General features: G+C 71.9%; 104 protein-coding genes and 1 pseudogene (1 of these 105 only partly in view). 32 read left to right on the top strand and 73 right to left on the bottom strand.

The genetic code is table 11. The features are described 5' to 3' along the window. Window positions 1-180 carry the beginning of a xylulokinase gene (xylB, locus tag ABD999_RS27245; RefSeq protein ID WP_345482950.1) on the bottom strand. It extends 1233 nt beyond the left edge of the window, so only the first 180 of its 1413 coding nucleotides appear in the window; the start codon lies at window positions 178-180; its stop codon lies off the left edge, out of view. A 77-nt stretch (window positions 181-257) separates the two neighbouring features. Here xylB and xylA point away from each other — a divergent pair, with 77 nt between their 5' ends. From xylA to ABD999_RS27230, 3 genes are all read left to right on the top strand, one after another. Continuing rightward, window positions 258-1433 (top strand): xylose isomerase, encoded by a 1176-nt coding sequence (gene xylA / locus ABD999_RS27240; protein WP_345482948.1) that lies wholly within the window; start codon window positions 258-260, stop codon window positions 1431-1433. A gap of 249 nt (window positions 1434-1682) precedes the next feature. Beyond that, window positions 1683-1994, top strand: coding sequence for an STAS domain-containing protein (locus ABD999_RS27235; RefSeq protein WP_148031332.1), 312 nt, complete (start codon window positions 1683-1685; stop codon window positions 1992-1994). 229 nt (window positions 1995-2223) lie between these two features. Further along, on the top strand, window positions 2224-3180 hold the full coding sequence (locus ABD999_RS27230; RefSeq protein ID WP_271275635.1) for a CAP domain-containing protein: 957 nt from the start codon (window positions 2224-2226) through the stop codon (window positions 3178-3180). A gap of 116 nt (window positions 3181-3296) precedes the next feature. On the opposite strand, the gene ABD999_RS27225 is transcribed toward ABD999_RS27230, so the two are convergent. Then, the gene (locus ABD999_RS27225; protein ID WP_271275634.1) at window positions 3297-4460 is read right to left on the bottom strand and encodes a pyridoxal phosphate-dependent aminotransferase; all 1164 of its coding nucleotides are present in this window, start codon (window positions 4458-4460) and stop codon (window positions 3297-3299) included. Window positions 4461-4595: 135 nt separating this feature from the next. On the opposite strand from ABD999_RS27225, the gene ABD999_RS27220 reads away from it, so the two are divergent. Next, window positions 4596-5348, top strand: coding sequence for a carbon-nitrogen hydrolase family protein (locus ABD999_RS27220; RefSeq protein ID WP_271275633.1), 753 nt, complete (start codon window positions 4596-4598; stop codon window positions 5346-5348). Window positions 5349-5396: 48 nt separating this feature from the next. Here ABD999_RS27220 and ABD999_RS27215 read toward each other — a convergent pair whose 3' ends face one another. The 3 genes from ABD999_RS27215 to ABD999_RS27205 all read right to left on the bottom strand — a co-directional run bounded on the left by ABD999_RS27215 (window position 5397) and on the right by ABD999_RS27205 (window position 8711). Continuing rightward, window positions 5397-5873, bottom strand: a complete 477-nt coding sequence (locus ABD999_RS27215) for a hypothetical protein (RefSeq protein WP_219547734.1) — start codon at window positions 5871-5873, stop codon at window positions 5397-5399. A 126-nt stretch (window positions 5874-5999) separates the two neighbouring features. Next, a complete protein-coding gene (locus ABD999_RS27210; RefSeq protein WP_271275632.1) occupies window positions 6000-6806 on the bottom strand; it encodes a hypothetical protein in 807 nt (268 codons plus the stop codon). A gap of 69 nt (window positions 6807-6875) precedes the next feature. Next, window positions 6876-8711: an AMP-dependent synthetase/ligase gene (locus ABD999_RS27205; protein ID WP_271275631.1), complete on the bottom strand. Its 1836-nt coding sequence runs from the start codon at window positions 8709-8711 to the stop codon at window positions 6876-6878. 135 nt (window positions 8712-8846) lie between these two features. On the opposite strand from ABD999_RS27205, the gene ABD999_RS27200 reads away from it, so the two are divergent. Together ABD999_RS27200 and ABD999_RS27195 are read left to right on the top strand one after the other, a co-directional pair. Beyond that, entirely contained in the window at window positions 8847-10340 is a 1494-nt protein-coding gene (locus tag ABD999_RS27200; RefSeq protein ID WP_271275630.1) for a peptide MFS transporter, read from the top strand. Between the two features lie 10 nt (window positions 10341-10350). Then, a complete protein-coding gene (locus tag ABD999_RS27195) occupies window positions 10351-10959 on the top strand; it encodes a trimeric intracellular cation channel family protein (RefSeq protein WP_148031324.1) in 609 nt (202 codons plus the stop codon). 4 nt (window positions 10960-10963) lie between these two features. Here the strand turns inward: ABD999_RS27195 and yczR are convergent, their stop codons facing one another. Continuing rightward, entirely contained in the window at window positions 10964-12394 is a 1431-nt protein-coding gene (gene yczR, locus ABD999_RS27190; protein ID WP_271275629.1) for a MocR-like transcription factor YczR, read from the bottom strand. Window positions 12395-12457: 63 nt separating this feature from the next. Here yczR and yczE point away from each other — a divergent pair, with 63 nt between their 5' ends. Together yczE and ABD999_RS27180 are read left to right on the top strand one after the other, a co-directional pair. Next, window positions 12458-13060, top strand: coding sequence for a membrane protein YczE (gene yczE / locus ABD999_RS27185; protein WP_219547725.1), 603 nt, complete (start codon window positions 12458-12460; stop codon window positions 13058-13060). A gap of 15 nt (window positions 13061-13075) precedes the next feature. Next, window positions 13076-14845, top strand: a complete 1770-nt coding sequence (locus tag ABD999_RS27180; protein ID WP_271275628.1) for a glycoside hydrolase family 15 protein — start codon at window positions 13076-13078, stop codon at window positions 14843-14845. A 3-nt stretch (window positions 14846-14848) separates the two neighbouring features. Here ABD999_RS27180 and ABD999_RS27175 read toward each other — a convergent pair whose 3' ends face one another. After that, entirely contained in the window at window positions 14849-15706 is an 858-nt protein-coding gene (locus ABD999_RS27175) for a DUF1444 domain-containing protein (protein WP_271275627.1), read from the bottom strand. Between the two features lie 40 nt (window positions 15707-15746). After that, complete coding sequence (locus tag ABD999_RS27170) at window positions 15747-16661, bottom strand: S66 peptidase family protein (RefSeq protein WP_345482944.1); 915 nt, start codon at window positions 16659-16661, stop codon at window positions 15747-15749. A 30-nt stretch (window positions 16662-16691) separates the two neighbouring features. Here ABD999_RS27170 and ABD999_RS27165 point away from each other — a divergent pair, with 30 nt between their 5' ends. Then, window positions 16692-17573, top strand: coding sequence for a sulfotransferase family protein (locus ABD999_RS27165; RefSeq protein WP_271275625.1), 882 nt, complete (start codon window positions 16692-16694; stop codon window positions 17571-17573). On the opposite strand, the gene ABD999_RS27160 is transcribed toward ABD999_RS27165, so the two are convergent. The 12 genes from ABD999_RS27160 to ABD999_RS27105 all read right to left on the bottom strand — a co-directional run bounded on the left by ABD999_RS27160 (window position 17545) and on the right by ABD999_RS27105 (window position 31468). Beyond that, the gene (locus tag ABD999_RS27160; RefSeq protein ID WP_271275624.1) at window positions 17545-19431 is read right to left on the bottom strand and encodes an ABC transporter ATP-binding protein; all 1887 of its coding nucleotides are present in this window, start codon (window positions 19429-19431) and stop codon (window positions 17545-17547) included. The genes ABD999_RS27165 and ABD999_RS27160 overlap by 29 nt on opposite strands. 90 nt (window positions 19432-19521) lie before the next feature. Further along, the gene (locus ABD999_RS27155; protein WP_271275623.1) at window positions 19522-20355 is read right to left on the bottom strand and encodes an enoyl-CoA hydratase/isomerase family protein; all 834 of its coding nucleotides are present in this window, start codon (window positions 20353-20355) and stop codon (window positions 19522-19524) included. 119 nt (window positions 20356-20474) lie between these two features. Next, window positions 20475-20690: a helix-turn-helix domain-containing protein gene (locus ABD999_RS27150; RefSeq protein WP_020547488.1), complete on the bottom strand. Its 216-nt coding sequence runs from the start codon at window positions 20688-20690 to the stop codon at window positions 20475-20477. Window positions 20691-20803: 113 nt separating this feature from the next. After that, complete coding sequence (locus ABD999_RS27145; protein ID WP_219547720.1) at window positions 20804-22402, bottom strand: ABC-F family ATP-binding cassette domain-containing protein; 1599 nt, start codon at window positions 22400-22402, stop codon at window positions 20804-20806. A 122-nt stretch (window positions 22403-22524) separates the two neighbouring features. Next, window positions 22525-25143: an exo-rhamnogalacturonan lyase family protein gene (locus ABD999_RS27140; protein ID WP_271275622.1), complete on the bottom strand. Its 2619-nt coding sequence runs from the start codon at window positions 25141-25143 to the stop codon at window positions 22525-22527. A 5-nt stretch (window positions 25144-25148) separates the two neighbouring features. Then, entirely contained in the window at window positions 25149-26048 is a 900-nt protein-coding gene (locus tag ABD999_RS27135; RefSeq protein WP_222708923.1) for a carbohydrate ABC transporter permease, read from the bottom strand. 13 nt (window positions 26049-26061) lie between these two features. Next, window positions 26062-27039 (bottom strand): ABC transporter permease, encoded by a 978-nt coding sequence (locus ABD999_RS27130; RefSeq protein ID WP_222708922.1) that lies wholly within the window; start codon window positions 27037-27039, stop codon window positions 26062-26064. A gap of 59 nt (window positions 27040-27098) precedes the next feature. After that, window positions 27099-28598, bottom strand: coding sequence for an extracellular solute-binding protein (locus ABD999_RS27125; RefSeq protein WP_271275621.1), 1500 nt, complete (start codon window positions 28596-28598; stop codon window positions 27099-27101). A 56-nt stretch (window positions 28599-28654) separates the two neighbouring features. Next, window positions 28655-29269, bottom strand: a complete 615-nt coding sequence (locus ABD999_RS27120) for a YesL family protein (RefSeq protein WP_271275620.1) — start codon at window positions 29267-29269, stop codon at window positions 28655-28657. A 231-nt stretch (window positions 29270-29500) separates the two neighbouring features. Then, window positions 29501-29713 (bottom strand): DUF1961 family protein, encoded by a 213-nt coding sequence (locus ABD999_RS27115; protein WP_271275638.1) that lies wholly within the window; start codon window positions 29711-29713, stop codon window positions 29501-29503. 57 nt (window positions 29714-29770) lie between these two features. Continuing rightward, window positions 29771-30808 (bottom strand): LacI family DNA-binding transcriptional regulator, encoded by a 1038-nt coding sequence (locus ABD999_RS27110; RefSeq protein WP_271275619.1) that lies wholly within the window; start codon window positions 30806-30808, stop codon window positions 29771-29773. A 93-nt stretch (window positions 30809-30901) separates the two neighbouring features. Continuing rightward, on the bottom strand, window positions 30902-31468 hold the full coding sequence (locus ABD999_RS27105; RefSeq protein ID WP_148031312.1) for a TetR/AcrR family transcriptional regulator: 567 nt from the start codon (window positions 31466-31468) through the stop codon (window positions 30902-30904). Between the two features lie 97 nt (window positions 31469-31565). On the opposite strand from ABD999_RS27105, the gene ABD999_RS27100 reads away from it, so the two are divergent. Further along, a complete protein-coding gene (locus tag ABD999_RS27100; protein WP_345482942.1) occupies window positions 31566-32384 on the top strand; it encodes an NAD(P)H-binding protein in 819 nt (272 codons plus the stop codon). 18 nt (window positions 32385-32402) lie between these two features. Here ABD999_RS27100 and ABD999_RS27095 read toward each other — a convergent pair whose 3' ends face one another. Next, window positions 32403-33050, bottom strand: coding sequence for an acVLRF1 family peptidyl-tRNA hydrolase (locus ABD999_RS27095; RefSeq protein ID WP_219547700.1), 648 nt, complete (start codon window positions 33048-33050; stop codon window positions 32403-32405). 119 nt (window positions 33051-33169) lie between these two features. Between ABD999_RS27095 and ABD999_RS27090 the strand changes: the two genes are divergently transcribed. Then, window positions 33170-34219 (top strand): EAL domain-containing protein, encoded by a 1050-nt coding sequence (locus ABD999_RS27090; protein ID WP_271275617.1) that lies wholly within the window; start codon window positions 33170-33172, stop codon window positions 34217-34219. A gap of 9 nt (window positions 34220-34228) precedes the next feature. After that, on the top strand, window positions 34229-35518 hold the full coding sequence (locus ABD999_RS27085; protein WP_271275616.1) for an aminotransferase class V-fold PLP-dependent enzyme: 1290 nt from the start codon (window positions 34229-34231) through the stop codon (window positions 35516-35518). A gap of 80 nt (window positions 35519-35598) precedes the next feature. On the opposite strand, the gene hisG is transcribed toward ABD999_RS27085, so the two are convergent. From hisG to ABD999_RS27070, 3 genes are all read right to left on the bottom strand, one after another. Next, entirely contained in the window at window positions 35599-36444 is an 846-nt protein-coding gene (hisG, locus tag ABD999_RS27080; RefSeq protein WP_148031309.1) for an ATP phosphoribosyltransferase, read from the bottom strand. Between the two features lie 62 nt (window positions 36445-36506). Next, window positions 36507-36770 (bottom strand): phosphoribosyl-ATP diphosphatase, encoded by a 264-nt coding sequence (locus ABD999_RS27075; protein ID WP_148031308.1) that lies wholly within the window; start codon window positions 36768-36770, stop codon window positions 36507-36509. A gap of 134 nt (window positions 36771-36904) precedes the next feature. Next, window positions 36905-37672 carry an SDR family oxidoreductase gene (locus tag ABD999_RS27070; RefSeq protein ID WP_271275615.1) on the bottom strand — a complete coding sequence of 256 codons (768 nt, stop codon included), beginning with the start codon at window positions 37670-37672 and terminating at the stop codon, window positions 36905-36907. Window positions 37673-37818: 146 nt separating this feature from the next. Between ABD999_RS27070 and ABD999_RS27065 the strand changes: the two genes are divergently transcribed. Both ABD999_RS27065 and ABD999_RS27060 read left to right on the top strand, forming a co-directional pair. Beyond that, window positions 37819-38730 (top strand): NAD-dependent epimerase/dehydratase family protein, encoded by a 912-nt coding sequence (locus ABD999_RS27065; protein ID WP_271275614.1) that lies wholly within the window; start codon window positions 37819-37821, stop codon window positions 38728-38730. Then, complete coding sequence (locus ABD999_RS27060; protein ID WP_271275613.1) at window positions 38727-39656, top strand: RNA polymerase sigma-70 factor; 930 nt, start codon at window positions 38727-38729, stop codon at window positions 39654-39656. The genes ABD999_RS27065 and ABD999_RS27060 overlap by 4 nt, the downstream gene beginning before the upstream one ends. A 766-nt stretch (window positions 39657-40422) precedes the next feature. Here ABD999_RS27060 and ABD999_RS27055 read toward each other — a convergent pair. The 10 genes from ABD999_RS27055 to ABD999_RS27010 all read right to left on the bottom strand — a co-directional run bounded on the left by ABD999_RS27055 (window position 40423) and on the right by ABD999_RS27010 (window position 50231). Beyond that, window positions 40423-42240 (bottom strand): DEAD/DEAH box helicase, encoded by a 1818-nt coding sequence (locus ABD999_RS27055; RefSeq protein ID WP_271275612.1) that lies wholly within the window; start codon window positions 42238-42240, stop codon window positions 40423-40425. Window positions 42241-42544: 304 nt separating this feature from the next. Next, window positions 42545-42904: a metal-sulfur cluster assembly factor gene (locus tag ABD999_RS27050; RefSeq protein ID WP_148031303.1), complete on the bottom strand. Its 360-nt coding sequence runs from the start codon at window positions 42902-42904 to the stop codon at window positions 42545-42547. After that, the gene (sufU, locus tag ABD999_RS27045; protein WP_148031302.1) at window positions 42901-43341 is read right to left on the bottom strand and encodes a Fe-S cluster assembly sulfur transfer protein SufU; all 441 of its coding nucleotides are present in this window, start codon (window positions 43339-43341) and stop codon (window positions 42901-42903) included. Before sufU ends, ABD999_RS27050 begins: the two co-directional genes overlap by 4 nt. A gap of 2 nt (window positions 43342-43343) precedes the next feature. Beyond that, window positions 43344-44606, bottom strand: coding sequence for a cysteine desulfurase (locus tag ABD999_RS27040; protein ID WP_271275611.1), 1263 nt, complete (start codon window positions 44604-44606; stop codon window positions 43344-43346). Beyond that, window positions 44603-45349 (bottom strand): Fe-S cluster assembly ATPase SufC, encoded by a 747-nt coding sequence (sufC, locus tag ABD999_RS27035; protein WP_148031300.1) that lies wholly within the window; start codon window positions 45347-45349, stop codon window positions 44603-44605. The genes ABD999_RS27040 and sufC overlap by 4 nt, the downstream gene beginning before the upstream one ends. Before the next feature lie 3 nt (window positions 45350-45352). Continuing rightward, window positions 45353-45670, bottom strand: a complete 318-nt coding sequence (locus tag ABD999_RS27030; protein WP_148031299.1) for a non-heme iron oxygenase ferredoxin subunit — start codon at window positions 45668-45670, stop codon at window positions 45353-45355. After that, entirely contained in the window at window positions 45667-46788 is a 1122-nt protein-coding gene (sufD, locus tag ABD999_RS27025) for a Fe-S cluster assembly protein SufD (RefSeq protein WP_148031298.1), read from the bottom strand. Before sufD ends, ABD999_RS27030 begins: the two co-directional genes overlap by 4 nt. Continuing rightward, on the bottom strand, window positions 46788-48200 hold the full coding sequence (gene sufB, locus ABD999_RS27020; RefSeq protein WP_148031297.1) for a Fe-S cluster assembly protein SufB: 1413 nt from the start codon (window positions 48198-48200) through the stop codon (window positions 46788-46790). Before sufB ends, sufD begins: the two co-directional genes overlap by 1 nt. Next, window positions 48197-48916, bottom strand: coding sequence for a helix-turn-helix transcriptional regulator (locus ABD999_RS27015; protein WP_148031296.1), 720 nt, complete (start codon window positions 48914-48916; stop codon window positions 48197-48199). Before ABD999_RS27015 ends, sufB begins: the two co-directional genes overlap by 4 nt. Before the next feature lie 91 nt (window positions 48917-49007). Continuing rightward, window positions 49008-50231: a multidrug effflux MFS transporter gene (locus tag ABD999_RS27010; protein WP_271275610.1), complete on the bottom strand. Its 1224-nt coding sequence runs from the start codon at window positions 50229-50231 to the stop codon at window positions 49008-49010. A gap of 196 nt (window positions 50232-50427) precedes the next feature. Between ABD999_RS27010 and ABD999_RS27005 the strand changes: the two genes are divergently transcribed. Together ABD999_RS27005 and ABD999_RS27000 are read left to right on the top strand one after the other, a co-directional pair. Beyond that, on the top strand, window positions 50428-51336 hold the full coding sequence (locus tag ABD999_RS27005; protein ID WP_271275609.1) for an ABC transporter ATP-binding protein: 909 nt from the start codon (window positions 50428-50430) through the stop codon (window positions 51334-51336). Window positions 51337-51389: 53 nt separating this feature from the next. Next, entirely contained in the window at window positions 51390-52115 is a 726-nt protein-coding gene (locus ABD999_RS27000) for an ABC transporter permease (RefSeq protein WP_148034523.1), read from the top strand. On the opposite strand, the gene ABD999_RS26995 is transcribed toward ABD999_RS27000, so the two are convergent. After that, the gene (locus ABD999_RS26995) at window positions 52116-53315 is read right to left on the bottom strand and encodes an MFS transporter (RefSeq protein WP_222708920.1); all 1200 of its coding nucleotides are present in this window, start codon (window positions 53313-53315) and stop codon (window positions 52116-52118) included. It lies immediately after the preceding gene. Between the two features lie 109 nt (window positions 53316-53424). Between ABD999_RS26995 and ABD999_RS26990 the strand changes: the two genes are divergently transcribed. Next, entirely contained in the window at window positions 53425-54336 is a 912-nt protein-coding gene (locus ABD999_RS26990; protein ID WP_271275608.1) for an EamA family transporter, read from the top strand. On the opposite strand, the gene ABD999_RS26985 is transcribed toward ABD999_RS26990, so the two are convergent. The 8 genes from ABD999_RS26985 to ABD999_RS26950 are packed head-to-tail and all read right to left on the bottom strand — an operon-like array spanning window position 54333 to window position 61678. Next, window positions 54333-55007, bottom strand: a complete 675-nt coding sequence (locus ABD999_RS26985; RefSeq protein ID WP_271275607.1) for a GntR family transcriptional regulator — start codon at window positions 55005-55007, stop codon at window positions 54333-54335. The two genes, ABD999_RS26990 and ABD999_RS26985, sit on opposite strands and share 4 nt — an antisense overlap. A 15-nt stretch (window positions 55008-55022) precedes the next feature. Next, the gene (locus tag ABD999_RS26980; RefSeq protein ID WP_271275606.1) at window positions 55023-56003 is read right to left on the bottom strand and encodes an ornithine cyclodeaminase family protein; all 981 of its coding nucleotides are present in this window, start codon (window positions 56001-56003) and stop codon (window positions 55023-55025) included. Beyond that, the gene (locus ABD999_RS26975; protein WP_345482940.1) at window positions 56000-57061 is read right to left on the bottom strand and encodes a proline racemase family protein; all 1062 of its coding nucleotides are present in this window, start codon (window positions 57059-57061) and stop codon (window positions 56000-56002) included. The genes ABD999_RS26980 and ABD999_RS26975 overlap by 4 nt, the downstream gene beginning before the upstream one ends. Continuing rightward, window positions 57058-58059 carry a proline racemase family protein gene (locus ABD999_RS26970; RefSeq protein WP_271275604.1) on the bottom strand — a complete coding sequence of 334 codons (1002 nt, stop codon included), beginning with the start codon at window positions 58057-58059 and terminating at the stop codon, window positions 57058-57060. The genes ABD999_RS26975 and ABD999_RS26970 overlap by 4 nt, the downstream gene beginning before the upstream one ends. Continuing rightward, window positions 58056-58949, bottom strand: a complete 894-nt coding sequence (locus ABD999_RS26965; protein ID WP_271275603.1) for a dihydrodipicolinate synthase family protein — start codon at window positions 58947-58949, stop codon at window positions 58056-58058. Before ABD999_RS26965 ends, ABD999_RS26970 begins: the two co-directional genes overlap by 4 nt. Beyond that, entirely contained in the window at window positions 58942-60294 is a 1353-nt protein-coding gene (locus ABD999_RS26960; protein ID WP_271275602.1) for an FAD-dependent oxidoreductase, read from the bottom strand. Before ABD999_RS26960 ends, ABD999_RS26965 begins: the two co-directional genes overlap by 8 nt. Further along, entirely contained in the window at window positions 60291-60533 is a 243-nt protein-coding gene (locus ABD999_RS26955; RefSeq protein WP_271275601.1) for a (2Fe-2S)-binding protein, read from the bottom strand. Before ABD999_RS26955 ends, ABD999_RS26960 begins: the two co-directional genes overlap by 4 nt. Continuing rightward, the gene (locus tag ABD999_RS26950) at window positions 60530-61678 is read right to left on the bottom strand and encodes an NAD(P)/FAD-dependent oxidoreductase (RefSeq protein ID WP_271275600.1); all 1149 of its coding nucleotides are present in this window, start codon (window positions 61676-61678) and stop codon (window positions 60530-60532) included. Before ABD999_RS26950 ends, ABD999_RS26955 begins: the two co-directional genes overlap by 4 nt. Before the next feature lie 90 nt (window positions 61679-61768). Here ABD999_RS26950 and ABD999_RS26945 point away from each other — a divergent pair, with 90 nt between their 5' ends. Then, complete coding sequence (locus ABD999_RS26945; protein WP_271275599.1) at window positions 61769-62755, top strand: COX15/CtaA family protein; 987 nt, start codon at window positions 61769-61771, stop codon at window positions 62753-62755. 135 nt (window positions 62756-62890) lie between these two features. Here the strand turns inward: ABD999_RS26945 and ABD999_RS26940 are convergent, their stop codons facing one another. Both ABD999_RS26940 and ABD999_RS26935 read right to left on the bottom strand, forming a co-directional pair. After that, window positions 62891-64054 (bottom strand): PrsW family intramembrane metalloprotease, encoded by a 1164-nt coding sequence (locus ABD999_RS26940; protein ID WP_148031283.1) that lies wholly within the window; start codon window positions 64052-64054, stop codon window positions 62891-62893. A gap of 65 nt (window positions 64055-64119) precedes the next feature. Continuing rightward, a complete protein-coding gene (locus tag ABD999_RS26935) occupies window positions 64120-65091 on the bottom strand; it encodes a heme o synthase (protein ID WP_246640638.1) in 972 nt (323 codons plus the stop codon). Window positions 65092-65427: 336 nt separating this feature from the next. Here ABD999_RS26935 and tkt point away from each other — a divergent pair, with 336 nt between their 5' ends. The 5 genes from tkt (at window position 65428) to pgl (ending at window position 71961) form a co-directional block, all read left to right on the top strand. Next, entirely contained in the window at window positions 65428-67458 is a 2031-nt protein-coding gene (gene tkt, locus ABD999_RS26930; protein ID WP_261808859.1) for a transketolase, read from the top strand. A gap of 5 nt (window positions 67459-67463) precedes the next feature. After that, window positions 67464-68555 (top strand): transaldolase, encoded by a 1092-nt coding sequence (gene tal / locus ABD999_RS26925; RefSeq protein WP_148031281.1) that lies wholly within the window; start codon window positions 67464-67466, stop codon window positions 68553-68555. Between the two features lie 65 nt (window positions 68556-68620). Continuing rightward, window positions 68621-70222: a glucose-6-phosphate dehydrogenase gene (zwf, locus tag ABD999_RS26920; RefSeq protein ID WP_271275598.1), complete on the top strand. Its 1602-nt coding sequence runs from the start codon at window positions 68621-68623 to the stop codon at window positions 70220-70222. Window positions 70223-70265: 43 nt separating this feature from the next. Next, on the top strand, window positions 70266-71177 hold the full coding sequence (locus tag ABD999_RS26915) for a glucose-6-phosphate dehydrogenase assembly protein OpcA (RefSeq protein WP_378525330.1): 912 nt from the start codon (window positions 70266-70268) through the stop codon (window positions 71175-71177). A gap of 10 nt (window positions 71178-71187) precedes the next feature. Next, a complete protein-coding gene (gene pgl / locus ABD999_RS26910; RefSeq protein WP_271275597.1) occupies window positions 71188-71961 on the top strand; it encodes a 6-phosphogluconolactonase in 774 nt (257 codons plus the stop codon). Between the two features lie 48 nt (window positions 71962-72009). On the opposite strand, the gene ABD999_RS26905 is transcribed toward pgl, so the two are convergent. After that, a complete protein-coding gene (locus tag ABD999_RS26905) occupies window positions 72010-72495 on the bottom strand; it encodes a hypothetical protein (protein WP_271275596.1) in 486 nt (161 codons plus the stop codon). A 384-nt stretch (window positions 72496-72879) separates the two neighbouring features. Between ABD999_RS26905 and ABD999_RS26900 the strand changes: the two genes are divergently transcribed. Together ABD999_RS26900 and ABD999_RS26895 are read left to right on the top strand one after the other, a co-directional pair. After that, window positions 72880-74451, top strand: a complete 1572-nt coding sequence (locus ABD999_RS26900) for a right-handed parallel beta-helix repeat-containing protein (RefSeq protein WP_271275595.1) — start codon at window positions 72880-72882, stop codon at window positions 74449-74451. A 94-nt stretch (window positions 74452-74545) separates the two neighbouring features. Next, window positions 74546-76090, top strand: a complete 1545-nt coding sequence (locus ABD999_RS26895) for a pectate lyase family protein (protein ID WP_271275594.1) — start codon at window positions 74546-74548, stop codon at window positions 76088-76090. 126 nt (window positions 76091-76216) lie between these two features. Here ABD999_RS26895 and ABD999_RS26890 read toward each other — a convergent pair whose 3' ends face one another. From ABD999_RS26890 to ABD999_RS26875, 4 genes are all read right to left on the bottom strand, one after another. Then, window positions 76217-78469 (bottom strand): hypothetical protein, encoded by a 2253-nt coding sequence (locus ABD999_RS26890; protein WP_271275593.1) that lies wholly within the window; start codon window positions 78467-78469, stop codon window positions 76217-76219. 153 nt (window positions 78470-78622) lie between these two features. Beyond that, entirely contained in the window at window positions 78623-81259 is a 2637-nt protein-coding gene (locus ABD999_RS26885; RefSeq protein ID WP_271275592.1) for a DUF7824 domain-containing protein, read from the bottom strand. Between the two features lie 41 nt (window positions 81260-81300). Continuing rightward, on the bottom strand, window positions 81301-82314 hold the full coding sequence (gene add / locus ABD999_RS26880) for an adenosine deaminase (protein WP_271275591.1): 1014 nt from the start codon (window positions 82312-82314) through the stop codon (window positions 81301-81303). A gap of 439 nt (window positions 82315-82753) precedes the next feature. Next, window positions 82754-83524, bottom strand: coding sequence for a hypothetical protein (locus ABD999_RS26875; RefSeq protein WP_271275590.1), 771 nt, complete (start codon window positions 83522-83524; stop codon window positions 82754-82756). Window positions 83525-83596: 72 nt separating this feature from the next. On the opposite strand from ABD999_RS26875, the gene ABD999_RS26870 reads away from it, so the two are divergent. Continuing rightward, complete coding sequence (locus ABD999_RS26870; RefSeq protein ID WP_148031272.1) at window positions 83597-84166, top strand: Clp protease N-terminal domain-containing protein; 570 nt, start codon at window positions 83597-83599, stop codon at window positions 84164-84166. Here ABD999_RS26870 and ABD999_RS26865 read toward each other — a convergent pair. After that, entirely contained in the window at window positions 84158-85180 is a 1023-nt protein-coding gene (locus tag ABD999_RS26865) for a GNAT family N-acetyltransferase (RefSeq protein WP_148031271.1), read from the bottom strand. The two genes, ABD999_RS26870 and ABD999_RS26865, sit on opposite strands and share 9 nt — an antisense overlap. 83 nt (window positions 85181-85263) lie before the next feature. Between ABD999_RS26865 and ABD999_RS26860 the strand changes: the two genes are divergently transcribed. After that, window positions 85264-86871, top strand: coding sequence for an amidohydrolase (locus ABD999_RS26860; RefSeq protein WP_271275589.1), 1608 nt, complete (start codon window positions 85264-85266; stop codon window positions 86869-86871). Window positions 86872-86922: 51 nt separating this feature from the next. Here ABD999_RS26860 and ABD999_RS26855 read toward each other — a convergent pair whose 3' ends face one another. The 5 genes from ABD999_RS26855 to gap form a co-directional block, all read right to left on the bottom strand. Then, complete coding sequence (locus tag ABD999_RS26855) at window positions 86923-87267, bottom strand: RNA polymerase-binding protein RbpA (protein WP_148031269.1); 345 nt, start codon at window positions 87265-87267, stop codon at window positions 86923-86925. A 70-nt stretch (window positions 87268-87337) separates the two neighbouring features. Next, the gene (gene secG / locus ABD999_RS26850) at window positions 87338-87568 is read right to left on the bottom strand and encodes a preprotein translocase subunit SecG (RefSeq protein ID WP_148031268.1); all 231 of its coding nucleotides are present in this window, start codon (window positions 87566-87568) and stop codon (window positions 87338-87340) included. Between the two features lie 99 nt (window positions 87569-87667). Continuing rightward, on the bottom strand, window positions 87668-88450 hold the full coding sequence (gene tpiA / locus ABD999_RS26845; RefSeq protein WP_271275636.1) for a triose-phosphate isomerase: 783 nt from the start codon (window positions 88448-88450) through the stop codon (window positions 87668-87670). Next, entirely contained in the window at window positions 88447-89634 is a 1188-nt protein-coding gene (locus ABD999_RS26840; protein WP_148031266.1) for a phosphoglycerate kinase, read from the bottom strand. The genes tpiA and ABD999_RS26840 overlap by 4 nt, the downstream gene beginning before the upstream one ends. A gap of 30 nt (window positions 89635-89664) precedes the next feature. Continuing rightward, window positions 89665-90669: a type I glyceraldehyde-3-phosphate dehydrogenase gene (gene gap / locus ABD999_RS26835; protein WP_148031265.1), complete on the bottom strand. Its 1005-nt coding sequence runs from the start codon at window positions 90667-90669 to the stop codon at window positions 89665-89667. A gap of 241 nt (window positions 90670-90910) precedes the next feature. On the opposite strand from gap, the gene ABD999_RS26830 reads away from it, so the two are divergent. Next, window positions 90911-91522 (top strand): hypothetical protein, encoded by a 612-nt coding sequence (locus tag ABD999_RS26830; protein WP_271275588.1) that lies wholly within the window; start codon window positions 90911-90913, stop codon window positions 91520-91522. Window positions 91523-91529: 7 nt separating this feature from the next. Here ABD999_RS26830 and whiA read toward each other — a convergent pair whose 3' ends face one another. From whiA to ABD999_RS26790, 8 genes are all read right to left on the bottom strand, one after another. Next, on the bottom strand, window positions 91530-92510 hold the full coding sequence (whiA, locus tag ABD999_RS26825) for a DNA-binding protein WhiA (RefSeq protein ID WP_148031263.1): 981 nt from the start codon (window positions 92508-92510) through the stop codon (window positions 91530-91532). 71 nt (window positions 92511-92581) lie between these two features. Next, on the bottom strand, window positions 92582-93499 hold the full coding sequence (locus ABD999_RS26820) for a gluconeogenesis factor YvcK family protein (protein WP_148031262.1): 918 nt from the start codon (window positions 93497-93499) through the stop codon (window positions 92582-92584). Between the two features lie 74 nt (window positions 93500-93573). Continuing rightward, a complete protein-coding gene (gene rapZ / locus ABD999_RS26815; RefSeq protein ID WP_148031261.1) occupies window positions 93574-94443 on the bottom strand; it encodes an RNase adapter RapZ in 870 nt (289 codons plus the stop codon). Beyond that, window positions 94440-96344: an excinuclease ABC subunit UvrC gene (uvrC, locus tag ABD999_RS26810; RefSeq protein ID WP_148031260.1), complete on the bottom strand. Its 1905-nt coding sequence runs from the start codon at window positions 96342-96344 to the stop codon at window positions 94440-94442. Before uvrC ends, rapZ begins: the two co-directional genes overlap by 4 nt. An 89-nt stretch (window positions 96345-96433) precedes the next feature. After that, entirely contained in the window at window positions 96434-96886 is a 453-nt protein-coding gene (locus ABD999_RS26805; protein WP_219550072.1) for a Rieske (2Fe-2S) protein, read from the bottom strand. Window positions 96887-96932: 46 nt separating this feature from the next. Then, the gene (locus ABD999_RS26800; protein WP_148031258.1) at window positions 96933-97397 is read right to left on the bottom strand and encodes a Rieske (2Fe-2S) protein; all 465 of its coding nucleotides are present in this window, start codon (window positions 97395-97397) and stop codon (window positions 96933-96935) included. A 105-nt stretch (window positions 97398-97502) separates the two neighbouring features. After that, on the bottom strand, window positions 97503-97919 hold the full coding sequence (locus ABD999_RS26795; RefSeq protein ID WP_271275587.1) for a Rieske (2Fe-2S) protein: 417 nt from the start codon (window positions 97917-97919) through the stop codon (window positions 97503-97505). Between the two features lie 161 nt (window positions 97920-98080). After that, complete coding sequence (locus ABD999_RS26790) at window positions 98081-100093, bottom strand: hypothetical protein (RefSeq protein ID WP_271275586.1); 2013 nt, start codon at window positions 100091-100093, stop codon at window positions 98081-98083. 203 nt (window positions 100094-100296) lie between these two features. On the opposite strand from ABD999_RS26790, the gene ABD999_RS26785 reads away from it, so the two are divergent. Beyond that, window positions 100297-101430 carry an alkaline phosphatase PhoX gene (locus ABD999_RS26785; protein WP_271275585.1) on the top strand — a complete coding sequence of 378 codons (1134 nt, stop codon included), beginning with the start codon at window positions 100297-100299 and terminating at the stop codon, window positions 101428-101430. Between the two features lie 49 nt (window positions 101431-101479). Then, window positions 101480-102340: an SGNH/GDSL hydrolase family protein gene (locus ABD999_RS26780; protein ID WP_271275584.1), complete on the top strand. Its 861-nt coding sequence runs from the start codon at window positions 101480-101482 to the stop codon at window positions 102338-102340. A gap of 3 nt (window positions 102341-102343) precedes the next feature. Here the strand turns inward: ABD999_RS26780 and ABD999_RS26775 are convergent, their stop codons facing one another. Both ABD999_RS26775 and uvrA read right to left on the bottom strand, forming a co-directional pair. Continuing rightward, window positions 102344-103564 carry a PucR family transcriptional regulator gene (locus tag ABD999_RS26775; RefSeq protein ID WP_271275583.1) on the bottom strand — a complete coding sequence of 407 codons (1221 nt, stop codon included), beginning with the start codon at window positions 103562-103564 and terminating at the stop codon, window positions 102344-102346. An 89-nt stretch (window positions 103565-103653) separates the two neighbouring features. Next, entirely contained in the window at window positions 103654-106494 is a 2841-nt protein-coding gene (gene uvrA, locus ABD999_RS26770; RefSeq protein ID WP_271280205.1) for an excinuclease ABC subunit UvrA, read from the bottom strand. Window positions 106495-106724: 230 nt separating this feature from the next. Here uvrA and ABD999_RS26765 point away from each other — a divergent pair, with 230 nt between their 5' ends. Together ABD999_RS26765 and ABD999_RS26760 are read left to right on the top strand one after the other, a co-directional pair. Further along, window positions 106725-107495 carry a maleylpyruvate isomerase family mycothiol-dependent enzyme gene (locus ABD999_RS26765; protein WP_271280204.1) on the top strand — a complete coding sequence of 257 codons (771 nt, stop codon included), beginning with the start codon at window positions 106725-106727 and terminating at the stop codon, window positions 107493-107495. Continuing rightward, entirely contained in the window at window positions 107495-108151 is a 657-nt protein-coding gene (locus tag ABD999_RS26760; protein ID WP_219550056.1) for an MBL fold metallo-hydrolase, read from the top strand. The genes ABD999_RS26765 and ABD999_RS26760 overlap by 1 nt, the downstream gene beginning before the upstream one ends. A gap of 20 nt (window positions 108152-108171) precedes the next feature. Here ABD999_RS26760 and ABD999_RS26755 read toward each other — a convergent pair whose 3' ends face one another. The 7 genes and pseudogenes from ABD999_RS26755 to ABD999_RS26725 form a co-directional block, all read right to left on the bottom strand. Continuing rightward, window positions 108172-108444, bottom strand: coding sequence for a hypothetical protein (locus tag ABD999_RS26755; protein ID WP_219550054.1), 273 nt, complete (start codon window positions 108442-108444; stop codon window positions 108172-108174). A gap of 56 nt (window positions 108445-108500) precedes the next feature. After that, a complete protein-coding gene (gene pssA, locus ABD999_RS26750) occupies window positions 108501-109325 on the bottom strand; it encodes a CDP-diacylglycerol--serine O-phosphatidyltransferase (RefSeq protein ID WP_148031248.1) in 825 nt (274 codons plus the stop codon). Beyond that, on the bottom strand, window positions 109312-109953 hold the full coding sequence (locus ABD999_RS26745; protein ID WP_187281417.1) for a phosphatidylserine decarboxylase: 642 nt from the start codon (window positions 109951-109953) through the stop codon (window positions 109312-109314). The genes pssA and ABD999_RS26745 overlap by 14 nt, the downstream gene beginning before the upstream one ends. A gap of 109 nt (window positions 109954-110062) precedes the next feature. After that, window positions 110063-111046, bottom strand: coding sequence for a TerC family protein (locus ABD999_RS26740; RefSeq protein ID WP_148031247.1), 984 nt, complete (start codon window positions 111044-111046; stop codon window positions 110063-110065). Window positions 111047-111260: 214 nt separating this feature from the next. Beyond that, window positions 111261-112376 (bottom strand): glycosyltransferase, encoded by a 1116-nt coding sequence (locus ABD999_RS26735; protein WP_271280203.1) that lies wholly within the window; start codon window positions 112374-112376, stop codon window positions 111261-111263. A 52-nt stretch (window positions 112377-112428) separates the two neighbouring features. Continuing rightward, window positions 112429-114039, bottom strand: coding sequence for a murein biosynthesis integral membrane protein MurJ (gene murJ, locus ABD999_RS26730; protein WP_345482939.1), 1611 nt, complete (start codon window positions 114037-114039; stop codon window positions 112429-112431). Window positions 114040-114043: 4 nt separating this feature from the next. Further along, window positions 114044-114598: pseudogene (locus tag ABD999_RS26725) on the bottom strand (hypothetical protein); the annotation flags it as partial. Window positions 114599-114651: the final 53 nt, after the last annotated feature.

The following is a 114651-nucleotide window of genomic DNA, read 5'->3' as shown; positions in this document are numbered from 1 at the left end:
GACGGCCGCGCACAGCGCCCGCCACCACTGCTCCGGGTCGCTCTCGCGGCCCGCGCCCGAGGTCACGCTGTGCGGGGCGCGGCCCTCTCCCACGATCGCGCCGGTGTCCACGTCCACGGCGACGGCCTTCGCCGACTGGGTGGAGCTGTCGATGCCGATGACGACGCGCTGTGCCGACATGGTGCCTCCCGGTTGTGGGCTTCCCTACCGCGCTCCCGCATATTAATTTGTTTTTTGCCCTTACGAATAGGAGTCCGATGACTGACAGCCTCACTCCCCGCCCGGAGCACAAGTTCTCGTTCGGCCTGTGGACCGTCGGATGGCAGGGCCGCGACCCGTTCGGCGACGCCACCCGCGCCCCGCTGGACCCCGTGGAGAGCGTCAACCGCCTCGCCGAGCTGGGCGCGTACGGCGTGACCTTCCACGACGACGACCTCATCCCGTTCGGTTCGACCGACGCCGAGCGCGAGGGCCACGTCAAGCGCTTCCGCCAGGCGCTGGACGCGGCCGGCCTCGTGGTGCCGATGGCGACCACGAACCTGTTCACGCACCCGGTCTTCAAGGACGGCGCGTTCACCGCGAACGACCGCGACGTGCGCCGCTACGCGCTGCGCAAGACCATCCGCAACATCGACCTCGCCGTCGAGCTGGGCGCCAAGGTGTACGTGGCGTGGGGCGGGCGCGAGGGCGCCGAGTCCGGCGCGGCCAAGGACGTGCGGGTGGCCCTGGACCGGCTCAAGGAGGCCTTCGACCTGCTCGGCGAGTACGTGCTCGGCCAGGGGTACGATCTGCGCTTCGCGGTCGAGCCCAAGCCGAACGAGCCGCGCGGCGACATCCTGCTGCCCACCGTCGGCCACGCGCTGGCGTTCATCGAGGAGCTCGCCCATCCCGAGCTGGTCGGCGTCAACCCCGAGACCGGCCACGAGCAGATGGCCGGGCTCAACTTCACCCACGGCATCGCCCAGGCGCTGTGGCACGGCAAGCTCTTCCACATCGACCTGAACGGCCAGACCGGCGTCAAGTACGACCAGGACCTGCGGTTCGGCGCCGGCAACCTGCGCGACGCGTTCTGGGTGGTGGACCTGCTGGAGACCGGCGGATACACCGGCCCGCGGCACTTCGACTTCAAGCCGCCGCGCACCGAGGACATCGACGGCGTGTGGGCCTCGGCGGCCGGGAACATGCGGACGTACCTGCTGCTGAAGGAGCGCGCGGCGGCGTTCCGCGCGGACCCGGAGGTCCAGGAGGCGCTGCGGGCGGCCCGGCTGGACGACCTGGCCCGCCCGACGCTGGCGGACGGGGAGTCGCTGGCGGACCTGCTGGCCGACCGCACCGCCTTCGAGGAGTTCGACGCGGACGCGGCGGGCGGCCGCGGCATGGCGTTCGAGCGCCTGGACCAGCTGGCGATGGACCACCTGCTCGGCGCCCGCTGACCGGCCGCCCGGCCGTCCCCGCACACGCCGCCGCCCCCGCCCGCACCTCGCCGGGCGGGGGCGGCGGCGTCCCTCCGCACGATCGACCGGCAGCCCGCCGTAGCGGTGCGGAGGTCCCGATGATAGACAGCGGTGGGGGAAGCCCGGCGCGGACGCCGCGCCGGGCCGGTTCGACCGGACGCGGCCGAGTATGGCAGCGTACGGGCAAGCAGGCGAGGCTCGCCCAGGCTCCGAGGAGGCGAACGCGACATGGACGTGGTTTCGGTGGGCGAGGTCACGGACGGGACGCTGACCGTGGTGCTGCGCGGCGACATCGACTTCACGAACGCCGCGCGGGTGCGGGAGACGATCTCCTCCGCGGTGTCGGCGCGGCGGCCCCGCGCGGTGCGGGTCGAGATGGGCGAGGTGACGTTCCTCGACTCCTCCGGCGTCGGCGTGCTGGTCGACGCCATGAAGTCGGCGTGGGAGGTCGAGGCCGGGTTCAGGGTGGTCAACCCGACCCCCCGGGTCTTCGACCAGCTCAGGATCGCCGGGCTCCTGGACGCCTTCGGGCTCGGCTGACCGGCCTCCGCGCGGGCCGGTGGCCGCGCGTCCGACGGCGGCAGTGGTGAACCGAGTCCCACCTGTCCGCGTATCCCCATGAGAAGGGGCCTCTCGCAGGCGTCCCAGACGCCTGAGAGGCCCCTTTGGTTTACACAAATATCCGGTTTTTGGTGACAAAGGCGAGACGGACTCGGCAGAATGCGGAATCCATCCAGCCTCTCTACCGCAAACTGGAAGGAATCCCCCCATGCGTAGACCCTTAGGGGTACTCGCTTGCCTCGTGGGCGCGGCCGCGCTCTCGGCACCCGTCGCCACGGCGAACGCCGCGACGGTGCCCCAGTCGGCCTGCCGCGTCTCCGTGACCAAGCCGCGTCTCGCCGACGACGGCAAGATCCGGGCGACCGCCGCCCTGCGCGGCTGCTACACCTACGGCACGGTACGAGTGCGCATCCTGCGAGCGGTGCCGGGCAAGGACCGGATCCTCAAGAGCGGCGCCGACCGGGGCCGCAGCCCTCGCGTCACCGTCGCGATGGCGTGCGCGCCGGGCACGTACTACGCCGTCGCCACCGACTACCGCGGCCACGCGGGCAAGTCCCGGGCGGTCCGCGTGAAGGAGTGCGACCTGGCCGCCACGCCGGTCCCCACCGCGACGAGGACTCCCCAGCCCGCTCCGACGGCCACCCGCACCGCCACGCAGGCGCCGAGGCCGACGCCCACCCAGACCCGCACGGCGACGCAGACGCCCAGGCCGACCCCCACCCGCACCGCCACCCAGGCTCCCCAGCCCACCACGACCTCGTCGCCCGGCACCGTGGGCACGGCCGAGGAGAACGAGGTCGTCCGCCTCACCAACGCCGAGCGCGCCAAGGGCGGCTGCCAGGCGCTCAAGCACGACGCGCAGCTCAACAAGGCCGCCGCCGGGCACTCCTCGGACATGGCCAGGAACGGCTACTTCAGCCACACCTCGCAGGACGGCCGCTCGTTCATGGACCGCATCCGGCAGGCCGGCTTCACCGGCGGCCGCGGCTGGGCCGAGAACATCGCCATGGGCCAGCGCACGCCGGCCGACGTGGTCAAGGCCTGGATGAACAGCTCGGGTCACCGGGCCAACATCATGAACTGCTCGTACAACCTGATCGGCGTCGGCGCCGTGAAGAACTCCTCGGGCCAGATCTACTGGACCCAGAACTTCGCCGCCCGCTGACAGCCTGCTGAGCTTCTCCTCACGCGGCGTGTGGAGGAGACCGCGGCGCCTCGCGACTCCCACCGCGGGGCGCCGCGGCATGTCAGCCGCCGCGCCCCCCAGACCTACCAGGCCTGTCAGGCCGACAGCGAGTTCGGGTGACGGTGGTGCACCCCGATCACCGGCACCTCGTGCAGGCTCCCCGAGTAGAGGAACTGGGTCATGCCGACCAGCAGCCGCCGCACGTCCTCCTGAGGGCGCACCACCAGGCGCAGGAACCGGCTGGTGGTGCCCAGCTTGTTGCCGCACTCGCGGACGTACACGCCGTGCTCGGCGAGCAGGTGGTCGCGCAGCGGCACCCCGTCGAAGCCGGACGGCAGCTTCACCAGCAGGAAGTTGCCCTGCGACGGGAACACCGTCAGCTCCGGCATGCACGACAGCTGGTGGTACATGGCGCGCCGGTCCTGGGCGAGCCGCCGCAGGCTCTCCTGGTACTCGCCCATGCACTGCTTCATCATGAACACGACCACCTCGGCGAACGAGTTCAGGTTCCACTTGGGCAGCGCGTCCGCGATCTTCCCGGCCAGCGCCGGGTTGGCGACCAGGTAGCCGAAGCGGATGCCGTGCAGCCCGAAGTTCTTGCCGAGGCTGCGCAGCACGATCACGTTCGGCCGCACCGCCGCCTCCGCCGCCACCCCGGGGTAGGGCTCGGCGTCCACGAAGTCGCCGAACGACTCGTCCACGATCACCAGGTCGAGGTCGATGAGCTGGTCGAGCAGGTGCAGCACCTCGTGCTTGGGCAGGTAGCCGCCGTCGGGGTTGTTCGGGTTGCAGATGACCGCGACGCGGGAGCCGCGGGTACGGATGAACGACACGTAGTCGTTGACGTTGAGCGCGAAGCCCCGGCTCTCCAGCAGCGGATACATGTCGACCCGCTTGCCGGTCTCCATCGGCTGGTCGGTCCAGCGGCCGAAGGTGGGGATGGGGATCGCCAGGCTCTCCCGCACCAGCAGGTGGTCGATCCAGGTGATCAGCTCGGTGGAGCCGTTGCCCATGGCCACGGTCTTGGGGTGGAGTCCCATCGTGGCCGCCAGTTCGGCGGTGATGGTGTCGGCGCCGCTCGGGTAGAACTTCAGGATCGTCTCCAGGTTCCTCCCCAGGTGCTCGAAGATCTCCGGCGTGGGGAAGTACGGGTTGCACGGGATGCAGAAGTCCACCGGCGGGCGCTGGCCGTCGGAGCCGCGCAGCAACGAGAAGTACGAAGGGCTGTGCGCCTGGGCACGCAAAAGGCTGAGCTCCACGACACCTCCATGGCACCTGAACAGAACGTGAGAAGGTACGCGCCAGGGCAGACCCGGGTTCAGCGGGGGGACGGCCCGAGGCCGCCTCGGGGCCGCCTGGCATGATGCGAGGAAAACCCCCGAAGGAGCGGATTCGTGCGGATCCTCCTCGTCCAGCCCTCCCGCTGGTCCCCCGACGGCCACGCGAACCTCACCGCCGTCGAGACGCTGCTGACCGGCGCCCCGCCCGCCGACCTGGTGGTGCTCCCCGAGCTGGCCGGCTCCGAGCTGCCGCGGCGGGAGTACCTGGAGCGGCTGCGCGGCCTGGCGGCACGGGCCCGCGCCGCCGTCGTGGGCGGCTCCCACTACGCGCCCGCCGGCGCCGGCAAGGTCAACCAGGGTCTGGCGGTCTCCGCGTCCGGCGAGGTGCTGGCCGGGTACGGCAAGTCCCACCCGTACGGGGTCGAGCGGGACGACGGGGTCGTGCCCGCGCCGATCGGGGACGGCTTCGAGGTGGCCGGCCGCCGGGTGCGGGTGCTGCTCTGCGCCGACCTGTGGTACTCGGGGAGCCTGGCGGGCCCGCCGGCCGACGTGGTGGTGGTGCCCGCGTTCTCGGTGACGCAGTGGCCCACGCCCGGCCCGGCGCGCAGCCTGTGGGAGCACATGAGCGTGGCGCGGGCGTACGAGTTCATGACGTACGTGGCGGTCAGCGACTGGCATCACGAGGCCGGGTACCACGGGCAGCCCTGCGCCGGGGTGACCGGCCTGGCGAACCCGTCGCCGGCTGACGGCGCGGGGTTCTTCACCGCCCAGCCGTCGGCCGCCGTCTCCGCGTACGAGCTGGACTTCGAGCGGCTGGGCAGGTTCCGCCGCAACCGGGCCGACAGGAGCTTCGCCTTTACAAAGTAGATCGCCCGATCGCCCCGCGAGGGGGGACCGGGCGACGTCGTGCGTTTCTCAGTGGCGGTGACGGTGGCCGAGGACCTTCACCCAGTCGGTGCCCTCGGAGGGCGCCAGGTGGCGGGAGCCTTCGAAGACCCCGCGCCAGGTGCCGGACGTGCGGGCCCTGACCTTGGTGTGGAAGGAGCCGTCACGGTAGGTCTTGACCGTGTCGACGTGCTCCCACCTGCCGCTGCCGGCCGGCTTGAAGAGGATGACGATCCGCTTCCAGCCGAGGTGGTGCCAGGTGCCCGTCTCGTCGCAGTGGTCGGCGTGGTGGACCGACACGAAGCCGTCGATGTAGTCCTCGTCGCACTTCACCGAGAGCTTGCCCTTGACCGACAGCGGCTGACCGCGCCACGCGGGCTCGGGGTTGACGTCGATCTGCAGGCGCGTGCGGCCCCCGTCGTCGGCCATCGCGGGGGTGGCCGTGCCGGCGAGCACCGCGGCGCCCATGGCGGCCGCCGCCACTCCGGCGGCGAGTCGTCGCATCATGAAAGTGACTTCCTTCCCCGTAGGAGGACGCGCCCCACGACAGGGCGCGTCAACGCCAATGACGCGTAAGGGTAAGGAAAAGTTGCGGTAAAGCCGATCACGATTCCGCAACGCCGCCGGCTGTCCCTACAACTGGTGGATCTTCGAGTCGTCCTCGGCCTGCTGACCGTTCCCGGGGTAGCGGACCCGCCACTCGCCGCCCTCCCGGCCGGGCACGGTGCGTGAGAAGGCGCCCTGGCCGTCGGTGACGGCCTCGGCCGCGCGTTCCCAGCCGTCCGACGCGTCCCGCCGCCACAGGATCTCGACCCGCTGCTCGCGGAACGGCAGGAATCCGGCGTAGCCACGCGGATCCAGCCTCTTCAGGCGGCCGCTCACCCGCACGCCCGCACCGTCGCGCTCCGCCTTCACGGCCGCCAGCCTGGTCTCCCGCCTGAGCTGGAACGAGGCGTACTCGGTCCGCTCCGCTCCCCCTTCGCCCCTGGCGGTCACGGTCACGGTCCAGGTGCCGGCCGGATAGAAGCGGTTGAGCCGCTTGTCGGGCAGGAACCGCCAAGTCTGCCAGCCGTCGGTGACCAGGCGCGAGGCCATCGTGGCCGCGATGGACCCGCTCGACTTGGGCTCGCCGGGGCCTTCCTGGGGGAACCGGCCTTCCTCGCGCTCGTCCGCGGCGGGCGGCCGGACGGGCCGGCGGCTGTCGAGCACCGGCCCCGGCGGGGCGCCCGGCTCGACCTCGACGACGACCCCGTGCCGCCCGCTCACTCCCCTGGCGACCACGTCGATCACCAGACGGACGGAGTCCTCGGCTCCGACGACCGGCGCGGCGGGCCGTACGTCGATCTCCCTGATGACGGGCTCGTCCTCGGCGGCGGACGCCGGAGCGGGCACGCTCAGCGCCGCCGCCGCGAACGAGGCGAGAAGTAGGCATCTGATCATGCGCAAGACGGTAGGAACCGCTCGGCCATGACCGGGGCCACGACACACGCCCCTGATGGCAAAACCGGCTCAGTCGGTGTAGAGGCTCTCGATCAGATCGCCGTACTTGCTGTGCACCACCCGCCGCTTGAGCTTGAGGCTGGGCGTCAGCTCCTCGCTCTCGGGCGTCCACTCGGTGCCCAGCAGCGCCCACTTCTTGATCTGCTGCACCCGGGCCAGCTTCGCGTTGGCCGTCTCCACCGCGCCGCCCACCTCTTTGAGCACGTCCGGGTGCTCGGCCAGGTCGGCGAGCGTGGTGTAGGAGATGCCGCGCGACTGCGCCCAGCCGGGGGCGATCTCGCCGTCGAGGGTGAGGATGGCCACCGGGTAGGGGCGGCGGTCGCCGTACGCGAGCGCCTGGCCGATCAGCGGGTGCTCCTTGAGGTGGTTCTCGATCTCGGCGGGCGAGATGTTCTCCCCGCCGGCCGTGATGATGAGCTCCTTCTTGCGGTCGACCACCCGGTAGAAGCCGTCCTCGTCGACGGTGCCGATGTCGCCGGTGTGCACCCAGCCGTCGGCGTCGATGAGCTCGGCCGTGGCCTCCGGCCGGTTGAGGTAGCCGCTGGTGTTGAGCGGGCTCCGGGTGAGGATCTCGCCGTCCTCGGCGATGCGGACCTCGGCGCCCGGCTCGGCCCTGCCCACGGTGCCCAGGCGGTAGCAGTCGGGGGCGTTGCCGGTGAACGCCCCCGTCGTCTCGGTCATCCCGTACACGTCGATGACCTTCAGCCCGAGCCCGGCGTAGAAGCGCTGCACCTCGCCGGGGAGCGGCGCGGCGCCGGTGGCGGTCCACTCCGCGCGGTCGAACCCGATCATGCCGCGGACGATCGACAGCAGCGAGCTGTCGGCCTTCTCGTACGCGGCCTCGATCTCCGGCGTCATGGTGTGGCCGTACTGTCCGGCCTCCACCCAGGCGACGCCGGCGGCCATGGCCTGGCGCACGGCGGCCTGCTGCTCCTCCGGCTGGGTGGACATGACCGCGAGCAGCCGGGCCATCATCTTCTCCCACACGCGCGGCACGCCGAAGAACAGCACGGGCCTGACCTGCCCGAGCGTCGCGCCGAGATTGGCCAGGTCGGTGCAGAAGTAGACGTGGGAGACCTTGACCAGCGGCAGGTACAGGCTCAGCACCCGCTCGGCGATGTGCGCGTACGTCAGGTAGGAGATCTGGGTGCCTTCCAGCGGCAGGTTCGCCATCCGGTCGGTGCAGGCCACCTCGTAGAAGACGTTGGCGTGGCTGAGCGGGACGCCCTTCGGCTGGCCGGTGGTGCCCGAGGTGTAGAGGACGGTGACGGGGTCGCCGGCGGTGACGGCCTGCCAGCGGGCCTCGACCGCGGCGGGGTCCTCCGCCAGCCGGGCCCGGCCCAGGTCGAGGAAGTCCTGCCAGGACATGAAGCGGTCGCCCTCCGGCGCCCCCTCCAGCATGATGATCTTGCGCAGGTCCGGCAGCCGGTCGAGCGACGGCTCCCAGCGGGCCAGCTCGGCGGGCCCGCCGATCACCGCGATCTTGGCCGCCACGTCGCCCGCCACGAAGGCGACCTGGTCCGGCGCGAACGTGCCGTAGATGGTGCAGCCGACGCCTCCGGCGTGCACCGCGCCGAGGTCGGCGAGCACGTGCTCGCTCCGGTTGACCATCATGAGCGCGACCGCGTCGCCGGGCTCCAGCCCCAGGGCCGCGAAGCCGGCCGCGATCTCCAGGACCCGCTCCCTGGCCTGGCCGTAGGTGAGGGTGGACCAGCCGTCGCCGTCCGGATCGGAGTAGGCGGGGGCGTCGGGGTATTGTTCGGCGGTCTTTCTCAACTGCTCGCACAGGGTGAGCCCGGCGATGGAACGTTCGATCTCCGCCCGCACCTCGAGGACGTCGGCCATGACACCCGCCTTCAGTCAGTAATCACTTGCGCAGCTGGGATGCATCGCACCATACGGCGCGAGTAGCGGCAAGTATCTGGAGAAGCCGTCACGTACAGTGATTATTCACGTGCTTCCTGTGACCGGAGGGTCCGGATGGGTAACGACGGCAAGACGTTCTTCGGTCACCCGTGGGCGCTTGCGACTCTGTTCGGCACGGAGATGTGGGAGCGGTTCAGCTGGTACGGGCTGCGCGCCATCCTGGCGACGTTCATGGTCGCCTCCCCCGCCCATCAGGGGCTGGGCCTGTCGCAGGAGACCGCGCAGGCCGTGGTGGGCATCTACGGCGCGCTGATCTACCTGGTGGCGCTGCCCGGCGGGTGGATCGCGGACCGGATCCTGGGCGCGCGCCGGTCGGTGTTCTGGGGCGGGTTCGTCATCATGTGCGGCCACATCAGCATGGCCGTCCCGGTTCCTTCGCCGGCCTACGTCTGGCTCGGCCTGCTGCTGATCGTCCTGGGCACCGGGCTGCTGAAGCCCAACATCTCCGTCATGGTGGGCAAGCTGTACCCGGAGGACGACGACGCGCGCAGGGACGCCGGATTCTCGCTGTTCTACCTGGGCATCAACCTGGGCGCGTTCTTCGCGCCGATCGTGGTCGGCTCGCTGGCGGCCGGCGACCGGTGGCATCTGGGCTTCGGCGCGGCGGCCGTCGGCATGGCGTTCGGCCTGCTGCAGTACACGATCGGCGGCCGGGTCAGCCTGCGCGGTGTCGGCGACCGGCCGGAGGTCCCGCTGCACCCGCACGAGCTGCGGCGGGTCGGGCTGACGGCGGCGGGGGTGGCGGTGGCGGTGGCGATCGCGCTGGGCTCCTGGGCGGCGACGGGCACGTTCACGCTCGGCCGGTTCACCGCGGTGATGACGGCGGTGATCATCGCCGTGCCGATCGCCTACTTCGGCTACATCATGCTGGGCGCGCACGACCTGAGCGAGGACGAGCGGTCCAGGATGAAGGCCTACATCTGGCTGTTCGCCGCCGCCTCGATCTTCTGGATGATCTACGACCTGGCGCCCAGCAAGCTGCTGTTCTTCGCCGAGAACAACACCGACCTGTCGCTGTTCGGCATCCCGATCCACGCGGCCACCACCCAGTCGTTCAACCCGCTCTTCATCATGATCTTCGTGCCGGTGTTCGCGGCGCTGTGGGTGAAGCTCGGCGACCGGGTGAGCACGGCGCAGAAGTTCGGCTTCGCGCTTGTCATGGTCGGGCTGAGCTTCGTCGTCATGGCGATGGCGGCGAACCTGGCGGAGAGCGGCCGGGTGTCGGTGTGGTGGCTGGTGCTGGTCTACCTGGTGCAGGTGTTCGGCGAGCTGGCGCTCAGCCCGGTGGGGCTGTCGGTGACGACCAAGCTGGCGCCGCGGGCGTTCAAGGGCCAGATGCTGGGGGTCTGGTTCATCGCGGTGTCGGTGGGCGACGCGGTCGGCGGCCAGACCGGGCGGCTCGGCGACGTGATGTCCGAACCGGCCTACTACCTGGTGCTGGCCGCGATGGCGATCGTCGCGGGGCTGGGGCTGTTCGCGTTCAACCGCAAGCTGCGCGCCATGATGGCCGAGCACCACGCGCCGCCCGCGATGCCGCCGGTCCGGTAGACAGTCCAGCGTGGCAGAACTCTTCGATCTCGTCGGCATCTTCGTCTTCGCGCTCACCGGCGCGCTGATGGGGGTGCGCAAGCGTCTGGACGTGGTGGGCATGGCGGTGCTGGCGGAGATCACCGCGCTCGGCGGCGGCATCATGCGCGACCTGGTGCTGAACGTCTCCCCGGTGGCCTTCCAGAGTCTCGGCTACGTGCTGGTGCCGCTGGCTGCGGCGACCGTGGTGTTCTTCTGGCATCCGCACGTGACCCGGGTGATGCCGCTCATCCTGGTGCTGGACGCGGCCGGGCTCGGCCTGTTCTGCGCCGTCGGCACCGCCAAGGCGATGGAGTACGGGCTCAGCCCGCTGCACGCCACCCTGCTCGGCGTCACCACCGGCGTGGGCGGCGGCATGCTGCGCGACGTGCTCGCGGGCGAGATCCCCACGCTGCTGTACGACAGGCAGCTGTACGCGGTCCCCGCGCTCATCGGCTCGGCGGCGATGGCCGGGATGTCGTGGGCCGGGCTGAACGGCTGGCCGGTGGCGCTGGGGGCGGCGGTGCTGACCTTCGGGCTGCGCATCGCCGCGATGCGGTACAACTGGCGCGCCCCCCTGGCCCGCGGCGTCGGCGAATGAGCCCTCACACCATGGGACTGAGCGCGTCCGGCCGGCGCACCGCCCCGGTCAGGCCGAGGCGCCTGGCCGTGTGCAGCCGGGTGACCGCCTCCTTCAGCACCTGGGGCGGCTGGGTGAAGGGCAGCCGCAGGTAGCCGTCCAGCGTCCCCTCCAGGCCGAACCAGGGGCCGGGCGCGATCCGTACGCCATGACAGGCGGCGGCCTCGGCGAGGGAGGCGGCCGAGCCGGAGTCGAGCCGGATCCAGAGCGTGCCGCCGCCCGGCGGCACCGCGAACTCCCAGCCCGGCAGCCGTGCGCGCAGCTCGGTGACGAGCGCGTCGCGTGAGGCGCGCAGCGTGCGGCGGCGCTCGGCCCTGGTCTGCGCCAGGCGCTCGAACAGCGCGGCCACGACGAGCTGCTCCAGCACCGGGCTGGCGATGTCGACCGACGCCCGGTGCTGCGCCATCCGGCGGGCGAGCGCGGCCGTGGTGCGGATCCAGCCGATGCGCAGCCCGCCCCACCACAGCTTGGACGCCGAGCCGATGCTGATCACGGTGCCGCCGGTGTCGAACGCGGCCATCGGCGCGGTGCGGGGCACCTCGTCCAGGGCCAGCTCCGACCAGGTCTCGTCGACGAGCAGGAAGGTGCCGGTCCGCCTGGCGGCGCCCACGACGGCGGACCTGGTGGCGTCGTCCATGAGGGCGCCGGTCGGGTTCTGGAAATCGGGCATGAGGTAGGCGAGCCGGGCGGCGGCCTGCCGCATCGCACCGGAGACCAGGTCCTCCGGCCAGCCGCCTGAGGAGACGCCGACGGACGTGACCCGGGCGCCGAGCCGGCGGGCGGCGTCGATGGCGTGCGGGTAGGTGGGCGACTCCACGATGATCGCGTCGCCGGCGCCGGCCAGCACGCCGAGCACCACCATGATGGCGTGCTGCGAGCCGGTGGTGACGAGGATCTGCTCCGGGCGGGTGGCCAGGCCGCGCTCGGTGTAGCGGGCGGCGATCCGCTCGCGCAGCACGGGCAGCCCGAGCGGGTGGTAGCCGTTGCCCATGCCGTACCTGGGCACCTCCTCGACGGCCTGCGCCATGGCCGCGCGCAGCGCGGACGGCGCGGGCGGGGCGGCGGCGTGCAACTGGATGAGGCCCTCGCCGTCGACGGCGAGCCACGGGTTGTCGGCGGTGACGGCCGGGTCGGGCAGCGCGGTCCAGCTTCCCGAGCCCTGCCGGCTCTCCAGGAAGCCGCGCTCGCGCAGCAGGTCGTAGGCGGCGGTCACGGTGGTGCGGCTGACGCCGAGCGTCCTGGCCAGGTCGCGTTCGGCGGGCATGCGTACCCGGACCGGGATCTGCCCGCCCATGACGGCGGCGCGCATGGCGTCGGCGAGCGCCCGGTAGTAGGGCCGCGCGTGTGGACCGGCGTCGACGAGCCGGGCCACCTGACCTGCCGAAAGAAACCGCATAAGGCCACTTTTCAGGATTGGCCCTGTCTTGGCAAACCGGCCGTGTGCCACGGTGAGGTCATCATGAGCGAAGCGACCATCCCGCATGCCGGTTCCCTGCCCGGACGCCTGCTCCGCCTCTACGGCGGCCTGGCGCTCTACGGGGGCGGCATCGGGCTCCAGATCGAATCCGGCCTCGGCAACGGCCCCTGGGACGTCTTCCATCAGGGGACCGCGCTGTGGACCGGCCTCTCCATCGGAACCATGATCATCATAGTGGGCGCGGTGGTCATGCTGTTCTGGATACCGCTGCGGCAGCGGCCCGGCTTCGGCACGATCAGCAACGTGATCTTCATCGGCCTGTTCGCCGACGCCGCGCTCCACCTGCTGCCCTCCCCCGGGCACCCGGTCGTCGGCTGGCTCTACGTCGCGCTCGGCGTGACGTCCGTCGCGCTGGCCACGGTCCTGTACATCAGCGCCAGGATGGGCGCGGGCCCGCGTGACGGCATCATGACCGGCCTGACCAAGCTCGGTCTCTCGGTGCGGCTGAGCCGGTTCCTCATCGAGATCACCGTGCTGGCCGCCGGATGGCTGCTCGGCGGCACGGCGGGGCTCGGCACCCTGGCCTTCGCGCTCGCCATCGGACCGCTCACCCAGCTCTTCACCCGCTGGTTCCCGCTCGATTGAGGTTAGTGTCGGGGCATGCGGATCGAGGACTACGCGCTCATCGGTGACATGCAGTCGGCGGCTCTGGTCGGCAGGGACGGCTCCATCGACTGGCTCTGCCTGCCCAGGTTCGACTCCCCAGCCTGCTTCGCCGCCCTGCTGGGCAACGACCGCAACGGACACTGGTGGCTCGGCCCGACCGGCAGGCGGCCGGCCGACCGGCGCCGCTACCGGCCTGACACGCTGATCCTGGAGAGCGAGTGGGACACCCCCACCGGCACCGTCCGGGTGATCGACTTCATGCCACCGCGCGACGTCAACCCCGACGTGGTCCGCATCGTGGAGGGGGTGTCGGGCACCGTCGAGATGTCCACCCAGCTGCGGGTCCGCTTCGACTACGGCCGGATCGTGCCGTGGATGCGCCGCAACGGCGGCCACCTGCAGGCCGTCGGCGGCCCCGACTCCGCCTGGCTCCACTCCCCGATCCCGCTGCGCGGCGGCGACTACGCGCACACCGCGACCTTCGAGGTGAAGGCGGGCGACCGGCTGCCGTTCGTGTTCACCTGGCACCCGTCACACGAGCCGATGCCGCCCCAGATCGAGTGCGAGGACCAGCTCGTCCAGACCGAGGTCATGTGGCGCGACTGGGTGGACGCCTGCTCCTACCAGGGGCCGGACAGGTGGCGCGACGCCGTGATCCGCTCCCTGATCACGCTCAAGGCGCTCACCTACGCCCCCACGGGCGGCATCGTCGCCGCGCCCACCACCTCCCTGCCCGAGGACATCGGCGGCGTGCGCAACTGGGACTACCGCTACTGCTGGCTGCGCGACGCCACCATGACGCTGGACGCGCTCATCGGCTCCGGCTACCTGGAGGAGGCCGCCGCGTGGCGGGCGTGGCTGCTGCGCGCCATCGCGGGCCGGCCGCAGGACCTGCAGATCATGTACGGGGTCGCGGGCGAGCGCCGGCTGCCGGAGCTGGAGCTCGGCTGGCTCGACGGCTACGAGCGCTCCCGGCCGGTCAGGATCGGCAACCAGGCGGTCGACCAGCTCCAGCTCGACGTGTACGGCGAGGTGATGAGCTCGCTGTACCTCGCCCGTACCTCCGGTCTGGGGCCGGACCAGCGGGCCTGGTCGATCCAGCGCAAGCTGCTCGACTACGTCGAGGAACACTGGGACGAGCCGGACGAGGGCCTGTGGGAGGTGCGCGGCCCGCGCCGCCACTTCGTGCACTCGAAGGTGATGTGCTGGGTGGCCCTCGACCGGGCGGTCAAGTACGTCGAGCGGTTCGACCGCACCGGCCCGGCCGACCGCTGGCGCGCGGCGCGCGACAAGATGCACGCCGAGATCTGCGACAAGGGCTACGACCCGCACCGCAACACCTTCACCCAGTCCTACGGCTCCCACGAGCTGGACGCGGCGCTGCTGCTCATCCCCATGCTCGGGTTCCTGCCGATCGACGACCCCCGGGTGACGGGCACGGTCGCGGCCATCGAGAAGGAGCTGATGGCCGACGGTTTCGTGCTGCGTTACCCGGTGGCCGAGGACAACGACGTCGACGGGCTGCCCGGCGGCGAGGGCGCGTTCCTGGCGTGCAGCTTCTGGCTGGTCGAGGTCATGGCCATGCAGGGGCGCAAGGAGGAGGCGGCCGAGCTGTTCGACCGGCTGCTGGCGCTGCGCAACGACGTCGGGTTGCTGGCCGAGGAGTACGACCCGCGCTACGACAGGCTGGTGGGCAACTTCCCGCAGGCGTTCTCGCACGTCCCGCTGATCCACGCGGCGCGGGCGCTGTCGAAGCTCATGTGAGCCCTAGACGGCCAGCCTGGCGAGCACTTCGGCGAACTCCGGCGGCGGGGCCACGACCAGCCTCGTCTGGCCCTGCCGCAGCTCGATGTCGGCCCTGATGAGCGCGAGCCGGCCGCCGTGCCACCAGTAGACCTGCGAGCTGAGCCCGCCGGTACGGGCGGCGTGCACGCGCAGCCGCTCGATCGCGCGCACCACGCCGATCCCGTCAACCGGGTGGACGAGCAGGGTGTACGGGTCGGGCAGGACGACCAGCGCCCCGTCGGCGGGCACCGGGAGATACTCCTCCAGCCAGCGCAGGTGGGTCGCGGCGGCCGGGGTGGCCGCGGTGAGCCGGGTGACCGGGGTGCCCGACAGCTCGACGGACTCGGTGGTCAGCCGCACGCCGAGCCGCACGTTGGACACGGCCAGCTCCAGCGCCCGCGCGGCCGGCACCGGCCAGCAGCCGGCCTCCTCGGGCCGTACCGGGCGGTCGCCGACGGCGAGCAGTTCGACCAGGTCGCCGTTGAGGTGGCGGCCCACCACCCGGGCGGGGTCGGCCACCTCACCGGCCGGCTCCACGCGGGTGGTCAGCAGCGGCCGGACCTGTTCCAGGTCGCAGTAGTCGAGCGGGCCGCCCGCCACGGCGTGCGCCAGGTGCTCGGAGACGAGCGTCGGCCAGTCCTCGCGGGCCCGGCGGACCGCCTCCCTGCGCAACCCGGTCAGCCTGACCCGGATCTCCCGGGGGCCGCGCATGGTCAGGGAGGCGCCGTCGGCCGCGAACACGCAGGTGTAGCCGAGGGACTCGGTGACGAGGGCGAGCAGCGAGTCGAGGTCGACGTCCTCCACCGATCGTCGCGAGGGCTCCTGTGGGAAGGATGGCACGCGCCGTGTCCCTTTCTGTCGGTTTTGTCCCCTTCTTGTCCTACCTTGCCTGGTCCTCGTTCCAGTAGGGGCCGGTCAGGGAGCACGATTCGGTATCAATAGCCCCAAGAGCCCCAAGCCACACACTCAACTGGGGCGATCCATGCCCTACGGGAAGCCCCGCGACGACCGGCACCCCGAGCGGCTCCAGGCGGTCACGGAGCACCGGGTAGGGATCGCCGCAGTCGACCCAGGACCCGAGCGCGATCCCCCGCACGCCCGCGAACGCGCCGGCCTGCAGGAGCTGGGTGAGCATGCGGTCGACGCGGTAGGGCTCCTCGCCGATGTCTTCGAGGAACGCGATCCGGCCGTCGAACGACGGCTGGTGGCGCGTGCCGCACAGCGAGGCCAGCAGCGACAGGTTACCGCCGGTCAGCACCCCTTCGGCCCGGCCGGGCACCAGCACCCGATCGCCCGTGACCGGCGCGGCGGCGCCGGACAGGGCCGCGAGCATCGCGTCCCAGGTGACCGGCTCGGGGCCCTGCTCGCCGCCGATCAGCACGTTGCCGGGCATCGGGCCGTGCAGCGTGGGCACGCCCAGCTCCACGGCGAACGCCTGGTGCAGCGCGGTGATGTCGCTGGAGCCGATGAGCACCTTCGGCCCGGCGGCCCGCATCGCGTCCCAGTCGATCAGGCCGAGCAGCCGGGCCGCGCCGTAGCCGCCCCTGGCGCAGAACACCGCGGACACCGCCGGATCGCACCACGCCGCCTGCAGGTCGGCCGCCCGGGCCGCGTCCTCACCGGCCAGGTAGGGCAGATCCTGGCGGTCGAGCGCGTGCGGGCCGACGATGACCTTCATGCCGAGCCCCTCCAGGCGCTCGACCCCCCGCTTCAGCACGGCGGCGTCCGCCGGGCCCGACGGGGACACGACGGCGACGGTGGCGTCATGGTGCAAGAATCCGGTTGTCTCTATCACCCGGAAAACGGTGTCACACTTACCTCTCGTATGCGACTTCCGCCCCACATCCTCGTGGTCAACGGCATCAAGGTCCGCAGGCCGGTGTTCCTGGTCGGCGCCCCGCACTCGGGCACGGACCTGCTGGCCCGCGCCCTCAAACGGGCGCCCGGGTTCCACCTGACGACGGGCCGCGCGTGCGTGGCGCACGTGGTGTACGCCTTCGCCCGCCGGCCGTCGATCGGCCGCACCTCCGGCGCGGTGCGGGTGCTGCGCGACGCACTGGCCGAGTCGTGGCAGGTGCTGAACGGCTCGTGCGGGCTGTGCTCCGACGCCTGCCGGGAGGCGGGCGGCGTGACCAGCACCGGCCCGTGCGTGGCGACCGGCGAGGTCACCAGGTTCGGCGACGCCAGCCCCGACCTGCTCTACGCCGTGCCCGTGCTGCGGCGCGCCTTCCCCGACGCGCGGTTCGTGCAGCTCATCCGCGACGGCCGGGACGTCACCGCCGACATGCTCGACGACCCGGCCTGCCTGGCCTGGTTCAAGCCCGTGATGCTGCCGGAGGACACCGAGTTCCCCAACGAGTTCCTCGGTGTCAACCGCGACGAGCACCGCGACCGCTGGAAGACCATGCCGGTGGCCGGCAAGAGCGCGCTGCGCTGGCGCAGCGCGGTGCGGCTGAACGCGACCCTCCGCCAGGAGCTGCCGGAGGACCAGCTCATCACGGTCCGCTACGAGGACCTGGCGCTCAGACCCGCGCAGGAGGCGGCCAGGCTGTCGGAGTTCCTGGACACGCGGGTGCCGAAGGTCGCCCTGTACGGGCCCGCGCCCCGGGTGGGCGGCTGGCGCGCCCGCCTGCGGGCGGAGGACGCCGAGCTGGTGGAGAAGGTGGCCCGCCAGGAGCTCACCCGGCTGGGCTACCTGACGAGCTGAACTGGGTGCGGTAGAGCTCGGCGTACAGCCCGCCGCGGGCCAGCAGCTCCTCGTGGCGGCCGCGCTCGGCGACGCGACCGGCGTTCACGACCAGGATCTCGTCGGCCTCCCGGATCGTGGAGAGCCGGTGCGCGATCACCAGCGAGGTGCGGCCCGTCAGCGCGGTCTTGAGCGCCTGCTGCACGGCCGCCTCCGACTCCGAGTCCAGGTGGGCGGTCGCCTCGTCGAGCACGACCACGCGCGGCGCCTTGAGCAGCAGCCGGGCCAGCGCCAGGCGCTGCTTCTCGCCGCCGGACAGCCGGTAGCCGCGCTCGCCGACCACGGTCTCCAGCTGGTCGGGCAGCGCCTCGACCAGCTCGCCGATCTGCGCGGCCCGCAGCGCCGCCCACATCTCCTCCTCGCTCGCGCCGGGGCGGGCGTAGAGCAGGTTGGCCCCGATCGTGTCGTGGAACAGGTGGGGGTCCTGCATGACCACGCCCACGGTGTCGCGCAGCGAGGCGAGCGTGGCCTCGCGCACGTCCAGGCCGTTGATCCGGACGGCTCCGCCGGTGACGTCGTAGAGCCGGGAGACGAGCGAGGTGATCGTGGTCTTGCCCGCGCCGGAGTGGCCGACAAGGGCGATGAGCCTGCCGGGCTCGGCGGTGAAGGTCACGCCGTCGAGCACCTGCGCCGACGGGCCGGTGTCCTGCTTGGCGACCGACTCCAGGGACGCCAGCGACACCTCATCCGCCGACGGGTAGCGGAAGCTCACGTCGTCGAACTCGATCGTGACCGGGCCGCCCGGCACCGGACGGGCGCCGGGCCGCTCGGCCACCATCGGCTTCAGGTCGAGGATCTCGAAGACCCGGTCGAAGCTCACCAGGGCCGTCATCACGTCGACGTGCACGTTCGACAGCGACGTGAGCGGCCCGTACAGACGCATGAGCAGCGCGGCCAGGGCGACGAGCGTGCCCAGCTCGAACACGTCGCCCACGGCCAGCACGCCGCCGATCCCGTACACCAGGGCCGTCGCCAGGGCGGCGACCAGGCCGAGCGCGACCCGGAAGACGGCGGCGTACATGCCGACCCGCACCCCGATGTCGCGCACCCTGGCGGCGCGCTCACCGAAGACGGCGGCGTCGTCCTCGGGCCGGCCGTAGAGCTTGGCCACCATCGCGCCGGCCACGTTGAACCGTTCGGTGGTGACGCTGCTCATCTCGGCGTCGAGCTGCATCTGCTCGCGGGTCAGCGCCGACATGCGGCGGCCGACCCACTTGGCGGGCACGATGAAGATCGGCAGCAGCACCAGGGCGACCAGCGTCACCTGCCACGACAGCACGAGCATGGCGGCGAGCACCAGGACGAGGCTGACGATGTTGGACACCACGGACGACAGCGTGCTGGTCAGCGCCCGCTGGGCACCGATCACGTCGGTGTTGAGGCGTGACACCAGCGCGCCGGTCTGGGCCCGGGTGAAGAACGCCACCGGCATCCGCTGCACGTGGTCGAAGACCTCGGTGCGCAGGTCGTAGATCAGGCCCTCGCCGATGCGGGCGGAGAACCACCGTTGTGCCAGGGTCAGCCCGGCGTCGACGACCGCCAGCGTGGCGATCGCCACCGCCAGGCCGATCACCACGCCGGTCCGCTTCGGCAGGATGCCGTCGTCGATGATGGCCTTCATGAGCAGCGGGTTGGCCACGACGACGACCGCGCCCGCCACCACCAGCAACAGGAACGCCGCGATCTGCCGCCGGTAGGGGCGGGCGTAGCCGGCGATCCGCCGCACCGTGCCGGGCGCGAGCCGCTGCTTGGTCACCGAGCCGTCCCGCCGCAGCGACGCCCACACTTGGGGGCCGAAACCCCCTCCCATCATCGCCATCCAGGGGAAATCCTCTCACTCCCCCAGCTAAGCGTCGCGGGGCCGTCCGTCGATTCCCTTATCAGCTTCTGGCGAAACCGCTCCGCCCCGTCATGACTGGGCGTTGAAGAGGGCCCTGAGGCGTTCGGCCTGCTCGGCGCCCTCCGCGGCTCTCTGCTCCTCCAGGGTGCGCGCGGACGCGCCCTGAAGGAGCCGCTTGGTCGCTGCCGCCGCGTCCCGGTTGGTCGACAGCAGTTGCGCGGCCTTGTCGGCCACGGCCTTGTCGAGGTCGCCCCCCGCGACCACGTGTTCGGCCAGGCCGATGCGGAAGGCTTCGTCGGCTTCCACGATCCTGGCCGTCAGGCAGATGTCGATCGCCTTGGCCAGGCCCACCAGCTCCACCAGGGGCTTGGTGCCGGTCAGATCGGGCACCAGCCCGAGCGCGGGCTCTTTCATGCAGAACTTGACATCGTCGGCCACGATCCGCAGGTCGCAGGAGAGCGCGAGCTGGAAGCCCGCACCGATCGCGTGACCCTGCACGGCCGCGATGGAGACGATCTCGGGGCGGCGCAGCCACAGGAAACCCTGCTGAGCCTGGTCGACCAGTCGCTGGAGCGAGCTGTCGTCCTGCCTGCTGGCCGAGCCGAACGAGCCCTGCCCCGGCACCCCTTCTTTCGTGAACATCCGCAGGTCGATGCCTGCCGAGAAGGACGGTCCCTCACCTTTCACCACGACCACGCGCACCTGCTCCGGCAGGCCGGCGCCGATGCGTGCAAGAGCCGACCAGGTCGCGGACGTCTGCGCGTTCCGCTTGTCCGGCCGGTTCAGAGTGACCGTGGCTATCTCACCGTCCACCTCGTAGCGCAGGCCGATCTCCGCCAGCTCCTCGGCGGAAACCTCCTCCGCGTACCCCCCGCGCTGCTGTGGCGCCTTCGCGTCGCCCATCACCGCTGCCCTCCTCGCTGTACCGTCGCGCCCGAGCTTACAGAATGAGATTCTGGCCCGGGCGCGACGGCAGGCTGACTAGGGACGAGCGGCTGCGGTCGCGCGTTCCGAGGCGGCCGTCAGCGCTTGGACTTGCCCCGGGTCGCCCCTCCGCGTCCGCGCAGAGTCACCCCGGACTCGCTGAGGATGCGGTGGATGAACCCGTAGGACCGGCCGGTCGAAGCCGCCAGGGCGCGGATGCTCTCGCCCGCGGCATAGCGCTTCTTCAGATCGCCGGCCAGTTTCTCGCGATCGGCCCCCGTCACCCGGGTGCCCTTCTTCAGTGTCTCGGCCACGAGTACCTCCTGTAGTGCCGGACTTCCGCAGCGTTACTCCGCCATGATCAGTCATTTCAGCGGGATCGGCTACCTACTCCACGGGAAAAGATCCGTACCCACCCAAATTAAGATCAGGCAAGTGCCACAAGATCGGAAAATTCCTCGCTCCACGCGTCTTCAGTTCCGTCTGGCAGCAAGATCACCCTATCCGGTGACAGGGCGTCAACGGCACCCTCGTCATGGGTCACCAGCACGATCGCTCCTGAATACGACCTCAGAGCGTTGAGAACCTGCTCACGACTGACCGGATCGAGGTTGTTCGTCGGCTCGTCGAGCAGCAGGACATTCGCGCTCGACAGCACCAGCGTGGCCAGCGCCAGGCGGGTCTTCTCGCCTCCGGACAGGACTCCGGCGGGCTTGTCGGCGTCGTCCCCGGTGAACAGGAACGAGCCGAGGACCTTGCGCAGCTCGGTGTCAGTGAACGTTCCGCCTGCCGAACGCATGTTCTCCAGGACGGTTCTGTCACTGTCGAGCGTCTCGTGCTCCTGGGCGTAATAGCCGATCTTCAGCCCGTGGCCGGGCCGGATCTCCCCCGTGTCGGGCCGCTCCACCCCGCCCAGCAGGCGCAGCAGCGTGGTCTTGCCGGCGCCGTTGAGCCCGAGGATGACCACCCGGTGACCTCGGTCGATGGCCACGTCGACGTCGGTGAAGACCTCCAGGGACCCGTAGGACTTGGACAGGCCCTCCGCCATCAGCGGGGTGCGGCCGCACGGCTGGGGATCGGGGAAGCGCAGCCGGGCGACCTTGTCGCTCACGCGCTCCTCCTCGGTGGAGGCCAGCAGGCGGTGCGCGCGGCGCATCATGTCCTGCGCGGCCTTCGCCTTGGTGGCCTTGGCGCGCATCTTGTCGGCCTGCGAGAGGAGCGCGCCGGCCTGCTTCTCGGCGTTGGCGCGCTCGCGCTTGCGGCGCTTCTCGTCGGTCTCGCGCTGGGCGAGGTAGGCCTTCCAGCCGACGTTGTAGTGATCGACGACGCACCGGTTGGCGTCGAGGTGGAGCACCTTGTTGACCGTGGCTTCAAGAAGCTGGACGTCGTGGCTGATGATCACCAAGCCGCCCTGATGAGAGCGCAAAAAATCACGAAGCCACCCGATTGAGTCCGCATCTAGGTGGTTTGTCGGCTCGTCGAGAAGGAGAGTTTCCGCCCCGCTGAAAAGAATTCTCGCCAATTCCACCCGCCTGCGCTGGCCGCCAGAAAGCGTTTTCAGCGGCTGCCCGAGCACCCGGTCGGCCAGGCCGAGGCTGGAGGCGATGGAGGCCGCCTCCGACTCCGCGGCGTAGCCGCCGAGCACGTGCATCTGGTCCTCCAGGCGGCCGTACTGCCTGACGGCCTTCTCGCGGGTGCGCTCGTCGGCGGAGGACATGCCGGCCTCGGCCTCGCGCAGCTTGCGCAGCACCTCGTCCAGGCCCCTGGCCGACAGGACGCGGTCGCGGGCCAGCACCTCCAGGTCGCCCGTGCGGGGGTCCTGCGGCAGGTAGCCGACGCTGCCGGTGCGGGTGACGGTGCCGGCGGCGGGCAGCGCCTCGCCTGCCACCACCTTGGTCAGCGTCGTCTTGCCGGCGCCGTTGCGCCCGACGAGCCCGATCTTGTCGCCGGGGTTGACCCGGAAGGAGGCGTTCTCGATGAGGAGGCGCGAGCCCGCACGCAGTTCGATGTCAGTGGCAATGATCATGATTGACGAAGCACTCCCGAGCTAGGAAACGAGGGATGAGGGCGAGCGACGCCGGTCAATCGGGAGTGTGCATACGGATCAGTGTAGGGCCCGTGCCTGGAGCTCCGCCTTCGCTCGAAGCGTCACATAGCGGGGAACGCCGGGGGACCGTCGTTCGATTCCGGCAGGTGCCGGGCGATCAGGGCCAGGTTCTGGATCGCGGCGAGGCCGTACTGGGCGGCGTCGTTGGTGCTGACGAACGGCGCGTCCCAGAGGGCGGCGGGCACGTGCGGCCCCTCGACCCGGGTCAGCCGCCAGTCCGGTTCCCGTTGCAAGGGGTTGCTGTTGAGCTGGTCGCCCTCGTCGTGGAAGAACCTGCGCCAGGCCAGCGCGGCCAGGTCCGCGTCGTCGAGGCGGGCGGCGGCGTAGGCGGCCAGGCGGCTGTGCGCCTGGATCAGGGAGATCCCGGTCAGCGGGCGGCCGGTCTCGGCGGCCTGCGCCTCGGGCGTGGCGAGGTAGAGGCGGCAGTAGTCGAGCCACGCCCGTTCGAATCCGGGCACGTCCAGGCCGAGCGAGAGCAGTTCGGAGCACACCTCGGGCAGGCCGAAGACCGCCGACAGGTGGGAGACCGAGACGGTGTCGCGCGAGGTGTCGAACCGGCCGGTGGCCAGGTCGAGGCGGGCCTCGCCGGTGAGGAACCCGTTGGGCAGCGCGCCGATGCCGGCCATGGTGCGCAGCAGCTTGTCCCTGGCCCGCCCGTCGCCGTAGCGCTCCCAGCGGGTCAGCCAGGCGGCGGCGAGCGCGCTCCAGTCGGCGCCGAGCCCGACCGACAGCGCCGACGGGTCCGGCGTGTAGTCGTCCTCACGGACCTTGCGCAGCGGGTCGAGCGCCGCGTACGCCTCCTCAGCTTCGGCCACCTCGTCGAGCAGGTCGCCGGTGCGCTCGTCGGCGGTCAGGTAGTAGAGGAAACGGCGGTAGGCGGCGCTGGAGATCCGCAACTGCTTGCAGCTGCACCCCCAGTGCTGCACGTTGTGCCGGCTGCCCAGGCCCTTCCACCGGCCCAGATGGTAGACGTCGACCTCGCCGGTGTGGCGGGTCATGGCCTCGGCGAAGCGGAACACGTCGGCCCGCCCGGTGCGCAGGAACTGGTACCACAGCCACAGGTCGGGCGACAGCTCGGAGTTGTCCCAGGCGTAGCCGCCGACGTCGTAGCGCCAGGTGTGCCGGTCGGCGTCGTAGGTGTGCATGACGTCGCCGTAGTCCCAGAACCCGTACCAGCGGCGCTGCTCGCGCTCGCGCGCGTACAGGTCGAACAGGAAGTCCAGGCGGTCCTCGATCGCGGCGCGGGCGGGGGTGGCGCGGTCGGGCGGCGCCCAGTCGCCGAACACGCCCGCCGCCCTGATCCGCTCGGGGCTCGCGACCAGCAGCGGCGGCTCGTTCATCGCGGCCGCGTGCGCGGCCAGGTCCGGGTGCGCGGGCGTGGCCCCGTACACGCGCAGGGTCAGCTCGTGGGTGCGGGCGATGCCGTACGGGTCGCCGAAGCCGGGTTCGTGGTCCTCGTACGTGATCTCCAGGCCTTCGAGCTGCTCGGCGAAGGTGTCCTGGCCCAGGCCGTCGTGCCAGAACCGCAGGTCCATGGCGGGCGCGGACGGCGACCAGAGCCAGACCGTGGCGGTGGCCAGGCCGGTGGCGGCGTCGCGGACGTCGAGCCTGGCCGGGTGGAGGCGCCAGAAGTCGCGCAGGCCGAAGCCGAGGCCGCCGCTCGTGCCGCCGGCGTAGCCGTACCCGGCCGAGCGGGTCCCGGACGGGATCGTCACCCACGCGTGGCCTTCGGCGGTGCGCTTGCGCATCAGGTAGCCGTCGGCGGAGTTCTGGTCGAGCGTGTAGTCGTTCCAGGCGGGGACGAGGTGCAGGCGGCCGGCCACCTCGGGGTCGCCGACGGGCCCGCACGGGCGGCCCTCGACCTGGGCGCGCCGCACCCGCTCGCCGGGGTCGCGGCGCAGGCCGGTCAGGCCGCGCACGGCCTCGGTGAGGAAGCCGTCGCGGCCGGCCAGCCGGATGTGCCGGTCGTGGAGCTCGTCCCGCATCACGACGCCGGCCCGCAGGCCCAGCCCGGCGAGGAAGTCGCGGCCGGGGTCGCCGTCCCAGACGAACGTGTGCGCGATCCGCACGTCCTCGGCGCCCGCGTAGAAGTAGAGGCGGACGGTGAAGGGCAGCCAGTCGCCGTGCCGGCCCTCCGCCCTGATCACCGCGCGCACCGGCCCGTCCTGTTCCACGGTGACCCGCTCGATCCGTCCCGTGGCGCTCTCCCGTCGGACCGCGCCCCCGTCGTCGGGCGTGGGCCCGTCCTGGCGCAGGCTGACGAGGCGGACGTCGCGGAGGATCTCCCTGCCGTCCCGCCCGGCGGAGCGGACCAGCGTGTCCCCCGACGGCTCGATCGTCCAGACGACAGTCCCGGTGCTCACCCTGATCAGGCCGCCCTCGCGGGTGACGGTGACGGGCACGCGCGGCGCCGCGGGCTCCCTTCCCGGTACGAGGACGTACGCGTCCTCCCCGGCGGCCGCCGCGGCGTGGGCGGACCACTTGACCGAGCCGTCCGGCCAGGTGGCGGTCACCCAGCTCTGCACCGGCACCTCTCCCCCGCCGGCGCCGGTCAGGGCGAAGGGCACGCCGGGGGCGACGGCGCCGCGCGGCCACGGCACGCCCCAGGTCACCCCCTGCCCGCCACCCGGACGGTCCAGCCAGCGCAGCGAGGTCTCCACTCCGGTCACTCCTTCACCGACCCGATCAGCACGCCCTTGGCGAAGTGCTTCTGCAGGAACGGGTAGAAGAACAGGATCGGCAGCGTGGCGATCACCACGACCGCGAACATCAGGCCCCTCGCGGGGAAGAACACCGTGTCCAGCGCGCTGATGGCGTTGGCCGCGTCGGGGCTGGTGAGCTGCCGGACCAGCACCTGCAGGGTCCATTTGTCGTTGTCGTTGATGTAGAGCAGCGGCGACATGTAGTCGTTCCAGATGCCCACCGCGTAGAACAGCGAGAACGTGGCGATGATCGGCTTCGACAGCGGCATGACGATCTTGAAGAAGACGCCGAGCTCGTTGCAGCCGTCGATCCGCGCCGCCTCCTCCAGGGCCTGCGGCAGTTCCTGGAAGAACGACTTCACGATGATCAGGTAGAAGGGGTTGATCGCCAGCGGCAGGATCAGCGCCCAGTAGCTGTCCAGCATCCCCAGGTCGCGCACCACCAGGTAGGTCGGCACGATCCCGCCGCCGAAGACCAGCGTGAAGACGACCAGGTTGAGCACCAGGGTGCGGCCCGGCAGGTAACGCTTCGACAGCGGGTAGGCCATGGTGAAGGTCAGCGCGACCTGCAGCACCGTCCCCACGGCGGTCACCGCGATGGTGGTGAGCAGCGCCCGCAGCATGGTGTCGTTGGCGAAGATGTACTCGTACGTGCTCGTGACGAACTTCTCCGGCCACAGGAAGAACGGCCGGGTGGAGATCTCCGCCTCGGTCGCGAACGACCCGGCGAGCACGTAGAACAACGGGAGCACGGTGACCAGCGCCACCGCGCCGAGCACGACGACGTTGAGCGTGTCGAACACGCGGCTGCCGAGCGAGCTGTAGTGCTTGATCGGCGTGTTGGCAGGTTTCTTGTCGGACACGGCCGCGCGCTCCTCAGAAAAGTCCGCGCTGGCCCATGCGCTTGGCCAGCCAGTTGGCGCCGAAGATCAGGATGACGCCGGCGATGCCCTTGAACAGGCCGACCGCCGTGGCGTAGCTGTAGCCGCCCCCGGCGATGCCGACGTAGTAGACGAAGGTGTCGAACACCTCCGCCGTCGAGCGGTTCAGCGAGTTGGTGAGCAGCCAGATCTGCTCGAAGCTCTGGTCGAGGAGGTTGCCGGAGGTCAGGATCGCCATGACCACGATGGTGGGCCGGATCGCCGGCAGCGTGACGTGCCAGAACTGCCGGAAGCGGCCGGCGCCGTCCATCCGCGCCGCCTCGTACAGCTGGGTGTCCACGCTGGCCAGCGCGGCCAGGTAGATGATCGTCCCCCAGCCTGACGTCTTCCACAGCAGCTGCAGGATGACCAGCGGCCTGAACCACTCCGGCTGAGCCATGTAGTCGACCTTGGGGCCGCCGCCGGTCAGACTGTGGATCCAGCCCGCGATCACGCCGAAGTCCACCGCGAACAGCAGGTACGTCAGCGAGAAGACGATCGTCCAGGACAGGAAGTGCGGGATGTAGATGAGCGACTGCACGTACCGCTTGTAGACGCTGACCCGCAGCTCGTTCAGCAGCAACGCCAGGATGATCGGCGCCGGGAAGACGAAGATCGCGGTCAGCAGGGCGAGGAACAGGGTGTTGAAGAGCAGGCGCGCGAAGTCCGGCCCGGTGAACAGCGCCTCGAAGTGCTTGAGGCCGACCCAGGGGCTGCCGGAGTAGCCGAGGAACGGCACGAAGTCCTGGAAGGCGATGGTCAGGCCGTACAACGGCAGATATCTGAAGATCGCGAAGTAGGCCAGGCCGGGGATGAGCATCACGTACAGCCAGCGGTAGCGCGTCAGCGCCGCGCGGACCGACACCCTGCCGGATCCGTCCCGGTTGTTCTTGGGGGCCGCCTCGGTGACGGGCGACGCCAGATCGGTGGCCACGGCGGCCTCCTTTCGAAAGGAGAGGCCCGGGTGGCCCCCGGGCCTCTCGGTCGAGCCGGTCAGCCGCCTATCTTGGAGATCCCGTCCTGGAGCTCGGCGAGGATCTGGGTGCCGCCGCTGTCGTACCAGCGCTTGATCTCGGCCTTGAACTCGTCCTCGGTCAGCGCGCCCGCCAGATACTTGATGCGGGCGTCGGTCGGGATCAGGCCGAGCGTGGCGCCCTTCTCGACCGCGGTCTGCGAGATGACCGGCAGCGACGGGTCGTGCACGGCGGTCTGCAGGTCCAGCTCCATGAGCTCGTCACGCTGCTTGAGCCAGTCCTGCTCGGCCTGGCTGGGGCGCATCCACTCGTACGCGTCACCGGCGACGCCGACGCTGGCGGTCGTGCCGAGCTGGATGAAGCCGAACTGCACGTCGTTGTTGATGACCTTGACCGCCGGGTCGTCTTCGTTGATCTTCACGGCGTAGCCGTCCTCGACCTTGAAGTTGCGGCCCTCGATGCCGTTGTTCAGCAGGATCGAGCCTTCCTTGCCGGCCAGCTTGTCCAGCGTGGTCAGCACGTCGTCGAGCTGTTCCTCGGTCTGGACGCGCTGCTTGGAGATCGCCACGATGCCGTTGTAGCCGGTGAACGGCAGGGAGAACTTCTGCCCGTCCGGCCGGGTCAGGTTGCCCGCCATCGCGACCTTCTGGTCGTAGGTCTCGGGGTCCAGCTCCTTGAACTTGTCGAAGAGCTCGCCGGCCCGGACGTTGACGTCGATGATGATGCCGCCCTTGCCCTGGAGGAACGGGTCGTTCCACTTGCCGGTGTCCAGGGTGGCCCAGTCGGGGTTGACCAGGCCCTCGTCGATGAACTTCTTGGTGTACTTCTGCGCCTCCCAGAACTCCGGCACGTCGAACTCGGGGACGAGCTTGCCGTCGCGCATGCCGTAGTTGTTCGGGGTGCCGAACCAGACGTCGATGGCGTTGTACGGGCTGGACGCGGAGAACACGGGGGCGGGCCACTTCGGCAGGATGAGGCCGTAGGTGTCCTTCTTGCCGTTGCCGTCGGGGTCCTTCTCGGTGAACGCCTTGGCGATCTCGTACAGGTCGTCGGTGGTCTTGGGCGGCTCCAGGTCCAGCTTCTCCAACCAGTCCTTGCGGAGCACGACCGCCGAGCGCAGCAGCGGGCGGACCCGGTAGATGCCGTAGTTGCGGCCGTCGGTCTTGGAGTTGATCCAGGCCTGCTGCGACTTCGGCTTGAGGTTCGGGTACTTGTCGAGCTTGTCGGTCAGGTCCCAGAACGCCCCCGCCTTCGCGGCCTGGACGAACGACGCGCCCTTGTTGTCCTGGATGACCACCACGTCCGGGATGGCGTTGGAGGCCAGCATGACGTTGGTCTTGTCGTTGTACTCGGCGTTGGGCACCCAGGTGATCTGCAGCTTCTTGCCCACGAGCTTCTCGACGGCCTGCTGGATCTCGCCCTTGGGGTCGGGAGCGGTCTGGAACAGCGGGACCATCATGGTCAGCGTGTCGCTTTCCGCCGCCCCCTCACCGGCGCCGCTGGAGCAGGCGGACGCCACGAGAGCTGCTGTTAGCGTTAACGCACCGGCGGCCAGCCGGCGACGACGGGATGCGGTCATCGGTTCCCTTTCGAGTGCAGGCGCGCCTCGTTCTCCTCGAAGAACCGCAGGCACAGCCACGTGTTGAGGCAGATCCACGCGCCGACGCTGAGGAGGAGCGCGAGGAGGGGGGCCGCCACCGTCGCGAAGACGATCGCGGCGAGCACGAACAGCAGGAGCACGGACGAGGCCGGCCGGGTGAGCGCCAGCAGTGAGGCCTTCGGCAGGTAGGCCGGCAGCGGCAGGTCGTAGTGCGCGTAGAGCGGCCCCAGGTAGGACCCGACGCAGGCGAGCGCCACGAGGGCCACGAGGGTGGCCACCTGCCACGCCCTGGCGCCGGGCCCGAGTGCGGCGAAGTAGAGGAGGTTGCCGACGAGGACGGTGGCGACCACCGCCAGGGGCAGGACGAGCAGGGACGCGCGGACGAACTCGCGCCGGTAGACGCGCCAGAACTCGGGCAGCGCATGAATCGATTCACCACGAGCGTGCCTCCGGGCCAGCGTGTACGCGGCCACGGTGGCGGGCCCGAGCCCGAGCACGACGCCGCCGAGTAGCGTGAAGACGATCCACAGCACGTTCAGCCGGGCCGCCCAGACCACCTCGGAACAGGCGGCCTGCAACCTGATTGACATGGCGGGATGGCTCATCCGGCAGCACCTTCTCGTGGCGTGTGCGCGGACCCGGGGACGGGAGCCGTTGCATGCTGGTTCCCGTCCCGTTACGCGGGGGTGAACGGCGGTCGGTTGCTGCGAAAGTAGTGTTGAATCGACTCAAAGTCAATGCGTCGCCACCCCCGGATTCCGCCACCTCCCTGAACCTCACCCGTCCGCGCCACCGGTCCAGCGGGACGAGGACCGAGAAGGTCACCCCGCCGCCTGGACGCCCAGCGCGTCGAGCACCGCCGACCACGGGTCCACCCCCTGCGCGACCAGGTGGAAGCCATGACTCTCGCGCAGATTGCAGCTGCGCAACGATCTTTCCCGATCGCCGGCTCGGACCGTCCATCCGCACGCCGGCCAGGCACCGGAACACCAGGCCGGCGGCCTTCCCGTCGGACGGCAGATCTCCAGCCGCATCCTGCCCAGACGCACACTCCAGGCACGCGTCCGCTTCCCCGGACGGTGGCGCGCCGCTCAGGCGTCTCTGCGGATCGCCTTGCTCGACTCGCGGACGACCAGGTCGGGCTGGAAGATCACCTGCCTGTGACGGTGCTCGTCCGGTGAGGAGACCTCCTCCAGCAGCAGCTCGATGGCGGTACGGCCGAGCAGCTCACGCGGCTGGCGCACCGACGACAGCGGCACCGCCGCGGCGGCGGCGAAGTCGATGTCGTCGTAGCCGACGATCGCCACGTCGTCGGGCACCTTGAGCCCCCTCAGCGACATGGCCTGCAGGAACCCGAGGGCGAGCAGGTCGTTGGCGCAGAAGGCGGCGGTCGGCCGCTCGGCCCCCGGCAGCGCGGCCAGGCGCTCCCCGGCGGCCCGCCCTGCGGCCACGCCCAGCGCCGTGGTCTCGAAGTCGACGAGCTCGGCGCCTTGCCCGGCGGACGCGGACACGGCGGCGGACACGGCGGCGGAGGCCCCGGCGTGGCGGTCGGCGACCTGTTTGATCGACAGCGGCCCGCCGACGAACGCGATGCGCCGGTGGCCGCGCTCGATCAGGTGGGCGGCGGCCACCTGGCCGCCGAGCCGGTCGTCGACGGCGACCGAGCACTGCATGCCGGTGGCGGCGCTGTCGACCAGCACCACGGGCGTGCCCCTGGCGGTGAGCTGGGCCAGGCGCGGGCTGGCGGCGTCGACCGGGGTGATCAGGACGCCCAGCACCCGCTGCTGCTCCAGCTGGTCGAGGTGGCGGCGCTCGCGGTCGGGGTCGGCGGCGCTGTTGCAGAGCATCATCATCGTGTCGTGCTCGTCGGCCACCGCCTCGGCGCCCTGGGCGACGTCGGCGAAGAACGGGTTGGAGACGTCGAGGACGACCAGCCCGACCGTGCGGCTGCGCCCGACCCGCAGGTGACGGGCCACCTCGTTGCGGACGAACCCCAGCTCGCGGATGGCCTCGAAGACCCGCTCACGCGTGGCGGGCGAGACGATCTCGGGGCGGTTGAGCACGTTGCTCACGGTGCCGACCGAGACCCGCGCCAGCTGCGCGACCTCCTTGATGCTCCTGGTCCCCATTGATCCTCACGAGGCCGTGCCGCTGTTAACGGGTTCATCATAGCGGCCTTGAAGATTTTTTTGAATCGTCTCAAAGACGTGGCGATCCCGTGATCAGACTCGCGCGGCCCCGGCCGCCATCCCGTCCAGCATCAGCCCGAGGAACCAGGTGGGCCGGGCCGCGACGTGCGCGGGCAGCGAGCCGGGATGGCAGGCGAACAGGTTGAGGAGCGCCACCACGTCGTCCACCCCCACGTCGGCGCGCATCCGGCCGTCGGCCTGGGCCTGCCGGACGAGCGCGGTGAAACGTTCCAGCCAGCGCTGACGGGTCTCCTCGAACCCCGGCCCGACCGTCGCCTCCTCGGGCACCCCGGCCAGCACGGCGGCGAGCACGCCCCGCCCCGAGTCGCCCGCCCACAGCACGAACGCCCGCAGCGCGCTCCAGGCGTCGCGCTCCTCGGCCACGGCGCGGTCGAGGGCCTCGCCCAGCGAGTGCACGTAGTGCTCCCCCATGGCGGCGAGCAGCGCGGCCCGATCGGGGAAGCGCCGGTAGAGCGTGCCGACGCCGACGCCCGCGCGGCGGGCGATGAGCTCCATGGGCGCGGCGGGGCCCCGCTCGGCCATGACGGCCGCCGCGGCCTCCACGATCTTGCCCAGGTTCCGCCTGGCGTCCGCCCGCACGGAGGAAATCGTACCGCTCCGATTAAATGGACGATGAGATTCCGCTTCCTGTACGGTCCACCTAACCGGAATGATGTCATCCACTTAGGGGAAGTCCATGATCGTGGTCACCGGCGCCACCGGCTCCATAGGCCGGGCGCTCGTCGCCCTGCTCCCGCCCGGCGAGGTCGCCGCCGTCACCCGCGAGCCCGCCGGTCTCGGCGGTCCGTACGCGCCGGGCGACCTGGAACGGCCCGAGTCGATCGGCGCCCACCTGTCGCCCGGCGACCGGCTGTTCCTCAACAGCTCGCTCTGGCCCGGCGTGGTGGACGCCCACCGCGCGGTCGTCGACCTGGCGCGGGAGGCCGGGGTGGCGCAGGTGGTGACGGTCTCCGTACGCCACGCCAGGCCGGGCGGCAGACTCGGGCAGGACCCGCACGGCCGCATCGACGAGCACCTGCGCGCGTCCGGCCTGCCGCACGCGATCCTGCGGCCCGGCGGGTTCATGCAGAACCTGCCGGGCGAGGTGCGCGACGGCCGCATCCACGGCTCGTACGGCGCGGCCAAGGTCAGCTACATCGACGCCCGGGACATCGCCGCGGCGGCGGCCGCCCTGCTGACCGCGCCGGTGGGCCCGAGCGCCACGTACACGCTCACCGGGCCCGAGGCGCACACCCACGACGAGATCGCCGCGGCGGTCACGGCGGCGATCGGCCGGCCGGTGACCTACGTCGACCTCCCGGTCCCCGCCATGGCCGCCCACCTGGCCGCCCAGGGGGTGCCGCAGGGCGCCGCCACGGAGGTGGCCACGATGATGCGGGAGATGGAGACGGAGGACTGGGCCTCCGTCACCTCCGCGGTCGAGGACCTCACCGGCCGCCCGCCGCGCCCCCTGACGGCCTTCCTCTCCGAGCACGCCCACGCCTTCGGCGCCTGACCTCTCCGCCGGGCGCGGTCACACGGGGTCGGTGACGCGCACGCGGACGGCCCGGAACTGGGCCGGGGTCTCCTTGAGCACCGCCAGCTTCGGGTCGGGGACCGTCAGGAACGGCTCGGTCTCCAGGGCCAGCAGCGGCGCCAGGCGCGGGTCGGCGCGCAGGGCGTCCACCGCTCTGCGGTCGCCGCCCAGCACGACGGCGTCCAGCTCGTGCGGCGTCAGGACCCGCAGGGCCGTCTCTGCGGCCGCCTCGAAGGCCTTGCCCGCCTGGTTGGACCTGCGGCGGGCGAAGCGCTGCTGCGACCAGCCGCCCGCCGCCGTGCGGCCCTGCACCAGCCGCGACCCGACCTTGGACGCGACCAGCGCGGTCCCGTCGAACACCCCGGCCGCGTATCCGCCGAGCCGCACCAGCACGACCCCCACCCGACGGGCGGCGCGGGAGTGCTCGACGAGCCGGGTGACGTGCGGCGGGCCCGGACGCATCGGCGGGAAGGGCACGTGCAGCTCGGCCACCGCCCCGTCGCGCGCCGTCAGCCGCACCAGGCGGTCGTCGCCGGCGGCCTCGAAGGGCCCGTGGCGGGCGGCGAACCCGTCGATCCACGGATTCAGCCGCTCAGGCGGCACGGAGACCCACCGGCCGCCGCCCTTCGCCGGTCGCGCGTTCATGCCGGAAGGCTAACCGACCGGCGGCGCGCGTTCACCGGCCGGGGAATCTCCGGGGAAATGTCGGTGAATTCCACCGCGGGAGACTGTCGCGGGGTCCCGGACCAGCCCATCATCGCTACGTGTCCTCCCTGCTCACAGGCCCTCTTGTGGATCTCGACACGGGTTCGGTGATCGCCCGGCCGGCGATGCTCGACCCGTCGGGGAATCTGCGGGCCGCCCCGCTGCCGATGGTCCTGGACGTCCCGGTCCAGGTGGTGCTGTCGGGCGCGGTGGCGATGGCCCCGCTGCACGAGGCGCTGCGCCGCGCCGGCCGGCATCCGCGCGAGCTGATCCTGCTGCTGAGCGGCCCGTGCGCGCCGCAGGAGCGCCGGCTGCTCAGGGTGGCGCTCGACGGGCTGCGGGCCCACGGCTACCTGCTCGGATTCGGCGGCGCCGGGACCGAGCACGTGCCGCTGGATTTGATCGCGGACGCGTCCCCGTACCTGGTGGGGATCGCGCCGGAGCTGATCGCGCGGGCGCCCCGCGACCACCGGGCGGTGGCGGCGGCGCGCGCGGTGGTGACGCTGGCGCGCGGCGTGGGCGCGCACGTGCTGGCGCCCGCGATCGAGGACGAGGCGCAGCTGGCCGCGGCGCGCTCGTGGGGCGCGCGGATGGCGACCGGGCCGCTGCTGTCGCCCGGCCCCGACGGGCTGGTACGGGTGCCGCTGGGCACGGCCGACGACCAGCCGGAGGCGACGCTCGGCCCGCGCGTGCAGGAGCTGCTGCTGCCGGCGGTGACGCTGCCCGAGGCGGCGAAGGCGGAGCAGGCGGTGGAGGCGTTCGGGCGCGAGCCGACGATCACCAGCGTGGTCCTGGTGGACGAGTACCAGCGTCCGCTGGGCAGCCTGGACCGCGGCCGGTTCCTGCTCTCGATCGCCTCCCGGTACGGGCACGCGCTGTACGGGTCGAAACCGGCGCGGCGGCTGGCCGATCCGCCCCGCACGGTGCCGCGGACCACTCCGGCGGTGGCGGCGATGCAGGCGGCCGGCCGGGACACCGGCCGCGTCTACGACGACCTGGTGGTCACCGACGAGGTGAACCGCTGCCTCGGCATCGTCCGGATCTCGGACCTGATCAGGCAGGTAACGACTCGCCCGGCGCTCTGGGCAGATCGGCGCGTCCCGGGATAGGAAGGGAGCGTGACGCGGCAGCTGAACAGACGGGCGGTGCTCGGCGCGGGGATGCTCGCCGGGGTGGCGGCCTGCACCTCCTCCCCCGCCCCCGAGCCGTCTCCGGCCTTCGACGCGGACGACTGGGAGTCGGTGCGCGCGCAGTTCACGCTCGATCCGGCGTACGGGCAGTTCGCGGCGTTCGTGCTGGCCCCCGCGCCGGCCCCGGTGCGGGCGGCGATCGAGCGGCACCGCGCGGGCCTGGACGCCGACCCGCACTACCTGCCCGCCGGCAACGCCTCTCCTGACGCCACCGTACGGGAGACGGCCGCGCGCTTCGTCGGCGCCGACGCCCGGCAGCTCGCGCTCACCGACAGCACCACGATGGGCCTGGGCCTGCTCTACTCAGGCATGCGTCTCAAGGACGGCCAGGACGTGCTCACCACCGAGCACGACTTCCTCGCCACCCACGAGGGGGTGCGGCTGCTCGCCGACCGCACCGGCGCGAAGGTGCGCAGGGTCAGGCTGTACGACGACCCGGCCCAGGCGTCGGAGGCCAGGATCGTCGAGGCGATCAAGGACGGCCTGGGGCCGCGCACCCGCGTGGTGGCGGTGACGTGGGTGCACTCCAGCACGGGGGTGCGGCTGCCGATCCGGGCCATCGCCGACATGCTGGCCGAGGCCAACCGGGGCCGCGACGAGGCCGACAGGGCGCTGCTGTGCGTCGACGGCGTGCACGGGTTCGGCGCGATGGCCGACGAGATGGGCGACCTGGGCTGCGACTTCATGGCCAGCGGCACGCACAAGTGGCTGTTCGGGCCGCGCGGCACCGGCATCCTGTGGGGCCGGGCCTGGGACGCGCTCGCCCCGGTCATCCCCGGCTTCGGGCGGTCCTCGTTCGTGGCCTGGCAGCGCGGCGAGGGGCCGGCCGAGACCACGGCCGACCTGGCCACGCCGGGCGGCTACAAGGCGTTCGAGCACCGGTGGGCGATGACGCAGGCGTTCAACTTCCAGAAGGCGATCGGCAAGGACCGCATCCAGCGGCGCACCCAGGAGCTGGCCACCCGGCTCAAGAGCGGCCTGAGCGCGCTCCCGCACGTCCGGCTGGCCACCCCCGACTCCCCCGGCCTCTCGGCGGGGCTCGTGTGCTGCTCGATCGACGGCATGGACGCGGCCCAGGCGGTGTCCCGCCTGCACGGGCGCAAGGTCATCGCCTCCACCACCCCGTACGTGCCGTCGCTGCTGCGTTTCGGCACCAGCATCGTCACCACGCCCGAGCAGGTCGACCACGCCGTCGAAGCGGTGAAAGGACTCGCCTGACGTCCTGCTGGCCGCCCGTGAGGGTTCCCGCCTCGGGCACGCGTTTCGCCGGCCCGCCGCTTCGACTACGGGTTGCGCTACTAGAGGCGGCAGGCGTAGATGTCGGTGACGAGGATGGCGCGGGCGCCGAGGTCCCACAGTTTGTCCATGACCTGCTGGTGGCCCTGGCGGCGGACCATCGCGCGGACGGCCACCCAGCCCTCGCGGTGCAGCGGCGAGACCGTCGGCCCCTCCATGCCGGGCGTGAGCGCGATGGCCTCCTCGATCCGCTCGGCGCGGATGTCGTAGTCCATCATGACGAAGTCGCGGGCGTGCACCACGCCCTGGATACGGCGGACGATCTGCTGCATGGCGGGCGAGTCGGGGGTGCCGTTCCGCTTGATCAGCACGCCCTCGGAGCGCATGATCGGCTCGCCGAACACCTCCAGCCCGACGTTGCGCAGGGTGGTGCCGGTCTCGACCACGTCGGCCACCGCGTCGGCGACGCCCAGCCTTATGGCGGTCTCGACGGCGCCGTCGAGCTTGATCACGCGGGCGTCGACGCCCTGGTCGGACAGGTACTTCTCGAGCAGCCCGGTGTAGGAGGTGGCCACCCGCAGCCCCTGCAGGTCGTGCACGCTGGTCAGGGTGCCGGCCTTGGCGGCCAGCCGGAAGGTGGAGGCGCCGAAGCCGAGCGGCATGATCTCCTCGACGGGCGCGCCGGAGTCGATGAGCATGTCCCTGCCGGTGATGCCGGCGTCGAGCGTGCCCTCGCCGACGTAGACGGCGATGTCGCGGGGGCGCAGGAAGAACAGCTCGCAGCCGTTCGCCTCGTCGACGACGAACAGCTCCTTGCTGTCTCTGCGGGGCCGGTAGCCGGCCTCCTTGAGCATGGTCTGGGCGGCCTCGCTGAGAGCGCCCTTGTTGGGTACGGCCAGACGTAGCATGTCAGTGGTCCTCGGATGGGTCGCGAAACGTGCGGGACGGGCGGAGGCGGGCGCGGGGCGCCCTAGAGATGCTTGTACACCTCGTCGAGCCCGATGCCCTTCGCGATCATCAGCACCTGCACGTGGTAGAGGAGCTGCGAGATCTCCTCGGCGGCCCGGTCGTTCGACTCGTGCTCGGCGGCCATCCAGCTCTCGGCGGCCTCCTCGACGACCTTCTTGCCGATGGCATGGACGCCGGCGTCGAGCGCGGCCACGGTGCCCGAGCCCGCGGGCCGGGTCTGCGCCTTCTCGGACAGCTCGGCGAACAGCTCTTCGAAGGTCTTCATGATCTCTCTCGTCGTTCGGCAGGAATGCTACTCAAGCCTAGTCTGCGCCAGGCACCGGACTCACCCGCGGCCGGGCGCGTTCCCTGGCGCGTCGCGCCCGGCCTCTCGGGTGGGGTGGTCCGTTCAACCGGCAGTCACCAGGGCACGGGGCCGTCCTCGCTGAAGAACCCACCGGTCGGCCCGTCCGCGTCCAGCGTCGCCAGTCGTACCACGACCGTCGCGCCCTGCGCGGGGGTGAGGAACCCGCGGTGGTCGTTGATGTCCGTGGCGACGTAGCCGGGGGCCGCGGCGTTGACCAGGATGCCGTCCTTCCGCAGCTCGTTGGCGTACTGCACGGTCAGCGCGTTCAGCGCGGTCTTGGAGGGCGAGTACGCGGCCGACTGCGGCAGCCCGCTCAGCGGGCCGCCCGGCTCGCTGTTGAGGGCCAGCGACCCGCCGCCGCTGCTGAGGTTGACGATCCGCGGCGCCGGCGACCGCCGCAGCAGCGGCAGCATGGCGTTGGTGACCGCGATCACCCCGAAGACGTTGGTCTCGAACACCGACCGGACCATGTCCAGGTCGACGCCGCTGGGGATCTGGTCGACGGCGTCCTCGGGCGGGACCTGGTCGGAGCCGGTGATGGCGGCATTGTTGACCAGCACGTCGAGGCGGCCGAACCGCTCCTCGACCCATCCGGCGGCCGCCTCGACGGTGGCGAGGTCGGTGACGTCGAGGGTGACGGCGTGCGCGTCGCCGCCTCCCGCGCGCACCGCCGCCGCGGCCTCCTCGCCGCGCCGCGCGTTCCTGGCGCCGATCAGGACCGTCACGCCCAGTTCGGCGAGTCGCTCCGCGGTCGCCCGGCCGATCCCCTTGTTCGCCCCGGTGATCAGGGCGATCTTCCGGTGTGTGTTCCACTCGTCCATGGCCAAGCTCCTGTCTCAGTGAGTCTGTCCGCCCCGGGACGAGACAGGCCGGCCGCGCTGTGACATGGACGGCCGATGTCACAGACGGCTGTGCTGTCTCGTCCCGGGTGGCGGAAACAGCCAGTGACGTGGGAAAGGTGATGGTCATGCGGGTGTTCGTGGCCGGCGGGGCCGGGGTGCTGGGACGGCGGCTGGTGCGGCGGCTCGTGGCGCGCGGCCACCAGGTGACGGCGACGACGACGGGCGCGGGCAAGCTGGGCCTCCTGGAGCGCCTCGGCGCCGAGGCGGTCGTGATGGACGGGCTGGACGCGGAAGCGGTCGGCGAGGCGGTGGCCAGGGCCCGGCCGGACGTGATCGTGCACCAGATGACCGCGATCGGCGGCAAGCCCGACATCAAGCACTTCGACCGCTGGTTCGCCACCACCAACCGGCTGCGCACCGAGGGGACGGACCACCTGCTGGCCGCCGCCGAGGCGACCGGCGTCTCCCATGTCGTCGCGCAGAGCTACGCCTCGTGGAACGGCATCCGTACGGGCGGGTGGGTGAAGACGGAGGAGGATCCGCTGGACCCGACGAGCACGGGCCAGGGGGCGGCGGCGATCCGCCACCTCGAACAGGTGGTCGCCGCGGCCGGGGGCGCGGTCCTGCGCTACGGCGCCTTCTACGGGCCCGGGGCCACCGACGCCCAGGTCGAGCTGGTGCGCAAGCGGCAGTATCCGGTCATCGGCGACGGCGGCGGCTACAGTTCGTGGGTGCATCTCGACGACGCGGCCGAGGCCACCGTCCTGGCCGTGGAACAGCGGGCGAGGGGCGTGTTCAACATCGTCGACGACGAGCCGGCCCCGGCGCGCGAGTGGCTGCCCTATCTGGCCGCGTGCGCGGGGGCCAAACCGCCGATGCGGATCCCGGTCTGGCTGGCCAGGCCGCTGGCCGGGAGGACCGCGGTGGCGATGATGACCGAGGGGCGCGGCTTCTCCAACGCCAAGGCCAAGCGGGAGCTCGGCTGGCGGCTGCGCCACCCCTCCTGGCGTCTGGGCTTCAAGGAGGAGCTGGCGTGACCAGGGCGGAGGAGTTCCAGGAGCTGCGGCCGCTGCTGTTCTCGATCGCCTATCGGATCCTGGGCAGCGTGGGCGAGGCCGAGGACGCGGTCCAGGAGGCCTGGCTGCGCTACGACGCCTACCCCGGGCGACCGGCGTCGGCCAAGGCGTTCCTGGCGGCCACGGTGTCCAGGATCGCGATCGACGTGCTGCGCTCGGCCCGCGTCAGGCGGGAGCAGTACACCGGCCGGTGGTTCCCCGAGCCGCTGCTGGCCGACCCCTACGAGGATCCGGAGCGGTCGGCGGAGCTGGCCGACTCGCTGTCGATGGCGGCCCTGCTGCTGCTGGAGCGGCTCAGCCCGCTGGAGCGGGCGGTCTTCGTGCTGCGGGAGGTGTTCGGGTTCGGCTTCGGCGAGGTCGCCGCGGCGGTGGGGCGCTCGGAGGCGGCGTGCCGCCAGCTCGCCGTGCGGGCGCGCCGTCACATGGAGGCGGGACGCGCCCGGTTCGAGACCGACCGCCGTGAGCGGGACGAGCTCGCCGGACGGTTCTTCGACGCCTTCCGTGACGGGGACGTCGACGGGCTGCGCGACCTGCTCGCCGCCGACGTGCGGATGGTCGGCGACAGCGGCGGCAACGCCCCGCTGTGGGGCACGGGCGTCTTCGGCGCCGGCAAGGTGGCCAGGGTCCTGGCCGGGATCGCCGGGCCGTTCGTCCGCATCGGCGGCGTGGTGCAGCCGCACGAGGTCAACGGCCAGCCGGGCGCGATCTTCCGCGACCGGGACGGCAGGATCGTCAACACCCTGACCCTCGACATCCTCTCCGGCCGCGTCCAGACGATCCGCGCAGTGATCAACCCCGACAAGCTCCGCCACCTGGGCCCGGTCGCGGACGCCTGGGCCATCGTCCGCGAAGCCAACCAAGCCCGCCGCCCCACCCCCCGGCCATGACACCCGGCTCGCAGCTCGCGAGCGCGATCAACACAACCCGCCGCCCCACACCCCGGCCACAACACCCGGTCCGCAGCTCGCGAGCGCGAACAACACGCCCCGCCGCCTCCTACCCAGGCCATAACACCTCTGCCCAGCCGACCAGCCGCCCCGCGCCCCCTCCGACCAGTACCCGCGAACAAGCGGCACCCGCTCCGCACCCACACCGGCGCCCCAGCCCGCGATCGCTTTCACGACCCGCCGTCTCGCCTCCCTCACCCGCACACCGCCGACGCCTGACCGGCATCACCACCGTCCGCACCCGCGAGCACCCCTTCGGACGAACGGAGCGGGAACTCGAATGCCACCCTGCATGCCCCCGGTCGTGCAAGCCACGCCCGTACACCCCACTGACCCACATCTCCGCGCACGCGAACACCCCCGCACCGTTCGACTGAACGGAACGGGGGCGCTCGCATGACTTGCGGTCGTGCGCGCCCCGCCGAACACATCACCCGCGACCCGCCGTACACACCACTGACCAACATCTCCGCGCACGCGAACACCCCCGCACCGTTCGACTGAACGGAACGGGGGCGCTCGCATGACTTGCGGTCGTGCGGGCCCGCCCATCACATCACCCACGACCCGCCGTACACACCACTGACCCACACCTCCGCACACACGAACACCCCCGCGCCGTTCGGGTGAATGGCGCGGGGGTGCTCGTATGGTCTGGCCTTGCGTGCCCCGTCGGATGGACGGAACCCGTCACGGGCGGTGTGGGTCAGCGGTCGAAGCTGCGGCCGGAGCTGCCGCGGCGGTAGCCGCCGCCCCTGGTGCCGCGGTCGTCCGAGCGGAAGTTGCCGGGACGGTAGCCGTCGCGGGGACGGTCGTCGGAGCGGTATCCGCCGCGGTCGCGGTCACCCGTGGAGGGGCGGCCGCGGTCGGCGGAGTAGCGGTTGCCGCGGTCGTCGGGACGGAACCCGCCGCCTCGCGTCCCGCGGTCGTCACGGTAACCGCCGCCACGGGGACGGTCACCGTCGCGGGCGGGACGGTCGTCGCGGTAACCACCGCTGGGACGGTCGTCACGGTAGCCACCGCCACGGGGACGGTCGCCCTCGCGGAAGGGGCGGTCGCGGCGGTCCTCACCGAAGCCGCGCGGCTGCGCGTCTCCGCCGTCGTGGCGGCGCGGGCCGCCGAACGGCCGCTCGCCCTCGTGGCGGCGCTGACCCGAGAAGCCGTCCTCGTGACGCCGGGGGCCGGAGAAACCGTCCTCGTGACGCCGGGGACGGCGCTCGCCGTCGAAGTCGCGACGGGGACGGCGGGAGCGGCCGTTGTGGTTGTCGCGGCGCGGGCGCAGGGGCTTGCGGACGTCCGGCTCCCACACGGGGATCGACTCGCCGCTCGGCATGCGAGCGCCGGTGACCTCCGCCACCCTCGGGTGGCCGGGGGTCGCCTTGAGGCGGAACGGGTGGATGCCGGCCCGCCGGGTCAGCGACTCGGTGGAGCGGCGCTCGTTCGGCAGCACCAGCGTGACGACGGTGCCCTTCTCGCCGGCGCGGGCCGTGCGGCCGCCCCGGTGCAGGTAGCTCTTGCTGTCCTGGGGCGGGTCCACGTGCAGCACCAGGCTGATGTTGTCGACGTGGATGCCGCGGGCGGCGACGTCGGTGCAGACGAGCACGTTGACGGAGCCCTCGCGGAACTCGGCCAGGATGCGGGTGCGCTGGTTCTGGCGCTTGCCGCCGTGCAGGCCGCCGGCCTTGACGCCGACCCTGGCCAGCTGCTTGCAGAGGCGGTCGACGCCGTGCTGGGTGCGCACGAAGATGATCGTGCGGCCCTCACGGTTGGCGATCTCGGCGGTGATGTCGAACTTGTCGTCGCGGGTCACCTGCAGCACGTGGTGCTCCATCGTGTCCACGGGCGAGGTGGCGGGCGCGACGGAGTGGCTGATCGGGTCCTTGAGGAAGCGCCGGACGAGCTTGTCGACGTCGCCGTCGAGGGTGGCGGAGAACAGCAGCCGCTGCCCGCCGGGCGGGGTCTGCGCGAGCAGCTCCGTCACCACCGGGAAGAAGCCGAGGTCACACATGTGGTCGGCCTCGTCCAGGACGCTGATCTCGATGTCCTCCAGCGAGCACTCGCCCTGGCGGATCAGGTCGCCGAGCCGGCCGGGGGTGGCGATGAGGACGTCGACGCCGCGGCGCAGCGCCTCGATCTGCTTGCCCATGGACATGCCGCCGACGACGACCTTCATGCGCAGGCCGAGGCCGCGGCCGAGGGGTTCGAGGGCGTCGTGCACCTGGAGGGCGAGCTCGCGGGTGGGGACGAGGACCATCGCGCGGGGGCGTCCGGGGGCCGGCTTGACGCCGGAGATGCGGGCCATCATGGGGAGGCCGAAGGCGAGGGTCTTGCCGGAGCCGGTCTGGCCGCGGCCGAGCACGTCGGCGCCGGCGAGCACGTCCGGGATGGCCGCGCTCTGGATGGGGAACGGGGAGCCGATGCCCTGCCTGGCCAGGCCGTTCACGAGCGGCTTGGGCAGGCCGAGCAGCTCGAACTCGGACGGGCCCTGCTCGGGGGTCGTCTCGGGCAGGACAGCGTCAAGCATGGTCACGAAATTCGTGCCTTTCAGTCGAAGTGGCACGTCACTTCTGCGAAAGGACGAGCCAGGACGTACGGCGACATTGCCGTACACATTGCAGTGCGCCCGCCATCGGGGCGGAGCTTGGGGGAAGGCGCACCTGAGGGCGCCGGCCGCAGGCGGCGCGGGACGCGCGATGAGGCGTCAGGTGTCCTTGGGTGCCAACACGGGAGAGATCACGCTTATTCCCGAGGAGGATCTCCGGACTTTCCGGGGACCTCCGGCATGCTGAAGCGGCCGGCGCCGAGGCGCCAGCCTCCAGCAGAAAAGATCAGACGTTGAAGCCTAGCATACGAAGCTGGTCGCGGCCCTCGTCGGTGATCTTGTCAGGGCCCCACGGCGGCAGCCAGACCCAGTTGATCTTCACGTCGGAGACCATGCCGTCGAGCGCGGAGTGCGCCTGGTCCTCGATGACGTCGGTCAGCGGGCAGGCCGCGCTGGTCAGGGTCATGTCGATGGTGGCGACGGGCTTGCCGTCCTGGCCGGGATCGAGGTTGAGGCCGTAGATCAGGCCGAGGTCGACGACGTTGATGCCGAGCTCGGGGTCGACGACGTCCTTGAGCGCCTCCATCAATTCCTCGACGGTCGCGTCACCGTCGAAGCCGGTCGGGGTCTCGACAGGCTTGCTCATTGTGCAGCACTCCTCACCACAGCGTCCTTGTAGGCCATCCATGACAGCAGCGCGCACTTGACGCGCGCGGGGAATTTGGCCACCCCGGCGAACGCCACCGCGTCGCCGAGCACGTCCTCGTCAGGCTCCACCTGCCCCCTGCCCTGCATGAGGCGGGTGAACTCGTCCACCACGGACAGGGTCTCCCGTACGGTCGAGCCGGTCGTCAGCTCGTGCAGCACCGAGGCCGCGGCCTGGCTGATGGAGCAGCCCTGACCGTCGTAGGAGACGTCTTCGATCTTGCCGGCCTCGCCCACCCTGACCCGCAGCGTGATCTCGTCGCCGCACGTCGGGTTCACGTGGTGAACCTCGGCGTCGTACGGCTCGCGCAGCCCCCGCCCCTGCGGGTGCTTGTAGTGCTCCAGGATCAGCTCCTGGTACATCGACTCGCCGATCATCGCTATGCGAACACTTTCTGGACGTGGTGGAGGCCGCGCACCAGGGCGTCGATCTCGCCCGTGGTGTTGTACAGATAGAACGACGCCCGCGTGGTCGCCGGTATTCCGAACCGCAGGTGCAGCGGGCGCGCGCAGTGGTGACCGACGCGCACCGCGACGCCGAACGCGTCGTCGAGGATCTGCCCCACGTCGTGCGGGTGTATGCCGTCCAGCGTGAACGCGAGCGTGCCGCCGCGCATCTCCAGCGAGTCGGGGCCGATCAGCCGCAGCCCCGGCAGCTCACGCAGCGCGTCGAGGCCGTACGCGGCGAGCTCGCGCTCGTGGGCCTCGACGGCCGCCATGCCGACCCCGCTGAGGTAGTCGACGGCCGCGCCGAGGCCGATGGCCTCGACGATCGGCGGCGTGCCGGCCTCGAACTTGTGCGGGATGGGGGCGTAGGTCGAGCGGTCCATCCAGACCGCCTCGATCATCTCCCCGCCGCCCAGGAACGGGGGCATGGCCTCGAGCAGCTCGCCCCGGCCCCACAGCACGCCGATGCCGGAGGGGCCGACCATCTTGTGGCCCGTGAAGGCGACGAAGTCGACGCCCAGCGCGGCCACGTCCACCGGGTGGTGGGGCACCGACTGGGAGGCGTCCAGCATCACCAGCGCGCCGGCCTGCCGGGCGCGGGCCAGCACGTCGCCGACCGGGTTGACGGTGCCGAGGACGTTCGACTGGTGAGCGATCGAAATGATCTTCGTCCGCTCGGTGACCAGGTCGTCGAGCCCGGACAAGTCGAGCCGGCCCTCGTCGGTGACGCCGAACCACCTCAGCGTCGCGCCGGTGCGCTGCGCGAGCAGCTGCCACGGCACGATGTTGGAGTGGTGCTCCATCTCGGAGATGACGATCTCGTCACCGGGACCGAGCCGGAAGCGGTCGTCGGTGTTGGCCGGGTTGCCGAAGGAGTAGGCGACCAGGTTGAGCGCCTCGGAGGCGTTCTTGGTGAAGACGACCTCGTCACGCGAGGGAGCGCCGACGAAAGCGGCGATCTTGTCGCGGGCGCTCTCGTAGGCCTCGGTGGACTCGGCGCCCAGGGCGTGCATGGCACGCCCCACGTTGCTGTAGTGCAGCGCCAGGTGCTCGCGCATGGTCTCGATGACCTGTGTGGGCTTCTGGGAAGAGTTGCCCGAGTCGAGATAGACGAGCGGGCGCCCGCCGGGCAGCTCGCGGGAGAGAACCGGGAAGTCCTTCCTGATCCTCTCCACGTCAAAGCTGGTCTGAGTCATGCAGATGCCTTCGTGTACTGCTCGTAGCCCTCGGACTCGAGCTTGTCCGCCAGCTCCGGCCCGCCCTCCTCGACGATCTTGCCGTTGGCGAAGACGTGCACGAAGTCGGGCTTCACATAGCGCAGGATGCGAGTGTAGTGCGTGATCAGCAGGACGCCGGTCTCGCCGGACTCGCGGAAGCGGTTGATGCCCTCCGACACCACGCGCAGCGCGTCGACGTCGAGCCCGGAGTCGGTCTCGTCGAGCACCGCGATCTTCGGCTTGAGCAGCTCCAGCTGGAGGATCTCGTGGCGCTTCTTCTCGCCGCCGGAGAAGCCCTCGTTGAGGTTGCGCTGGGCGAAGGAGCCGTCGATGGCGAGCGCGTCCATGCCGTTCTTCAGGTCCTTGGCGAACTGGCGCAGCTTGGGCGCCTCGCCGCGGACGGAGGTGACGGCCGAGCGCAGGAAGTTGGACACCGACACGCCGGGGACCTCGACGGGGTACTGCATGGCCAGGAACAGGCCCGCGCGGGCCCGCTCGTCGACCGACAGCTCCAGCAGGTCGACGCCGTCGAGCAGCACCTGACCGCCGGTGATCGTGTACTTCGGATGACCGGCGATCGCGTAGGCGAGCGTGGACTTGCCGGAGCCGTTGGGGCCCATGATGGCGTGGGTCTCGCCCGACTTCACGGTCAGGTTGACGCCGCGCAGGATTTCCTTGTCCTCGACGGCGACCTGCAGGTCACGGATCTCAAGGGTGGACATTGCTTAGGACTCCTTCGAGAGCGAGACGAGCACGTCGTCGCCGTCGATCTTGACTGTGTAGACGTTCACGGGCTTGGTGGCGGGCGGGCCGGTGGGCTTGCCGGTGCGGATGTCGAAACACGAGCCGTGCAGCCAGCACTCGAGCGTGCCGTCGTAGACGTCACCCTCGCTGAGCCGCACCTCGGCGTGGGAGCAGACATCGTGCAGGGCGAACACGTCGCCGCCCTTGCGCACCAGCGCCACCGGCGTCTCGCCGAGCTCGACGGCGATGACGCCACCGTCGGGGATGTCGCCGATCTGGCAGACCTTCTCGAAACTCATCGGGCGAGCTCCGCCTCCAGCGCCGCCATGACGCGGTCGCGGATCTCCTGGATCTGGATCTTCTCGACGAGCTGGCCGAGGAAGCCCCTGATGACCAGGCGGCGCGCCTCGTCGTACGGGATGCCCCGAGCCTGGAGGTAGAACAGGTGCTCGTCGTCGAGCCGGCCGGACGTGGAGGCGTGCCCCGCGCCGGCCACCTCGCCGGTGAGGATCTCCAGGTTGGGCACCGAGTCGGCGCGGGCGCCGTCGGTGAGGATGAGGTTGCGGTTGAGCTCGTAGGTGTCGGTGCCCTCGGCCGCGACCCGGATGATCACGTCGCCGATCCAGACGGCGTGCGCGTCCTCGCCCTGGAGTGCGCCGCGGTAGTCGACGTTGCTCTTGCAGTTGGGCTGCGAGTGGTCGACCAGGAGGCGGTGCTCCAGGTGCTGACCGGCGTCGACGAAGTAGACGCCGGTCAGGTCGGCGTCGCCGCCGGGCCCGTCGTAGGACACGCTGGGCGACAGCCGGACCAGGTCGCCGCCGAGCGTCACCACGAAGCTGCGGAAGGTGGCGTCCCTGCCGAGCCTGGCGTGGTGGTGGCTGACGTGGACGGCGTCGTCCTGCCAGTCCTGCAGGCTGACCACGCGCAGCGTGGCGCCGTCGCCGACGGCGAACTCCACGTTGTCGGCGTAGACCGCGCTGCCCTGGTGGTCGAGCACGATCACGGCCTCGGCCATCGGCTCGACCTGGACCAGCAGGTGACCGTACGCGGCGCCGTCGCCGGCGCCGGTGAGCGTGACGACGGTCGGCTTGGACGTGACGGCCTCGCGCGCCACCGTGAGCACGGTCGCCTTCTCGAAGGCGTTGAACGCCTGCGCGCTGACCCGGTCGGCGGGCACGTAGACCTTGCCGAGCCGCGGGTCGTCGCGACCCACGGTCTCGACGGTGACCTCGGGCGCGGCGTCCACGTCGACCTTGACGTGGCCCTCCGCGACGGCCTTGCCGTCGTGCAGGCCCTTCAGGCGCGAGAGCGGGGTGAAGCGCCACGCCTCCTCGCGCCCGGCCGGCACCTCGAAGTCGGCCAGGTCGTACGACGCCTTCTCGTGCAGGGTCGACAGGGGCTTCTCGTTCAGGCCCATCAGCCGACGGCTCCTTCCATCTGCAGCTCGATCAGCCGGTTGAGCTCGAGCGCGTACTCCATGGGCAGCTCGCGCGCGATCGGCTCGACGAAGCCGCGCACGATCATCGCCATCGCCTCGTCCTCGTCGAGCCCGCGGCTCATGAGGTAGAACAGCTGGTCCTCGCTGACCTTGGAGACCGTGGCCTCGTGGCCCATCGAGACGTCGTCCTCGCGGACGTCGACGTACGGGTAGGTGTCGGAGCGGCTGATCTGGTCGACGAGCAGGGCGTCGCACTTGACGGTGCTGGCGCTGCCGTGGGCGCCCTCCTCGATCTGCACGAGACCGCGGTAGGAGGTGCGTCCGCCGCCGCGCGCCACCGACTTGGAGATGACGGTGGAGCTGGTGTGCGGGGCGAGGTGGACCATCTTGGACCCGGCGTCCTGGTGCTGGCCCTCGCCCGCGAACGCGACGCTCAGGGTCTCGCCCTTGGCGTGCTCGCCCATGAGGTAGACGGCGGGGTACTTCATCGTGACCTTGGAGCCGATGTTGCCGTCGATCCACTCCATGGTCGCGCCCTCGTAGGCGACGGCGCGCTTGGTGACCAGGTTGTAGACGTTGTTGGACCAGTTCTGGATGGTCGTGTAACGGCAGCGGGCGTTCTTCTTCACGATGATCTCGACGACCGCGGAGTGGAGCGAGTCGGACGAGTAGATCGGCGCGGTGCAGCCCTCGACGTAGTGGACGTAGCTGTTCTCGTCGACGATGATCAGGGTCCGCTCGAACTGGCCCATGTTCTCGGTGTTGATCCGGAAGTAGGCCTGCAGCGGGATCTCGACCTCGACGTTCGGCGGCACGTAGATGAACGAGCCACCGGACCACACGGAGGTGTTGAGCGCGGCGAACTTGTTGTCGCCGACCGGGATGACGGAGCCGAAGTACTCCTTGAAGAGCTCCTCGTGCTCCTTCAGGCCCGTGTCGGTGTCGACGAAGATGACGCCCTTCTCCTCGAGGTCCTCACGGATCTTGTGGTAGACGACCTCGGATTCGTACTGGGCGGCGACGCCGGCGATGAGGCGCTGCTTCTCCGCCTCGGGGATGCCGAGCTTGTCGTAGGTGTTCTTGATGTCGGCGGGCAGCTCGTCCCAGGACGTCGCCTGCTTCTCCGTCGAACGCACGAAGTACTTGATGTTGTCGAAGTCGATGCTGGTGAGGTCGGAGCCCCATGTCGGCAGCGGCTTCCTGTCGAACAGGCGGAGGCCCTTCAGGCGAAGGTCGAGCATCCATTCCGGCTCGTTCTTCAGCGTGGAGATGTCGCGTACGACCTCCTCGGACAGGCCTCGCTTGGCCGCCGCGCCGGCGGCGTCGGGGTCGGCCCAGCCGAACTTGTAATTCCCGAGGCCTTCCAGCTCCGGGCGGTCGGTGACAGTCACCCTCCGGTCTCCTTGCTCTTCTCGCGAGTGCTTTTCTCGGCAGTTGCTCTATGTGGGACCCCCAGCGTCTGAGGGCTCACGTGCGTGGTGCAGACCCCGTCGCCGTGCGCGATCGTGGCCAGCCGCTGCACGGGGGTGCCGAGCAGCTGCGCGAACGCCTCCGTCTCGGCCTCGCACAGCTGCGGGAACTCCGCGGCCGCGTGGGCCACCGGGCAGTGGTGCTGGCAGAGCTGGTCGCCGCCCGACTTGGCCTTGGTGGCCGAGGCGGCGTAGCCCTCCGCGGACAGAGCCTGGGCCAGCACCTGGACGCGCTGGTCGGGTGGCACCTGCCGCATGACCGGCTCCAGCCGCCGCAGCAGGCCTGAGACCTGTGTGCGGGCGAAGTCGGCCACCGCCTCCTCCCCCAGACGCGCGGCCAGGAAACGCAGCGCGCTCCCGGCCAGGTCGTCATAGGCGTGCTCGAAGGCGCTGCGCCCCGCGTCGGTGATGGCGAACAGCTTGGCCGGACGCCCGCGCCCCCGCTGACCGCGCGGCCGCACCGTACGGGGTTCGATCATCCCGTCGGCGAGCAGCGCGTCGAGGTGGCGGCGGACGGCCGCGGGCGTGAGCCCGAGCCGCTCGCCCAGCGCCGACGCGGCGATGGGCCCGTGCTCCAGAATGAGCCGGGCGACGCGCGCACGGGTGCTGCGCTCGCTGCCTGGCTCTATCAAGGGCACGTTTTTCACAACATCAGTGTGCCCTAATTCCTTCCCGGTCCACAAACGGTTCCGAGCAGCGGGTCAATGCAATTTCTCACTCAGGTAAGGCTTACCTAACAGACTTCGGGGCCATGATCGCGAAAACCACGGCGGAACAGGCGAACAGGCCGGTCATGACGACGGCCATGGGCAGCGCCGTGTCCGCGCCGAACAGCCCGACGAACGGAGCCGCGACCGCGCCCAGCGCGAACTGCAGCACGCCGAGCAGCGCGGAGGCCGCTCCGGCCACCTGCGGCGGCTGGCCGGCCAGGGCCAGCGCGCCGGTGCCCGGCAGGATCAGGCCCTGGCCGCACATGATGACGAACAGCCCGGCCACGACCCCGGTCAGCCCGAGCCCGATGACGACGGCCAGCAGCAGGAGCGCCCCACCGGCCAGGGCGACGCCCAGACCGGCGAGGATGAGCCGGACCTGCGGCACCCGACCGGCCAGGCGCCCGCCGACCTGCGACATGGCGATCAGGCCGAACGCGTTGAGCCCGAAGATGAGCGAGTACTGCTGCGGCGAGGCCCCGTACACGTCCTGGAGGACGAACGGCGAGCCGGAGATGTAGGCGAACATGGCGCCGAACGCGAGCCCGGCGCTCAGCGCGCAGCCCATGAACGGCCGGTCGCCCAGCAGGCGCCGGAAGCTGCGCAGGGTGTGCCTGAACCCGCCGCTCTCCCGCTGGTCGGCCGGGAGCGTCTCGCGCACCCCCGCCAGCACGGCCAGCATCAGCACGAGCCCGGCCAGGCTCAGCGCCACGAACACGCCCCGCCACGAGGTGAACTCCAGCAGCTGCGCCCCGGCGATCGGCGCCAGGATCGGCGCCAGGCCGCTGACCAGCATGAGGCTGGCGAAGATGCGGGCGATGGCGGCGCCGTCGTACAGGTCGCGCACCACGGCGCGCACGATGACCAGGGCCGCGCCGCCGAGCATGCCCTGCACCAGCCGCAGCGCGATGAGCACGGGCACGGACGGGGCGAACGCGCACAGGAGCGACGCCACCATGAACCCGCCCACGCCGACGATCAGCGGCACCCGCCGGCCGCGCACGTCGCTGAGCGGCCCGGCCACCACCTGACCGACGGACACGCCGACGAGGCAGGCCGTCAGCGTGAGCTGGACCTGGGCGGGGACGCTGAGCATCTCCTCGGTGATGGCCGGCAGCGCGGGCAGGTACATGTCGATGGACAGGGGCCCGATCGCGGAGAGCGCCCCGAGGATGAAGAGCAGGAGCCCCGCGCGGCGGCGGCTCTCCTGGACGACCGGTTGCGCGGCTTCTGCCACGGACATGCGCGTTTACCTCTCCATGCGGGCCAAAATGTGAGATGCGGACATGAACCGAGAGGACTAAACCCTTTTCTGGTAATACTCATTCCCGGTTTCCGGAAATTTCCGGTAAACGTATCGTTCGTAGGTGAAACCTCCCTGACAAGCCGACGCGGGGCTGACCGGCGAACCACCCCCGGCGGTCCCTAGACTCGTGCTCATGACATCCCCAGCCGTCGAGATCGTCGACCTCGTGAAGCGGTACGGAAGCACCGCCGCGATCGACGGGCTCACGCTGAGCGCCGCCCGCGGCGCGGTGACGGCCGTCCTCGGCCCCAACGGCGCGGGCAAGACCTCGACGGTGGAGATCTGCGAGGGGTTCCGCACGGCCGACGGCGGCACGGTGCGGGTGCTGGGCCTGCCGCCCGACTCGGCCGCGCTACGCCCCCGGGTCGGCGTCATGCCGCAGTCGGGCGGCGTGCCGCCCGCCGCGCGCTGCGGCGAGTGGCTCCGGCTGGTCTCGCGCTTCCACGCCCGGCCGCTGGATCCGGGCGCCCTGCTGTCCAGGCTGGGCCTCTCCGATCACGTACGGACCCCGTTCCGGCGCCTGTCGGGCGGGCAGCAGCAGCGGCTGTCGCTGGCCGCGGCCGTCATCGGCAGGCCCGAGCTGGTGTTCCTCGACGAGCCCACGGCGGGGCTCGACCCGCAGGCCCGGCACGCCTGCTGGGAGCTGGTGGGCGAGCTGCGCGCCGCCGGGGTGTCGGTGGTGCTGACCACCCATCACATGGACGAGGCGGAGCGGCTGGCCGACCACGTGGTGATCATCGACAGGGGCCAGGTGGTGGCCGAGGGCAGCCCTGCCGCGCTGACGGGGGCCGAGCGGCAGCTCCGGTTCCGCGCCCGCCCGGGGCTGGCGCTGGAGGAGCTGCTCAACGCGCTGCCGATCGGCAGCGCGGCCAAGGAGTCGCCGTCCGGCCACTACATCGTCGAGGGGCAGGTCGACCCCGGGCTGCTGGCCACCGTGACCGCGTGGTGCGCGGCGGAGGGCGTGACGGCCGACGACCTGCGCATCGAGCGGCGCACGCTGGAAGACGTGTTCCTGGAGCTGACGGGCAGGGAGCTGCGGTGACGACACCCACACTCGACTTCACGCCCGCACCGGGGGCGGCGCCGTTCCCGCGGATGGTGCTGGCGCAGGCGGGGGCCGAGATCCGCGGCATGCTGCGCAACGGCGAGCAGCTCCTGCTCACCATGATCATCCCGGTGCTGCTGCTGGTCGGCTTCTCGGTGGCGCCGCTGATCGACGTGGGCGGCGGCAGCCGGGTCGACTTCCTGGCGCCGGGCGTGCTGGCGCTGGCGGTGATGTCGACCGCGTTCACCGGCCAGGCGATCGCGACCGGGTTCGAGCGGCGCTACGGGGTGCTGAAGCGACTGGGCGCGACCCCGCTGTCCAGGGGCGGGCTGATGCTGGCCAAGACGGTGGCGGTGCTCGCGGTGGAGGCCGTCCAGGTGGTGGTGCTCGTCGCGGTGGCGCTGTCGCTGGGCTGGAGCCCGCAGGGCTCGCCGGTGGCCGCGGTGCTGGGCTGCGCGCTGCTGGTGCTGCTGGGCACCGCCGCCTTCAGCGGGCTCGGGCTGCTCATGGCCGGTCTGCTGCGGGCCGAGGCGACGCTGGCCGCGGCCAACCTGGTCTACCTGCTGCTGCTGGCGGCGGGCGGGGTGGTGTTCCCGCTGGCGAAGTTCCCCGAGTCGGTGCGGCCCGTGCTGGAGCTGCTGCCGATCTCGGCGCTGACAGGCGGCCTGCGCACCGTGCTCGGCGGCGGCGCGCTGCCGGTGGCCGCGGTGGCGGTGCTGGCCGCGTGGGCCGTCGTCTCCCTCGTGCTGGCCGCCAGGACCTTCCGCTGGGAGTGATCATTCGGGGCGGGGCGCGGCGTCCTCCTCGGGAGCGCGCGCGCCGTAACGGCGGCGGCTGACCGCGGCGACCACCGTGAGCGGCGCGGCGACGGCCGCGGCCAGGCCGAACAGCAGCCCGTACGATCCGCTCCCGGCCAGCGGACCGGCCGCCCACGAGGCGACGGCGCTGCCCATGAACAGGCACGACGCGAAGAACGCGACCGTCGTGCCGCGCGCCTGCGGCACCACCGAGGTGGCCCAGGTCTGCAACGACGAGTGCATGAACGACCAGCCTCCCCCGAGCAGCAGCGCGGTCAGCGCGACCGTGCCGAGGTTCGCCTCCACGGCCACGATCGCGTACCCGGCGCACATCTGGGCCCCGCCGATCAGGATGAGCGACCACACCGGCCGGCCTCCCGCCAGCCGCTTGACCACCTGGGAGAACAGGTAGACGCCCAGGCCGTAGGCGGCCGCGGCCAGGCCGGCCAGGGCGGAGGAGACGCCCTGGTGCTGCAGGACCGTGGCCAGGAACGTCAGCATGCCGAGCAGCACGGCGCCCTCGACGAACGCCAGCGCGAACACCAGCAGGGCCCACGGGCGGCGCAGCACCGCGCCGACGTGCCTGCCCAGGCCGCCGATCTCGGCGCGCGGCGGCTCGGGCAGCGTCCGCAGCGCCACGGCGCAGGCCAGCGCGCACACCGCGGGCACGGTGAACGCCGCCCGCCAGCCGGCCAGGTCGCCCAGCACGCCGCCGAGCCCGGTGGCCAGCGCGGTGCCCAGCGCCATCAGGCCCATCAGGTCGGACAGGGCGCGCTGCCGTACCGACACCTGGAACGTGTCCCCCACGTACGTCAGCGACGTGGGGATGACCGCGCCGAAGCAGGCGCCCGCGGCGACCCGGGCGACGATGAGCGCGGGCAGCGCCGGCATGGCAGCCGAGGCCAGGCCCGCGAGCCCGGCGCCGAGCAGGGCCAGCCGCATCACCCGCACCCGCCCGAACCGGTCCGACAGCACCCCCCAGACCGGCTGCGACACCCCGTAGGCGAGGTAGTAGCCGCTGGCCACGGCCACCGCGGTGGCCAGCGGGACCTCCAGCTCGGCCGCGATCAGCACCAGGAGCGGCGTCACGACCAGGCGGTCGAAACTGCTGACGAACGAGGCGGCGGCGAGCGCGGCCGGCGGCCGGGTGAGGGTGACGGGCGGGGCTGAGGCGCTCATGTGCTCCTGCATCCGTTTGAGGGGATATTGATCAGTAAAACACCCTCTGACAGGAATGTCGGGCGAGGTCGGTACGCTTCAGGGCGTTGTGTCCGATACGAGGAGTTCCGTGCCCGCCTTCACCCTTGACGACCCGGTCGACCGCGGCCTGCCCCGGCCGGGGAACCTGCTGCGCACCGCCGCCGACTCCATCCCGCCGTCCGGGCTGGTGCTGCTGGCGATCTTCTCGGTGCAGCTCGGGGCCGGGTTCGCCAAGCAGCTGTTCACGGCGCTGCCGCCGAGCGCGGTGGTGTTCCTGCGCATCGCCATGGGCGCGCTGATCATCGGCGCGGTGGCGCGGCCGAGGCTGAAGGGCATGGCGTGGCGCGACTGGGCCGTGGGGATCGGGTTCGGCGTGACGCTCGCGCTGATGAACCTGACCTTCTACGAGGCCCTGGCGCGGCTGCCGATGGGGGTCGCGGTCGCCATCGAGTTCCTCGGCCCGCTGGGCGTGGCGGTGGCCGCCTCCCGGCGGCGGCTCGACCTGGTCTGGGTGGGGCTGGCCGGGACCGGAGTGGTGCTGCTCGCGCCCTGGGGCGAGTCGGCGTCGGCGAGCTGGGTGGGCATCGCGTTCGCGCTGGCGGCGGGCGCCTGCTGGGCGGCCTACATCCTGCTGTCGGCGGCGGCCGGGAGCCGGTTCCCCGGCACGACCGGGCTGGCGTTCGCGATGGTGGTCTCGGCCGTGGTCGTCGCGCCGGTGGGGGTCGTCTCCGGCGGGGCCGACCTGCTCCAGCCCGAGCTGCTGATGATCGGGCTGGGCGTGGGGCTGCTGTCGTCGGTGATCCCGTACTCGCTGGAGCTGAACGCTCTGCGCCGGATGCCGAAGCACGTGTTCGGCATCCTGATGAGCCTGGAGCCCGCCGCGGCCGCGCTGATCGGCGTGCTGGTGCTCAGCGAGGTGCTGCACGTCCAGCAGTGGGTGGCCGTGGTGTGCATCGTCGCGGCCAGCCTCGGCACCACCAGGGCGGTGCGGCGGCGCTAGCCCTCGCGGGCCGCCCAGATGCCCCTGACGTGCCGGATGTGCTCGCTCATGATGTGCTCGGCGGCTCGCTCGTCGCCGCCCTTGAGCGCGTCGAGCAGCGCCAGGTGCTCCCTGGCGGAGTCGGCCAGCATGCCGCGCTCCGACAGCTGTGACAGGCCGTAGAGGCGGGCGCGGGTGCGCAGGTCCTTGACCACCTCGACCAGGTGGCCGTTGCCGGACAGGCCGAGCAGCTCCAGGTGGAAGCGCAGGTCGGCGTCGACGTAGGCGAGCAGGTCGCCCCGCTGGGCGGCGGCGAGGATCTCCTCGGCGGCCGGGCGCAGCCGCTCGAAGTCGGCGGCCCGGCCGGAGTCGGCCATCCGGGCGACCGTCGGCACCTCGATGAGCTCGCGGATCTCGGTCAGCTCGTCCAGGTCGCGCTCGGACAGCTCGGTCACCCGGAAGCCCTTGTTGCGCACGGCCTCCACCAGGCCCGCCTTGGCCAGGTCGAGCATGGCCTCGCGGACCGGCGTGGCGGAGACGCCGAACTGGGCCGCCAGCACCGGCGCCGAGTAGACCACCCCCGGCCGCATCTCGCCGGTGATCAGCGCCGCCCTGAGCGCCTGCGCCACCTGCTCGCGCAGGCTCTGCCGCTCGCCCACCATCGGCAGGTCGAGCCGGTCCTCGGCAGCCATCGCCCTTCCCTTCGCTCAGGTCTCACCATGCCAGGCTTCGTACGCGGCGGCCGCGACCACCAGGTCCTCCCATGCCATGCCGGTGCCCTTGAACACGCGCGGCCCGGCCCCGGCGGCCACCCGGCCGGCTACCAGGTCGGCGAGGTCGCCGGCGAGATGGTGGGTGGTGATCGTACCGTGGCTGATCGGGATGACGACATCGCCGGCTTCGGCGAGCGCGGCGGTCCTGGCCTCCACGACCACCGTGGAGCGGGCCACCAGGTCGCCGTCGAGCTCCCGCGCGTCCGGCTCGTGCGAGCCGATGGCGACGACGGTGGCGCCATCGCGGACCAGCCCGCCGGGGAACAGCGGCTCCCTGGCGGTCGTGCAGCAGGCGATGAGATCGGCCTCCCGGACAGCCTCCGCCACCTCGTCCGTCACCCGTGCCGGGGAGCCCGGCTCCTGCGGGCGGGCGGTGAGTGCGGCCGTTTCCAGGCCGAGGGCCGCGCAGCGGGCCGCGAAGGCCTCCGCGCGCGCCGGGTCGCGGCCCACGACGGTCACCCGGCGCAGCGGGCGTACCTCGCCGAACGCCAGGACGTGGCCCCACGCCTGCGGGCCGGTGCCGAACACCACCAGGTCACCCGCGCCGGGGGCGGCCAGGTGGCGGACCGCCAGCGCGGAGACGGCCGGGGTGCGCAGGGAGGTGAGCGCGATGCCGTCCATGGCGGCCAGCGGCGTCAGGGTCTCGCCGTCGTACAGCAGGTAGGTGCCCTGGATGCGGGGCAGCCCGCGGGCGGCGTTGCCGGGCGCGACGGTGGCCGCCTTCACGCCGGCGTAGCGCCCGAAGGCGGCGGGCATGAGCAGGAGCTGCCCGGCGGGCAGCTCGACGACGGGCCGCCGCGGCGTCTCCTCGGGGTCGAGCCCGGCGCGCAGCGCGTCCTCCAGCAGCTGTACGGCACGCGCGGCGGGCACCAGCCGGGCCACGGCGTCCGCGTCGAGGTAGGGCAGCCCGCTCATCGCAGCGTGAACCCGGTGCCGAGCGGGTCGTCGGGGTCGAGCTCGAAGGAGTGCCGCCCGGTGCGATAGGCCATGCCCTCGATCTCGGGGATCACCCCGGCGCCGGTCACGCCGGTCACCCGTCCCAGGAACGTCGTGCCGACGACGCTCTCGTGCACGAGCGGGTCGCGCAGCCCGTCCTCGTGCAGCAGCGCCAGCCGGGCGGCCGTACCCGACCCGCACGGCGACCGGTCGACCTCCCCGTCGGCGAACACCGTCACGTTGCGCTGGCGCGCGTATCCGGGCTCCCCGTCCAGCTCCTCGTGGAAGATGACCCCGTACACGCCGGACAGCCGGTCGTCGCCCGGGTGGCGGGCCGCCGGATGCCCGGCCAGGTCCGCCTTGATACGCCGTCCCCAGGCGATCAGCTCGGTCAGATGCTCCGGCCCGACCTTCAGCCCCACGGCCGCGGCCGGCACCGAGGCGTAGATCGCTCCCCCGTACGCGACGTCGACCTTCACGCCGGCGGCCTCGACGCCCCGCGCGACCACGTACGAGGGGACGTTGACGAAGGTGACGGCGGTGACGCGGCCGCCGGCGCGGCGCACCCGCGCCGTGACGCGGCCGGAGGGCACGTCGATGACCACGTCCGTCTCGCCGTCGGAGGCGGCCTCGACCAGGCCCTCGCGCACGGCGTGCACGCCGAGCGCGATCGTGCCGTGGCCGCACGCGGTGGAGTAGCCGTCCTTGTGCCAGAACAGCACGCCGAGGTGCGCGCCGGGGTCGTCGGGCGGTACGAGGAAGCAGCCGTACATGTCGGCGTGGCCGCGCGGCTCGTGGCAGAGCAGCCTGCGGACGTGGTCGGCGGACGCGGCGGCGGACGCGGCGTTGGCGCGGCGTTCCAGCACGGTGGCGCCCGGGATGTCGGGGACGCCGCCGGTGACGATCCGGAACGGCTCGCCGGCCGTGTGGTAGTCGACCGTGGTGACGGTTGTGGGGATGGTCGTGGGGATGGTCGTGGGGATGGTCGTGGGGATGGTCGTGGGGATGGTCGTCGGGATGGTCGTGGGGATGGTCACAGCTCGAAGCCCTCCGGGAAGGGGTCACGCGGGTCCAGGAAGTACTGGGCGGTGCCGGTGATCCAGGCGCGGCCGGTGATGGACGGCACCACGGCGGTCCTGCCGCCGACGCTGGTGTCCTCCAGCAGCCTGCCCACGAACCGGGTGCCGATGAACGACTCGTTGACGAAGTCGCGGCCGATCGGCAGCTCGCCGCGGGCGTGCAACTGGGCCATCCGGGCGCTGGTGCCGGTGCCGCACGGCGAGCGGTCGAACCAGCCGGGGTGGATGGCCATGGCGTGCCGCGAGTGGCGGGCGTCGGAGCCGGGGGCGGCGAAGTAGACGTGGTGGCAGCCGCGGATGCGGTCGTCCTCCGGGTGCACCGGCTCGGCGGCGGCGTTGATCGCCTCCATGGTGGCCAGCCCGGCGGCGAGGATCTCGCCGCCGGCCTTGCGGTCGAACGGCAGCCCGTACGCGTCGAGGTCGGCGATGGCGTAGAAGTTGCCGCCGTACGCCAGGTCGTAGCGGATCTCCCCGTACCCGGGGACTTCCACGACGGCGTCGAGCCGGTCGGCGTAGGACGGGACGTTGCGCAGCGTCACGGACATCGCCATGCCGTCCTGGACCGCCACGTCCACCTCCACCAGCCCGGCCGGGACCTCCAGCCGGACGGTGGTGACGGGCTCGGTGACCTCGACCATGCCGGTCTCGACGAGCACGGTGGCCACGCCGATGGTGCCGTGGCCGCACATCGGCAGCAGCCCGGACACCTCGATGAACAGCACGCCCCAGTCGGCGTCGGGCCTCGTGGGCGGCTGCAGGATGGCGCCGCTCATGGCGGCGTGGCCGCGCGGCTCGTTCATCAGCAGCTTGCGTACGTGGTCGAGGTGGTCGCGGAAGTGGACCCGCCGCTCGGCCATGGTGGAGCCGGGGACGACCCCGACGCCGCCGGTGATGACCCGGGTCGGCATGCCCTCGGTGTGCGAGTCGACGGCGTGGAAGACCCGCCTGGTCCTCATCGCAGGCCCTCCGCGAGCGCCTTCCCGGTGACGGCGCGGACGGCCGCCTCCTGCTCGGCGGTGAGCGGCTGCCGGGGCTGGCGGCACGGGCCGCCGCGGCGGCCGGCGAGGTCCATGGAGAGCTTGATGGCCTGGACGAACTCGGTCTTGGAGTCCCAGCGCAGCAGCGCGTGCAGCTGCTTGTAGAGCGGCAGCGCCGTCGCCAGGTCGTGCGCCGTGGCGGCCTGGTAGAGGGCGACGTTGGAGACGGGCAGCGCGTTCGGGTAGCCCGCGATCCAGCCCTTGGCCCCGGCCAGCGCCAGCTCCAGCAGCACGTCGTCGGAGCCGATGAGCAGGTCGAGGCCCGGGGCCAGCTCGGCCAGCTCGTAGGCGCGCCGAGGGTCGCCGGTGAACTCCTTGACCGCCACGATCAGCCCCTCCTCGTGCAGCCTGGCCAGCAGCGCCGGGGTCAGGTCGACCTTGGTGTCGTAGGGGTTGTTGTACGCGACGACGGGCACCCCGGCTCCGGCCACCTCACGATAGTGCGCGAAGACGGCCCGCTCCTCCGCCCGGTAGGCGTTCGGCGGCAGCAGCAGCACCGACCCGCAGCCCAGCTCGGCGGCCTTCTCGGCCCACCGCCGCGACTCGGCCGCGCCGTACGCGCCGACGCCGGCCATCACGCGGTCGCCGCCGACCGCCGCGACGGCGGTCTCCAGGACCCTGGCGCGCTCCTCGGGGGTGAGGGTCTGGTACTCGCCGAGCGAGCCGTTGGGGACGACGCCGTCGCAGCCGCTCTCCACCAGCCAGCGGCAGTGCGCGGCGTAGCCGTCGTAGTCGACGGACAGGTCGTCGTGCAGCGGGAGCGTGGTGGCGACCATGATGCCGTGCCAGGGGCGGGTGCGTTCAGTCATGGGGTTCCTCCAGGGTGAGTTCGGCGAGGGCGGCCAGGGTGACGGGCTGGGCGATGGGGCGGCGGGGCGCGGCCTGGCCGCCGCCGACGAGGCAGGCGACGGGGTAGGCGCAGACGCGTCCCTGGCACCAGCCCATGCCGGCCCGGGACAGCAGCTTGGCGGAGCGCGCGTCGGTGGCCCCCAGCTCGCGCGCCTCGCGGATCCCGGCCAGCGGCACCTCCTCGCACCGGCAGACGATCGTGTCGTCCCGCAGCCAGCCGCGCCATCCGTCCTTGACGGGGTAGGCGGCCAGCAGCGCGGCGGCGAACGCGCGCATCCGCGTCCGTCTCCTCAGCAGGACGTCCGGCACGCCGGCGGCGCGTGTCGCCGGGGCGGTCTCGCGGGCTGCCGCGATGGACAGGCCCGCGACGCGGCCTTCGAGCTCGGCCAGGTGGCGGCCGCCGACGCCGGTGGGCTCGCCCGCGGCCCAGACGCCGGGGACGGTGGTGCGCTGGGCGGCGTCGACGGAGAGCACCGGGGTGCCGTCGGCGTCCGGGCGGGTGGCGCAGCCGAGCTGGATCCCGAGGTCGAGCTGGGGGACGAACCCGTAGCCGGTGGCGAGCGTGTCGCAGGGGACGCGGCGGGCCGACAGCACGTTCCAGTCGCGGTCCAGGCGGGCGACGGTGACGGCCTCCAGCTCCCGGTCACCGTGGGCGGCCACCACCGCGTGGCGGGTCCGGTACGGGACGCGGCGACGGGCCAGCGCCGCCAGGTATCCGGCGGCCTCGCCGGCCTTGTCTAGGGCGAGCAGGGGGTGCCGGGCCAGGCCGAGCCCGCCGTTGGCCTCGTACACGCCGGGAACCTCGGCCCCCGCCGCGGCCAGTCCCGCCGCGACGGGCAGCAGGAACGGCCCGGTCCCCGCCACCACGACCCGCCTGCCCGCCACCACTCCGTGCCCTTTGAGCAGCGCCTGCGCCCCGCCCGCCGTGAGCACCCCGGGCAGGTCCCACCCGGGGAACGGCAGCGGCCGGTCGTGCGCCCCGGTGGCGATCAGCAGCCGACGGCTCCGGACGGCGGCCCCGCCCAGGCAGTGGACGGTGAACCCGTCGTCCTCACGGGTGACGGCCCACACCTGCCGTCGCGTCATGACGTCGGCGCGGTCCTCCAGCGCCCGCACCTGGCGGGCGAACCGCTCGAAGCCCTTGGTCGCGGGCTCGTCCGGTACGTCCCGGTGCCGGAAATACTGGCCCCCGGGCCGTACCCCGGAGTCGACGAGCGCCACCCGCAGCCCCCGCAGCGCCGCCGTCAGCGCCCCCGCCACCCCGGCGGGCCCGCCGCCGACGACGGCGAGATCGTAGACGGTCATGAGGTGGTCACCTCGTCCCCCGGACGGGCCTCGGCCAGGCAGGCGCGCTCCACGGGCCCGCCGTTGACGCTGATCAGGCAGTCGAAGCAGACCCCGATCCCGCAGAAGAGACCCCGCGGCCGGCCGCCCACGCGGGTGGTGCGCCAGGCGCGGATGCCCGCCGCGTGCAGGGCCGCGCCGATCGTCTGGCCGGCCCGCGCCGGCACGGGCCGCCCGTCGACGGTGATCTCGAAGGTCAACGGTCCTCCCCGGAGCGGAAGCGGTCAGGACGGAACGGCCACAGGTCCAGGTCGGGCCGGCGGCCGGTGAGCACCTGGGCGAGCAGGTGGCCGGTGGCGGGCGCCAGGCCGATGCCGGCGCCCTCGTGGCCGCAGGCGTGGTGCAGCCCGGGCGCGCGCGGGTCGGCGCCGATCACGGGCAGGTGGTCGGGGCAGTACGGGCGGAACCCGCAGTAGGACCGGATGGCGCGCACCTCACGCAGCGCCGGGAACAGGGCGACGGCCTGGGCGGCCAACCGCGACAGCACCGGCAGCGACGTGGTCCGGTCGAACCCGACCCGCTCCCTGCTGGCCCCGATGAGCACGGTGCCCGCCGGGGTGCCCTCGACGACGGCCGAGGTCTCCAGCCCGGCGGAGTCGCTGGCGACGTTGGTGACGTACGCGGCGGTGTAGACCTTGTGCCGGATGAGCGGCCGGGGCAGCGGTTCGGTGACGAGGATGAACCCGCGCCTGGGCAGGACGGGCAGCGTCACCCCGGCGCGGGCGGCCAGCTCGCCGCCCCAGGTGCCGGCGGCGTTGACCACGGCCCCGGCCAGCATGTCGCCCTCGCTGGTGCGCACGCCGGTGACGCGGTCGCCGGAGCGGGTGAAGCCGGTGACGGTGACGCCGAGCCGCACCTTCAGCGCGCCGCGGCCGAAGCTGGCGGCGCCGTGCCGGAGCAGCCGGGCGGCGGCCAGCATGGGCTGGACCTGCGCGTCCTGCGGGTAGTGGACGCCGCCGGCCAGCCCGCCGGCCAGCTCGGGCTCCAGCGCGCGCAGCCCGTCCGCGGGCACGACCTCGTGCGGCACGTCCTGCTCGGCGGCCAGTTCCACCAGCCGTTCCTGGACCTCGGGCGTCTCGGCGACGACCAGGCCGCCCTTGGGCTCGTACTCGAAGCCGCCGCCCGTCGCGGCCAGCTCCCGCCACAGGCGGCTGGACAGCAGGGCGAGCTCCAGCTCGGGGCCTGGCTCCTTGTCGGAGACGAGCACGTTGCCCTCGCCCGCCCCGGTGGTGCCGCCGGCCACGGGGCCGCGGTCGAGGACGGTCACGTCGAGCCCGGCGCGGGCGGCGTAGTAGGCGCACGCGGCTCCGACGACCCCCGCGCCGACCACGATGACGTCGGACATCGCCCACCTCCCTTCAGTAATATGTCACATACGCCGGAGGTTGAAAAGGCGGTGAAAGGACCGGCCCATGGGGCCCGTACCATCGATGACGTGAAGCTACCCACGGACCATCACTCCCCCCTCGTACGGCGCCTGTTCTCCTTCTGGGCGCCGACACCCGCGGCCATGCGGGGCTGGGCGCTGGCTTCCGTGGTGGTCAACGCCGGCATCACCGTGAGCGGCGCGGTGGTGCGCGTCACCGGCTCGGGCCTGGGCTGCCCGACCTGGCCGCGCTGCACCCCCGACAGCTTCGTCCCGGTCGCGCACCCCGAGGTCGACCCCCTCAACATGGCCATCGAGTTCGGCAACCGGCTGGTGACGTTCCTGGTGCTGGTGGTGGGCCTGGCCTGCGTCGTCGCGGCGATGCGGCTGTCGCCGCGGCGCGAGTCGCTGGTGCGGCTGGCCTGGCTGCAGCCGGTGGGCATCGCCGCGCAGGCGCTGTGGGGCGGCGTGGTGGTCGGCACCATGCTCAACCCGATCACGGTGAGCATGCACTTCCTGCTGTCGATCGGCCTGACCGCCGCCTGCTGGGCGCTCTACGCGCGCGCCGGCGAGGGTGACGCGCCGGCCCGCCCGGTGGTCCACCGCGACCTCCGGCGGCTCGGGCAGGTCCTGGTGGCGGCGGTGTTCGTGCTGGTGGTCGCGGGCGTGGTGGTGACGGGTACGGGGCCGCACTCGGGTGACGTGGTGGCCTCGCGGTTCGGCTTCGACATCGAGACCGTGGCGCGGCTGCACGCCGACGTCGCCTACCTGGTGGTCGGACTGACGTTCGCGCTGGCGTTCGCGCTGCGCGTGACCGGCGCGCCCCTGCGGGCCCGACGGGCGGCGTGGACGCTGCTGGCGGTGGAGCTGCTGCAGGGCGTGATCGGCTACGTCCAGTACTTCCTGGGCGTGCCCGCCGCCCTGGTGACCCTGCACGTGCTCGGCTCGACCCTGGTGTGGATCTGCGCGCTCCGGGTGGTCACCGCGCTGCGCACGCACGACCCGCTGGACGAGCCCGCCGCCCGGCCCGTCGCCGAGGCCGCCGCCCCCGCCTGACCGGGCCCCGGCCACTCCCCCACCCGGTCGCCCTCCGCGACCCGTGCCTGTCTGTCAGGCTTTGGGGTGAGAAGTCCGCCACTCCCCCACCGCCGCGAGGCGCCTTTCGCGGCATTCGTCCGCCCCTCCCGGAGCTCAGCCGGGCGCGTAACCGGCCGTGCCGGCGGGCGCGGGCGGCACCGGGAACTCGGCGCGGGCGGTGCTCATGCACTCCAGCAGGGCCCGCTGCTCCTCGTGGAAGGTCTGCTCGTCCACCATGCGCCGGGCGGCGCGCTCGTGCAGCAGCCCCAGCTCGGTCGCGGCGAGTTGGTAGTCGCTCATCGCGCGCAGCCCTTTCCTGCCGCCGTACATGCGGGCCCACTGGCGGGCGTGCCTGCGCCGGGGCAGCGCCGAGAGCATGTGGATGTCGTCCCTGGTCACCAGCTTGGTCGGCTCGTACGGCGGCAGGTAGAGCTGGATCAGCGCGACGATGCGGCGCCGGTCGCGGACCACGACGCCGATCAGCACCACGAGCACCACCATCAGCACCAGGTAGGCGACGACCAGCCCGGGGAAGCCGCCGTACGAGACGAGCCCGTTCCAGAGGCCGTGCAGGATCATCGCGCCCGACCAGCCGGCCATGATGGAGAAGGTCCGCTCCGGCCCGTGCCGCTGCGCCGCGAAGGCGACCGCCACCCCGATCATCGAGGTGAACAGCGGATGCGCGAACGGAGACAGGATGCCGCGCAGCACCACGGTGACGGCCAGCCCCACCCCGCCGGCCTCGGAGTTGAGCGCGGCCAGGTAGTAGCTGACGTTCTCGCTCATGGCGAAGCCGAGCCCGACCATGCTGGCGTAGATGATGCCGTCGGTGAGCCCGTCGAGCTCGAACCTGCGGAAGCGCAGCATCCCGAGCAGGACGAGCCCTTTCATCGTCTCCTCGACGACGGGGGCGCCGAAGGTGGCCGCGATGTTGCGGGCGCTGGCCTCCGACAGGTTGACGGTGTCCATGATGTAGTGCAGGTTGAGCGAGTTGACCACGCCCGCGACCAGCACGGCCACGCCCGCCCCCCAGGCGAAGGCGAAGATCAGGTTGCTGCGCGGCTCCGGCTCCATCCGGTCGAGCGCGAGCACGGCGGCCAGCAGCAGCGGCACCGGCGCCAGAGCCAGGGCCAGCGCGATGAAGAACTGCACCGGCTCGCCGTTGAGCACGTCGAAGGAGAACGACACGAGCGTGCAGATGCCGGTGAGGACCAGCCCGATGATCAACGCTGACGACGGGCGGTCCTTGAACACCCAGCGTGGATCATGGGACGGCATACGGTGACTGTAACCGATCAGGAATGTGATGTCCTACCTGCGATTCGGTTACAGGCGGCAAGGGATCAGGACAGCAGCGGGTCGATGGCGACGGCCAGGAACAGCAGCGCCAGGTAGGCGTTCGACCAGTGGAAGAACCGCATCGGCCGCAGGTCGACCCCGGTCTTGCCGGCGTTGAGCCGGGTCAGCAGGGCGTGCACCTCCCACAGGCACAGCGCCCCCAGCACGGCGGCCACCGCCGGGTAGAACAGCGTGGTGCCGGCGACCGGCCACAGGGCCAGCGAGCACAGCACGGTCGCCCAGGTGTAGGCGATCGACTCAAGGATCACCCGGCGCTCGGTGGCGACCACGGGCAGCATCGGGACCTTGGCCGCCGCGTAGTCCTCCTTGTAGCGCATGGCCAGGGTCCAGGTGTGCGGCGGTGTCCAGAAGAACACCACGCCGAAGAGCACCAGCGGCGCCCAGTCGAGCCGCTCGGTGATGCCCGCCCAGCCGATCAGCACCGGCATGCAGCCCGCGATGCCGCCCCACACGATGTTCTGCGCGGTGCGCCGCTTGAGGATCAGCGAGTAGACCAGCACGTAGTAGAGGATCGCGGCGGTCGACAGCGCGGCCGCGAGCCAGTTGGTCGTCAGCCACAGCCCCGCGGTGGACAGCACGCCCAGCACGATGCCGAAGACCAGCGCGGCCCGCGGCGACACCTGGTGCCTGGCCAGCGGCCGGCGCCGGGTGCGGCGCATCTTCTGGTCGATGTCGCGGTCGATGTAGCAGTTGAGCGCGTTGGCGCTGCCCGCCGAGAGCGTGCCGAACACCATGACCGACACCGCCGTCCACAGCGGCGGCAGGCCGCCGGCCGCCAGGAACATCACGGGCAGCGTCGAGATCAGCAGCAGCTCGATGACGCGCGGCTTGGTGAGGGCTACGTAGGCCATGACGACCTCACCGATCGACCGCGGCGCGGGATGCGCCGGGGTGGTCTCCCGGTGGCCGGGGGCGTCGTGCGGCCTGCTCGCCTGCCTGTTCGTCAGCACCGTCAAGGCGCTTCCAGCACGTGCGGAGTCAACGCGTAACCTCGGATTGAAGCGGATTCGTGAGGGCAGCCGGGGCGTCCCTGGGAACAAGCAAACTGTAGTCGCAGGGATGGGCGGTCCGGCCAAGGGGGTGCGTGGGCCTGTTCGCGGACACGCTCGGGTGGATAGGGAATCGATGGCCGTCTCCACTCGGTTAGGGTCCCGTGTGGGCGGGATTTTGCCAACAGGCACCATCAGCAGACGAATAGATTCCGGAGATCGAGCTTGAGCACCGAACTCGTGCCAGCCCTTGAGTGGACCGACCTCGACAAGCAGGCTGTCGACGTGGTCCGAGCGCTGGCGATGGACGCAGTGGAGAAGGCGGGCTCGGGACACCCAGGCACCGCGATGAGTCTGGCTCCCGCCGCATACCTGCTCTTCCAGCGTGCGATGCGGCATGACCCGACCGACCCCAACTGGATCGGCCGCGACCGCTTCGTACTCTCCGCCGGGCACACCAGCCTGACGCTGTACATCCAGCTCTACCTGTCGGGCTACGGGCTCACGCTGGACGACCTGCGGCGGCTGCGCCAGTGGGACAGCCTCACGCCCGGTCACCCGGAGCACGGCCACACCGCCGGCGTGGAGACCACGACGGGTCCGCTGGGCCAGGGCCTGGGCAACGCCGTGGGCATGGCGATGGCGGCCCGCCGCGAGCGCGGCCTGTTCGACCCGGACGCCGAGCCGGGCCGGTCGCCGTTCGACCACCACATCTGGTGCGTCGTCAGCGACGGCGACATCGAGGAGGGCATCAGCCACGAGGCCAGCTCGCTCGCCGGCCACCAGAAGCTGGGCAACCTCATCGTCATCTGGGACGACAACCGCATCTCCATCGAGGACGACACCCTCATCGCCAAGTCCGAGGACGTGGTCAAGCGCTACGAGGCGTACGGCTGGCACACCCTGAGCGTCGACTGGACCCAGTCCGGCGACTACGCCGAGGACGTGCAGGCGCTGCACGAGGCGCTGGAGGCGGCCAAGGCCGAGACCGACCGTCCCTCGTTCGTCCGGCTGCGCACGATCATCGGCTGGCCCTCACCCAACAAGCAGAACACCGGCAAGATCCACGGCTCGGCGCTCGGCGCCGAGGAGGTCGCCGCCACCAAGCAGGTGCTCGGCATGGACCCCGCCAAGACCTTCGACGTGCCCGCCGAGGTGCTCCAGCACGCCCGCGAGGTGGCCGCCCGCGGCCGTCACGAGCACGCCGAGTGGGAGCACGGCTACCGGCGCTGGCGCTCGGCCCACCCGGAGCGGGCCGCGGAGCTCGACCGCATCTCCCACCGCGAGCTGCCCGCCGGCTGGGCGGGCGCGCTGCCGTCGTTCGACGTGGGCGGCTCGATCTCCACCCGCAAGGCCTCCGGCGAGGTGCTGAGCGCGCTCGCGCCGGTGCTGCCCGAGCTGTGGGGCGGCTCGGCCGACCTGGCCGAGTCCAACAACACCACGATGAAGGGCGAGCCGTCCTTCATCCCCGAGGAGTTCCAGACCAAGGAGTTCCCCGGCAACCGCTACGGCCGCACGCTCCACTTCGGCATCCGCGAGCACGCCATGGGCGCCATTCTCAACGGCATCGCGCTGCACGGCGGCACCCGCCCCTACGGCGGCACGTTCCTGGTGTTCTCCGACTACATGCGCCCGTCGGTGCGGCTGGCCGCGCTGATGAAGCTGCCGGTCGTGTACGTGTGGACGCACGACTCCATCGGCCTGGGCGAGGACGGCCCGACCCACCAGCCGATCGAGCACCTGTGGTCGCTGCGCGCCATCCCCGGCCTGGACGTGGTGCGCCCGGCCGACGCCAACGAGACGGCCGCGGCCTGGAAGGCGGTGCTGGAGCACACCGACCGGCCCGCGGCGCTCGCGCTGACCCGGCAGAACCTGCCGGTCCTGGAGGGCACCAGCGCCGACGGCGTGGCCCACGGCGGCTACGTCCTGCGCGAGGCCTCCGACGGCCAGCCCAAGGTCATCCTGATCGCGACGGGCAGCGAGGTGGAGATCGCGATCCACGGCCGCGAGCTGCTGGAGTCGCAGGGCATTCCGGCACGGGTCGTGTCGATGCCGTGTGTCGAGTGGTTCAAGGGGCAGGACTCCGCATACAGGCAGACCGTCCTGCCGTCGTCGATCCGGGCTCGGGTCGCGGTCGAGGCGGGCATCGCCCTCGGCTGGCACGAGTTCGTCGGAGAGTGCGGCGAGGTCGTGAGCCTCGAACACTTCGGCGCCTCCGCGCCGTACAGGACGTTGTACGAGCAGTTCGGGCTGACGGCGGAGCGCGTGGCCGCGGCGGCCAGGGCGTCACTGGCCAAGCTGGGCCAGGACAAGGGCGAGACGACGGGAAACTGAGTGACATGAGCGAGATCCTGAAGAAGCTGTCGGGCCAGGGCGTGGCCATCTGGCTCGACGACATCAGCCGCGAGCGCCTGCGCACGGGCAACCTGGAGCAGCTGATCCGCGAGAAGAACGTCGTCGGGGTGACGTCCAACCCGACGATCTTCGCCAGCGCGCTGAGCAAGGGCGACGCGTACGACACGCAGATGCACGACCTGGCGGTGCGCGGCGTCGACATCGGCGAGGCGGTGCGCGCCATCACCACCTACGACATCCGGTGGGCCGCCGACGTGCTGCGCCCGGTGTACGACTCCACCTCGGGCGTCGACGGCCGGGTGTCGCTGGAGGTCGACCCGCGCCTGGCGCGCGACACCGAGAAGACGGTCGCCGAGGCGAGGGCGCTGTGGTGGCTGGTCGACCGGCCCAACCTGTTCATCAAGATCCCGGCGACCCTCGAAGGCCTGCCGGCGATCACGCAGGCGATCGGCGAGGGCATCAGCGTCAACGTCACGCTGATCTTCTCCCTGGAACGCTACCGCGCCGTGATGGACGCCTGGCTGGCCGGTCTGGAGGCCGCCCAGGCCAAGGGGCTCAACCTAGCGACGATCGAGTCGGTGGCGTCGTTCTTCGTCAGCCGCGTCGACACCGAGATCGACGGCCGGCTCGACAAGCTCGGCAGGCCCGAGCTGAAGGGCAAGGCCGCCGTCGCCAACGCGCGCCTGGCCTACGCCGCGTTCGAGGAGATCATGAACACCGACCGCTGGCAGCGCCTGCGCGCCGCCGGCGCCCGGCCGCAGCGCCCGCTGTGGGCCTCGACCGGCGTCAAGAACCCCGACTACGCCGACACCATGTACGTCGACCAGCTGGTGGCGCCCGGCACGGTCAACACCATGCCGGAGAAGACGCTCGACGCGACCGCCGACCACGGCGACGTCGGCGGTGACAGTGTGCGTCCCTTCTACGAGCAGGCCTGGAACACCATGGCCGAGCTCAAGGACGCCGGCATCGACTACGACGACGTGGTGCGGGTGCTGGAGGATGAGGGTGTGCAGAAGTTCGAGGCGTCCTGGAACGAACTGCTCGACAGCGTACGCAAGAACCTGGTCCCCTAGACCGCCGGCGCCGCGGCGAGGAGCCCGGCTCCTCCGCCGCGGCGCACCCGCACAGGAGGTTTGAGATGAGTGACCCGGCAGGGCCCCCGGAGGAGGCGCTCGCGGTCGCGGCCGCCGTCGCCGCCACCTCGACCACGATCGAGGTGGCGGCCGCCAACCCGCTGCGCGACCCGCGTGACAAGCGGCTGCCGCGGGTGGCGGGCCCGTGTGTGATGGTGCTGTTCGGCGTGACGGGTGACCTGGCCAAACGCAAGCTGCTGCCGGCCATCTACGACCTGGGCAACCGAGGGCTGCTGCCGCCCGGTTTCTCGCTGGTCGGGTTCGCCCGGCGTGATTGGCAGGACCAGGATTTCGCCCAGCTGACGCATGACGCGGTGAAGACGCACGCCCGGACCCCGTTCCGTGAGGAGGTCTGGCGGCAGCTGCGCGAGGGCATCCATTTCGTGCCGGGCGAGTTCTCCGACGACGGCGCGTTCGACGCGCTGGCGATGGCGCTGCGGGAGATCGACGAGCTGCGCGGCACGGGCGGCAACTACGCGTTCTACCTCTCGGTTCCGCCGAAGTTCTTCCCCGTGGTGGTGGAGCAGCTCAAGCGGACGGGGCTGGCGCAGGCGCCCGACGGCTCGTGGCGGCGGGTGGTGATCGAGAAGCCGTTCGGCCACGACCTGAAGTCGGCGCACGAGCTGAACGAGATCACCACGTCGGCCTTCCCGGAGAGCTCGATCTTCCGGATCGACCACTATCTGGGCAAGGAGACCGTCCAGAACATCATGGCGCTGCGGTTCGCCAACAACCTGTACGAACCGATCTGGAACCGCAGCTTCGTCGACCACGTGCAGATCACGATGGCCGAGGACATCGGCATCGGCGGCCGGGCCGGCTACTACGACGGCATCGGCGCGGCCCGCGACGTGATCCAGAACCACCTGCTGCAGCTGCTGGCGCTGGTGGCGATGGAGGATCCGACCTCCTTCGACGCCAAGGCGCTGCGCCGTGAGAAGGAGAAGGTGCTCAGGGCCGTGCGGCTGCCGTCCGACCTGGCGCTCAACACGGCGCGCGGCCAGTACGCCGCGGGCTGGCAGGGCGGCCAGAAGGTGGCCGGCTACCTCCAGGAGGACGGCATCTCGTCCGACTCGATGACCGAGACGTACGCCGCGGTCAAGCTGGAGATCGCCAACCGGCGCTGGGCCGGCGTGCCGTTCTACCTGCGCACCGGCAAGCGGCTGGGCCGCCGGGTGACCGAGGTGGCGGTGGTGTTCCAGCGGGCTCCGCACCTGCCGTTCAGCAAGGACGACACCGAGATATTGGGGCAGAACGCGCTGGTGGTGCGGGTGCAGCCGGACGAGGGCATCACGGTGCGGTTCGGCTCGAAGGTGCCGGGCACCGCGATGGAGGTGCGCGACGTGTCCATGGACTTCGCCTACGGCGAGTCGTTCCTGGAGACGTCGCCCGAGGCGTACGAGCGGCTGCTGCTCGACGTGATGATCGGCGACCCGCCGCTCTTCCCGCACCAGCGCGAGGTGGAGCTGTCGTGGACGATCCTCGACCCGATCGAGGAGTTCTGGGCCACCCAGGGGCAGCCGGAGCCCTACCCCTCCGGGTCGTGGGGGCCGCCGTCGGCCGACGAGATGATGGCCCGCGACGGGCGCGTGTGGAGGAGGCTCTAGTGACAGGCGTTGGACGCGGCACGAGACCGGCGCGGGAGGCGTCGTGACTACCTTCATGCTGGCCGACACGACGGCGGGGAAGATCTCCAGCCAGCTCACGCAGCTGCGCCACCAGATGGGCGCGCCTGCGGTCGGCATGGTGCTGACGCTGGTGGTGGTGTGCGAGGAGCGCGACCAGTACGACTCGGTGCGCGCGGCCACCGAGGCGGCGCGCGAGCACCCGTCCCGCATCATCGTGGTGATCAACAGGGAGACCGAGGAGGCCAACCGGCTCGACGCCGAGCTGCGCATCGGCGAGTCCGCGCCGGGCGAGACGGTGGTGCTGCGGCTGTACGGGGAGCTGACCGACCACGCCGACTCGGTGGTGAGCCCGCTGCTGCTGCCCGACACGCCGGTGGTCGCCTGGTGGCCCGGCCGGGCGCCCGACGTGCCGTCGGAGGACTCGATCGGGACGCTCGCCCAGCGGCGGCTCACCGACGCCAGGTCCGCCCCGGACGGGGTCGCCGCCCTGGTGGCCAGGGCCAAGGGCTACTCGGCCGGCGACACCGACCTGGCGTGGGCGCGGCTGACGCCGTGGCGCAGCCTGCTGGCGGCCGCGTTCGACCAGCCGGTGGGCAAGGTGTACGGCGGGCAGGTGGCGGCCTCCGCCGACAACCCGAGCGCGCCGCTGCTGGCCGCCTGGCTGGCGGAGCGGCTCGACGTGCCGGTCGGCACCGCCGAGTCCGACGGGCCCGGGCTCACCGAGGTGCGGCTCACGCTCGACGACGGCGAGCTGTCGGTGACGCGTGACGACGCCCGGGTGGCCACCCTGTCGCGTCCCGGCCAGCCCGACCGGAACGTGGCCCTGACCCGGCGCCACCTCTCCGAACTGCTCGCCGAGGAGCTGCGCCGGCTCGACTCCGACGAGACCTACGAGCTGGCCGTCAAGCGCCTGGCCCGGACGTACGCACACTAAGGTGATACGGGTGAGCGTTCCCACTGTTGTCGTGCACCGCGACGCCGACGTGCTGGCCAAGGCCGTGGCCGCGCGGATCATCACCCGGCTGGTCGACGCGCAGTCCGCGAAGGGCTCCGCGTCCCTGGTGCTGACCGGCGGCACCATCGGCATCGCCACGCTGGCCGCCATCCGCGACACCCCCGCCAGAGACGCCGTCGACTGGCGGCGTCTCGACATCTGGTGGGGCGACGAGCGGTTCCTGCCCTCGGGCGACCCCGAGCGCAACGAGACGGGCGCCCGGCAGGCGCTGCTCGACCACGTCGACGTCGACCCGTCGCGGGTCCATGTGATGGCCGGGCCCGACTCGGGCCTGTCGGCGGAGGAGTCGGCCGACGCCTACGCCACCGAGCTGGCCAAGGCCGCCCGGCCCGAGGACCACGGGCCGGCGCCCAGCTTCGACGTGATGCTGCTGGGCATGGGCCCCGACGCGCACGTCGCGTCGCTGTTCCCCGGGATGCCGGCGCTCTACGACACCCGCCCCGCGGTGGCGGTGCACGGCGCCCCGAAGCCGCCGCCGACCCGGATCACGCTGACGCTGCCGGTGATCCAGGGCTCGCGCGAGGTGTGGGTGGTGGCGGCCGGCGAGGAGAAGTCCGGCGCCGTCCGCCTGGCCCTGGAGGAGTCGGGCCCGGTGCAGGTCCCGGCGGCGGGCGCGCGTGCCCGCGGCCGCACCCTGTTCCTGCTGGACCGCGCGGCGGCCAGCAAGATCCCGCCCGGCCTGGGCCGCATCGCCTCCCCCTGACCATCTGTCCCTCCGGGCCGCCACCGGCGATCGCCGGGGCGGCCCCTGTCATGTCCGCACCGTCATCGAGATCGCCAGCGGCGCCACCGCCCACGCGGCGAGCACCGCGAACGCCGCCGGGTCCGGCATGATGTCCCGTACCTGCCCTGTCGGCTGGAGGGCCGGATACGTCGGCGGGAGCCCGTTGACCCACCCGGCCGGGGACAGTGCGAGGGCGGCGAACGGCAGCACCAGCACGATCACCACCAGCATCGCCGTCGCCGCCGCGCCGTTGCGCAGGATCGCGCCGAGCGCCAGCCCGAGCAGCGTGGTGGTCACGATCACGAGCGTGCCGCCGCCGATCACCTGCCACGCCCCGGCGGGCAGCGGCGACGGGCGGAAGTCCGCCGCCACCAGCCGCCCGTAGAGGTAGCCGGGAACGGCGATGAGCAGCGATCCGGCGACCGCGACCGTGCCGAGCACCCCTGCGCCGATCACCCACCAGGTCGAGCGGAGCGTGCGGAGCTTGATCCATCCGGCGGCGACGGTGTTCACCGCTCACCTCCCGAGACCCGACACCAGCACCTGCAGTCAGCCTGAGCACGGTGAAGACCCACGTCAGCAGCCTGCTGCTCAAGATCGGCGCGCGCACCCGCGTCCATCTGGTCATCGCCGCCTACGAGGCCGGCCTCGTCTGACGTGCCCGTCCCCCGGCCCGGCGTCGGCGATGAAAGTTTCATCGCTTCGGCCCGTCCGGGTAAGCGCCTTCCGTCTCCCCCGGGCACCGCTGCCGACCTGCGTCATGACGGCCGGCGAGGCGTGGCCGGACCGGCTGTGAGCGGCGTCGGGACCGGGGGTCGCGGTGGGACCGCCTTTCCGTGACCCCGGTGCTGTGCTTGAGTCGGCAGCATTCGGAAAGCGCTTACCGGGAGTTGGACGATGCGCCTCAGAACGCTCCTCGCTTGCGCCGGCCTCGTGGCCGGCACCCTCGCGGCGGTGTCGCCCGCGCACGCCGCCTCCACCCGGTACGAGGCCGAATCCGCACCGGCGGTCTGCACCGGCGCCATTGAGTCCAACTGGGCCGGCTACTCCGGCAGCGGCTTCTGCAACGGCGCCAACGCCGCCGGCGCCCACGCCCAGTTCACCGTGACCGCCGGGGCCGGCGGCGCCGCCACGCTCCGGATCCGCTTCGCCAACGGGACCACGGGCTCCCGGCCCGCCGGGCTGACCGTGAACGGCGCCGCGGCGGGGACCCTGTCCTTCGAGGGCACCGGCGCCTGGTCCACGTGGCAGACCGCGACCGTGACCGTCCCGGTGAACTCCGGCGCCAACACCGTCCGGCTGAACCCGACGACCTCCGCGGGCCTGCCCAACCTGGACTACCTGGACGCCGAGACCGGCGGCGAGCAGCCGGCGAACACCCTCTACGTGGCGACGAACGGCGACGACGCCGGCCCCGGGACCCTGGCCTCGCCGCTGCGCACGATCCAGCGGGCGGTGGACCTGGCGCAGCCCGGTCACACGATCCTCATCCGGGGCGGCACGTACGCGCCGGGCACGAACATCCGGATACTCAAGGACGGCACTCCCGCGCAGCCGATCACCATGACCGCCCACGACGGCGAGCGGGTGATCATCGACGGCGAGAACATGCCGCACACGCCGGGCGCGGTCGGCTCCAGCATCCCGCGCGCCGAGCGCGGCGCCGTCCACATCGAGGGCGACCACTGGCGGCTGGCCGGGCTGGAGATCATCAACGGCCCGTACGGGATCTTCGGCCTGGACGCCAGCGGCAACGTCTTCGACCGCCTGGTCACCAGGGACAACTACGAGTCGGGCCTGCACCTGCAGGGCGCGTCGAGCGGCAACCTGATCGTCGACCTCGACAGCCACGGCAACCGCGACCCGCGCAAGAACGGCGAGAGCGCCGACGGGGTCGCGATCAAGGAGGGGTCCGGCAGCGGCAACGTGATCCGCGGCGCCCGGCTGTGGAACAACTCCGACGACGGCCTGGACTTCTGGATGTTCCTCGGGCAGGTCACCGTGGAGTCGTCCGTGGCCTGGGGCAACGGGTTCAACCGGTGGAACCTGCCTGACTACACCGGCGACGGCAACGGCTTCAAGCTCGGCGGCGGCGACCCGGACCCGGCGGTCGGCCATGCCGTGCGCAACTCCATGGCCTTCGACAACGCGGTGCACGGCTTCACCGACAACGGCAACCCCGGCCGGTTGGTGACCGACCGCAGCACCGCCTGGCGCAACGGCGGCACCGGCTTCGACTACGCCGACTCCGTCTCCGTCCTGACCAGGAACCTGTCGGTGGCGAACCGGACGCAGGCCGCGCCGGGCTCGTCGTCGAGCTCCGGCAACTCCTGGGACCTCGGCGGCACGTGGACGCTCGCGAGCACCGACAGCGGCACGATCACCGGCCCGCGCGCCGCGGACGGCTCGATCCGCTCCTCGTCCTTCCTGCGGCCCGCCAACGGCGCGGACGTCGGCGCCCGCCTCTGACCGACCTCACCAGCCACAGCGAGACCAGCCTGAGAAGACCAGCCTGAGAAGACCAGCCTGAGAAGACCAGCCTGAGAAGAGAGGTAAGACAAGGATGAGACGAGCAGGCGCATGGCGGCTCCCGGCCGCGCTGTCCACGGCGGCCCTGGTGGCCGCGCTGGGTGTGGCCTTACCGGCACTGAACGCCACGGCGGCCGTCGGCAGCGCCACCGGCTACGCGACCGCCAACGGCGGCACCACCGGCGGCGCGGGCGGGCAGACGGTACGGGCCACCACGGGCACCGCCATCCACGCGGCCCTGTGCAACCGGGCCAGCAGCAGCACCCCGATCACCATCGAGGTCGAGGGCACCATCAACCACGGCAACACCACCAAGGTGTCGGGCGGAAGCTGCAACACCGCCGCCGGGGTGATCGAGCTCAAGCAGATCAGCAACGTCACGATCATCGGGGTCGGCAACGGCGCCGTCTTCGACCAGCTCGGCATCCACATCCGCGAGGCCAGCAACATCATCATCCAGAACGTGACCGTACGGAACGTCAAGAAGTCGGGCTCGCCCACCTCCAACGGCGGCGACGCCATCGGGATGGAGAGCGACGTACGCAACGTCTGGGTCGACCACGTCACCCTGGAGGCCTCGGGCGGCGAGTCGGAGGGGTTCGACGGCCTCTTCGACATGAAGGACAACACCCAGTACGTGACGCTGTCGTACAGCATCCTGCGCAACTCCGGCCGCGGCGGGCTCATCGGGTCCAGTGAGAGCGACCGTTCGAACGGCTTCGTCACCTTCCACCACAACCTGTACGAGAACATCGACTCCCGTACGCCCCTGCTGCGCGGCGGCATCGCGCACATCTACAACAACTCGTACGTGAGCATCCACGAGTCCGGCATCAACTCCCGGGCCGGGGGGCGGGCCAAGGTGGAGAACAACTACTTCAGGAACTCCAAGGACGTCCTGGGCACCTTCTACACCAGTGAGGCCGGCTACTGGCAGGTCGCCGGCAACATCTTCGACAACGTGACCTGGTCCAGCCGCAGCGGCGACAACAACCCCGCCGGGCCCAACCCGCAGTCCAACACCAGCGTGAGCGTCCCGTACGGCTACAGCATGGACGGGGCCTCGTGCGTGCCGAACGTCGTCGCCCAGACGGCGGGCGCCAACAAGGGCATGCGGGTGTCGAACGGCAGCTGCACGCCGCAGACACCGGGGCCGACCCCCACGAACAGCCCCACCCCGACGGTCAGCCCGACGCCGACGACCACGCCGACGGGCGGCGGGACCAACCTCAGCATCGGGGCCGGCGCCGACGGCTCCAGCAAGGCCTCCGGGACGAGCTACGGCAACGTGATCGACGGCAACGCGGGCACCCACTGGTCGCCGAGCGGCTCGACCGGTGACATCTCGGTCAAGTGGGGTTCGGCCAAGACGGTGTCCAGGGTCGTCATCCGTGAGGCGTCGGGCTCCTCGATCGGGTCGTGGCAGCTCGTCAACCACGACAATTCCGCCGTGCTGGCATCCGGCAGCGGGGCGGGCGCCATCACCTTCACCCCCACCACGCTGAAGAAGATCACCTTCCGGATCACCGGGTCGTCCGGCACGCCGAGGGTCGCCGAGTTCGAGACCTACGCCGGGTAGCGACCGATTCGCCGCCTGATCGGGGCGGGGCCGCCTTCGGGCGCCCCGCCCTTTCGGCCGGTTCGGGGGACGTGGAAGCCTGCCCGCCGGAAGGGCCGTGGCCGCCCTGGCCGGGGAGCGGGACTCTCACCGGCTCCCCGCGGGCTTGCGGTAGGTGACGAGCCTGTCGTCCTTCCCCGGGTACGCCATGATCAGCAGCCGCTGGGTGGCCCTCTCCTCGCCCTTCCACGGGAACCAGGCGTGGTGGACGCGGATGCGGTAGCGGCCCCGGCGGCCGCCGGGCGACAGGTCGGGCAGTACGATGCCGGCCAGGACGTCATGGAACACCAGCTCGCCGTCCGTGCTGGTGTAGCCGGCCTCGGTGACGTGGTCCCAGCCCTTCGTCTCCACCGGCGGGCGGCGGGAGTACGTCTCCAGGGTGACGCAGAGGTGGTACTCGGAGTCCACCGAGACCGTCAGGTGCCCGGGGCCGGACTCGACCAGGTCGTCGTGCCGGCCGCCGCCGGAATCGCCGGTGCCCGCCGTGTCCCGCATCTCCAGCCCGATCTCCGGCCACACCGGGTCATCGAGCCGGACCGCCTTGACGGGCTCGATGAGCGGACGGTGGCGCGGGGTGGCGGCGCACTTGGCCCGCTCCTCGGCCTGGAACGCGGCGAACTCCTGGTCGTCCGCCTCCCGCTCGGTCTTGACCTTCGCCGCGGCGGCGGGGCAGATGTCGTCGATCGCCCAGTACAGGTCCCGGACCCGCAGTCCTTCCACGGACTCGACCCGGGCCAGCTCGCGCGGGTCGTCACGGGTGTAGACACCGCACAGGCTCCGGCCGTAGGCGAGCAGCGCCTGGTCGGGCATGGTGGCGGGGATGTCCAGGACCTGGCCGGTGCGTACCTCGCAGATGAACGCGCCCTCGCCCGTGAGCGGCGCGGGCTCCACCTCCGTATGCCGGTGGTCCGGTGGTGAACAGTCTGCGGCGGTGGTGACCGTGCCCTGCGACCGGTCGGCGGCCGGGACGAAGATCAGCGCCACGGCCGTGGCGAGCGCCATCGCGAACACCCGGCGCCCCCGCCGGGCGGCGGGCGGGGCCGCGTACAGGAGGAACAGGACGAGGGCGGAGACCGCGAGCGCCGCGCTGTACCAGAGCGGCGAGAGGCCGAACACGAGCTGCCCGTCCAGGCCCCCGCCGAACTGCCCGTCCGGGTAGACGGCGAGCCGCACCTCGGCCATCTCGGGAATGACCTGCCAGTCCTCCTCCGGCCGCGCCGTGAGCGCCGTCACGACGCCCGCCGCGGCGGCGAGGACCAGGAACAGGATCGTGCCGGTCAGCAGCCGCCTGCTCCTGCGGATGACGGCCACCAGGACGAGCACGGCCGGGGCGCCCACCCCGACGAGCACGTCCACGGCGACCCAGGCCAGGCCCGCCGGGTGACTGGAGTACTCGCGGAAGAACATGTCCACCGCGCCCCTGGGGCCGATCCAGAAGGGCATCCCCTGGGCGAGGTTGACGGCGGCCGGGACCGACGGCAGCACCACGGCCACGGCGGCGAGCGGCCACGGGCGCACCGCCGCCCGCTCGCCCCGGCGCGTGGACGGCTCCGGTGGCGGCCCGGCCAGTTCGTGGGCCGTCCGCGCCATCCAGATCAGCGCGAAGACGCTCAGGATGGTGCGGACCATGAGGATCACCGTGCCGTGGTCCGCGATGCCGCCAAACCCGACGATCATGAACGATCCGGACGACAGCGACGCCAGCACCGCCGCGACCATGCCCGCCCGCACGGTGCCCCGGCTCCAGCGCCCGTCCCGGGCCTGCCCGATCAGCACCGGCACCAGCCACAGCAGGTGGAGCACGTTGCCCAGCGGCGGCAGGTCCCAGTACTGCCCCAGGCCGTAGGCGACGGTGGCGACCAGCTCCACGGCGGTGTCGGCCAGGCCCGCCACGAGTGCCGTGATCCGCAGCCACCGGGGGATGGATCCGGCGAGGACCACCAAGAACAGCCAGACGATGGCGAACTGGGTCAACGTGCCGGGCAGGTCGAGCCACCACTGGTACGGGATCGGCGCCTCGTACGCCAGGGCGCAGGCAAGGCTCACGTACAGCGCGGCCCGCAGCAGCCGCACCGGCCGCGCCAGGACAGGCGCCTCGCCGGCCCGCCGCCCGCGCAGGATCTGCCACAGGGCCCAGCCGGTCAGGATCCCGCCCCCGGCCAGGATGACCTCCACCCACCAGGTGTAGGGCACCATGTCCGTGCCCCAGCCGTGCACGACGAGCGCCCGCAGCACGGCGGCGTCGCCGGTGACCAGCGCGAAGACGCCGGCGACCACGGCGGCGCCCCCGAAGGCGACGGCGATCGGGGCGGCGATCCAGCCGAAACGGTAACGGCGCACGGGACATCTCCCGAGAAGGGGAACGGGTGAACGAAAGGCGATCAACCCTAGCGAGCCGTCCTGAGAACGATCAACGCCACGGCAGGGGCACGAGCCGGACAACCACCTCCCCGCGGCGAACCGGCCGGCCACCCATGCCCCGCCGTGACGGCGTCAGGCGGGCGGGGTGGTGAGGCAGGCATGCAGGCGGCGGGCCTGGCGGACGAGTTCGCTGCCGGATCGGCGGCTCGCCAGTTCGGCGATCACCGGCAACTCGCCCCGCGCACCCACCCAGGAGGCCACGTCGGCCGCGAGCGACACCATCCGGGTGTGCCCCGCGGTGGCCCGCTCCCCCGGCCCCGGCAGAGAGGCGGTCAGCCAGCCGGCCATCACCTCCCACACCTCCCGGTGCGCGCCCTTCAGCGCCGCCTCCCTGAGCGCCTCGAGAGCGCGCTTCGGCCCTTCCCCGCCGTGCCGCAGCACCTCGGCGAGCTTCCGGCCGGCCTCCTCCCCCGCCACACCGCCCCCCGCGGCCAGTCGCAGGAACGCCTCCACCGCCAGGTCCTGGCCGTCGTCGACCAGCGAGTACGCCAGCATCAACGACATCCCGGGCCCCGCCGGGCCGTCGCCGTCGGCCAGCAGGGCGACGTCGGCGGGTTTGTACGCGCCGAAGTACCCGTACGTCGCCGGGTACCGTACGCAGCGGGCGGCGACCAGCTCGCGGTGCCCGGCGAAGACGGCGAGGGTCCGGCCGAGCTCCTCCTCGTGCCAGCGGTGCACCAGCAGGTCGCCCAGCACCTCTTGATACTCGGGCCCGGACGAGAACTCCGAGAACGTGTGAGGCCTGTCCAGGTGCTCCCCCCTGTGGAGCGTCACCACCGGGTCGGCGGGCCGGTCGGTGAGCCAGCGGGCGACCCGGCGTCCCGCCTCACCGGTCAGCCGCGCCGCGCGGGCGGCCACCTCGGGCTCGACGGCCCGCCCCAGCCGCAGCAGCGCCTGCCGCAGGTCCACGGGCAGCGCCTCGACGCCGGCGCGCTCGTACCCTTCGAGCCGCTCCACCAGCGTCCCCGGGTCGAGCAGCCCGTTGACCCGGGTGGGCGTGGCCAGCAGGTACGGCGGCAGCCGCCGCTCGACCAGGGCCTGGTAGACCTCGGCGTACCGGATGAGCGGCATCAGCTTCCAGACCGCGGCGTGCGTCATCTCCGGGATCCGACTCGCCACCGGGGCGGCGTCCCGGATCCGGCTCTCGGCCCCCGGATCGGTCAGCTCCCTGATCATCGCGCCGGCCCACATGCTCGCGTGCCACCACGGCGCTCCCCTGAACTCGTTGTCGGGGGTCGCGTGCCGGGTCAGCGCGGCGGGCAGCCGGTCGTGTTCCGGCCCCGCGAAGAGCCTGACGAAGGCGTCCAGCCAGCGCTCGGTCCTGATCCAGCTGGACTCCTTGGGCATGAAGTTGCCCAGCTCACCGGGAGTGCGGAGCGGCGGCGGCATCGGGGCGGCCGGGGGCGCGGGCGGCAGCGTGCCGGGCGTGAACGTCTCCGGCTCCGGCTCCGCCGCCACGTCGCCTCCGAAGACCGCGGCCAGCGCGGCTCCCTGGTGGGCGGGGAGCGTCGCCACCGCCTCGCGCAGTGTCTCGGCTCCGGCCGGCCCGAACCGGGCCGCGTGCTTGACGGCCAGCCTCACCGCGCGCTCGCGGGCGCCGGCGGCCTCGCAGAGCAGGGCGACGGCCAGCGCGGGCGCGTAGGCGTCGAGGTCGTCGTCGCCGTCCTTGAGCAGCCGGTCGAGCCAGGCCAGGCCGGCCCGTACGAGCTTGCCCTCCTTGCGGAACAGCAGACCCTGGACGGCCTCGCCGGCGTCGGCGGCGGGCACCGGACCGCCCCGCTGGACCTGCTTGAGCGCCAGGTCGGCGACGTTGGCCGCGGACGCGGGCAGCAGCGCCAGGTAGTCGCCCAGGCGGCCGGCGACCTCCTCGGGGGCGGGGTCGAGCCGCTCGTGGAGACGGACGAAGAAGCGCAGGCCGGTGGCCTCGCCGCCGCGCAGGAACCGGGTGAGGCAGCCGTCGAGCAGCACCTGCCGCGCGATCCTGCCGGTACGGGCGAGCTCGGCGAGTGCGGCGGGCCAGGCGTCGTCGGTGAGCAGCCGGCCCGCGCCCTCGGTCTCGAACAGCCTGGGCGCCATCGTGTCCAGGAGCGGGTCGCCGGACAGCCGGTCGGGCGTGGTGCCGACGATCCAGGCGAGGGTGAGCGGGTCGTGCGCGGGCGGGACGGCGCCCGTGTGGCGCAGCAGCCTCAGGGCGAGCTGGACGCGCCGGTCGCGGGTGGGGCGGGTGCCGCGCAGCCGCAGCGCGAAGCGTACGGCGAGGTCCTGCTGCCAGGCGACCGGCCGGGCGGACACGACGTCGAGGATGAACGGCACGTCGTCGCGCCCGGGCTCGTCCCACTGGCGCTGCAGGTCTGGCCTGCTGAGCCAGGTGGCGACAGCGGCGGCGCCCGCGATGGTGGCGGCCCCGGCGACCCGCATCGGCTCGATCCAGAGGTCATGCCGCGACCAGCGGACGTGCTCGTGGTACTCGGGTAACTCGTACATCGACCGGCCCCTCCTGCCGGCGAGCTCGCGGACCGCGGCCATGCGCTGTTCGGCGCGCTCGTGCTCCCTGCGCCGGCCGGCCTCCTGGGCGACGGGCAGGTGTCCCGGCAGGGCGGCGGCCACTTCGCGGCGTTGCTCGTCGTCGAGCCCCGTCACCAGCTTGACCACGGCGGGCGTGTCTACCGCCTCGATGGCGGCCCTGACCTCTTCCCAGGCGTTCGTCATGATCGGGACCTTAGGGGGTCCCGCCGACAAATCGCGGATCGTCAGGCGACCAGGGCGTCGATCTCGGCCAGGAGTGCCTGCTTGCGCTCCCGGGCCAGGTAGGACGCCGTCACCGCGTTGCGGGCGAGCTGGGCCAGCTCCGTACTGCCGAGGCCGAAGACGCGGGCCGCCACGCGGTACTCGCCGGCCAGGGTGGTGGCGAACATGGGCGGGTCGTCGCTGTTGAGCGTGACGAACAGGCCCTCCTCCAGCAGGCGCGGCAGCGGGTGGTCCTCGATCCGCGCCACCTGGCCGGTGCACACGTTGGAGGTGGGGCACACGTCCAGCGGGAGCTGCGTCTCGCGCAGGTGGGCGACGAGCCGGGGATCGGCCAGGCAGGCGATGCCGTGACCGACGCGCTCGGCGCCGAGTCCCTCGATGACCTCCCAGACCGTCTCGGGCCCGGTCATCTCGCCGCCGTGCGGGACGCTGTGCAGCCCCGCCGCCCGCGCGGCGGCGAACGCGTCGCGGAAGGCGTCGCGGTAGCGGGGCCGCCGCTGCTCGATCCCGCCCAGGCCGAAACCTACCAATGCCGCGGGAGGTTCTTCGAGCGCGTGATCGAGCGTGATCTTCGCGGCCTCCTCGCCGAACTCGCCGGGGATGTCGAAGATGTACGCGATCTCGACCCCGTGCTCGTCGAGCGACCGCCGCGCGGCCAGGTCGAGCGCCCGAGTGACCTCGCCTCTGGGGATCCCGGTGATGTGGTGCGCGTACGGGGTGACCTGCAGCTCGGCATAGCGCCCGCCCTGTCCCGCCAGGTCGCGGGCCAGCCCGGTGACGAGGGTGGCGATGTCCTCCGGCTCGCGGACCAGCGCGTTGACGGCCGCGTACACCTGGGCGAAGTGCGGGAAGTCGCGGAAGGTGTAGAACGCGCGCAGCTCCTCCTCGCTCGTGGGCACGCCGTTGCCGGGGTGGCGGCGGGCCAGCTCCAGCACGGTGGGCACGGAGGCGGATCCGACCAGGTGGACGTGGAGTTCGACCTTGGGCAGGGCGTCGATGAAGGCGTCGATGGTCATGCCGACGACCTTAGGCCGGGCCCGGCTTCGCTCGGAAGGTTTTCCGCCTGAATCTGCCATCATCTTGTCAGATTCTCCCTGACCCTCGGCTGGCTCTGCGGCACTCCTCCCACCGTGCGGACACCGGTCCTCACATCGGGGACCTCGTATTCATGTCCGTCCTCCTGGTGCTGGCGGCGTCCGGCGCTCCGCCCGGCCACGCGCACGGGGGCGGTTCGCTAGCCGTGGTGGACCTGGACCTGCGACCTTGTCCGCGTCCTGCCCGAGCGGGGCAGGAGCCGAAGGGTGACCGGCCACGAGCTGTGCTCGGCCGGGATGGCGGCCGACATGACCTTCGTGACCGCGCTGCCGTTCATGACCCGCTGCCGTTCATGGCCGCGCGCTGTCGTGCATGGCCGCGCCGTCGCTCTGACGGGCGGTGCTTCTGTCCCGGGAGACGCTAGCCGTTCAGCCGGGCGCGGGCGTGGCGTTCCTCGCGGCGGGCCACGTCGAGCCGGTGGGCGGCGGCCTCCAGCCGTTTGCGCGCCTTGGCCAGCCTCTTCTCCAGCCGGGCCACCTTGTCGGCGCGCTCGCCGTGCTCCCGCTCGGCCTCGGCCAGAGTCTCGCTCCACTCGCGGTACGCGGCCTCGGCCTCCGCCCGCTCCTTCGCCTCCCTGGCCTCGGTCTCGGCCCGTTCCTTCGCCTTCCGGGCCTCGTCCTCCTCCGGCGGGGGCGGCTTCTTCCTGCGGGCCGCCGGAGCGGCGCTCACGGGAGCGGGCGCGAAACCGCTGTAGCTGAGCGGCTTGGCCAGACGGCCGCGGCGCACCTCACCGGCGGCGTCCGCGTCCACGACGGCGGCGTCGAGCGTCTGGTCCACCTCCGCCGCGGCGGCGGCCGACAGGTCCGCCGCCTCCCTGATCAGCCGGGACAGCCTGCCGGTCACCTCGCCGCGCCGCCGGGTCGCCGCGGCCAGCGCGTCGGAGTCCTGGGCCGCCCACGCCGCGCGCAGCTCCTCGCCGACGGCCAGCAGCTCGCCCAGCTCGTCCGCGTGCTCACGGGCGGCGCGGTTCACCGCCCAGGCGGAGACGGTGGGCTTGCGCAGCTTGCCGATCTCGCGGGCCAGCGCGGCGTCGCCCGCCTCCTTGGCCGCCCGGGCCTCGGCGGTGCGGGCCGCGGTGAAATCGGACGGCGGCAGCGCGTACAGCCGCCCGGCCACCTCATCAAGATCCACACATGTGAGGTACCCCACATGGCCGGTTTTCTAGCGCATAGTGGAGACAGCCCACTCGAACGGAGGCCGCCCGTGTTCGAGCGCTTCACCGACCGTGCCCGCCAGGTCGTCGTCCTCGCCCAGGTGGAGGCCAGGGCCATGCGTCACAACTACATCGGCACCGAGCACCTGCTGCTCGGTCTCATGCGGGAGGGCGAGGGGGCGTCCGCGCGCGTGCTGGCCGACTGCGGGGCGAGCCTGGAGCCGGTGCGGGAGTTCGTGGTGCGCGAGATCGGCACCGGCGAGAGCGGGCCAGACGAGCACATCCCGTTCACCCCCAGGGCCAAGAAGGTGCTGGAGCTGTCGCTGCGCGAGGCGTTGCAGCTCCGCCACACCTACATCTCCAGCGAGCACATCCTGCTCGGCCTGCTCAAGGAGGGCCAGGGCCTGGGCGCGCAGGCACTCGCGGCGACGGGGGCCGACTTCGTCGCGATACGGCAGCGCGTCCTGGACCGGCTGGACCGGGGCCCGAAGGAGCGGCCGGGTGAGACGTACTTCACCGCGAGTTCGACGGTGGCCCAGCGGCTCGCGCAGATCCAGGAGAGCCTCGAACGCATCGAGCGGCATCTCGGCATCGGGCCGGAACCCGGTCCGTCAGACTGACGTCATGGCGCCGACGGGCAGCCGCCCCTCCACCACGCCGGGGTCGTCGGTGTAGGCGAGCGTGGCGCCCAGCGAGACGAGCAGCCTGCGCATGCGTACGTTGTCGGCGAGCATGGAGGTCCTGACCTCGGCGTAGCCCAGGTCCCTCGCCTCCCGCACGAGCGCCCTGGCCATGACCGAGCCCAGCCCGCGCCCCTGCCAGCGGTCCTCGACCAGGAACGCCATCTCGGCGATGCCCGGATCGGCGGTGAAGACGAGGTTGGCCAGCGCGACCACCTGCCCGTCGTTGCCCGCCACCAGCGAGTGGCCGCGGCGGCGGTCGCACAGCCGCTCGAACATGCGCGGCGGCAGCGACGGCATCGCGGTGAAGTAGCGGAACCGGCGCGACTCCGGCGAGCAACGGTCGTGCAGGTCGCGTACCGCCTCGCGGTAGACCGGAGTGAGCGGCTTGATCACGACCTCGGCGCCGTCGGCCAGCTTGACCGCGGTCTCACCGCCCGCCTGCTCCACGGGCGGCTGGGCCAGCCGGGCGAAGGAGGCGGCCCTGGCGGCCTCGGTCAGGGTGAACGGCAGCTCCGCGCGGCGCAGCCGCACGGCTCTCTTGGCCGCGACCGGCACGACAAGCTGGGTCGGATCAGGCAAATCACTCACCGCATCACCATAGGTCCACCTGGCGTCGTCCGCGCGCAGCAGCTCCGCCAGCAGCTCGGGGAGCCGCCACGGCATGGCGCGCAGCCGGGAGGCGAGCAGGAGGGCGCGGGTGGGCTCGTCGGTCAGCTCGTGCGCGGTCGCGGGCACGACCACGACGCGCCGCCCGCCGGCCGCTTCGAGCGCCTCGCGCACCGTCTCGGGGTTCGCGGGGATGTCGGCGACGAACTCGTCCACGGTGCCGTCAGGGTCGGACTGGACGCTCAGGCCGAGAATGTTGCCACCCCGCTCGGCGAGCGCGGCGGCGAGGGAGGCGAGTCGTCCGGGACGCTCGTCGACGGTGGTGCGGATGCGCAGAAATCCCATATGAGAAGGATGCCGGGTACCTGTTACGTTGCCGCTAACGTCGTGTTTCACCGCTCAACTACCTGTACGAAAGAGCAGGCCGCATGAACATACTCTTCCGAGGCGGACGCGTGTTCACCGCGAAGGGCGACTTCGCCGAGTCCGTCCTGGTGCGCGACGGAGTGATCGCCGCCGTCGGCGCCGAGCGGGAGCTGTCCGCCCAGGCGCCCGGGCACGAGACCGTGGACCTGGACGGCGGCCTGCTGACGCCCGGCTTCACCGACGCGCACATGCACCCGGTCCAGGCGGGCCTGGAGCGGGCCCGATGCGACCTCTCGGAACGGTACGGGCTGGACGAGTATCTTGACGCCGTCCGCGCCTACGCGGACGCGCACCCGGACAGGGCCTGGATCGACGGCGGCGGCTGGGACATGTCCGCCTTCCCCGGCGGGCTGCCCAGGCGCGAGCAGCTCGACTTCCTGGACCGGCCCGCCTACCTGATCCAGCGCGACCACCACGCCGCCTGGGTCAACGGCCGCGCGCTGGAACGGGCCGGGATCGGGAAGGACACGCCCGACCCCGCCGACGGCCGGATCGAGCGCGACCCGGACGGCACCCCCACGGGCGTGCTGCACGAGGGCGCGATGGACCTCGTCGGCCTGCTCACCCCGCGCCCCACCGCAGCGGACCTGGACGCCGCCCTGATGGACGCCCAGGCGCACCTGTTCACGCTGGGCATCACGGGCTGGCAGGACGCGATCGTGGGCTCGTACGCCGGCTCGGACGACCAGTTGCCCGCCTACCTGTCCGCGGCCCGCTCAGGGCGGCTCAGGGCGCGCGTGGTGGGCGCGCTGTGGTGGGACCGCACCCGCGGCCTGGACCAGATCGACGACCTGCTCTCACGGCGGGCATCGGCCGAGGGGCTGGACCGGTTCGCCGCAACCTCAATCAAGATCATGCAGGACGGCATCACGGAGAACTTCACCGCCGCCACGCTGGAGCCCTACTGCCGGTGCGGCGGCACGGGCCTGTCGTACGTGGATCCGGCCAAGCTCAAGGAGTACGTCGCCGAACTCGACCGGCTCGGCTTCCAGGTGCACGTCCACGCGATCGGCGAGCGCGCGGTGCGCGAGGCACTCGACGGCTTCGCCGGCACCGACCCGGCCAACCGGCACCACATCGCGCACCTGCAGATCATCGAGCCGTCGGACGTGCCGCGCTTCGCCGAGCTGGGCGTGACGGCCAACCTGCAGCCGCTGTGGGCCACCCACCATCTGCAGATGGACGAGCTGACGCTGCCGTTCCTCGGCGAGCCGCGCTCGTCCTGGCAGTATCCGTTCGCGGACCTGCTCCGGCACGGCACCCGGTTCTGCGCCGGCAGCGACTGGCCGGTGTCGAACGCCGACCCGCTGCAGGGCATGCACGTGGCCGTCAACCGCACAGAACCGGGCGGGTCCGTGCACGCCGGCTACCCGACGGCGCAGACGCCGTTCCTGCCCGAGCAGCGCGTCGACCTGGCCACCGCGATGACCGCGTACACGGCGGGCTCGGCGTGGATCAACCGCTCCCCCGCCGGCCAGATCGAGCCGGGCCGACCCGCCGACCTCGTGGTGCTCGACCGCGACCCGTTCGCCCTGCCGGACAAGGACATCTGGACCACCCGCGTCCGCATGACGTTCGTCGACGGCGAAGCCGTGTACGAGAAGGCCTGAACACGCCGAAGGGCCCCGGCGTGACGCCGGGGCCCTTCGGGTGGTCTGGCCCTACCAGGGGGACTTGTTGTTGCGCAGCCGCTCCAGGGCTTCCTGGAGGATGGCCTTGCCGTCCTTGTCGCTCCTGCGCTCTTTCACGTAGGCGAGGTGCGTCTTGTAGGGCTCGTTCTTCGGGGGGGCAGGCGGCGCATTCTCATCCTGACCGGCCGGGAGGCCACAACGCGGGCAGTCCCACAGCTCGGGGATCGCTGCGTCGCTGGCGAAGCTGGGGCGCGTTTCGTGCATGTTGGCGCACCAGAACGAGACCCGCACTCTCGGAGCCGCTTCGCCGCGCTCGGCCTCCCCCATAGGACCGGCACCGACTCGGCTGCCACGGATCGCGTTGCCACTACCCACGGATGAACTCCTCGCTCGATCGCCCCGTGACCCACGGGGGGAGAATCACTGTCACGCGTTCTGTCTGGCCTCAGGGCTTGACGAGCAGGCCCAGAGCGATGATGCAGACGAACCAGACCACTCCCGTGATGACGGTGAGCCGGTCGAGGTTACGCTCCACCACCGAGGAACCGCCGAAGTTCGACGAGAAACCGCCGCCGAACATGTCAGACAGGCCGCCACCCTTGCCCTTGTGGAGCAGGACGAGCAAGATCATCAGCAGGCTCGTCAGGATGAGGGCGATGGAGATTCCGAGTTCCACGGTATGCCTAGTCCTTCAATGGTTTGGTACGCGTGACGATTCAGACTTGCCTCTAGAGGGTACGACCTCATGTCAAGTCGCACCCACCGAACGGCTCAGTTAGCCTGCCATATCCGAGAATCGGCAGATCTTCACGAACTCCCCGGCGTCGATGCTGGCTCCACCCACGAGCGCACCGTCGACATCCGGCTGAGCCATGATCCCCGCGATGTTCGCCGACTTGACCGAGCCTCCGTAAAGGATACGGACCGCCGAGGCCACTTCGGGGTCGTACAGCTCCGCGAGTCGCTGCCGCAGTGCGCCGCAGACCTCCTGGGCGTCGTCGGGAGTGGCCACCTCGCCGGTGCCGATCGCCCACACCGGCTCGTAGGCCACCACGATCGACTTCGCCTGCTCGGCGGGGACCTTGCGCAGCGCCCCGTCGAGCTGGCCGAGCGAGTGGGCGATGTGACCGCCCGCCTGACGCACCTCCAGCCCCTCGCCCACGCACAGGATCGGCGTCAGCGAGTGGCGGAGCGCGGCCAGCACCTTGGCGTTGACGAGGTCGTCGTCCTCGCGGTGGTACTGCCGGCGCTCCGAGTGGCCGACGGTCACGAACGTGCAGCCCAGCTTGGCGAGCATGACGCCGGAGATCTCGCCGGTGTAGGCGCCGGCGTCGTGCGGCGACAGGTCCTGCGCGCCGTAGACGATGCGCAGCTTGTCGCCGTCGACGAGCGTCTGCACGCTGCGCAGGTCGGTGAACGGCGGCAGGACCGCCACCTCGGCGCGGTCGAAGTCCTTGTCGTTGAGCGCGAAGGCCATCTTCTGGACCAGCGCGATCGCCTCAAGGTGGTTGAGGTTCATCTTCCAGTTGCCGGCGATGAGGGGCTTTCTCACGCTCAGTCCTCCAAAGCGGCGAGTCCGGGGAGGGTCTTGCCCTCAAGGTATTCCAGGCTGGCCCCGCCACCGGTGGAGATGTGCGAGAAGCCGTCCTCAGGCAGGCCGAGCCTGCGCACCGCGGCCGCCGAGTCGCCGCCGCCCACCACGGTGAAGGCGTCGGACGAGATCAGCGCCTCGGCCACCGCGCGGGTGCCGCCGGCGAACGCGTCGAACTCGAACACGCCCATCGGGCCGTTCCAGAACACGGTCCTGGCGTCCGCCAGCTTGCCGGCGAACAGCTCCCGCGTACGGGGCCCGATGTCGAGCCCCTGCCGGTCGGCGGGGATCGCGTCGGCGGGCACCACGTCGAAGGCGGCGTCGGCGGCGAAGTGGGTGGCGGCCAGCACGTCGACCGGCAGCACCAGGTCGACGCCGCGCTCGGCCGCCTCCGTCAGGAAGCCGCGGACCTGGTCGAGCTGGTCCTCCTGGAGCAGCGACCCGCCGACCTCGTGGCCCTGGGCCTTGAGGAAGGTGTAGGCCATGCCGCCGCCGATCAGGAGCCGGTCGACGCGGGTGAGCAGGTTGGCGATGACGCCGAGCTTGTCGCTCACCTTGGCGCCGCCGAGCACGACCACGTAGGGCCGCTCGGTGTCCTCGGTCAGCTTCCGCAGCACGTCGACCTCGGCCGCGATCAGCCCGCCCGCCGCGTGCGGCAGCAGCGCCGGCACGTCGTAGACGCTGGCGTGCTTGCGGTGCACGGCGCCGAACCCGTCGCCCACGTAGAGCTCGGCCAGCCCGGCCAGCCGCTCGGCGAAGGCGCGGCGCTCGGCGTCGTCCTTGGCCGTCTCGCCGGGCTCGAAGCGGAGGTTCTCCAGCAGGGCCACCTGGCCCTCCTGGAGGCCCTCCACCGTGGCCCTGGCGCCGTCGCCCGCCACGTCGGAGGCGAAGGCGACGTCCTGGCCGAGCAGCTCGCCCAGCCGCCGGGCCACCGGCCGCAGCGAGAACTCCGGCTTGACCTGCCCCTTGGGCCTGCCCAGGTGGGCGCAGACGATGACCTTCGCCCCGTTGCCCGCGAGGGCCCGGACGGTGGGCAGCGACGCGCGGATGCGACCGTCGTCGGTGATCGTCTCACCGTCGAGCGGCACGTTGAGGTCCGCGCGCACGAGCACGCGCCGGCCCTTCACGTCGAGATCGTCGAGATTGCGCAACTGGCTCCCTTTCCTCGCTCGCCCGTCGTCCTACAGGTCCGCGCCCACCAGCTCGATGAGGTCGACCAGGCGGTTGGAGTAGCCCCACTCGTTGTCGTACCAGCCGACGACCTTGACCTGGTTGCCGATGACCTTGGTGAGGCCGGCGTCGAAGATGCAGGAGGCCGGGTCGGTGACGATGTCGGCGGAGACGATCGGGTCCTCGGTGTAGGTGAGGATGCCCTTGAGCGGGCCGTCGGCGGCGGCCTTGACCGCGGCGTTGACCTCCTCGACCGTGACGTCACGGCTGACGTCGATGGTGAGGTCGGTGGCCGAGCCGGTGGGGATCGGCACGCGCATGGCGAAGCCGTCGAGCTTGCCCTTGAGCTCGGGCAGCACGAGGCCGATGGCCTTGGCGGCGCCGGTGGAGGTGGGCACCACGTTGAGCGCGGCGGCGCGGGCGCGGCGCAGGTCCTTGTGCGGGCCGTCCTGGAGGTTCTGGTCCTGCGTGTAGGCGTGGATGGTGGTCATCAGGCCCTTCTCGATGGTGAAGGCGTCGTGCAGGACCTTCGCCATCGGGGCCAGGCAGTTGGTGGTGCAGGAGGCGTTGGAGATGACGGTGTGCTGGGCCGGGTCGTAGGCGGTGTGGTTGACGCCCATGACGACCGTCACGTCTTCGTTCTTGGCGGGCGCGGAGATGATGACCTTCTTGGCGCCGTTGTCGGCGTGGACCCTGGCCTTGGTCGCGTCGGTGAACAGGCCGGTCGACTCGACGACCACGTCGACCCCGAGGTCGCCCCAGGGCAGCTTGGCCGGGTCGCGCTCCTCGAAGACCTTCATGGCCTTGCCGTCGACGGTGATCTCGTCGCTGGAAGCCTTCACCTCGTACGGGAGGCGGCCCAGGATGCTGTCGTACTTCAGCAGGTGGGCCAGCGTCGCGTTGTCGGTGAGGTCGTTGACAGCGACGATCTCGATGTCCTTGCCACTGGCGGCCACCGCGCGCCAGAAGTTGCGACCGATGCGGCCGAAGCCGTTGACGCCTACGCGGATGCTCACGGAACCGATCTCCTCGTACGTGATGGCGGGCTGATACCTCAACTCCAGAAACCCTATCGGACCTAAATTGGTTTAGACCACGCGGTCCCGCCTCGCCGTGAATGGCGGTTCGTTACGCGCGCTTTGTGCACTTCGAGTAAAGTGCCCGACTCATCGGAGTAAACTCGGGCATTCTCTGGGGGCTGAGATGTCAAGACAACGATCCGGCCTGCTTTCAGGCCTGGTCATCGGCTTGATCACGATGCTGATCTGCACTGCCGGATTCGGGACCGCCGTCATCTTCATGGACCGGCTGCCCTCGTCGCTGCGCGCCTTCGGGGACGGGATCCCGGTCCTCGCCGCGCTCGCGTTCGTCGTGGGCGTACTCGTCGGCTGGGCCATCCGCCTCGTCCGCCCCCGCAGCGTCCTGCTGTCCTTCTTCGCGGCCCTGTTCGCGGCCGCGGCCGTGCCCGGGGGCCTGATCGTCATGGGCGCGTACGTGTTCTCGACCGTCGGCGCGCAGCGCTTCGGCGCGGACACCGCGGCCGCGCCGCTGACCCTTCAGGGCTTCCTCGACGCGCTCCCGGGCGCCGCCCGGCAGTTCTGGAACTCGCTCGACCCCTCGTGGCCGCTGCCGGCCATCATGGCGGCCGCCGCCCTGCCCGCGTTCGTCCTCGTCCTCTCCCGAGCCCTGCGCCTGCGCCGTACGGGCAGGCACGCCGCGGCCGAGAAGCCGCAGCGGGACCCGGAGGAGACGGCGGAGAAGGAGCCGGAGCCCGAGTATCGGGCCCCGTTCGAGCCGCTCCAGCCGCCCAAGGCGGACCCGACCGCGACCGGCAGCTTCTTCCTCCCGCCGGACCGCGGCCAGGCCTGAGCGCCGCTCAGGACGTCAGCATGTCGACCGTGAGGTTGGCCTCGGTGCTGGGGATGCCGAGGTCGGCCGCGCGCTTGTCGGCCATGGCCAGCAGCCGGCGGATCCGCCCGGCGATCGCGTCCTTGGTCAGCGGCGGGTCGGCGAGCTGGCCCAGCTCCTCCAGGGACGCCTGCTTGTGCTCCACCCGCAGCCGGCCCGCGACCACCAGGTGCACCGGCGCCTCGTCGCCGAGGATCTCCAGCGCCCGCTGCACCCGCGCGCCCGCCGCCACCGCCGCCCTGGCGGAGCGGCGCAGGTTGGCGTCGTCGAAGTTGGCCAGCCGGTTGGCGGTCGCCCTGACCTCGCGGCGCATCCGCCGGTCCTCCCACATCAGGACGCTGTCGTGGGCGCCGAGCCTGGTCAGCAGGGCGCTGATGGCGTCGCCGTCGCGCACCACGACCCGGTCGACGCCGCGCACCTCGCGCGCCTTGGCGTGGATCTTCAGCCGCCTGGCCGAGCCCACCAGCGCCAGCGCGGCCTCCGGACCCGGGCACGTCACTTCGAGCGACATCGAACGCCCCGGCTCGGTGAGCGACCCGTGGGCGAGGAACGCGCCGCGCCAGGCCGCCTCCGCGTCGCACGAGGCGCCCGCCACCACCTGCCGCGGCAGGCCCCGCACCGGCCGCCCGTGGTTGTCGATCAGTCCCGTCTGCCGGGCCAGCGCCTCACCGTCGCGATAGACGCGCACGACATAGCGAGACCCCTTGCGCAGCCCTGCGGGAGCCAGCACCAGCACCTCGGCCTTGTGGCCGAACACCTCCCCGATGTCCTTGATCAGCCGCCGCGCGGTGGCGTTGGTGTCGAGCTCCGCCTCGATCACGATGCGCCCTCCCACGAGGTGCAGGCCGCTGGCGAACCGCAGCAGCGTCGACACCTCCGCCTTCCGGCAGCAGGGCTTGAGCACAGACAGTCGGCTCAGCTCGTCCTTCACCACACCCGTCATCGCCATGAGCGTTAGTCCTCCCCCAAACAGACCGGCTCACAGCATCCTCTCGCACCTTCGCGCCACGCCGACCAGGATCAACGCTTCTGGAGGAAAATCTCGTCCAGGACGGAGGCAAGACGTCGTGGGTCGTGCCGGGGGGAGCCGTCGCGGGCCGCCACGTCGGCCGTCACCAGCCTGGCGCCGAACGCCGCCGCCGACTTCTCCAGCGCGGGCAGGTCGTCGACCACGCCGACGTCGGCGAGCACCACGTCGAGCGAGAGACCGGGCGCGTGCTGCCTGAGCACCTCCAGGTGCTGTTGCGGCGAGAGGTCGTCGGTCTCGCCCGGCTGCGGCGCCAGATTGAGCGTGACCAGCCGCTTGGCGCCGGTGTCGTGCAGCGCCCTGGCCAGCTCGGGCACCTTCAGGTGCGGCAGCACGCTGGTGAACCACGAGCCCGGCCCGAACACCACCCAGTCGGCCTCCAGCACCGCCTCGACGGCCTCCGGCCGCGCGGGCGGGTCTTCGGGCACGAGCGAGATCGCCTGCACCCGGCCCGGGGTCAGCGCGCACGCCACCTGGCCGCGCACGGTCGAGATCACGCCGTCGAGCTCGACCTCCGCCACGATGTCGAGAGGCACCGAGGCCATCGGCAGCACCCTGCCGTGCGCTCCGAGCAGCCGGCCCACCCATTCGAGGCCCGCCACGGGGTCACCGAGCAGCTCCCACAGGGCCACGATGAGCAGGTTGCCGACGGCGTGCCCGTGCAGCTCGCCCTCGCTGCGGAAGCGGTGCTGCACCACCTCGCTCCAGGTGCTGCCCCACTCGTCGTCGCCGCACAGCGCGGCCAGCGCCATGCGCAGGTCACCCGGCGGGAGCACGCCCAGCTCGCGCCTGAGCCGGCCGCTGGAGCCGCCGTCGTCGGCGACGGTGACCACCGCCGTCAGCGCGTCGGTCACCACCCTCAGCGCGGACAACGACGCGTACAGTCCGTGGCCGCCCCCGAGGGCGACCACGCGGGGCCCTCCGGACGGCGGCTGCGACCCCGCCCAGAACGGTGGTTCGCTTAACCCGCGCCCGCTGCCACCGGTCACTCCCGCCCCACATCCCGGTGGCTCACCTGGACCTCCATGCCGCGGTCACGCAGGCGCGCGGCGAGCTGCTCGGCCATGGCGACGCTGCGGTGCTTGCCGCCCGTGCAGCCGACGGCGAGCGTGGCGTAGCTCTTGCCCTCCCGGCCGTAGCCGGTCGCGACCACCCGCAGGACCTCCTCGTACGAGTCGAGGAACTCCTTGGCGCCGGGCTGGCCGAGGACGTAGTCGCGCACGGCCGGGTCGGTGCCGTTCATCGGGCGCAGGTCGGGCACCCAGTGCGGGTTGGGCAGGAAGCGGCAGTCGACGACCAGGTCGGCGTCGACCGGCAGGCCGTACTTGAAGCCGAACGAGACCACGTTGAGCCGCAGGCCGGGACGGTCGTCGCCGCCGAAGTAGGCGACGATCCGGTTGCGCAGCTCGTGGACGTTGTGGGCGGTGGTGTCGATCACCAGGTCGGCGTTGGCCCGCACCTCGCGCAGGATGCCGCGCTCGCGGGTGATGCCGTCGACGAGCCGGCCGTCGCCCTGGAGCGGGTGGGGGCGGCGGACGTTCTCGAAGCGGCGCACCAGCTCCTCGTCGCTGGCCTCCAGGAACACCACGCGCACCCGCACGGCTCGCGTCTCCAGCTCCTCGATGGCGGCGTTGAGGTCGGTGGTGAACGCCAGGCTGCGTACGTCGACGACGGCCGCCACCTTGTCGGCCGCGAGCTTGACCTTGCCGGCCTCCTCCGCCATGGCGAACAGGAGCCCGGGCGGCAGGTTGTCGATCACGAACCAGCCGAGGTCCTCCAGGGCCTTGGCCGCGGTGCTCCGCCCGGCCCCCGACATGCCGGTGACGATGACGAACGCCGGCTCGGTGGTCTTCACTGCCTCTCCCCCTTCAGGGTCGACACGATCACCTCGGCCGTGGCGGGGCCGATGCCCGGGACCTCGCGGATCTGTTCCGCGGTGGCCTCGCGCAGCTTCTTGACGGAACCGAAGTGCTTGAGCAGCGCCTGGCGGCGCGCCGGTCCGAGGCCGGGCACGCTGTCGAGCGCGCTCTCCTTGACGGACTTGGACCTCTTGGCCCGATGGTAGGTGATGGCGAACCGGTGTGCCTCATCACGCACGCGTTGCAGCAGGTAGAGGCCCTCGCTGGAGCGCGGCATGATCACCGGCTGGTCGTCGCCCGGCAGCCACACCTCCTCCAGCCGCTTGGCCAGGCCTGCCACGGCGACGTCGTCGACCCCCAGCTCGTCGAGCGCCCGCTGCGCGGCGGCGGCCTGCGGGCCCGCGCCGTCGACCACCACCAGGTTGGGCGGGTAGGCGAACTTGCGCGGCCGGCCCGTCTCGGGGTCGATGGGGCCGTGGCCGTCGTCGTCCTCGGGGGTCAGCTCGCCGGTGGCGGAGCGCTCCTCCAGGTAACGGCGGAAGCGGCGCAGGATGACCTCGTGGATGGCGGCGACGTCGCCCTCCTTGGTCTTGACCGCGAAGCGGCGGTATTCGCTCTTGCGGACCAGGCCGTCCTCGAACACCACCATGGAGGCGACGACGTTCTCGCCCTGCAGGTGGGAGACGTCGTAGCACTCGATGCGCAGCGGCGCCTGGTCGAGGTCGAGCGCGTCGGCGATCTCCTGCAGGGCCTTGCTGCGCGTGGTCAGGTCGCTCGCGCGGCGGATCTTGTGCTGGGCGAGGGACTCCTTGGCGTTGCGCTCGACGGTCTCCATGAGGGCCTTCTTGTCGCCGCGCTGCGGCACCCGCACCTCGACGCGGGCCCGGCGCTGCTCGGTCAGCAGGTCGGCGACGGCGTCGGCGTCGGGCGGCAGCGCGGGCACGAGGACCTCGCGGGGCATCGACTCGGCGGCGGCGTCGCCGTACATCTGGAGCAGGAACTGCTCGACCAGCTCGCCGGGGCCGGCCTCCTCGACCTTGTCGACCACCCAGCCGCGCTGGCCGCGGATGCGCCCGCCGCGCACGTAGAAGACCTGGACGGCGGCCTCCAGCGGGTCCTCGGCGAGCGCGACGACGTCGGCGTCGGTGCCCTCGCCGAGCACGACCGCCTGCTTCTCCAGCGCCCGCTGCAGCGCCTGGATGTCGTCGCGGAGCCGGGCGGCGCGTTCGTACTCCTGCTCGGAGGCGGCCTCGCGCATCTCGCGCTCCAGCCGCTTGATGAAGCGGCTGGTGTTGCCCGCCATGAAGTCGCAGAAGTCCTCGGCGAGCGCGCGGTGCTCCTCCGGGGTGACGCGGCCGACGCACGGCGCCGAGCACTTGTCGATGTAGCCGAGCAGGCACGGCCGGCCGATCTGGCCGGCGCGCTTGAACACGCCCGCGCTGCACGTGCGGACCGGGAAGACGCGCAGCAGCAGGTCGACGGTCTCGCGGATGGCCCAGGCGTGCGAGTAGGGGCCGAAGTAGCGGGTGCCCTTGCGCCTGGCGCCGCGCATGACCTGCACGCGCGGGAAATCCTCGCCCATGGTCACGGCGAGGTACGGATAGGACTTGTCGTCGCGGTACTTGACGTTGAAGCGCGGGTCGAACTCCTTGATCCAGGAGTATTCGAGCTGCAGCGCCTCCACTTCGGTGGCGACCACGGTCCAGTCGACGTCGGCCGCCGTGGTCAGCATGGTCTGGGTGCGCGGGTGCAGGGCGGAGAAGTCGGCGAAGTAGGAGTTGAGCCGCTGGCGCAGGCTCTTGGCCTTGCCGACGTAGATCACGCGTCCGTGAGCGTCCCTGAACCGGTAGACCCCGGGGGAATCGGGGATGGAGCCGGGCCGGGGACGGAAACTCAACGGACTGCCACCTGATCGCGCCACGATTCCAGCCTAGTGGCCGTCACCGACAGGCTCGCCCGCCGCGAAGGCGGGCGAGCGCCGGGACGTCACGCCAGCGAGATCTGGTCACCCTCCACGGTGAGCTGGTGCTCCGGCAGCGGCTTGGTGGCCGGGCCGTCGCTCACCGAGCCGTCCTCGATCTTGAACTTGCTACCGTGGCACGGGCAGACGATGGCGCCGTTCTCGACCTTGTCCACCGGGCAGCCCTGGTGGGTGCACGAGATGCCGTACGCCTTGAACTGCCCCTGCGCCGGCTGCACGACGACGACCTTCTGGTCCGCGAAGATCTTGCCCCCGCCGACCGGGATCTCGGAGGTCGTCGTCAGCCCCCCGCCCTGCGCGGGCGCGGCCTGCGAGGGGGCGCTGGACGAGGCCGGAGCGGCCGGTTCCTGCGTCGCGGCCGTGGTGTCGCTGCCGCCGCAGGCGGCCAGTGCCAGCGTCAGCCCGCCCGCGCCGACACCCGCGATCACCGCTCTACGGCTCTTGAGGTCTTCTCCCATGCGCCACAGCCAACCGCAGCCAGGTGAGAAAACCATGAAAGGCGCCTTAGGCGAGCCTGATCTTGCCTCCTGACACACTGATCTTTTTCTCTGCCAGCGGCTCGCCGGCCGGACCTTGGACCACGGATCCGTCCTCGATGCTGAACTGGCTGCCGTGGCACGGGCAGTTGATCACGCCGTTGGACACGCTGGCGACCGCGCAGCCCTGATGGGTGCAGGTGGCGCTGAACGCCCGGAACTCGCCCTCCGACGGCTGGGTGATGACCACGTCCTGGTTCTTGAATATCTTTCCCTCACCGCTGGGGATGTCGCTGGTGTCGGCGAGTGCCTTCGGCTTCTTCTTCTTGGGCGCGGCGGCCGACTCCTCGCCGTCGGGCTCTTCCGCCAGGTCCGCCGTGTCCGGGGCCGGCTCCGCCGCCGGTGAGCCGTAGCTGGCGCAAGCGGTGAGCACCGCGGCGAGGCCGGCCCCGCCCGCTCCGAACATCACCGCCCGGCGCGTCGTTTCGGTCATGGTGCGTCCTCCCAGGTTCGGGTTTCACTTCAGGTACGTCCGGCGACCTGACTGCGGTTCAGCGTGCCGCGCACCAACCCGGGAGAACCACGCACAATTACCGGTTCACACGACCACGATGCCGTCGCCCTCGACCTTGACCTGGTACGAGACCAGGCTTCCGGTGGCCGGGCCCTTCGTGGCCTGCCCGGTGCCGGCGTCGAACTCGCTGCCGTGACAGGGGCAGGTCATCACGTTGTCCCGCGGGGTGCTGACGGCGCAGCCGCGGTGCGGGCAGGACGCCCCGTACGCCTTGTAGACGCCTTCCGACGGCTGCGTCACCACGATCTTGTACTTCTTCACCACCGTGCCGCCGCCGACCGGGACGTCGGCGGTCTTGGCGATGACCTTGCCCTTGATGCCCGGCACCTGCCGGTTCTCGGCTTCGCCGCCGCACGCCGCCAGCGACACGCCGCACGCGGCCACCCCCGCGGCGCCCAGCGCCTGCCGCCGCCCGATCACGGAGCCCCCGTCCACCGTCATGCCCTCCCCTGACCTTCATGGCCTGCGCATTACCGGCTTTTCACGATAGGGCCACCCCCTGTCGCCCTCTCTTCCGCCCCGCCCCGAACGACCCGCGACCTCAGCGGGCGCCGGGACGCTGACCGACCCTGCATGTGATCTTCGGGCCGGTCGCGGTGCTCTCACTCGGGGGCCGATAGGCACGGGGCAGCGCCGCAGACGTCCGTCACCACTCCCGTCTTGAGGAAGACGGCCTTCTGGAGCTGGGCCGCCGGGGTGCGGCGGGGGTCCTCGTGCGGGTCGGTGCCGTGCGGGCCCTCCATCGGCGGCGTGTTGGTGAGCGGCGGCGACGGGGTGCCGCTGTCCCACACCACCAGCGCCGACCCCGCGTGCGCGGTGCGGAAGCCGCGGATGCCCCAGTACGGTTCGGCGTCGGGTGAGCGGCCGGGCGCGAGGGCCGGGAGCCGGACCCGGGCGCCGACGGTGCGCGCCTCGACCTCGGCCGTCACCGTGGCCACCTGGTGGTCGCCGTACGCCACCTGCATGAGCACCCGGTGCCGGGGCGTGCCCGGGTACGGGTCGTCGGTCATGTGGGCGGCGTACCCACTGGCCTCGCCGCGGTCCCACAGCATCTGCATGAGCGCCAGGATGATCTGCTGCTCCAGCCGGTCGGGATAGCTCTGGTCGAACACCGCCTGGAAGGGCGCCGCGTCCGAGCTGCGGTTGAACAGGGTGCTGTAGTTCATGCCGGTCACGCCGAGCACGCCGCGCCGGATGTCCGTGGAGAGCGCGACGAGCGCGCCGCCGAAGATGCCGCCCTGGCTGTTGCCGTCGTAGACGAGCTCGGCGCGGGTGTCGATGAGCGGCCGCCCGCGCTCGTTCCTGAAGGCGGCGTGGGCGGTGAAGCCGTCGCGGGCCGTCATCGCGCGTCCCAGGAACATGAAGTTCAGGAAGCCCTGCTGGGTACGGTCAGGCACGGTGTGGAAGCGTGACATGTCGCCGAACGTGGCGATGACGTTGGGGATGTCCTCGTCCGCCATGCCGATCCACTTGGTGGCGCAGAACACGAACCCGTGCCGCTGCGCCATCGTCCTGACGTTGGACGCGCCCACCTCGGTGTGCCTGCCGAGCAGCCCGTGCCCGTACAGGGAGGGCCTGGCCGGGCGGGTGAAGGCGACGCGGGGGATCTCGCAGCGGAACGTGGCGACCTGCTCGTTCCCCGGCAGCCTGGCCGGCCGCCCGTCCGGGCCGTAGTTCAGCCCGGAGCCGGGCGGCCCGCCGGGCCTGTCGAGGTAGCTCGGCACCCGGAAGGTGCCCTCGACCCGGCGCGCGATCCTGTCGTCCTGCTCGGGGGTGAGGTCGGTGACGGCGGTGACCTCGTACGGGGGCGCGTTCCCGCGCAGCCCGCGCAGGGCGTCGTCGCGCATGGCGAGGGCCCGGCCGGCCAGGTTCCGCTCGCTGGCCACGGTGAAGTCCCAGGCGAGATGGAGGCCGCCGGCGCGGACGCCGTGGCGGCGCAGCGCGTGCAGCACCGGCTGGAGCTCCCGCTGCCGGTCCCGCAGCTCGTGCCCGTGCGGCAGCGGCGCGCCGGCGATGGCGGCGAACGCGGCCCCGGGCGGGATCGGGTCGCCGCCGGCGTCGCGCAGGTGGCGCAGCGCGACCGCGTACCGGTGTCCCTCGCGCAGGTTGCGGGCGGGGCGGACGATGAGCGCCCGGCGGCCTTCCGGCGCGTTCGCGTCCAGTTCGGCCCAGTACGGCCAGCGCTCACCGGTGTCGAGGTCGAGCAGGACGATGGGCGCGTCCCTGCCGAGCGAGGCGCCGATGTGGGTGATCGGGGCCGCGCCGGTCCTGGCCAGGTCGAGGCCGGGGACGAGGGTGAGGATCATCGAGCCGGGCGAGAAGCCGTCGTTGCCGTTCCACGTGGTGGGGTCGACGGGGACTCCGGCCACCGAGCGGGGCATCGCCTCGACGGGGAACGCGACGCGGCGGCCGGTGGCGGTGCCCCGGTCCGCCACGGTGTAGTGGTCGCTGGGGAACGGCAGCAGGCAGACGGCCGGGTCGATCGGATCACATCCGGGCGCGGCCGGGCCGGTGGTGACGGCCGGGCGCGCGGCGGCGGGCGGGGCAGGAAGCGCCGTGACGAGCGCCGTGACCAGGGCCGTGGCGAGCGTGAGGACGCGGGCAACGGCTCGCATGGGCGGCACCTTCTGAAGAGCGGTCGGGCGTACCGATGATCAGCCTCCCGCCCGGTCCCGTCAATCCCCTTCACAGGCCCCGCACCGGTTTTGTGACGGGTCACAGCAACCGGCCGCCGACTTTACGTTCCCGTCCAATTCACAGGATCCCGTCCGCGGCTCATCGTGTGTGGACGCCGTCGCGTACCCCCTCGGGAGCCGCCATGCATCGCCGGACGTTCCTCAGTACGGTCTCCGCGGGTCTGGGCGCCGTCGCCCTGCCCGGCTCGCTGTGGCAGGAGGCGGCCGTGGCCGGGGTGGTGCGGGGCACGAGCCCGTACGGGCCGCTGGGCTCTCCCGACGGCAACGGCGTCGCGCTGCCCGCGGGGTTCACCAGCCGGGTGGTCGCCCGGTCGAGCAGGCCGGTCGGCGGCATCCTCTGGCATCCGGCGCCCGACGGCGGCGCCTGCTTCGCCGACGGCGGCGGCTGGATCTACGTGTCCAACTCGGAGGTGCCGCTGGTCGGCGGCGCGTCGGCGATCCGGTTCCGGGCTGACGGCTCGATCGAGCGCGCGTACCGCATCCTGGACGGCACGAACCTCAACTGCGCGGGCGGCAGGACGCCGTGGGACACCTGGCTGTCCTGTGAGGAGATCTTCCGGGGCCGCGTCTACGAGACCGACCCGTACGGCGTGCGGATCGCGCAGCCGCGGCCGGCGATGGGCCGGTTCAAGCACGAGGCGGCCGCGTGCGACCCCGACCGGCGGGTCGTCTACCTCACCGAGGACGAGGACGACGGCTGCTTCTACCGGTTCGTCCCGTCCACGTGGGGCGACCTGTCGAGCGGCCGGCTGGAGGTGCTGTGCGGCGGCGACCCGGTGGAGTGGCGTCCGGTCCCCGATCCGGCGCCCGGCACCCTGCGGCGGCAGACGCGGCACCAGGTGAGCCAGGCCAGGCACTTCGACGGCGGCGAGGGCTGCCACTACGCCAACGGCGTCTGCTACTTCACGGCCAAGGGCGACCGCAAGGTGTGGGCGTACGACGCGGTCCGCGAGCGGCTCGGCTCGGTCTACGACGGCGGCGGCACGCTCGACGGGGTCGACAACATCACCGGCGCGCCCACAGGTGACCTGTACGTGGCCGAGGACGGCGGCAACATGGAGATCAACATCATCACGCCGGACGGGGTGGTGGCGCCCGTCCTGCGCGTCGACGGCCACGACGGGTCCGAGATCACCGGGCCCGCGTTCTCCCCCGACGGCACCCGCCTGTACTTCTCCTCCCAGCGAGGCTCCAGCGGCGGCAGCGCGGGCCTGGACGGCGTCACGTACGAGGTGACCGGCCCCTTCCGCCACTGAATCGCCCCCAGCACCGCTCCACCCCCCACTCCCCCGAGAGGTGCCCCGCATGATCCGACGTCTGACCGCTGCCCTGGCCGCGCCCCTGCTGGTCCTCCTGCTGTCCCCGCCCGCCCAGGCGCGGGCCGCCGAGTCGTACGTCGCGCTCGGCGACTCGGCCGCAGCCGGCCCGCTCATCCCCAACCAGGTGCTGCCCGACCTGGGCTGCCTGCGCTCCGACCGCAACTATCCCCGCCTGACCGCGCAGGCGATCGGCGCCGCCTCGTTCCGCGACGTCACCTGCTCGGGCGCGAAGACCCGCGACATGTACGAGCGCCAGAACACCGAGCTCGGCTCGGTGCCTCCGCAGCTCGACGCCCTGCGCCCGGACACCACGCTGGTCACGGTGCACATCGGCGCCAACGACGTCGGCCTGACCGGTTTCATCGAGGACTGCCTCAACCTGCTGCCGCCCCCGGTCGGCGACGCGTGCAACGACGACTACCGCACCCCGGACGGCCAGGACAGCTGGCGGGTCAAGACCGACGCCTTGCGGCCCACGCTGGTCAGGCTGGCCGGCGACATCCGGGCCCGGTCACCGCAGGCCAGGATCTTCATGGTCGGGTACGCCACGTACGCGCGGCCCGACGGCTGCTACCCGCGCGTCCCGATCATCAGGCAGGACGCGAACTACATCCGGGCGACGCTGCAGTACTTCAACCAGATGCTGGCCGAGCAGGCGGCCGCCGCCGGGATCGGCTTCATCGACCTGCAGACCCCCAGCGTGGGCCACGACCCGTGCGCCTCCTCGGGCACGCGCTGGATCGAGCCGTACGTCCCGTCCTCGCCCGCGGCGCCGTTCCATCCGAACGCCCTGGGCATGCGTAACTTCGCCACCATCGTGACCTCGGCCGTGAACTCCGCGCGCTGACCCTCACCCGCCGTTCAGCGTGCGGCGGGCCGCCAGGGCCGCGCCGATGCGCTGGAGCTGGGCCGGGTCCATCGGGTCCAGCCCGGTCAGGGTGACGGCCCTGCGCAGCCGGTAGTCCACGGTGTTCGGGTGGACGTGCAGCCGCTCGGCCGTGCGCCGCCGGTCCAGGCCCGCGTCCAGGTACGCCTTGAGCGTGCGCAGCAGATCGGGGTTGCCGAGCAGCGGATCCAGCAGCCCGGCGAGGCTCGCCAGCGCCTCGCTGGGCCTGCTCAGCTGGTACTCCAGCAGCACGTCGGCGAGCCGGTACGCGCCGGGCGGCCGGCCCAGGGACCGCACCACCTCCAGCACCTCCTCGGCCAGCTTGGCGGCGGCGGGCACACGGGCCGGCTCGGCGGGCTCTGCCGCGGCCCACACCGGGACGCCCGCGGCGCGGCCCGCCGCCGTCACCAGCTCGCCGGCCCGGCACCACCCGGGCTCGCCGGCGCCCAGCGGCACCAGCACCAGCCCGCCGGTGCTGTCGAGCGCCGACAGCACCTGCCCGGCGGCGTGGCGCTGCCAGGCGGCCCGGAACCGGTGCAGCTTGCGCAGGCCGGCGATCGGCCCGCCCTGGTCGTCGGCCGTCTCGTCCGGGTGCGTGCCGAGCGCGGTGGCGACGACCAGGTAGCGGGGCGCGAGCCGGACCCCGGCCAGCGCCTCCCGGTCACCGGCGAGCAGCGCGGCGACGGTCGCGTGCATGGTGTGCTGCTCCTGGCTGAGCATCGCCTCGCGTTCCTCCAGGTACCCGGCGCACACCGCGGACGTCACGGCGCCGGTGTAGCAGAGGATGAGCCGGTTGGCCTCCAGCACGTCGTCGAGGTCGCCGGGCCCGGCGTGCGCGAACAGGCTCTCCCACACCTTCGTCACCCCGAGCTGGTAGGCGGCCAGCAGCGCGTCGAGCGGCACCCCCTCCTGCGCGCGGCGCGCGGCCGACGCGCGCAGCGGTGCCAGCTCGGCCCGCGTCGGCGGGCGCCGCTCCCGGAACATCCCGCTGATCAGCCGCAGGTTGTGCTCGGTGATGCGGGTGATGTCGCCGTCGAGCTCCTCCCGGGGCAGCCGCCGATACAGCGGGATCTCCTCGGCGAACTCGCCGACCAGCCGCCGCGCGAGGCGTACGAGCGGCCGCTCCAGCAGCTCGTGCACGCACACACCGCCCAGCATGAGGGGCCGCGGCGCATCTTCCGACACGGTCAGACCCTGTCAAACCACCCGTCGGAAGACAAGGGCCCACCCGCACCCCGGTCGTGGCCCCACCCGGACGGGGCCACGACCCCGTGTCACACGGACAGGATCTTCCGCAGGAAGCGCCCGGTGTGGCTCTCCTCCACCAGGGCCACCTCCTCGGGGGTGCCCGCCGTCACCAGGGTGCCGCCGCGCGAGCCGCCTTCGGGACCCATGTCGATGATCCAGTCGGCCGTCTTGATGACGTCGAGGTTGTGCTCGATGACGATGACGGTGTTGCCGCCGTCGACCAGCCGCCCGAGGACGCCGAGCAGCCGCCGGATGTCCTCGAAGTGCAGGCCGGTGGTGGGCTCGTCGAGGACGTAGACGGTCCGCCCGGTCTGCCGCCGCTGCAGCTCGGAGGCGAGCTTGACGCGCTGCGCCTCGCCGCCGGAGAGCGTGGTGGCGGGCTGCCCGAGCCGGACGTAGCCGAGACCGACGTCGTGGAGCGTCTGCAGGTGGCGCTTGATGGCCGGGATGGCGTCGAAGAAGCCGAGCGCCTCCTCGATCGGCATGTCGAGCACCTCGGCGATCGTCTTGCCCTTGTAGTGGACCTCCAGCGTCTCGCGGTTGTAGCGGGCGCCGTGGCACACCTCACAGGGGACGTAGACGTCGGGCAGGAAGTTCATCTCGATCTTGATAGTGCCGTCGCCGGAGCACGCCTCGCAGCGCCCGCCCTTGACGTTGAAGCTGAACCTGCCCGGCTGGTAGCCGCGCACCTTGGCCTCGGTGGTGGCCGCGAACAGCTTGCGCACGTGGTCGAACACGCCGGTGTAGGTGGCCGGGTTGGACCGGGGCGTGCGGCCGATCGGCGACTGGTCGACGTGGACGACCTTGTCCGCCTGGTCGATGCCGTTGATCCTGGAGTGGCGTCCGGGGACGGTGCGGGCGCCGTTGAGCTCCTTGGCCAGCGAGTTGTAGAGGATGTCGTTGACCAGCGTGGACTTGCCGGACCCCGACACGCCGGTGACGGCGGTGAACACGCCGAGGGGGAAGTCGATGTCGACGCCCTTGAGGTTGTGTTCGCGCGCGCCCTTGACGGTGATCTGCCGCTTCTTGTCGCGCTTGCGCCGGGTGGCCGGCACCGGGATGCTCCTGCGCCCCGACAGGTACTGGCCGGTGATCGACTCCTCGCTGGTCAGCAGATCCTGGACGGTGCCGGAGACGACGACCTGGCCGCCGTGCTCGCCCGCGCCGGGGCCGATGTCGACCACCCAGTCGGCGGCGGCGATGGTGTCTTCGTCGTGCTCGACCACGATCAGCGTGTTGCCCATGTCGCGCAGCCTGATCAGCGTGTCGAGCAGGCGCATGTTGTCGCGCTGGTGGAGACCGATGGACGGCTCGTCGAGCACGTACAGGACACCGACGAGGCCGGAGCCGATCTGCGTGGCGAGCCGGATGCGCTGCGCCTCGCCGCCCGCGAGGGTGGCGGCGGCGCGGTCCATCGAGAGGTAGTCGAGGCCGACGTCGAGCAGGAAGCCCATGCGGGCGTTGATCTCCTTGACCACCCGCTCGGCGATGTGCATGTCACGGTCGGACAGCTTGAGCCCGGCCAGGAACTTGGCGCACTCGCCGATCGACATCGAGGAAACCTCGGCGATCGACTTGTCCGCGACGGTCACGGCCAGCGTGACCGGCTTGAGCCTGGCGCCCTTGCAGGCGGGGCAGGGCACCTCGCGCATGTAGCCCTCGAACCGCTCCCGGGTCGAGTCGCTCTCCGCCTCCGCGTGACGGCGCTGCACCCACGGGATGACGCCTTCGTAGGTGGTGTAGTAGGCGCGCTGGCGGCCGTAACGGTTGCTGTAGCGGACGTGGACCTGCTCGTCGTGGCCGAACAGCAGCGACTTCTGCGCCTTCTTGGAGAGCTTCTCCCACGGGGTGTCGGGGGTGAAGCCCATCGCGTTGCCGAGCGCCTCGATCAGGCGGCCGAAGTATTCGCTGGCGTGGCCGCCGGTCCACGGGTGGATCGCGCCCTCGCGGAGCGTGCGCTCCGGGTCGGGCACGACCAGCTCGGGGTCGACCTCCATCTTGGTGCCGAGACCCGTGCACTCCGGGCAGGCGCCGAACGGCGAGTTGAACGAGAACGAGCGCGGCTCCAGCTCCTCGAACGACAGGTCGTCGTAGGGGCAGTAGAGGTGCTCGGAGTAGAACCGCTCACGGCCGGGGTCGCCTTCGGGCAGGTCGACGAACTCGAGCGTGATCGTGCCCCCGGACAGCTGCAACGCGGTCTCGACCGAGTCGGTGAGCCGCCGCCTGGCCGACTCCTTGACCGACAGGCGGTCGACGATGACCTCGATGTCGTGCTTCTCGTACTTCTTGAGCGTCGGCGGCTCCTCCAGCCGCACGACCGTGCCGTCGACGCGGGCGCGGGCGAAGCCCTTGGTCTGCAGCTCGCGGAACAGCTCGGCGTACTCGCCCTTGCGGCCGCGGACGACCGGGGCCAGCACCTGGAACCGGGTGCCCTCGTCGAGGTCCATCACCCGGTCGACGATCTGCTGGGGCGTCTGGCGGGCGATCGGGCGGGCGCAGACCGGGCAGTGCGGCTTGCCGACGCGCGCCCACAGCAGCCGCAGGTAGTCGTAGACCTCGGTGATCGTGCCGACCGTGGACCGCGGGTTCTTGCTGGTCGACTTCTGGTCGATGGAGACCGCGGGAGACAGGCCCTCGATGAAGTCGACGTCGGGCTTGTCCATCTGGCCGAGGAACTGGCGGGCGTAGGCCGACAGCGACTCGACGTAACGCCGCTGCCCCTCGGCGAAGATCGTGTCGAAGGCCAGGCTGGACTTGCCGGAGCCGGAGAGGCCGGTGAAAACGATCAGAGAGTCTCGCGGCAGGTCAAGCGAGACGTCCTTGAGATTGTGCTCTCGTGCACCACGCACGATCAGGCGGTCTGCCACGGCGATCCCGGAAGTCGAAAGGCGGATAGGTCCACGGGGGATGGTAGACGGGGGCCCCGACAATTTCGCTGAGCCGATCCCGGCCGGCCGGTGCCGCTCGCCGGAACTCCGTCCCTCTCAGATTACGGCCTCCAGGGCACAGCGCAGGAGGTCTTCCGTTGTCAACCGCATGACCTGTGCTTTTATGCCCGTGCCCCGCTGCGCCGGAGCGCGTGATGAAATATCGGTTCATGACTGTGCTTGCTGCGGTGCGGGAGGAACTGGCCGAGGAGACCGCCCGGTTGCTGGCCACCGCCGCCGCCCTCACCGACTCCGAAGTCCGCGCCCCGTCCAGGCTGCCCGGCTGGACCCGCGGCCACGTGCTCACCCATCTGGCCAGGAACGCCGACAGCCACGTCAACCTGCTCACCTGGGCCAGGACGGGCGTCGAGACCCCGCAGTACCCGAGCCCGGAGGCCCGCGAGGCCGGGATCGAGGCCGGCGCCGCCCGCCCGGCGGCCGAGCAGGTGGCGGACCTGCGCGACAGCGCCGCGCGCCTGGACCGCGCCGTCCGCGAGCTGCCCCCGGACGCCTGGCGGGCGCCGGTGGGCGGCCTGCGCCCGCCCCGTCACCCCGCCTGGTACTGCCTGGTCAGGCGGCTGCGCGAGGTGGGGATGCACCATGTGGACCTGGACGCGGGATACGGCCCCGCCGACTGGACGGACGCGTTCGTGGCCAGGGAACTGCGCGACTGCCTGCGTACGTGGCCGCGCGACCGGAGCACGATCGGCGCGGCCCGGTTCGTCGGCCCGGGCGGCGAGACGCTGGAGGAGTGGCCCGACCTCGGCGACGGCCCGGTGGTGACGGGCACGCCGGCCGACATGCTGGCCTGGCTGACCGGGAGGTCGGAGGGAGATCGGGTTAGGGTGGTGACAGAGGGACGGCCGGTCCCGCCGCCACCGCCGTGGCTGACCGGCGTCGCCCCCGCTGACCTGCCCGCGACGCCTCCGAAGGACTACTGATGACCTACACCGGCGACGTCCAGGTCGGCGGCCCCGCCGACGTGCGGGAGCTGACCGATCTGAGCATCTCCAAGCTCGCCGTCGGCCCCTACGACAACAACGCCTACCTGCTGCGCTGCCGGGCGACGGGCGACGGCCTGCTCATCGACGCGGCCGCGGAGCCCGACCGGCTGCTCGCCCTGATCGCCGACCAGCCGGTCAGCACGATCGTCACCACCCACCAGCACGGCGACCACTGGCAGGCTCTCGACCAGGTGAGCAAGATGACCGGCGCCCAGGTCGTGGCGCACCCGCTCGACGCGCCCGCCCTGCCCGTGCCGGTCGGCCGCACGGTCGAGCACGGCGACCGGATCAACGTGGGCGACGTCACGCTCGAGGTCATCCACCTGCGCGGCCACACCCCCGGCTCGATCGCCCTGCTGTACGAGGGCGACGACGACCACAAGCACCTGTTCACCGGCGACTCGCTGTTCCCCGGCGGCGTGGGCAACACCTGGAAGGACCCGGAGCGGTTCGAGCAGCTCTACACCGACGTGGTGGAGCGGATCTTCGACCGGCTCCCCGACCAGACGTGGGTCTACCCGGGTCACGGCAAGGACACCACCCTGGGCGCCGAGCGCCCGTCGCTGCCGGAGTGGAAAGCCCGCGGCTGGTAAGAGCGCGGCCGGGCCGCGGGTCAGCCGCGCGACAGGACGCGCACGATCCGCTCGGCCGCCCGGGCGGGCTCGTCGACCAGGCCCACGAGCTCGCCCCACGACCACCGGTAGAACCAGCCGTCGGCCAGCGGCACGCAGTCGACGGTCTCGGCGAGCATCACCGTGTCGGGATCGCTGACGCGCAGCACGGGCGGATCGGCCCGGAGGGTGGCGGTCAGCCCGTGACGCTCCAGCTCCCCCGCCAGCTTGGCGAGGAAGTACGTGCGCGTGTGCTCGCGCGGGTTGGCCGGCATGCTTCCATGAAAGCCGATGACACCGGGAAAGTCCGCACTTTCCCGGCGCCGGAGGGTCACTGGCCGAGGCGGGCGGCCTCGCGCCGGAGCTCGCGCTTGTAGAACATCATCCGCAGCGGGATGGCGGCGACCAGGGCGATCTGCATGGTGGCGCCGATCTTGATCGGCATGTCGCCGCCCTCGGGCCAGGCGACCCAGAAGGTCAGGAACGCCACGTTCACCATGATCCAGGCGAGCACGACGGCGGCGAGCTGGCCCTTGGGCTTGGGGTATTCGATGCGGCTGACCATCAGCCACGCGACGGCGAGCACCCCGAGCAGTGTCCACACGCTGGGCTCGAAGAGCAGCACGATCGAGATCACGGTCATCGCGCCCATCGGGATGGGCAGGCCCATGAAGTCGCCGCTCTTGGTCTTGACGCAGGCGAACCGCGCCAGCCGGACCACCCCGGCGACCAGCACCGCCGCGGCGGCCGTGACCACGGCGGCGAACGGCACGGCATCGGTGAAGCCGCCCCAGATCACCACCATGAACGCCGGCGCGAAGCCGAAGCTGATCACGTCGGCGAGGTTGTCGAGCTCGGCGCCCATCGCGGAAGCGCGGAAGCGCCGGGCCACCAGCCCGTCGAACAGGTCGCAGGTGGCGCCGATGAGCAGCAGCACCACCGCGGTGGCGAAGTAGCCGGGCGCGGGCGTGAAGTCGCCGCTGGTGCGCAGCGCGTCGAAGACGGACGCGGCCAGCACGCACACGGCGAGGAACCCGCACAGCGCGTTGCCCAGGGACAACGAGTCCGCGGCGGACAGACGGAACGCCTTGCCGACGGGGCCGCGAGGTTCTTCCTCTTCAGCCGCCTGCCAGCCACCGGCGTCAGCCGTGGTCAATTCTGGTCACCCCCGCAACCGTCTTCTCGCCCACGGACACCGCGGAGGAGATCCCTTCGGGAAGGTAGATGTCGACCCTGGAACCGAAGCGGATGAGCCCGATGCGCTCACCCTGCGCGACCTTCGCGCCGGCAGTCAGGTAGGGCACGATCCTGCGCGCCACCGCGCCCGCGATCTGCACCATCTCGACGTCGCCGAGCGCTGTCGCGAAATGCCACACCACGCGCTCGTTCTGGTCGCTGTCCTTGTTGAATGCCGGCAGGAACCCACCCGCCACATGCTGCACGGAGGTGACATTTCCCGCAAGAGGTGCACGATTGACGTGGACGTTCACCGGGCTCATGAAGATGGCCACCCGGGTGCGGCCGTCGGGCCACGGGTCGACGCTCTGGACGACGCCGTCGGCCGGTGACAGGATCCGCCCGTCCCCGACCGTGCGGTCGGGGTCGCGGAAGAACCAGAGCATCGCGCCGGTGAGGGCGCCCAGCGGCACGGCCGCGAACGCCCATCGGCGGTCCCGTCGCGTCAGCAGCGCGGTGGCGGCCGCCGCGGCCGTCGTGGGGAGGAGCCACGGGGAGACCCCGCGTGCGAGCCTGACCCGGCTCGACTTTGCAGAATCGACTGACACGTACAACCTTTGGTGGTGACTGAACGGAGCGCTTTTGCCGTGATGGTACAGAACCCGCAACTATGACACGATACAGCTTCTCCAGCAAAGCGCCTCGAAAGCCGTTTAGCTAGACCTTCTCCGAGGCCGCCTTCACACTCTTGCGCATGTCGACGCGGGCCTTGATCAAGCTTGCCACGGTGGTGATCACCATCGTGGAGCCGATGACCGTGAGGGACACCCAGATCGGGATGTGGGGCGCCCAGGAGACTCCACTGGAGTGCAGAGCTTCCAGAACCAGCTTAACCCCGATGAATCCCAGGATGAACGCGAGCCCGTAGCTGATGTAGACCAGCTTCTGCAGCAGGCCGCCCAGCAGGAAGTAGAGCTGACGCAGTCCCATCAGGGCGAACGCGTTGGCGGTGAAGACGATGAACGGGTCGGTGGTGAGCCCGAAGATCGCCGGAATCGAGTCGAGGGCGAACAGCAGGTCGGTGCTGCCGATGGCGATCATGACGATCAGCATCGGGGTGACCATGCGCTTGCCGTCGATCTTCACGGTGATCTTGGAGCCGACGTATCCCTCGGTGGTGGGAAGGCTCCGGCGCACCCAGCGGAGCAGGAGGTTCTCGTTGACCTCTTCCGCCTCGCCCTTCAGGTGGCCGCGGATGATGTTGATCGCCGTGTAGATCAGGAAGGCGCCGAAGACGTAGAACAGCCAGCCGAACCGTTCGAGGGCGGCGGCGCCGAGCGCGATGAAGATGCCGCGCATGACCAGCGCGAGCAGGATGCCGATGAGGAGCACCTTGTGCTGGTAGGCCTTCGGCACCGCGAACCGGCTCATGATGATGAAGAAGACGAACAGGTTGTCGACGCTGAGGCTGTACTCGGTGATGTATCCGGCGAAGAACTCCCCGGACTTCTCCGGCCCCGAGGTGAACCAGAGGATCACGCCGAAGATGACGGCCAGGGTCACGTAGAAGCTGACCCAGGCGCCGGCCTGGCGCATGGAGAACTCGCGGGCCTCGCCGCGGTCGACGATCCACAGGTCCACGGCGAGGACGATCAGAAGACCGCCGATCACGACGATCCACGCCCACAAGGGTTCGGTCACGTTGTACAACCTCCGGCACGCAGGACTGACTGCCGGAGGTCTCTCCCGCCCGCCAAACCCGCGGACCGGCAGCCCCGGGGGCCCCGTGGATCGGGGCTACACCGTGATGACGAGGCTGCCGCGAAGGGATACTCCCCTCCCCAACTCACGCAGTATACGAGAACGTCTCAGTGCAATGTCATCTTCCCTCTGGATCACAAACCGGTGCGGTCCGTCACGACCGGCTGTAGGCCGCGAGCGCGCTCCGCACCGCGTCGTCCTCTCCGGGCAGCTCCTCGCCCCTGCGGGCGGCCGCCGCCGCCCACCGGGCCGCCTCACCGGGATCGGAGACCAGATCCTGTACGGCGGAGCGCAGGGCGGCCGGGTCACCGTAGGGGACGAGGATCCCCGCGTCGCCGACGAGGCCGGGAACGCCGCCGACGGCGGTGGCGATGACGGGTGTGCCGGCCTTGAGCGTCTCGCTGACGCTGAGCGGCAGCCCTTCCCACCGGCTGGCCCAGACCGCGACGGTGGCGGCGGCGAGCAGGTCGGGCACGTCGTCCCGGTTGCCGAGCAGCACCACGGGCAGGCGCTCGGCGTCGATCCGGCGGCGCAGCTCGCCCCGCAGCGGCCCCTCTCCGGCGATCGCGAACAGCGGCGGCGGGCCCTGCCACGGGCCGGCGGCGGCGTCGAGCAGCGTCTCCAGGCCCTTCTGCTGGGCGAGCCTGGCGACGGTGAGCACGAGCGGCCGGTCACCCGCCCCCAGCTCGGCCCGCACCTCCCCGGGCGTCCGCCGGGGCTCCCGCAGGGGCGGCGCGGGCACGACGGCGGGCCTGACGTCCCGCGCTCCCAGCGCGCTCATCCGCTCCCCCAGATCGGGCGAGACCACCAGCACCCGGTCCGCCCGCCGGGCCACGATCCGCTCCAGCACCCCGTACACGGCCCCGACGAACCCTCCGGCCGTCAGCGCGTTGTGCAGCGTCACCACGAGCAGCGGGACCCTCGCCCCCTCCGGCGCCCCGAGGGAGGCGGAGGCCGCCTCAGCACGCCGGGGCATGGCCAGGGCGGCCAGCGCGCCGGCGCGCAGACCATGGGCGTGCACGACGTCGGCCCCCCGTACCACCCGCCGGACGGCCAGCACCGCGCGCGCGTCGTTCACCGGATGCGGCCGATCGGACACCGGAACCTCGACGAACCGGACACCGGCCGCACTGAACCCGAACTGCTCCCCGACCTCCCGCGGACCGGCGGCCACCACCCGGTGCCCGCGCCGCACCAGCCCCGCGGCCAGCATGCGCACATGCCGCCCGGTCCCTCCCGTCGTGGTGCCCACCACGTAAGCCACTCGCACCCGCACCCCTCCCTCTCCAGCATCGAGGCCGCCACCACCCAGCCCGGCCCGGTCACCCTCCGGGCGCGCGCCGCCGGAGGACACCGGCCACCGCCCGGGCGTCGTCCCTGTCGACCAGCACGACCACGCCGGCGCCCACCGCGACCGCAACCACGGCGGCCAGCAGCGTGACGCCCAGGTTCGCCCACACCCCGACCGCCCCGATCCCGGAGGCCGCCCAGGCCCCCGCCAGGAACCCGGCCGCGCCTCCCGCGACGGCCGCGCCCAGCGCCCGGCCGAGCCCGGCCATGGCCGCACGGCCGCGGGCCGCGACCACGTACCCGAGCATGAGCGCCCCGCCGGCGGTCATCCCCACCGTCATCCCGAGCCCCAGCCCGGCGATGCGCCACCCGTCCGGCAGCGACAGCGCGAAGACCGTCTGCGCCACGATCGTCACCGACCACCCGGACACGGTGCCCACGGCGGCCCCCCGCCCCCGGCCGGTCGCGTACAGGACCCGGCTGAGGTGCGCGATGAGCCCGTATCCGATCAGACCAGGAGCGAACAGCGCCACGGCCCGCGCCAGCGCCAACGGGTCCACGTCGCTCTTGTCGGCCAGGAACACCGCCGCCCCGGGCTCGGACGCGGCGGCCAGCACCCCGGCGGCCACCCCGGAAACGAGCACGATCGCCCGGGTGGTGCTCGCCGCGAGCCGGGCGAACGCCTCGTCCTCCCCCACGCCGGCGTGCGCGGACAACCGGGGGAACGCGCTGGTCGCGATGGGCACGGCCAGCACCGCGTACGGCACCAGGTAGATCGCCCAGGCGTAGTTGTAGACCGCCAGCGCCCCGCCACCGATCACGTCGTTGGCCAGCAGCAGCACCACGACCATGGCGGCCTGCTGGGCGAGCAGCCCGGCGATCCCGGCCAGGGCGAGCCTGCGCACCTGCCCGGCCACCCCGTCGGGGAAGCGCAGCGTGGGCCGCCACCGCACGCCGAGCCGGGCGGCCGGCCCGATCACGGTGAGGACGAGCGCGAGCACGCCGAGGCTGGTGCCCGCCGACAGCGCCAGCTCGGCCGCGCGCGGCACCCCCTCCGGCGTGGCGATCCCGCCGCTGAGCGGCACGAACATCAGGTACGCGACGATGACCACGATGCTCGACACCAGCGGCGCGAGCGCGGGCCCGGCGAACCGGTGGTGCGCCTGCAGCAGCCCGTAGAGCACGACCGCGATCCCATAAAGCGGGATCTGCGGGGCGAAGATCACCAGCATGCGGGCGGCGACGTCGACGGCGGCGCGGCCGCACCCCTCGATGGCGAACAGTCCCATGATCGGCCCGGCGAGCAGCGCGGTGAGCACGGCCACCGGCACGAGCACCACGAGCACCCAGGTGAGCAGGGCGGAGGCGATCCGCCCCACCCGCTCCCTGGCGTCCTCGGACACGGCTCCGGCGAGCACCGGCACGACCATGCCGGCCAGCGCGCCGCCGACGACGACCTCGAAGACGATGTTCGGGATCTGGTTGGCGGTGAAGTACGCGGACGTCAGGCAGTTGGTGCCGACCGTCCGCGCGAGCGCGTACTGCTTGGCGAAGCCGGCCACCCGGGCCAGCACGGTGATCGCGCCGATGAGCAGCGCGCCGCCGGCCACGCCACGGGCCAGCCTCGCCTCGCGTTCGGTCAACGGGTCACGCGTCGGCGGGGCGGCGGCCCAGCAGGTCGAGCCGGTTGAGCACCTTGTTGCCCGCGATGACCTTGGTGAAGCTGATCTTCTCGGAGGCGGCGGTGAGCGCGGCCACGGTGCCGAGCAGGACGAGCCTGCCGGGACGGCCCAGCTTGGTCACCGCGGCCAGGCCCAGCAGCGCGCCCAGCGCGTTGGCGCCCGCGTCGCCGAGCATGGCCCGCTCGCCCAGGTCGTCGGGGAGCAGCGCGGCGGCGGCGCCCAGCGGCACGGCGGCCAGCGCGGCCGTCGCGGGCGAGTCGCCGGCCACGGCCGCCGCCAGCAGCGGCCCGCCGGTGAGCAGCCCGACCTTGATCGCCCGGCCGGGCCGCAGGTCGAACAGGTTGGCCAGGTTGGCCGCGCCCGCGACGACGGCGCCGTTGACGAGCGTGTCGGCGGGGCCGTCGGACACCAGCGCGGCGGCGGCCAGCCCGGTCGCGCCGATGCCGAGGATCTTGACCGCGCCGCTGGTCACCTCGCCCCGGGCGAGCGCGCTCAGGTGGCCCTTGAACCCCTTGGACGCGCCTTCCGCGGGCCACGGCCGCCCGGCCGTCGATCATTTTCCCCCTTCCGCAC

Source organism: Nonomuraea ferruginea (assembly GCF_039540635.1).
Taxonomy (GTDB): Bacteria; Actinomycetota; Actinomycetes; order Streptosporangiales; family Streptosporangiaceae; genus Nonomuraea; species Nonomuraea ferruginea.
This window is presented reverse-complemented; position numbering and strand designations above follow the sequence as displayed.

Excerpts from the sequence above, each read along its gene's own strand:
- xylA (WP_345482948.1), top strand. The coding sequence starts at position 258 with ATGACTGACAGCCTCACTCCCCGCCCGGAGCACAAGTTCTCGTTCGGC.
- ABD999_RS27235 (WP_148031332.1), top strand. The coding sequence starts at position 1,683 with ATGGACGTGGTTTCGGTGGGCGAGGTCACGGACGGGACGCTGACCGTG.
- ABD999_RS27230 (WP_271275635.1), top strand. The coding sequence starts at position 2,224 with ATGCGTAGACCCTTAGGGGTACTCGCTTGCCTCGTGGGCGCGGCCGCG.
- ABD999_RS27215 (WP_219547734.1), bottom strand. The coding sequence starts at position 5,873 with ATGATGCGACGACTCGCCGCCGGAGTGGCGGCGGCCGCCATGGGCGCC.
- ABD999_RS27210 (WP_271275632.1), bottom strand. The coding sequence starts at position 6,806 with ATGATCAGATGCCTACTTCTCGCCTCGTTCGCGGCGGCGGCGCTGAGC.
- ABD999_RS27205 (WP_271275631.1), bottom strand. The coding sequence starts at position 8,711 with ATGGCCGACGTCCTCGAGGTGCGGGCGGAGATCGAACGTTCCATCGCC.
- ABD999_RS27200 (WP_271275630.1), top strand. The coding sequence starts at position 8,847 with ATGGGTAACGACGGCAAGACGTTCTTCGGTCACCCGTGGGCGCTTGCG.
- yczR (WP_271275629.1), bottom strand. The coding sequence starts at position 12,394 with ATGCGGTTTCTTTCGGCAGGTCAGGTGGCCCGGCTCGTCGACGCCGGT.
- yczE (WP_219547725.1), top strand. The coding sequence starts at position 12,458 with ATGAGCGAAGCGACCATCCCGCATGCCGGTTCCCTGCCCGGACGCCTG.
- ABD999_RS27180 (WP_271275628.1), top strand. The coding sequence starts at position 13,076 with ATGCGGATCGAGGACTACGCGCTCATCGGTGACATGCAGTCGGCGGCT.
- ABD999_RS27165 (WP_271275625.1), top strand. The coding sequence starts at position 16,692 with ATGCGACTTCCGCCCCACATCCTCGTGGTCAACGGCATCAAGGTCCGC.
- ABD999_RS27160 (WP_271275624.1), bottom strand. The coding sequence starts at position 19,431 with ATGGCGATGATGGGAGGGGGTTTCGGCCCCCAAGTGTGGGCGTCGCTG.
- ABD999_RS27155 (WP_271275623.1), bottom strand. The coding sequence starts at position 20,355 with ATGGGCGACGCGAAGGCGCCACAGCAGCGCGGGGGGTACGCGGAGGAG.
- ABD999_RS27145 (WP_219547720.1), bottom strand. The coding sequence starts at position 22,402 with ATGATCATTGCCACTGACATCGAACTGCGTGCGGGCTCGCGCCTCCTC.
- ABD999_RS27120 (WP_271275620.1), bottom strand. The coding sequence starts at position 29,269 with ATGTCAATCAGGTTGCAGGCCGCCTGTTCCGAGGTGGTCTGGGCGGCC.
- ABD999_RS27115 (WP_271275638.1), bottom strand. The coding sequence starts at position 29,713 with ATGCGGCTGGAGATCTGCCGTCCGACGGGAAGGCCGCCGGCCTGGTGT.
- ABD999_RS27110 (WP_271275619.1), bottom strand. The coding sequence starts at position 30,808 with ATGGGGACCAGGAGCATCAAGGAGGTCGCGCAGCTGGCGCGGGTCTCG.
- ABD999_RS27100 (WP_345482942.1), top strand. The coding sequence starts at position 31,566 with ATGATCGTGGTCACCGGCGCCACCGGCTCCATAGGCCGGGCGCTCGTC.
- ABD999_RS27095 (WP_219547700.1), bottom strand. The coding sequence starts at position 33,050 with ATGAACGCGCGACCGGCGAAGGGCGGCGGCCGGTGGGTCTCCGTGCCG.
- hisG (WP_148031309.1), bottom strand. The coding sequence starts at position 36,444 with ATGCTACGTCTGGCCGTACCCAACAAGGGCGCTCTCAGCGAGGCCGCC.
- ABD999_RS27075 (WP_148031308.1), bottom strand. The coding sequence starts at position 36,770 with ATGAAGACCTTCGAAGAGCTGTTCGCCGAGCTGTCCGAGAAGGCGCAG.
- ABD999_RS27070 (WP_271275615.1), bottom strand. The coding sequence starts at position 37,672 with ATGGACGAGTGGAACACACACCGGAAGATCGCCCTGATCACCGGGGCG.
- ABD999_RS27065 (WP_271275614.1), top strand. The coding sequence starts at position 37,819 with ATGCGGGTGTTCGTGGCCGGCGGGGCCGGGGTGCTGGGACGGCGGCTG.
- ABD999_RS27055 (WP_271275612.1), bottom strand. The coding sequence starts at position 42,240 with ATGCTTGACGCTGTCCTGCCCGAGACGACCCCCGAGCAGGGCCCGTCC.
- ABD999_RS27050 (WP_148031303.1), bottom strand. The coding sequence starts at position 42,904 with ATGAGCAAGCCTGTCGAGACCCCGACCGGCTTCGACGGTGACGCGACC.
- sufU (WP_148031302.1), bottom strand. The coding sequence starts at position 43,341 with ATGATCGGCGAGTCGATGTACCAGGAGCTGATCCTGGAGCACTACAAG.
- ABD999_RS27040 (WP_271275611.1), bottom strand. The coding sequence starts at position 44,606 with ATGACTCAGACCAGCTTTGACGTGGAGAGGATCAGGAAGGACTTCCCG.
- sufC (WP_148031300.1), bottom strand. The coding sequence starts at position 45,349 with ATGTCCACCCTTGAGATCCGTGACCTGCAGGTCGCCGTCGAGGACAAG.
- ABD999_RS27030 (WP_148031299.1), bottom strand. The coding sequence starts at position 45,670 with ATGAGTTTCGAGAAGGTCTGCCAGATCGGCGACATCCCCGACGGTGGC.
- sufD (WP_148031298.1), bottom strand. The coding sequence starts at position 46,788 with ATGGGCCTGAACGAGAAGCCCCTGTCGACCCTGCACGAGAAGGCGTCG.
- ABD999_RS27010 (WP_271275610.1), bottom strand. The coding sequence starts at position 50,231 with ATGTCCGTGGCAGAAGCCGCGCAACCGGTCGTCCAGGAGAGCCGCCGC.
- ABD999_RS27005 (WP_271275609.1), top strand. The coding sequence starts at position 50,428 with ATGACATCCCCAGCCGTCGAGATCGTCGACCTCGTGAAGCGGTACGGA.
- ABD999_RS27000 (WP_148034523.1), top strand. The coding sequence starts at position 51,390 with ATGGTGCTGGCGCAGGCGGGGGCCGAGATCCGCGGCATGCTGCGCAAC.
- ABD999_RS26995 (WP_222708920.1), bottom strand. The coding sequence starts at position 53,315 with ATGAGCGCCTCAGCCCCGCCCGTCACCCTCACCCGGCCGCCGGCCGCG.
- ABD999_RS26985 (WP_271275607.1), bottom strand. The coding sequence starts at position 55,007 with ATGGCTGCCGAGGACCGGCTCGACCTGCCGATGGTGGGCGAGCGGCAG.
- ABD999_RS26980 (WP_271275606.1), bottom strand. The coding sequence starts at position 56,003 with ATGAGCGGGCTGCCCTACCTCGACGCGGACGCCGTGGCCCGGCTGGTG.
- ABD999_RS26970 (WP_271275604.1), bottom strand. The coding sequence starts at position 58,059 with ATGAGGACCAGGCGGGTCTTCCACGCCGTCGACTCGCACACCGAGGGC.
- ABD999_RS26965 (WP_271275603.1), bottom strand. The coding sequence starts at position 58,949 with ATGACTGAACGCACCCGCCCCTGGCACGGCATCATGGTCGCCACCACG.
- ABD999_RS26960 (WP_271275602.1), bottom strand. The coding sequence starts at position 60,294 with ATGACCGTCTACGATCTCGCCGTCGTCGGCGGCGGGCCCGCCGGGGTG.
- ABD999_RS26950 (WP_271275600.1), bottom strand. The coding sequence starts at position 61,678 with ATGTCCGACGTCATCGTGGTCGGCGCGGGGGTCGTCGGAGCCGCGTGC.
- ABD999_RS26940 (WP_148031283.1), bottom strand. The coding sequence starts at position 64,054 with ATGCCGTCCCATGATCCACGCTGGGTGTTCAAGGACCGCCCGTCGTCA.
- tkt (WP_261808859.1), top strand. The coding sequence starts at position 65,428 with ATGGACGCAGTGGAGAAGGCGGGCTCGGGACACCCAGGCACCGCGATG.
- tal (WP_148031281.1), top strand. The coding sequence starts at position 67,464 with ATGAGCGAGATCCTGAAGAAGCTGTCGGGCCAGGGCGTGGCCATCTGG.
- zwf (WP_271275598.1), top strand. The coding sequence starts at position 68,621 with ATGAGTGACCCGGCAGGGCCCCCGGAGGAGGCGCTCGCGGTCGCGGCC.
- ABD999_RS26900 (WP_271275595.1), top strand. The coding sequence starts at position 72,880 with ATGCGCCTCAGAACGCTCCTCGCTTGCGCCGGCCTCGTGGCCGGCACC.
- ABD999_RS26895 (WP_271275594.1), top strand. The coding sequence starts at position 74,546 with ATGAGACGAGCAGGCGCATGGCGGCTCCCGGCCGCGCTGTCCACGGCG.
- ABD999_RS26885 (WP_271275592.1), bottom strand. The coding sequence starts at position 81,259 with ATGACGAACGCCTGGGAAGAGGTCAGGGCCGCCATCGAGGCGGTAGAC.
- add (WP_271275591.1), bottom strand. The coding sequence starts at position 82,314 with ATGACCATCGACGCCTTCATCGACGCCCTGCCCAAGGTCGAACTCCAC.
- ABD999_RS26865 (WP_148031271.1), bottom strand. The coding sequence starts at position 85,180 with ATGGGATTTCTGCGCATCCGCACCACCGTCGACGAGCGTCCCGGACGA.
- ABD999_RS26860 (WP_271275589.1), top strand. The coding sequence starts at position 85,264 with ATGAACATACTCTTCCGAGGCGGACGCGTGTTCACCGCGAAGGGCGAC.
- ABD999_RS26830 (WP_271275588.1), top strand. The coding sequence starts at position 90,911 with ATGCTGATCTGCACTGCCGGATTCGGGACCGCCGTCATCTTCATGGAC.
- whiA (WP_148031263.1), bottom strand. The coding sequence starts at position 92,510 with ATGGCGATGACGGGTGTGGTGAAGGACGAGCTGAGCCGACTGTCTGTG.
- ABD999_RS26805 (WP_219550072.1), bottom strand. The coding sequence starts at position 96,886 with ATGGGAGAAGACCTCAAGAGCCGTAGAGCGGTGATCGCGGGTGTCGGC.
- ABD999_RS26800 (WP_148031258.1), bottom strand. The coding sequence starts at position 97,397 with ATGACCGAAACGACGCGCCGGGCGGTGATGTTCGGAGCGGGCGGGGCC.
- ABD999_RS26795 (WP_271275587.1), bottom strand. The coding sequence starts at position 97,919 with ATGACGGTGGACGGGGGCTCCGTGATCGGGCGGCGGCAGGCGCTGGGC.
- ABD999_RS26790 (WP_271275586.1), bottom strand. The coding sequence starts at position 100,093 with ATGCGAGCCGTTGCCCGCGTCCTCACGCTCGCCACGGCCCTGGTCACG.
- ABD999_RS26785 (WP_271275585.1), top strand. The coding sequence starts at position 100,297 with ATGCATCGCCGGACGTTCCTCAGTACGGTCTCCGCGGGTCTGGGCGCC.
- ABD999_RS26780 (WP_271275584.1), top strand. The coding sequence starts at position 101,480 with ATGATCCGACGTCTGACCGCTGCCCTGGCCGCGCCCCTGCTGGTCCTC.
- ABD999_RS26765 (WP_271280204.1), top strand. The coding sequence starts at position 106,725 with ATGACTGTGCTTGCTGCGGTGCGGGAGGAACTGGCCGAGGAGACCGCC.
- ABD999_RS26760 (WP_219550056.1), top strand. The coding sequence starts at position 107,495 with ATGACCTACACCGGCGACGTCCAGGTCGGCGGCCCCGCCGACGTGCGG.
- ABD999_RS26755 (WP_219550054.1), bottom strand. The coding sequence starts at position 108,444 with ATGCCGGCCAACCCGCGCGAGCACACGCGCACGTACTTCCTCGCCAAG.